Source organism: Agrobacterium tumefaciens, from assembly GCF_013318015.2.
GTDB lineage: Bacteria > Pseudomonadota > Alphaproteobacteria > Rhizobiales > Rhizobiaceae > Agrobacterium > Agrobacterium tumefaciens.
This window is the reverse complement of sequence record NZ_CP115841.1, coordinates 2,723,323-2,804,325: the sequence shown is the minus strand read 5'-3', so window position 1 is coordinate 2,804,325 and position 81,003 is coordinate 2,723,323. Positions and strand designations below refer to the sequence as shown.

General features: G+C 58.6%; 87 protein-coding genes (1 of these 87 only partly in view). 50 read left to right on the top strand and 37 right to left on the bottom strand.

Features of this window, described 5'->3' with window-relative positions; genetic code table 11:
* Positions 1-772 precede the first annotated feature (772 nt).
* The 3 genes from rpsT to mutM all read right to left on the bottom strand — a co-directional run bounded on the left by rpsT (position 773) and on the right by mutM (position 2,941).
* Entirely contained in the window at positions 773-1,039 is a 267-nt protein-coding gene (gene rpsT, locus G6L97_RS13650) for a 30S ribosomal protein S20 (protein WP_003493474.1), read from the bottom strand.
* 194 nt (positions 1,040-1,233) lie between these two features.
* Positions 1,234-2,007, bottom strand: coding sequence for an enoyl-CoA hydratase (locus G6L97_RS13645; protein ID WP_162686710.1), 774 nt, complete (start codon positions 2,005-2,007; stop codon positions 1,234-1,236).
* Positions 2,008-2,038: 31 nt separating this feature from the next.
* Positions 2,039-2,941: a bifunctional DNA-formamidopyrimidine glycosylase/DNA-(apurinic or apyrimidinic site) lyase gene (gene mutM / locus G6L97_RS13640; RefSeq protein WP_111782858.1), complete on the bottom strand. Its 903-nt coding sequence runs from the start codon at positions 2,939-2,941 to the stop codon at positions 2,039-2,041.
* A 143-nt stretch (positions 2,942-3,084) separates the two neighbouring features.
* Here mutM and ubiE point away from each other — a divergent pair, with 143 nt between their 5' ends.
* The 3 genes from ubiE to G6L97_RS13625 all read left to right on the top strand — a co-directional run bounded on the left by ubiE (position 3,085) and on the right by G6L97_RS13625 (position 6,551).
* On the top strand, positions 3,085-3,861 hold the full coding sequence (gene ubiE / locus G6L97_RS13635) for a bifunctional demethylmenaquinone methyltransferase/2-methoxy-6-polyprenyl-1,4-benzoquinol methylase UbiE (protein ID WP_174002577.1): 777 nt from the start codon (positions 3,085-3,087) through the stop codon (positions 3,859-3,861).
* Between the two features lie 36 nt (positions 3,862-3,897).
* Positions 3,898-5,472: a 2-polyprenylphenol 6-hydroxylase gene (gene ubiB, locus G6L97_RS13630; RefSeq protein WP_111782859.1), complete on the top strand. Its 1,575-nt coding sequence runs from the start codon at positions 3,898-3,900 to the stop codon at positions 5,470-5,472.
* Positions 5,473-5,636: 164 nt separating this feature from the next.
* Positions 5,637-6,551, top strand: a complete 915-nt coding sequence (locus G6L97_RS13625; RefSeq protein ID WP_111782947.1) for a sterol desaturase family protein — start codon at positions 5,637-5,639, stop codon at positions 6,549-6,551.
* 23 nt (positions 6,552-6,574) lie between these two features.
* Here the strand turns inward: G6L97_RS13625 and G6L97_RS13620 are convergent, their stop codons facing one another.
* The 3 genes from G6L97_RS13620 to G6L97_RS13610 all read right to left on the bottom strand — a co-directional run bounded on the left by G6L97_RS13620 (position 6,575) and on the right by G6L97_RS13610 (position 9,790).
* Positions 6,575-6,934, bottom strand: a complete 360-nt coding sequence (locus G6L97_RS13620; protein WP_111782860.1) for an MmcQ/YjbR family DNA-binding protein — start codon at positions 6,932-6,934, stop codon at positions 6,575-6,577.
* Complete coding sequence (gene coaBC, locus G6L97_RS13615; RefSeq protein WP_111782861.1) at positions 6,931-8,136, bottom strand: bifunctional phosphopantothenoylcysteine decarboxylase/phosphopantothenate--cysteine ligase CoaBC; 1,206 nt, start codon at positions 8,134-8,136, stop codon at positions 6,931-6,933. Before coaBC ends, G6L97_RS13620 begins: the two co-directional genes overlap by 4 nt.
* A 70-nt stretch (positions 8,137-8,206) precedes the next feature.
* Positions 8,207-9,790 (bottom strand): peptide chain release factor 3, encoded by a 1,584-nt coding sequence (locus tag G6L97_RS13610; RefSeq protein ID WP_003514729.1) that lies wholly within the window; start codon positions 9,788-9,790, stop codon positions 8,207-8,209.
* A 90-nt stretch (positions 9,791-9,880) separates the two neighbouring features.
* Here G6L97_RS13610 and dut point away from each other — a divergent pair, with 90 nt between their 5' ends.
* The 3 genes from dut (at position 9,881) to cysK (ending at position 12,170) form a co-directional block, all read left to right on the top strand.
* Entirely contained in the window at positions 9,881-10,351 is a 471-nt protein-coding gene (gene dut, locus G6L97_RS13605; protein ID WP_065688385.1) for a dUTP diphosphatase, read from the top strand.
* Between the two features lie 76 nt (positions 10,352-10,427).
* Complete coding sequence (locus G6L97_RS13600; protein WP_111782862.1) at positions 10,428-11,045, top strand: LysE family translocator; 618 nt, start codon at positions 10,428-10,430, stop codon at positions 11,043-11,045.
* 156 nt (positions 11,046-11,201) lie between these two features.
* Positions 11,202-12,170: a cysteine synthase A gene (gene cysK, locus G6L97_RS13595; RefSeq protein ID WP_003514725.1), complete on the top strand. Its 969-nt coding sequence runs from the start codon at positions 11,202-11,204 to the stop codon at positions 12,168-12,170.
* Between the two features lie 116 nt (positions 12,171-12,286).
* On the opposite strand, the gene G6L97_RS13590 is transcribed toward cysK, so the two are convergent.
* The 10 genes from G6L97_RS13590 to rsmI all read right to left on the bottom strand — a co-directional run bounded on the left by G6L97_RS13590 (position 12,287) and on the right by rsmI (position 22,160).
* Complete coding sequence (locus G6L97_RS13590) at positions 12,287-13,819, bottom strand: YifB family Mg chelatase-like AAA ATPase (RefSeq protein ID WP_003514723.1); 1,533 nt, start codon at positions 13,817-13,819, stop codon at positions 12,287-12,289.
* A gap of 185 nt (positions 13,820-14,004) precedes the next feature.
* Entirely contained in the window at positions 14,005-14,964 is a 960-nt protein-coding gene (gene gshB / locus G6L97_RS13585) for a glutathione synthase (RefSeq protein ID WP_003514721.1), read from the bottom strand.
* Between the two features lie 244 nt (positions 14,965-15,208).
* Complete coding sequence (locus G6L97_RS13580; RefSeq protein WP_013635353.1) at positions 15,209-15,721, bottom strand: cupin domain-containing protein; 513 nt, start codon at positions 15,719-15,721, stop codon at positions 15,209-15,211.
* Positions 15,722-15,831: 110 nt separating this feature from the next.
* Entirely contained in the window at positions 15,832-16,932 is a 1,101-nt protein-coding gene (locus G6L97_RS13575) for a sn-glycerol-3-phosphate import ATP-binding protein UgpC (protein WP_111782863.1), read from the bottom strand.
* 11 nt (positions 16,933-16,943) lie between these two features.
* Positions 16,944-17,786 carry a sn-glycerol-3-phosphate ABC transporter permease UgpE gene (gene ugpE, locus G6L97_RS13570; RefSeq protein ID WP_003514715.1) on the bottom strand — a complete coding sequence of 281 codons (843 nt, stop codon included), beginning with the start codon at positions 17,784-17,786 and terminating at the stop codon, positions 16,944-16,946.
* Between the two features lie 11 nt (positions 17,787-17,797).
* Positions 17,798-18,772 carry an ABC transporter permease gene (locus G6L97_RS13565; RefSeq protein ID WP_174002575.1) on the bottom strand — a complete coding sequence of 325 codons (975 nt, stop codon included), beginning with the start codon at positions 18,770-18,772 and terminating at the stop codon, positions 17,798-17,800.
* 84 nt (positions 18,773-18,856) lie between these two features.
* Entirely contained in the window at positions 18,857-20,155 is a 1,299-nt protein-coding gene (locus tag G6L97_RS13560; RefSeq protein WP_065661451.1) for an extracellular solute-binding protein, read from the bottom strand.
* Between the two features lie 133 nt (positions 20,156-20,288).
* Positions 20,289-20,849: a sugar O-acetyltransferase gene (locus G6L97_RS13555; RefSeq protein WP_111782865.1), complete on the bottom strand. Its 561-nt coding sequence runs from the start codon at positions 20,847-20,849 to the stop codon at positions 20,289-20,291.
* Between the two features lie 11 nt (positions 20,850-20,860).
* On the bottom strand, positions 20,861-21,229 hold the full coding sequence (locus G6L97_RS13550) for a YraN family protein (protein WP_003514708.1): 369 nt from the start codon (positions 21,227-21,229) through the stop codon (positions 20,861-20,863).
* A complete protein-coding gene (gene rsmI, locus G6L97_RS13545; protein WP_003514706.1) occupies positions 21,219-22,160 on the bottom strand; it encodes a 16S rRNA (cytidine(1402)-2'-O)-methyltransferase in 942 nt (313 codons plus the stop codon). The genes G6L97_RS13550 and rsmI overlap by 11 nt, the downstream gene beginning before the upstream one ends.
* 267 nt (positions 22,161-22,427) lie before the next feature.
* On the opposite strand from rsmI, the gene dnaN reads away from it, so the two are divergent.
* From dnaN to G6L97_RS13515, 6 genes are all read left to right on the top strand, one after another.
* Positions 22,428-23,546 carry a DNA polymerase III subunit beta gene (dnaN, locus tag G6L97_RS13540; RefSeq protein ID WP_003514704.1) on the top strand — a complete coding sequence of 373 codons (1,119 nt, stop codon included), beginning with the start codon at positions 22,428-22,430 and terminating at the stop codon, positions 23,544-23,546.
* 197 nt (positions 23,547-23,743) lie between these two features.
* Positions 23,744-24,337 (top strand): phospholipid N-methyltransferase PmtA, encoded by a 594-nt coding sequence (pmtA, locus tag G6L97_RS13535; protein ID WP_003514702.1) that lies wholly within the window; start codon positions 23,744-23,746, stop codon positions 24,335-24,337.
* A 94-nt stretch (positions 24,338-24,431) separates the two neighbouring features.
* Positions 24,432-25,028, top strand: a complete 597-nt coding sequence (locus tag G6L97_RS13530; protein ID WP_111782866.1) for a histidine phosphatase family protein — start codon at positions 24,432-24,434, stop codon at positions 25,026-25,028.
* 4 nt (positions 25,029-25,032) lie between these two features.
* A complete protein-coding gene (gene pyrF, locus G6L97_RS13525) occupies positions 25,033-25,740 on the top strand; it encodes an orotidine-5'-phosphate decarboxylase (RefSeq protein WP_111782867.1) in 708 nt (235 codons plus the stop codon).
* Between the two features lie 20 nt (positions 25,741-25,760).
* Positions 25,761-26,048, top strand: coding sequence for a DUF1330 domain-containing protein (locus G6L97_RS13520; protein WP_111782868.1), 288 nt, complete (start codon positions 25,761-25,763; stop codon positions 26,046-26,048).
* A 121-nt stretch (positions 26,049-26,169) separates the two neighbouring features.
* Complete coding sequence (locus tag G6L97_RS13515; protein WP_013635346.1) at positions 26,170-27,150, top strand: complex I NDUFA9 subunit family protein; 981 nt, start codon at positions 26,170-26,172, stop codon at positions 27,148-27,150.
* Between the two features lie 605 nt (positions 27,151-27,755).
* On the opposite strand, the gene G6L97_RS13510 is transcribed toward G6L97_RS13515, so the two are convergent.
* Positions 27,756-28,562 carry an undecaprenyl-diphosphate phosphatase gene (locus G6L97_RS13510; RefSeq protein ID WP_111782869.1) on the bottom strand — a complete coding sequence of 269 codons (807 nt, stop codon included), beginning with the start codon at positions 28,560-28,562 and terminating at the stop codon, positions 27,756-27,758.
* Between the two features lie 157 nt (positions 28,563-28,719).
* Between G6L97_RS13510 and G6L97_RS13505 the strand changes: the two genes are divergently transcribed.
* The 14 genes from G6L97_RS13505 to G6L97_RS13440 all read left to right on the top strand — a co-directional run bounded on the left by G6L97_RS13505 (position 28,720) and on the right by G6L97_RS13440 (position 43,043).
* Entirely contained in the window at positions 28,720-29,412 is a 693-nt protein-coding gene (locus tag G6L97_RS13505) for a glutathione S-transferase family protein (RefSeq protein ID WP_003514689.1), read from the top strand.
* Positions 29,413-29,491: 79 nt separating this feature from the next.
* Complete coding sequence (gene queG, locus G6L97_RS13500) at positions 29,492-30,643, top strand: tRNA epoxyqueuosine(34) reductase QueG (protein ID WP_075807508.1); 1,152 nt, start codon at positions 29,492-29,494, stop codon at positions 30,641-30,643.
* A gap of 3 nt (positions 30,644-30,646) precedes the next feature.
* A complete protein-coding gene (locus G6L97_RS13495) occupies positions 30,647-31,519 on the top strand; it encodes an SDR family oxidoreductase (protein WP_038489593.1) in 873 nt (290 codons plus the stop codon).
* Positions 31,520-31,946: 427 nt separating this feature from the next.
* Complete coding sequence (locus G6L97_RS13490) at positions 31,947-32,315, top strand: septal ring lytic transglycosylase RlpA family protein (protein ID WP_013635343.1); 369 nt, start codon at positions 31,947-31,949, stop codon at positions 32,313-32,315.
* 61 nt (positions 32,316-32,376) lie between these two features.
* Entirely contained in the window at positions 32,377-33,666 is a 1,290-nt protein-coding gene (locus tag G6L97_RS13485) for an RsmB/NOP family class I SAM-dependent RNA methyltransferase (protein WP_111782870.1), read from the top strand.
* A gap of 155 nt (positions 33,667-33,821) precedes the next feature.
* Positions 33,822-35,099, top strand: coding sequence for an imelysin family protein (locus G6L97_RS13480; RefSeq protein WP_003514680.1), 1,278 nt, complete (start codon positions 33,822-33,824; stop codon positions 35,097-35,099).
* Between the two features lie 41 nt (positions 35,100-35,140).
* Positions 35,141-36,673: a di-heme oxidoreductase family protein gene (locus G6L97_RS13475; protein ID WP_111782871.1), complete on the top strand. Its 1,533-nt coding sequence runs from the start codon at positions 35,141-35,143 to the stop codon at positions 36,671-36,673.
* Positions 36,673-37,794 (top strand): imelysin family protein, encoded by a 1,122-nt coding sequence (locus tag G6L97_RS13470; protein WP_111782872.1) that lies wholly within the window; start codon positions 36,673-36,675, stop codon positions 37,792-37,794. The genes G6L97_RS13475 and G6L97_RS13470 overlap by 1 nt, the downstream gene beginning before the upstream one ends.
* Before the next feature lie 4 nt (positions 37,795-37,798).
* Positions 37,799-38,893, top strand: coding sequence for a DUF1513 domain-containing protein (locus G6L97_RS13465; RefSeq protein ID WP_174002573.1), 1,095 nt, complete (start codon positions 37,799-37,801; stop codon positions 38,891-38,893).
* A gap of 51 nt (positions 38,894-38,944) precedes the next feature.
* Positions 38,945-39,397, top strand: coding sequence for a TspO/MBR family protein (locus G6L97_RS13460; RefSeq protein ID WP_013635337.1), 453 nt, complete (start codon positions 38,945-38,947; stop codon positions 39,395-39,397).
* A gap of 80 nt (positions 39,398-39,477) precedes the next feature.
* Complete coding sequence (locus G6L97_RS13455) at positions 39,478-39,927, top strand: PaaI family thioesterase (protein WP_003514669.1); 450 nt, start codon at positions 39,478-39,480, stop codon at positions 39,925-39,927.
* Entirely contained in the window at positions 39,924-40,562 is a 639-nt protein-coding gene (locus tag G6L97_RS13450; protein ID WP_065703706.1) for a 5'-methylthioadenosine/S-adenosylhomocysteine nucleosidase, read from the top strand. Before G6L97_RS13455 ends, G6L97_RS13450 begins: the two co-directional genes overlap by 4 nt.
* Positions 40,563-40,644: 82 nt before the next feature.
* A complete protein-coding gene (guaA, locus tag G6L97_RS13445; protein WP_003514664.1) occupies positions 40,645-42,222 on the top strand; it encodes a glutamine-hydrolyzing GMP synthase in 1,578 nt (525 codons plus the stop codon).
* 104 nt (positions 42,223-42,326) lie between these two features.
* On the top strand, positions 42,327-43,043 hold the full coding sequence (locus G6L97_RS13440; RefSeq protein WP_065703704.1) for a 2'-5' RNA ligase family protein: 717 nt from the start codon (positions 42,327-42,329) through the stop codon (positions 43,041-43,043).
* 60 nt (positions 43,044-43,103) lie between these two features.
* Here the strand turns inward: G6L97_RS13440 and G6L97_RS13435 are convergent, their stop codons facing one another.
* Positions 43,104-43,271 carry a hypothetical protein gene (locus G6L97_RS13435; RefSeq protein WP_003503889.1) on the bottom strand — a complete coding sequence of 56 codons (168 nt, stop codon included), beginning with the start codon at positions 43,269-43,271 and terminating at the stop codon, positions 43,104-43,106.
* A gap of 211 nt (positions 43,272-43,482) precedes the next feature.
* Between G6L97_RS13435 and G6L97_RS13430 the strand changes: the two genes are divergently transcribed.
* The 3 genes from G6L97_RS13430 (at position 43,483) to G6L97_RS13420 (ending at position 45,645) form a co-directional block, all read left to right on the top strand.
* Positions 43,483-43,830 carry an ArsC family reductase gene (locus G6L97_RS13430; protein ID WP_038492648.1) on the top strand — a complete coding sequence of 116 codons (348 nt, stop codon included), beginning with the start codon at positions 43,483-43,485 and terminating at the stop codon, positions 43,828-43,830.
* Positions 43,831-43,842: 12 nt separating this feature from the next.
* Complete coding sequence (ybaK, locus tag G6L97_RS13425; RefSeq protein ID WP_065688399.1) at positions 43,843-44,319, top strand: Cys-tRNA(Pro) deacylase; 477 nt, start codon at positions 43,843-43,845, stop codon at positions 44,317-44,319.
* A gap of 87 nt (positions 44,320-44,406) precedes the next feature.
* The gene (locus G6L97_RS13420) at positions 44,407-45,645 is read left to right on the top strand and encodes an aminopeptidase (RefSeq protein ID WP_174002571.1); all 1,239 of its coding nucleotides are present in this window, start codon (positions 44,407-44,409) and stop codon (positions 45,643-45,645) included.
* Between the two features lies 1 nt (position 45,646).
* On the opposite strand, the gene pecM is transcribed toward G6L97_RS13420, so the two are convergent.
* Positions 45,647-46,513, bottom strand: coding sequence for a 4-hydroxybenzaldehyde efflux transporter PecM (pecM, locus tag G6L97_RS13415; protein ID WP_111782874.1), 867 nt, complete (start codon positions 46,511-46,513; stop codon positions 45,647-45,649).
* Between the two features lie 81 nt (positions 46,514-46,594).
* Between pecM and G6L97_RS13410 the strand changes: the two genes are divergently transcribed.
* The 3 genes from G6L97_RS13410 (at position 46,595) to G6L97_RS13400 (ending at position 49,173) form a co-directional block, all read left to right on the top strand.
* Positions 46,595-47,095, top strand: a complete 501-nt coding sequence (locus tag G6L97_RS13410; protein WP_025592200.1) for a MarR family winged helix-turn-helix transcriptional regulator — start codon at positions 46,595-46,597, stop codon at positions 47,093-47,095.
* 113 nt (positions 47,096-47,208) lie between these two features.
* Positions 47,209-47,916, top strand: a complete 708-nt coding sequence (locus tag G6L97_RS13405; protein WP_019564469.1) for a FadR/GntR family transcriptional regulator — start codon at positions 47,209-47,211, stop codon at positions 47,914-47,916.
* A gap of 54 nt (positions 47,917-47,970) precedes the next feature.
* Complete coding sequence (locus G6L97_RS13400) at positions 47,971-49,173, top strand: mandelate racemase/muconate lactonizing enzyme family protein (protein ID WP_111782875.1); 1,203 nt, start codon at positions 47,971-47,973, stop codon at positions 49,171-49,173.
* Here G6L97_RS13400 and xseA read toward each other — a convergent pair whose 3' ends face one another.
* A complete protein-coding gene (gene xseA, locus G6L97_RS13395; protein WP_111782876.1) occupies positions 49,174-50,778 on the bottom strand; it encodes an exodeoxyribonuclease VII large subunit in 1,605 nt (534 codons plus the stop codon).
* A 190-nt stretch (positions 50,779-50,968) separates the two neighbouring features.
* Between xseA and G6L97_RS13390 the strand changes: the two genes are divergently transcribed.
* A complete protein-coding gene (locus G6L97_RS13390; RefSeq protein WP_038489554.1) occupies positions 50,969-51,211 on the top strand; it encodes a hypothetical protein in 243 nt (80 codons plus the stop codon).
* Positions 51,212-51,222: 11 nt separating this feature from the next.
* Entirely contained in the window at positions 51,223-51,594 is a 372-nt protein-coding gene (locus G6L97_RS13385) for a hypothetical protein (protein ID WP_111782877.1), read from the top strand.
* Here the strand turns inward: G6L97_RS13385 and G6L97_RS13380 are convergent.
* Complete coding sequence (locus G6L97_RS13380) at positions 51,591-52,574, bottom strand: Gfo/Idh/MocA family protein (RefSeq protein WP_003514640.1); 984 nt, start codon at positions 52,572-52,574, stop codon at positions 51,591-51,593. The genes G6L97_RS13385 and G6L97_RS13380 overlap by 4 nt on opposite strands.
* Before the next feature lie 179 nt (positions 52,575-52,753).
* Here G6L97_RS13380 and G6L97_RS13375 point away from each other — a divergent pair, with 179 nt between their 5' ends.
* The 4 genes from G6L97_RS13375 to G6L97_RS13360 all read left to right on the top strand — a co-directional run bounded on the left by G6L97_RS13375 (position 52,754) and on the right by G6L97_RS13360 (position 55,804).
* Positions 52,754-53,314: an isochorismatase family protein gene (locus G6L97_RS13375; protein ID WP_111782878.1), complete on the top strand. Its 561-nt coding sequence runs from the start codon at positions 52,754-52,756 to the stop codon at positions 53,312-53,314.
* Positions 53,314-54,297 (top strand): GlxA family transcriptional regulator, encoded by a 984-nt coding sequence (locus G6L97_RS13370; protein WP_111782879.1) that lies wholly within the window; start codon positions 53,314-53,316, stop codon positions 54,295-54,297. Before G6L97_RS13375 ends, G6L97_RS13370 begins: the two co-directional genes overlap by 1 nt.
* Positions 54,298-54,408: 111 nt before the next feature.
* Entirely contained in the window at positions 54,409-55,359 is a 951-nt protein-coding gene (locus G6L97_RS13365; RefSeq protein ID WP_080800638.1) for an aldo/keto reductase, read from the top strand.
* 1 nt (position 55,360) lies between these two features.
* Positions 55,361-55,804, top strand: a complete 444-nt coding sequence (locus G6L97_RS13360; RefSeq protein WP_003514632.1) for a GNAT family N-acetyltransferase — start codon at positions 55,361-55,363, stop codon at positions 55,802-55,804.
* Here G6L97_RS13360 and G6L97_RS13355 read toward each other — a convergent pair whose 3' ends face one another.
* Positions 55,805-56,695: a LysR family transcriptional regulator gene (locus tag G6L97_RS13355; protein WP_111782880.1), complete on the bottom strand. Its 891-nt coding sequence runs from the start codon at positions 56,693-56,695 to the stop codon at positions 55,805-55,807.
* A 117-nt stretch (positions 56,696-56,812) separates the two neighbouring features.
* On the opposite strand from G6L97_RS13355, the gene G6L97_RS13350 reads away from it, so the two are divergent.
* The gene (locus G6L97_RS13350; RefSeq protein ID WP_174002569.1) at positions 56,813-57,814 is read left to right on the top strand and encodes an aldo/keto reductase; all 1,002 of its coding nucleotides are present in this window, start codon (positions 56,813-56,815) and stop codon (positions 57,812-57,814) included.
* Between the two features lie 55 nt (positions 57,815-57,869).
* Here G6L97_RS13350 and pheT read toward each other — a convergent pair whose 3' ends face one another.
* From pheT to infC, 6 genes are all read right to left on the bottom strand, one after another.
* The gene (gene pheT, locus G6L97_RS13345) at positions 57,870-60,293 is read right to left on the bottom strand and encodes a phenylalanine--tRNA ligase subunit beta (protein ID WP_111782882.1); all 2,424 of its coding nucleotides are present in this window, start codon (positions 60,291-60,293) and stop codon (positions 57,870-57,872) included.
* 24 nt (positions 60,294-60,317) lie between these two features.
* Positions 60,318-61,400, bottom strand: a complete 1,083-nt coding sequence (gene pheS, locus G6L97_RS13340) for a phenylalanine--tRNA ligase subunit alpha (protein ID WP_025592180.1) — start codon at positions 61,398-61,400, stop codon at positions 60,318-60,320.
* Entirely contained in the window at positions 61,393-62,271 is an 879-nt protein-coding gene (locus tag G6L97_RS13335) for a lipopolysaccharide kinase InaA family protein (protein WP_111782883.1), read from the bottom strand. The genes pheS and G6L97_RS13335 overlap by 8 nt, the downstream gene beginning before the upstream one ends.
* A gap of 165 nt (positions 62,272-62,436) precedes the next feature.
* Positions 62,437-62,841: a 50S ribosomal protein L20 gene (gene rplT / locus G6L97_RS13330; RefSeq protein ID WP_003514622.1), complete on the bottom strand. Its 405-nt coding sequence runs from the start codon at positions 62,839-62,841 to the stop codon at positions 62,437-62,439.
* Positions 62,842-62,881: 40 nt separating this feature from the next.
* Positions 62,882-63,085, bottom strand: a complete 204-nt coding sequence (gene rpmI, locus G6L97_RS13325) for a 50S ribosomal protein L35 (RefSeq protein WP_003493355.1) — start codon at positions 63,083-63,085, stop codon at positions 62,882-62,884.
* 194 nt (positions 63,086-63,279) lie between these two features.
* A complete protein-coding gene (gene infC / locus G6L97_RS13320; protein WP_060641871.1) occupies positions 63,280-63,816 on the bottom strand; it encodes a translation initiation factor IF-3 in 537 nt (178 codons plus the stop codon).
* Between the two features lie 187 nt (positions 63,817-64,003).
* On the opposite strand from infC, the gene G6L97_RS13315 reads away from it, so the two are divergent.
* Together G6L97_RS13315 and G6L97_RS13310 are read left to right on the top strand one after the other, a co-directional pair.
* On the top strand, positions 64,004-64,792 hold the full coding sequence (locus G6L97_RS13315; protein ID WP_111782884.1) for an alpha/beta hydrolase: 789 nt from the start codon (positions 64,004-64,006) through the stop codon (positions 64,790-64,792).
* 118 nt (positions 64,793-64,910) lie between these two features.
* Positions 64,911-65,525 carry a transglutaminase-like cysteine peptidase gene (locus G6L97_RS13310; RefSeq protein WP_003514617.1) on the top strand — a complete coding sequence of 205 codons (615 nt, stop codon included), beginning with the start codon at positions 64,911-64,913 and terminating at the stop codon, positions 65,523-65,525.
* Positions 65,526-65,588: 63 nt separating this feature from the next.
* On the opposite strand, the gene mbfA is transcribed toward G6L97_RS13310, so the two are convergent.
* Complete coding sequence (mbfA, locus tag G6L97_RS13305; protein ID WP_003514615.1) at positions 65,589-66,572, bottom strand: iron exporter MbfA; 984 nt, start codon at positions 66,570-66,572, stop codon at positions 65,589-65,591.
* Positions 66,573-66,712: 140 nt separating this feature from the next.
* On the opposite strand from mbfA, the gene G6L97_RS13300 reads away from it, so the two are divergent.
* Both G6L97_RS13300 and G6L97_RS13295 read left to right on the top strand, forming a co-directional pair.
* Positions 66,713-67,186 carry a group III truncated hemoglobin gene (locus G6L97_RS13300; RefSeq protein ID WP_111782885.1) on the top strand — a complete coding sequence of 158 codons (474 nt, stop codon included), beginning with the start codon at positions 66,713-66,715 and terminating at the stop codon, positions 67,184-67,186.
* A gap of 138 nt (positions 67,187-67,324) precedes the next feature.
* Positions 67,325-68,428: a TRAP transporter substrate-binding protein gene (locus G6L97_RS13295; protein WP_003514611.1), complete on the top strand. Its 1,104-nt coding sequence runs from the start codon at positions 67,325-67,327 to the stop codon at positions 68,426-68,428.
* A 3-nt stretch (positions 68,429-68,431) separates the two neighbouring features.
* Here G6L97_RS13295 and G6L97_RS13290 read toward each other — a convergent pair whose 3' ends face one another.
* The gene (locus G6L97_RS13290; RefSeq protein ID WP_065703678.1) at positions 68,432-69,520 is read right to left on the bottom strand and encodes a helix-turn-helix transcriptional regulator; all 1,089 of its coding nucleotides are present in this window, start codon (positions 69,518-69,520) and stop codon (positions 68,432-68,434) included.
* A 143-nt stretch (positions 69,521-69,663) separates the two neighbouring features.
* On the opposite strand from G6L97_RS13290, the gene G6L97_RS13285 reads away from it, so the two are divergent.
* The gene (locus G6L97_RS13285) at positions 69,664-70,740 is read left to right on the top strand and encodes an alpha/beta hydrolase family protein (protein ID WP_111782886.1); all 1,077 of its coding nucleotides are present in this window, start codon (positions 69,664-69,666) and stop codon (positions 70,738-70,740) included.
* Positions 70,741-70,750: 10 nt separating this feature from the next.
* Here G6L97_RS13285 and G6L97_RS13280 read toward each other — a convergent pair whose 3' ends face one another.
* The 3 genes from G6L97_RS13280 to G6L97_RS13270 all read right to left on the bottom strand — a co-directional run bounded on the left by G6L97_RS13280 (position 70,751) and on the right by G6L97_RS13270 (position 72,370).
* Positions 70,751-71,269, bottom strand: a complete 519-nt coding sequence (locus tag G6L97_RS13280) for a GNAT family N-acetyltransferase (RefSeq protein WP_080799743.1) — start codon at positions 71,267-71,269, stop codon at positions 70,751-70,753.
* Between the two features lie 22 nt (positions 71,270-71,291).
* Complete coding sequence (locus G6L97_RS13275; RefSeq protein ID WP_065703672.1) at positions 71,292-71,873, bottom strand: helix-turn-helix domain-containing protein; 582 nt, start codon at positions 71,871-71,873, stop codon at positions 71,292-71,294.
* Between the two features lie 95 nt (positions 71,874-71,968).
* Complete coding sequence (locus G6L97_RS13270; protein WP_035197705.1) at positions 71,969-72,370, bottom strand: ketosteroid isomerase-related protein; 402 nt, start codon at positions 72,368-72,370, stop codon at positions 71,969-71,971.
* A gap of 73 nt (positions 72,371-72,443) precedes the next feature.
* On the opposite strand from G6L97_RS13270, the gene G6L97_RS13265 reads away from it, so the two are divergent.
* The 3 genes from G6L97_RS13265 (at position 72,444) to lepA (ending at position 75,818) form a co-directional block, all read left to right on the top strand.
* A complete protein-coding gene (locus G6L97_RS13265) occupies positions 72,444-73,052 on the top strand; it encodes a GNAT family N-acetyltransferase (protein WP_162686709.1) in 609 nt (202 codons plus the stop codon).
* Positions 73,049-73,918 (top strand): carbon-nitrogen hydrolase family protein, encoded by an 870-nt coding sequence (locus tag G6L97_RS13260; protein ID WP_003514598.1) that lies wholly within the window; start codon positions 73,049-73,051, stop codon positions 73,916-73,918. The genes G6L97_RS13265 and G6L97_RS13260 overlap by 4 nt, the downstream gene beginning before the upstream one ends.
* A 61-nt stretch (positions 73,919-73,979) precedes the next feature.
* A complete protein-coding gene (gene lepA, locus G6L97_RS13255) occupies positions 73,980-75,818 on the top strand; it encodes a translation elongation factor 4 (protein WP_025592156.1) in 1,839 nt (612 codons plus the stop codon).
* 71 nt (positions 75,819-75,889) lie between these two features.
* Here the strand turns inward: lepA and G6L97_RS13250 are convergent, their stop codons facing one another.
* Positions 75,890-76,297 carry a DUF2000 family protein gene (locus G6L97_RS13250; RefSeq protein WP_003514594.1) on the bottom strand — a complete coding sequence of 136 codons (408 nt, stop codon included), beginning with the start codon at positions 76,295-76,297 and terminating at the stop codon, positions 75,890-75,892.
* Between the two features lie 94 nt (positions 76,298-76,391).
* Here G6L97_RS13250 and G6L97_RS13245 point away from each other — a divergent pair, with 94 nt between their 5' ends.
* Positions 76,392-77,174, top strand: a complete 783-nt coding sequence (locus G6L97_RS13245) for an AraC family transcriptional regulator (RefSeq protein ID WP_162686726.1) — start codon at positions 76,392-76,394, stop codon at positions 77,172-77,174.
* On the opposite strand, the gene G6L97_RS13240 is transcribed toward G6L97_RS13245, so the two are convergent.
* Entirely contained in the window at positions 77,175-78,062 is an 888-nt protein-coding gene (locus tag G6L97_RS13240) for an NAD(P)/FAD-dependent oxidoreductase (RefSeq protein WP_111782888.1), read from the bottom strand.
* Between the two features lie 150 nt (positions 78,063-78,212).
* Between G6L97_RS13240 and G6L97_RS13235 the strand changes: the two genes are divergently transcribed.
* Positions 78,213-78,671, top strand: a complete 459-nt coding sequence (locus tag G6L97_RS13235) for an Rrf2 family transcriptional regulator (protein WP_019564490.1) — start codon at positions 78,213-78,215, stop codon at positions 78,669-78,671.
* Between the two features lie 70 nt (positions 78,672-78,741).
* Here G6L97_RS13235 and G6L97_RS13230 read toward each other — a convergent pair whose 3' ends face one another.
* Positions 78,742-79,059, bottom strand: a complete 318-nt coding sequence (locus G6L97_RS13230) for a hypothetical protein (protein ID WP_003514590.1) — start codon at positions 79,057-79,059, stop codon at positions 78,742-78,744.
* An 88-nt stretch (positions 79,060-79,147) separates the two neighbouring features.
* Positions 79,148-80,545 (bottom strand): aminotransferase-like domain-containing protein, encoded by a 1,398-nt coding sequence (locus tag G6L97_RS13225; RefSeq protein WP_162686708.1) that lies wholly within the window; start codon positions 80,543-80,545, stop codon positions 79,148-79,150.
* A gap of 116 nt (positions 80,546-80,661) precedes the next feature.
* On the opposite strand from G6L97_RS13225, the gene G6L97_RS13220 reads away from it, so the two are divergent.
* Positions 80,662-81,003, top strand: partial view of a DMT family transporter gene (locus tag G6L97_RS13220; RefSeq protein WP_003514586.1) — the beginning only. Its footprint extends 534 nt past the window's final position; 342 of the gene's 876 nt are visible here — the first part of the coding sequence; its start codon is at positions 80,662-80,664; the stop codon falls past the right edge of the window.

Here is an 81,003-nt window from a genome sequence, read left to right as displayed (position 1 = left end):
ATTGCCGCCTTTCAAATTGCCAATCATAGCCTGACGATCAAAAAACGATCGCCAGAGATCCCCCTCGTATTATTTCCCGCCTCCAGCACTCCCCTCGAAAGAGCGTCAAAGACTACTACTTGTTTGCGAGCCGGTTATCCCATTTCCCTCCCCTTCATGGAGAGGCCTGCGACACGCTAAAAACGCTCCTTTCGCTACAACTGTAAGGCGCATTCTTAAGGACAAAAAGCTCCAGCCCGTTCCGAGACCGAAACGGCACAAAAAGCTCAATGACCTGAGAAAACGGACCTCGAAAGGCCCGCCAGCAAGAAGGTGAATATCGTCGATACGATCATCGAGATAATCTGTGGACTGAGATCCGCACCCCTTGTTGAAATGCATTTAGGCAGGATCGTGGGGAGAGATCAATGGCGTTTTTTCTGCAAAAACTCAGATCGACCATTGACTCGCAATGGTCGTTTTGCATCACCGGCAAGGTCCGAAGCAGAATCGCTTATGAATCAATGAGATTCAATTTTGGCATTTTTCGATAGCCCGTTTTGGCAAAAAAATAAAAATCTTCTTGACTCAAAACTGGCTGCGACTTCCGTAGAGAAAGCTTCCCATTTTTCGGGAGACCTCCGGCAATCCATTGTTTTTATTCAGTTTTTCTTGTCGCTCATCTGACACGCGTTTGTCACGTTACGGCAGGAATGATTAACGTAGGGTTAGAATCACAAAAAGCCCGGTCAAAAGACCAGGCTTTTTGAATAGTTAATTGTGATTAGCCGGATTAGGCGGAAAGAGCCTTAACGCGCTGGGCAAGACGCGACACCTTACGGGATGCCGTGTTGCCATGCAGAACGCCACGCGTCGCTGCGCGCTGGATCTCAGGCTGAGCTGCCTTCAGAGCTTCGGTGGCTACTGCCAGATCGCCCGAAGCGATAGCTTCCTCGACCTTGCGGATGAAGCCGCGAACGCGCGAACGGCGAGCCTTGTTGACTGCGGTACGGCGAGCGATCTTGCGGGTCGCCTTTTTCGCCGAAGTTGTATTGGCCATGTATGCCTCTCTTCGAATTCAAACCAAATTCCGCAACCATAGGATCGGGTCGTTCGAAGACCTCACTTAACCCAAGAATGCGGGAGTAATTTCGGACAAGCCGGATGGCTTTCCTTAACCGTGGGCGGGCATATACCGCTAAAGCGTACGCCCGTCAACGCGCAAATGGCGGAAAACGCCGATATTCCGAATCCTTAGCGATTCCGGAAAGCGGGTTTGCGCTTTTCAACGAAGGCCGCCATGCCCTCCTTCTGATCCGCTGTTGCAAAGAGCGACTGAAAGGATCGCCTTTCATATCTCAGCCCTTCCGAAAGAGGAACCTCGAAGGAGCGATTGACGCTTTCCTTGGCCATGAGAACGGAAGCGCGAGACAGCGAGGCGATGCGCGTGGCGGCATCCACCGCCTCATCCATGAGATTCGCCGCTGGGACGATCCGCGAAACGAGGCCGGCGCGCTCTGCCTCGGCTGCATCCATCATGCGGCCGGTCAGAATCAGATCCATGGCCTTCGCCTTGCCCACCGCCCGCGTCAGCCGCTGCGAGCCGCCCATGCCAGGAATGACGCCAAGCGTGATTTCCGGCTGACCGAATTTCGCCGTGTCCGAAGCGATGATGAAATCGCACATCATTGCCAGCTCACACCCGCCGCCCAGCGCAAAGCCGGAGACTGCGGCAATGACCGGCTTGCGGGTCGATGCGACCTCGTCCCAGCCGCCGAGAAAGTCGCCGACATAGGCATCGACAAAATCCAGCCCCTGCATTTCTTTGATGTCCGCGCCGGCGGCAAATGCCTTTTCCGACCCCGTTATAATGATCGCGCCGATGGAATCGTCAGCAGAGAACGAGGAGAGAATGTGCCGAAGTTCCTTCAGAAGCACCGAATTGAGGGCGTTGAGCGCCTTGGGCCGGTTTAGCGTGATCACGCCCACCTCGTCGCGCTTCTCGACCAGTATCGTTTCATAATCCACGGCAGTCTCCCTCGCCATTATTCCGCCTCAGCTACTTCTGGCAGGCCGCGCAATAAAAGGTCGAACGACCGGCCTGCACTATCCTTTCAACCGTACCCCCGCAGCCGGGTGTACGGCAAGGCTGGCCTTCCTGATCGTAGACTGAAAAGGAATGCTGGAAATAGCCGAGCGTTCCGTCCGTCTGTATATGGTCGCGCAGGGAAGAGCCGCCGGCGGCGATTGCGTCCGCGATCACGTCCCGGATCTTCTCCGTGAGATTGATGAGCTGCGGCTTCGGCTCTCCGGTTTTGGTCACCAGCGTTCCCGCCGCCCGCAAAGGCGAGAGATGGGCACGCCACAGCGCCTCACAGACATAGATATTGCCAAGGCCCGCAATGACCTTCTGGTCCAGCAGCGTGCTTTTTAACGGCTGGCTTTTACCCTGGAACCGGCTCGCGAGATAATCCGCGCTCAGCGCGTTGCCGGTCGGTTCCGGTCCCAACTCCGCAAAAGCGGGGTAGAGGTCGAGCTTGTTGCGCTCCACCAGATGCATGAAGCCGAAGCGGCGCGGGTCATTATAGATGACGCAGATGCGCTCTTCGCCCTTATCCAGATGAAAGACGACATGATCGTGCTTGCCGTCCTTCGAGCGGGCATAATGAAACGCGCCGGGCGCGTTCCTATTTCCCGCCTCATCCGCCGCCGCCTCGATACGGAACGAGCCGGACATTCCAAGATGGGCAACGATCGTCAGCCCGTCTTCCAGCTCTATCAAGAGATACTTCGCCCTGCGCCCGAGCGATATGATCGTCCTGCCCTCGATCAGGCCCGCGAAGTCCTCCGGGAACGGAAAGCGCAGATCGGGACGGCCAAGATGGAGCTTGCGGATTCTTGCCCCTTCCATGGTGGGCGCGAGGCCGCGTCTAACGGTTTCGACTTCTGGCAATTCTGGCATCTGGCTTATCCGGCAGTTTATCGTTAGGACCATGTGGTCTATACAATGCACGCGAAATGTCGCGCCCAGGCGATGCGGCAACAGATAGCGTCGCCATGGCGTTTCCGCTATGGTCCGCCACGCAATTAATATGGAGACAGACGATGACCGACGCCCGTACCACTGCCCAAGGCGGCATGGAAACGTCCTATGGCTTTCACAAAGTGGACGAAGGCAAAAAGCAGGGGCTGGTCAACGATGTCTTCCACAAGGTGGCCAAGCGCTACGACATTATGAACGACGTGATGTCGGCCGGCCTGCACCGGCTGTGGAAGGACGCCATGGTGTCCTCGCTTTCACCGCGCAAGGACGCCTCTTTTAAGGTGCTTGACGTAGCTGGTGGCACCGGCGATATCGCCTTCCGCATCGTGGAAGCCTCCAACCGTCTGGCGCATGCCACGGTTCTCGATATCAACGCCTCGATGCTTGCCGTTGGCGAGGAGCGCGCGGCAAAACGAAAGCTCTCCGACAATCTGACCTTCGTTGAAGCAAATGCCGAGGAGCTGCCCTTCGAGGCGAATACCTTCGACGCCTATACGGTCGCCTTCGGCATTCGCAACGTACCGCGCATCGACGTTGCGCTGAAAGAAGCCTACCGCGTGCTGAAACGTGGCGGGCGACTGCTGGTGCTGGAATTTTCCGAAGTGGAAATGCCGCTACTCGACCGCGTCTATGATGCATGGTCGTTCAACGCCATTCCGCAATTCGGCAAGATGATCACCGGGGATGCCGAGCCCTATCAATATCTGGTCGAGTCTATCCGCAAATTCCCCAATCAGGAGGATTTCGCGACGATGATCCGTACCGCCGGCTTTTCGCGCGTGACCTATACAAATTACACCGGCGGTATCGCCGCCCTGCATTCCGGCTGGAAGCTTTAAGACCATGCCCGGCAAAAGCAGGAGACAAGCATAAGCATGAGCACTTTGGGCGCATATTTCCGCCTCGCAAGGGTTGGCTGGGTTCTCGTGCGCGAAGGCGTCGTGCTGGCCTTGCCATCCGATGACCTTCCTGCCTCCGCGCAAGTGATGAAGGCATTGCTGAAGCCATTCGCCCGCAGCAAGGCCAAGCGGGCGCAGCGTAGCGACCGGCTAGCGGTAGCTGTCGAGCGGCTTGGCCCGTCCTATGTGAAGATGGGACAGTTTCTGGCCACAAGGCCGGATGTGGTCGGCGCCGACTTCGCCGACGATCTTGCGAGCCTGCAGGACCGCATGGCATTTTTCCCCGCAGCCGCGGCCAAGGCTAATATTGAAGGTTCGCTCGGGCGTTCTGTTTCGGAACTCTACAGGGAATTTGGCGATCCGATCGCCGCCGCTTCCATCGCCCAGGTTCACCCGGCGATAGTGGATACGCCGAAAGGGCCGCGCAAGGTCGCCGTCAAGGTCATTCGCCCCGGCGTTCGCCAGCGCTTCCAGAACGATCTGGAGGCGATGTATCTGATCGCCGACCTGCAACAGCGTTTCGTCCGCTCTGCCCGCCGCCTGCGGCCGGTGGAAGTCACTCGCACGCTGGAACAGACAACCAAGATCGAGATGGATCTGCGGCTTGAGGCCGCCGCCCTTTCCGAACTTGCCGAAAATACCAAAGAAGACCCCGGATTCCGCGTTCCGGAGGTAGATTGGGAACGCACCGGCCGCGATGTCGTCACCATGGAATGGATCGACGGCGTCAAGATGTCGGATATTGAGGGGCTGAAGGCTGCCGGCCACGATCTGAACAAGCTGGCTGATACCCTCATCCAGTCCTTCCTGCGGCACACGTTGCGCGACGGCTTTTTCCATGCCGACATGCACCCCGGCAATCTCTTTGTCGATCCGCAGGGCATGATCGTAGCCGTGGATATGGGCATTGCCGGGCGGCTGGGCAAAAAAGAACGCAGGTTCCTTGCCGAAATCCTCTACGGCTTCATCACCCGCGATTACATGCGCGTCGCGGAGGTGCATTTCGAGGCCGGTTATGTGCCGGGCCATCACGATAAAGCCAGCTTTGCGCAGGCGATCCGCGCCATCGGCGAACCGATCCACGGCCAGCCGGCCGAGACGATCTCCATGGGCAAGTTGCTGACGCTGCTGTTCGAAGTTACCGAGCTCTTCGACATGGAAACACGCCCGGAACTGGTGATGCTGCAAAAGACCATGGTGGTGGTGGAAGGTGTATCCCGCATGCTCAATCCGCGTTTCAACATGTGGAAAGCGGCCGATCCGGTCGTCAGCGGCTGGATAAGAGACAATCTTGGCCCGAAACGCATTGTCACCGATCTGAAGGACGGCGTGAAGGCGGCTCTCAAGCTTGCGGAAGCGGCACCCGAGATCGCTACCAAGACGGAGAAGCTGCATTCCGACCTGGTGTATATGAGCGAGAACGGCCTGCGTTTCGACGCCCAGACCGCGGAAGCGATCGGCAAGGCGGAAGCGCGCCACACCAAATGGGGCCGGGCGGCGCTCTGGGTGATTGCGCTGACGCTTCTCTATATCGCGATCAGGATCAGCTAAACGATATTCAAACTCGGCGCTCACGCCGGTGCGGCACACTTTCGAACCGAAAAATCGCCGGTCTTCCAGTTCGATAGATGCGTACCATGCTGCTGCAACAAATCGAGGATAATGACCTGATCTTGGTTGAAAGTTAAATGATTGCCGGACGGGAATTGAGATTGATGGCAAAAAATGAAGCCGTAAAACGGGTCCTTACCTATTGCTCGTGGCCCATGGTGTTTTTTCTCGGTCTTACCGGGGCTTATTTCGCTTTTTCGAGTGAGCATCCAATCACCACATTCCTCGCCGTCTACGCGGGCGCGGTGGCCAGCCTGTTTCTTCTTGAGCGTTACATTCCCCATGAGACGGAATGGCTTCAGTCTGATGGTGAAACCGTCAACAATATCGCCCACACGCTCTTGACCAAGGGGCTTGTTCAGCTTGCTGCCATGGCAGCGGTGCTCTTTCCAATGCTGACCGCCATTTTTCTGCAACCTTTGGCGGCCATGAAATTCGACCTGTGGCCTTCTCAGTTGCCGATGGTTGTTCAGGTCACGCTCGCCCTGATGATCGCTGAATTCGGTCTCTACTGGGCGCACCGTATCGCCCATGAAACGGTGTTCTTCTGGCGTTTCCACGCGCTTCATCACAGCGTTGTCCGCCTTTGGGTCGTCAATACGGGCCGTTTTCATGTGGCCGACTCGCTGTTCAAGATCGCGCTCAGCCAGATTCCGCTTTATCTCATGGGCGCGCCGTTGCAGGTGTTTTGGTGGCTCGCGGCTGTGACCGCCTTCATCGGCATTCTGACCCATTGCAATGTGGATATGAAAACCGGGCCTCTGGACTACGTGTTCAGCACGCCCCGGCTGCACCGTTGGCACCACTCCAAAGAGCTGCCGGAGGGAAATACCAATTATGGCGAGAACCTTGTCATTTTCGACCAGTTGTTCGGCAGCTATTTCAATCCCGATCGCCCTTCCTCGACCAACATCGGCATCAAGGGAGAAATCGCAAAGGGCTTTCTGCCACAGCTTTTTCAGCCTTTCACTAAAGAAGGGGTTCGCCAGATCATCGGGCGAAACACGAAAGAGAATTGAGGGGATTGGCGGTAATGCCGCCTTCAGGCCGGGAGAATTCCCAGTTCGACCCGCAGCTTCTTCGTCAGCCCTGCAGCAACGAGTTCATAGGAGCGGCGGACATAGTGTTCCAGCTCCTCTTGCTCCAGCGGTGAATGATCGGAGATCGATATCCATTTGCGCTTGGCGAAATAAGGTGCCTGGTGGACGCCTTCCAGCGAGGTGAGGATTTCGAAGCTTTCCTCCGAACATTTCACCACAAGCCGCCAGTCGTCACGCTCACCCAAAACTGAAAAGACCTTGTCTCCGACCTTGGCAACGTGGGAATCCCACTGATCGACGAAACGGACGCCCGGCCATTCTCCGAGCAACCTGTCGAATGTCTTGCGATCGAAAAGGCTCATGCGAGTTTCTCCGCGATAAGGGCCGCCAGACATTTGGCGACTTCGGCCTTGTCCATATCAGGCCAGGCCTCGATACCCTCATTCGAAATGATCTTCACGCTGTTGCGGTCTCCGCCCATGATGCCGGTTTCCGCCGAAACATCATTGGCAACGATATAATCCGCGCCCTTGCGCTCCAGTTTGGCTCGGCCGTTTTTCTCCACATCCTGCGTCTCGGCGGCGAAACCCACCACCAGCTTCGGGCGCTTTTCGTGGTGGCCGACGGTTTTGAGAATATCGGGGTTTTCCATAAGTTGCAGCGCAGGCGGGGCATCGCCCGGCTGCTTTTTGATCTTCTGCTCCGAAGAACCCGCCACCCGCCAGTCGGCGACAGCGGCAACCATGACGGCGATATCCACTGGCAGCCTTGAAATCACCGCATCGCGCATCTCCTCGGCACGCTCGACATGGACCGTTGCAACGCCCGCCGGATCGGCAATCGTGACGGGACCCGAGACCAGCGTTACCTCCGCACCCAATTCCGCAAGCGCAGCTGCGATGGCATGGCCCTGTTTGCCGGAGGAGCGGTTGGCGATGTAACGCACCGGATCGATCGGCTCATGGGTGGGGCCGGAGGTAACGATTGCCGTTCTGCCTTTTAAAGGCTTCAGCCCGCCATCCAGCAAAGCCTCAACGCCTTGAACGATCTGCAAAGGCTCCGCCATACGACCAAGACCGGCCTCGCCCTTTTCCGCCATTTCGCCTGCCATAGGGCCGATGAAAAACACGCCGTCTTTTTTCAGCGTTTCGACATTGCGCACCGTTGGCTTTGCCGACCACATTTTCGGGTTCATGGCAGGCGCGACCAGCACCTTCCGATCGGTCGCCAGAAGGATCGTGGAGGCAAGATCATCAGCCAGACCATTCGCCATCTTCGCCATCAGATCAGCGGTGGCGGGCGCGACCAGCACGAGGTCGCATTCGCGTGCGAGCCGGATATGCCCGACATCCTGCTCGTCCTGCCTCGAAAAAAGCTCGGTGAAGACGTGGGTGGCGGACAGTGCGCCAACAGCAAGCGGAGTGACGAATTCCTGTGCGCCCTTCGTCATGACTGGCGTCACCTTGGCGCCGCGCTCTTTCAGACGGCGGATGAGGTCGAGGCTCTTATAGGCCGCGATGCCGCCGGAGATGATGAGGAGAATATGTTTGCCTGAAAGCGTCATGATGCCGGACCAGTTTCCCGTTTAACCGGGAAACTAAGCCCTTGGCATTCAAAGTGCAATCCGGCTGATATCACGCCGCCTTGGCAACGTGATATTCCTTGATCGCTACCATCTTGATCGCCGGAAACCGCTCGGATTCATACCGCAGCGAGAAGGCATCCTGCGCCAGAAACACCGGATCGCCATCCAGATCGCGGGCGATATCGCCGCGCTTGACGTTGAGGAACTTGTCCATTTCCGCCGGCTGATCGGACGAGATCCAGCGGCAGACGGAAAAGCGAGACATTTCAAACGAGACCGGCAGGCCATATTCGCCCATCAGCCGTTCCTTCAACACATCGAGCTGCAGCGCGCCGACAACGCCGACGATGGCGGGCGAGCCGTCTTCTGGTGAAAAGAGCTGCACGACACCTTCTTCCGCCATCTGCTGCAAAGCTTCCTTCAGCTTCTTCGCCTTCATCGCGTCTTCCAAGCGCACGCGGCGCAGGATTTCCGGCGAGAAGTTCGGCACGCCCTGGAATACGAGGTTTTCACCTTCGGTCAGCGTATCACCGATGCGCAGCGTGCCGTGGTTGGGAATGCCGACCACATCGCCCGCAAAGGCCGTATCGGCCAGCTGGCGCTGTGACGCGAAGAAGAATTGCGGTGCGGTCAGCCCCATGAGCTTGCCGGTGCGCGACAGCCGCGCCTTCATGCCGCGCTCCAGCTTGCCGGAGCAGATGCGGGCAAACGCGATGCGGTCGCGATGGTTGGGATCCATATTGGCCTGAATCTTGAACACGAAGGCCGTCATCTTGTCTTCCGCCGCATGCACGGTGCGGGTATCCGCCACCTGATCGCGCGGCGGCGGGGCGAAATCACCCAGCGCATTGATGAGGTCGCGCACACCGAAATTGCGCAGCGCCGAACCGAAGAATACCGGCGTCATGTGACCTTCCAGGAACGCCTGACGGTCGAAGGGGCGGCAGGCTTCCAGAGCCAGTTCCGTTTCCTCGATAAAGACCTTGCGCTCATTTTCCGGCAGACGATCGGCGACAGCCTGAGGGCCGTTGACCGAAAGGCCATCCACCTGCGTGTCGTTGCCACGAAAGGTGTTTTCAGCAAGATTGTAAGCGCCACAGAAGCTCTTCGCCCGGCCGACCGGCCAGGTGATCGGCGCGGTATCGAGCGCCAGCTTTTCCTCGACCTCGTCCAGAATCTCGAAGGGATCGCGGCTTTCGCGGTCCATCTTGTTGATGAAGGTGATGATCGGAATATCGCGCATGCGGCAAACTTCGAAAAGCTTCAGCGTGCGCGGCTCGATACCCTTGGCGGCATCGATGACCATGATCGCCGCATCCACCGCCGTCAGCGTGCGGTAGGTGTCATCGGCAAAGTCTTCGTGGCCGGGCGTATCGAGGATGTTGAAGACGCGGTCGTTATATTCGAAGGTCATGACCGAAGTGACGACCGAAATGCCGCGCTCGCGCTCGATCTTCATCCAGTCCGAACGGGTCTGGATGCGATCCTTCTTCGCCTTCACCTCGCCGGCAAGCTGGATCGCTCCGCCGAACAGCAGCAGTTTTTCCGTAAGCGTGGTCTTACCCGCGTCCGGGTGCGCAATAATAGCAAAGGTGCGGCGGCGGGAGACCGCCTCGGCAAGTGTTTCGGCCATCTGACAAATCCTGTGGAATTGCGGGGTATCTAGCGTTTCAGGCCCGCATTTGCAATTGACCTTGCCGCGATCTCGGCAAACTAATGCCGCATGACCGTTCAAAATGATAATCGCCCCCTCCTCCGGCTTGTGCGTCTCGCCAATGGCGCAGACCTCGAATTGCCTTCCTATGAAACCCGTGGCGCCGCCGGAATGGACCTGCGCGCCGCAGTGCCGGCCGATGAACCGCTCACTTTGCAGCCGGGCGAACGGGCGCTGGTGCCGACCGGTTTCGTCTTCGAGGTTCCGCAAGGCTATGAGGCGCAAATCCGTCCGCGCTCCGGCCTCGCCATCAAGAACGGCATCACCTGCCTCAATTCCCCCGGCACGGTGGACAGCGACTATCGCGGCGAAGTGAAGGTCATTCTCGCCAATCTGGGGCAGGCCGATTTTGTCATCGAGCGCGGCATGCGCATCGCACAGATGGTGATTGCACCAGTTACGCAGGTGGCAGTCAGCGAAGTGACCGAAACATCCGAGACGGCACGCGGTGCCGGTGGTTTCGGCTCCACGGGGCTTTGACCAGCCCCCTTTATGGGCGATTGTTTTCACCCCTGATTTTCGCTATTGATCTGGCGGATTTTCGGGGAAAATGACCATGACGCTGACGACCCTTCTTGCCTATTCCACCGCACTCTTCATCGCCGCTGCCATCCCTGGCCCCGGCATGACGGCGATCGTGGCGCGGGCGCTTGGATCGGGGTTTCGGGAAACCTTCTTCATGGGCCTCGGGCTGGTGCTGGGCGACATGATCTACCTGACCGGCGTGATCCTCGGCCTCGCCTTCGTGGCGCAGACTTTTCAGGAGGCCTTCATGGTCCTGAAGTTTGCCGGCGCAGCCTATCTTCTCTATATCGCATGGAAGCTCTGGACCGCCGGCCTCTTGCCACAGGACCTGAAGGCGAAAAAAAGCACCAGCATTCCCATGTCGTTTCTGTCCGGCCTGCTGATCACGCTGGGTAATCCAAAAACCATGCTGTTTTATGTGGCGCTGGTGCCGACGCTGATCGACATCCGCATGATCGGCCCATCGGAATATGCGACACTTCTGGCGCTGACCTTCGTCGTATTGATGGCCGTTCTCCTGCCTTACATCCTGCTTGCTGCCAAGGCGCGCAACCTCCTGAAACGGCCAAGTGCGTTGACGATCCTCAACCGCACCGCGGCGGGAATTCTGGCGGGAACGGCGACCATGATCGCGATCCGCAGCACCTGAAACGATTTCGTGCATTTGCCTGATTTATCGTGAATTTTTTCCGGTAATCAGACGATATTAGGACGAACGTTCGCTGGCCTGACAAGACTATTGCTCCTATTCTGCCGCTGAAATCTTGCGGCCACACATCGTGTAGCCTTCATACAGGAGAGCATCATGCCCGAAGCCAGAAAGCCCGGACGCGGACGCGTCTATTCCTCCATCACCGAAACAATCGGCGATACGCCGATCGTGCGGCTGGACAAGCTGGCGAGGGAAAAGGGCGTGAAGGCCAATCTTCTCGCCAAGCTGGAGTTCTTCAACCCCATCGCCTCCGTGAAAGACCGCATTGGCGTTGCCATGATTGAAGCGCTGGAAGCCCAGGGCAAGATCACCCCCGGCAAAACGACGCTGGTTGAGCCGACCTCCGGCAACACGGGCATTGCGCTAGCCTTTGCCGCCGCCGCCAAGGGTTACAAGCTGATCTTGACCATGCCGGAAACGATGTCGGTCGAACGCCGGAAAATGCTGGCCTTGCTGGGTGCGGAACTGGTGTTGACTGAAGGCCCGAAGGGCATGAAGGGCGCCATCGCCAAGGCACAGGAACTGGCCGAAACCCTGCCAGACGCGATTATTCCCCAGCAGTTCGAAAACCCCGCAAACCCGGATATTCATCGCAAGACGACAGCGGAAGAAATCTGGAACGACACCGAGGGTGCTGTCGATATTTTTGTTTCGGGCATCGGTACGGGTGGCACTATCACCGGTACGGGCCAGGTGCTGAAATCCCGCAAGCCGGAGGTGAAGGTCATTGCCGTCGAGCCAGCCGACAGCCCGGTTCTTTCCGGTGGCAACCCCGGTCCGCACAAGATCCAGGGCATCGGCGCCGGTTTTGCACCCGCGATCCTCGACACTGGAATCTATGACGAAATCGTCACCGTGACCAATGACGACGCTTTTGAAATCGCCCGTCTGGTGGCGAAGCTGGAAGGCGTACCCGTCGGCATCTCCTCGGGCGCGGCACTCGCAGCGGCGATCAAGGTCGGCGCACGTGAGGAAAATGCCGGCAAGAATATCGTCGTCATCATTCCCTCCTTCGCGGAACGTTACCTTTCGACCGCCCTTTTCGAAGGGCTTGGGCTTTAAGCCGTTCCTCTTCGGTCAGGCCGCAAACGCGCGCCTGACCGCAATGACCGATTGTGCCGCCGGCCATCCGCCAGCGGCACAATTGTTTTAGCCGATAAAGGGCGAAGGAAGGCCGCTTATGCCGCCGCCGTCAGTCTTTCACCGGCAATGCGGTATGAAATGGCTTCGGCCACATGTATACGTCCGACAGTTTGTTTGCCGTCCAAATCAGCCAATGTGCGGGCTACCTTGAGAATGCGATGATAACCGCGTGCGGAGAACTTCAACTGTTCGGCAGCATCGCGCAGCAACTGCAGCCCGGAAGCATCGGGCTCCGCATATTTTTCGATCAGCGTTGTCGTGCAGCGAGCGTTGGTGCGAATGCCTGAAGAGCCCGCCGCCGCATAACGCTCCTGCTGCGCAAGGCGGGCGCGAGCGACACGGGCGGCCACCACCGAACTCGGTTCGGCAGTCATGGGACGGATGAGGTCAGTGGCGGAGACGGCGGGAACGTCGATGCGAATATCGATGCGATCCATCAGCGGGCCGGAAATGCGGGCCTGATAATCTGTCATGCAACGTGGCCCTCTGGCGCAAGTGAAACCCGGCTCCCCCGCTCTGCCGCACCGGCAGGGGTTCATCGCAGCGACAAGCTGGATTTCCGCCGGATAAGTGACGCGGTGATTGGCACGGGCAACGATGCATTCGCCCGTTTCCAGCGGCTGGCGCAGCGCATCCAGCACCTGAGGCGCAAATTCCGGGAACTCATCGAGGAAAAGAACGCCGTGGTGGGCAAGTGAAGCCTCACCCGGCTTGGCACGCAGCCCTCCGCCGATAAGCGCGGCCATGGTGGCGGAATGGTGTGGCGTGCGAAACGGTCTGCGGTCCGACAGCTTGCCGCCGGACAATTGGCCGGCGATGGAGTGGACCATGGACACTTCCAGCAATTCCGCAGCCTCGAGCGGTGGCAGAATTGAGGGCAAGCGCGCGGCGAGCATGGATTTACCGGAGCCGGGCGGGCCAACCATCAGCAGATTATGGCCACCGGCAGCTGCCACTTCCAACGCGCGCCGGGCCGTCTCCTGCCCCTTGATATCGGCCAGATCCGGCAAATTGACCGGATTGGCGCGGATGGCGGGCATCGGGCGGGAGAGAAGCTGGGTGCCGCGAAAATGGTTGGCAAGCGCAATAAGGCTGCGTGGGGCGAGAATATCGATGCCAGCCCCGGCCCAGGCTGCTTCCGGCCCGCTATCAGCCGGGCAAATCAAACCCTTCCCGAGCGCATTGGCACCGATGGCCGCGGGCAGAGCGCCCGAAACCGTGCCGATGGTGCCATCGAGATTGAGTTCGCCGAGAACCACATATTGCCCGAGCGCTTCCGCCGGGATCGCTCCCAACGCGGCCATGAGACCCAAAGCGATCGGAAGATCGAAATGCGATCCTTCCTTGGGCAAATCCGCAGGCGCAAGATTGACCGTGACTTTTTTTGCCGGCAGCGCCAGACCGGAGGCGTGGAGCGCGGCCTGCACCCGCTCCCGGCTTTCCGCCACCGCCTTGTCCGGCAGGCCGACGATCTGGATGCCGACCTTTCCGGGTGCGACCATCACCTGCACCTCGACCGGCACACCCTCTATTCCCTGAAATGCAACCGTATTGACCCGCGCCACCATGGCCTGCCCCCGCAAACCGGCCACAACATCAAAGCATTATGCCCCGATGGCGGCCACTCTCAAGTAACCTGCCACAGAGCAAAGAATAAAACAAGAACATTAAGCGAACAATTTCGCGCGCACGGTGTATTTCAGTTGTATAGAGTTGTGCACGCGGAACAAACGCAGGTGGCGAGGAAATTGCCTCAGAAATCCTGTGCTTCGCGCTTTTTCTCGATCGCATCCCACAACAGGCTTGCCACATCGGCACCGCCGAATTTCTGCACTTCACGAATGCCTGTCGGTGAGGTGACGTTGATTTCCGTGAGGTAATCGCCGATCACATCGATGCCAACGAACAGGAAACCGCGCTCGCGCAGGGCGGGGCCGATGCGGCGGCAGATTTCCTTCTCACGCGCGGTGAGTTCCGTTGGCTCCGGGCGGCCGCCGGCATGCATGTTGGAGCGGGCATCATTTTCCGCCGGCACGCGATTGATCGCGCCCACGGGCTCGCCATCCACCAGAAGGATACGCTTGTCGCCCTTGCGAACATCCGGCAAGTATTCCTGGGCGATATAGGGTTCGCGGAACATCTGGCCGAACATTTCCAGCAGCGATGAGAAATTGCGGTCGTCCCGCGCGGAATGGAAGACGCCTGCACCACCATTGCCATAAAGCGGCTTGAGGATGATATCGCCCATTTCATTGCGGAAGCGGGCGATTTCAGAGACATCCTTGGTGATCAGCGTCTTCGGCATCAGATCGGCGAATTCGGTGACGAAAATCTTTTCCGGCGAGTTGCGGACCCAGGCGGGATCGTTGACAACAAGCGTTTTGGGATGAATGCGCTCGAGCAAATGGGTCGAGGTGATGTAGGCCATGTCGAATGGCGGATCCTGTCGCAGATGAATGACATCCATGGTCGAGAGATCGACCCGCTCCGGCTCCGAGAGCGAAAAATGGTCGCCCTTGATATCGCGCAGTTCCATCTGTTCGACGGTCGCGTAGATCTTGCCATCGCGCATGGAGAGGCGTTCGGGGGTATAGTGAAACAGCCGGTATCCACGTGCCTGCGCCTCAAGGCTCATGGCGAAGGTGGAGTCGCCGGCGATATTGATGCCGGAGACATGATCCATCTGGATCGCGACGTTCTTGATCTTCGCCATGCGCATCTTCCTCTTGCAGCATGCGGACGCTTCGCGGTTCCGCCGTGCCCATTGCCTCGTCTGTTCGCGATTCCCCGCAGGACCGGAAGAGACCCGGAAATGCTTCAGAAAACCCTGAAGATGTAGGGCAGCGACCATTCAAACGCAACTGCTGCGAGGGGTGCTTTTTGTGAGTTTTATTGAACCTTCACAATTCCGCAGGTGGCGCTGCGCAGAGCTCCACCTGCCGGAGTGTTTTACCAGTTCAGGCCGCCAGCTTGTAGGAACGACCGGCAAACAGCTTGTTCTTGACCCGGTAGGCCAGAGCCAGCGCCGTGGGGAAAGGGCGGCGCATGAAGGCAACCTTGCGGACATACTCATCCACCCGCCAGGTGGCCCATGTTCCCGCGCGGAAATAAGCGACGTCACCCACCCGCAGGATACTGACTGTGCCGTCTTCCGCCGTCACATGCACCTCACCCTCAAGGATATAGACGGTCTCGTCCCAACCGAAGAACCAGCGGAACTCGCCCGCCGTACAATCCCACATGGCTGTGCTGGAGGCGCGGTCTCCGCTTCTGGAATGATCCGCCGCACGCGCCTGAGGATCACCGGAAATTATCCAGTCGGGGTTGATGGGGGCCGGCTGCAGCCGCAAATCGGTGCAGGACGCGCTAACCACGCTCTCGTCTTTTGCCCGGCGCAAAGAGGCCGGCAATATCGGCACCGTGCGGATGGCCATGGTGGCAGCCGCCGCGAACATCATCTTTAAAGGCATATTAGAAAACCCCCGTGAAATATTGGAGATCTTCTATCATCGGGATCGTAACGAAGCGGTTTTGACAATCGGCGCAATTTTAGTCATCGCGCCGATTTCTTATCGTCCACTCAGGCCGTTGCCAACTGCACGGGCTGCGCCACACCCTGTTCCGCCTTGCTCGCTATGCGCTTGCCGGTCTCGCTGGAGAAGAAGTGCAGCTTGTCCGGAGATATGGCGACCGACAAGGTAGCCGGAATCTCGACCTCCGGCGAAAACGCCACAGTCAGGTTCTGGTCGCCGATCATGCCGTGGATAAGACGCTGCGAGCCGAGTTCCTCGATATACTCGACGCGTAGCGAAAAACCGGGCTCACCTGCCGCCGCCAGGCGGAAATCTTCCGCCCGCATGCCCACAGTAACCGGGCCGGAGGTGGGGGCGAAACCGTTGAGTGCGATCAGCGACGGCCCGACGGCAAGGCTATCCCCATGCAACTCGCCGTTCAGCAGGTTCATGGCGGGAGAGCCGATGAAGCTTGCGACAAAGGTGGAAGCGGGGGTGTGATAGACCTCAAGCGGTGCGCCGATCTGTTCGATGCGGCCGCCGTTCAGCACCACCAGACGATCTGCCAGCGTCATGGCTTCCAGCTGATCGTGCGTGACGTAGATCGAAGTGGTGCCGAGGCGCTTTTGCAGGCGCTTGATCTCGCCGCGCATGGAAACGCGCAGTTTGGCATCAAGGTTGGACAGGGGCTCATCAAACAGGAAGGCCGCCGGTTTGCGCACGATGGCGCGGCCCATGGCGACTCGCTGACGCTGGCCGCCGGAAAGGGCGCGCGGCTTGCGCTCCAGATAGGGTTCGAGCTGCAGCATGCGGGCGGCCTCGGCCACGCGCGCATCGATCTCCGCCTTCGGCGTCTTGCGGTTCTTCAACCCGTATTCCAGGTTCTGGCGCACCGACATATGCGGATAGAGCGCATAGTTCTGGAACACCATGGCGATATCCCGGTCAGCCGGATCTACCTGGTTGACCACCCGGTCACCGATCTTCACCGTGCCTTCGGAAATATCCTCAAGTCCGGCCACCATACGCAGGAGCGTGGACTTGCCGCAGCCGGAAGGACCGACGAGAACAATGAACTCGCCGTCCCTGATGTCGATATCGACGTGATGCACGGCACGCACGCCGCCGTGATAATCCTTGCAGACCTGACTGATTTCTATCGCGGCCATTTTCGGTTTCCTTATTTGTCGCTTTCCGTCAGGCCCTTGATGAACCAGCGCTGGAAGATCACGACGATCATCACAGGCGGCAGCATGGCCAGAACGGCAAGCGCGAAAGCTTCGTTGTAATCGGGGATTTGCGAACCGACCCAGACTTGCAGGATCGACTTGATGCCGCGCATCAGGGTGAAGAAACTCTCGTCCGTGGTCATCAGCATGGGCCAGAGGTACTGGTTCCAGCCGTAAACGAACATGATGATGAAGATCGCCGCCATCATGGTACGGGAAAGCGGGATGATCACATCAATGAAGAACTTGACCGGGCCCGCACCGTCGATGCGAGCGGCTTCCAGCAATTCTTCAGGAATGGATTTGAAGAACTGCCGGAAATAGAAAGTGCCCGTCGCAGACGCCAGAAGCGGCACGATCAGACCGGTGTAGGAGTTCAAGAGGCCGAGTTTGCTCATCACCTCATAGGACGGCATGATGCGTACTTCGAGCGGCAGAAGCAGGGTGGTGAAGATGATCCAGAAGGCAAGCGTTGCAAACCGGAACCGGAAATAGACGATCGCATAGGCTGCCATCATCGACAGGACGATCTTGCCGACGGCAAAACCGATGCCGAGGATCAGCGAGTTGAGCACCATGTTGAGACCGGTGATCTGCCCGGTGAAGCCGCCCTTCTGCGTCAGGACCTTTTCATAGGTCCCGACGAAATTGTCGCCCGGAACGAGTGTCAGGCCGCTGCGGTGGATTTCCGCCGCCGTATGAGTGGACGTCATGAATGCCACGACGACAGGCAATATCAGGAAGAGTGCGCCGATGATCAGCACCAGATGGTCGAGGGGTTTTGTCTTGTACATTGTCTTTTCCCTCAATTGTAATGGATGCGTTTTTCGATGAAGCGGAACTGGATGATGGTCAGAACGAAGACGACCAGCATCAGGATGACGGACTGGGCAGAAGAACCGCCGATGTCATTGCCGCGGAAACCGTCGAGAAAGACCTTGTAGACCAGCGTAATCGGATTGTTGGCGGCCTTGTCCTTCACCATCACGTCGATAATGCCGAACGTATCGAACAGCGAATAGGTGATGTTGATGATCAGCAGGAAGAAGGCAGTCGGTGCCAGAAGCGGCATGATGACCGTCCAGAACCGGCGCACGCCCGATCGGCAATCGATGGCGGCAGCCTCGCGCACGGCGACGGATACGCCCTGCAATCCGGACAGGAAGAAAATGAAATTATAAGGGATCTGCTTCCAGACCGCGACGGCAATCATGGCGAAGGCGGTATCGAAGTAGTTGAGGCCAACCTTCATATCCCAGCCCAAAAACGCGGCCATCTTGACGAAAGGCCCGATATGCTGGTCGAAAAACATCATGCCGATGAGACCCGCAACCGGCGGCGCGATGGCGTAAACGGAGATCAGCAACGTCTTGTAGGCGGAACTGCCGCGAACGACCGCATCGGCCTTGACCGCAAGCAAAAGACCGAGCGCCAGCGAAAAGAAAGTAACGAGCACGGTGAAGACAACCGTGAATTTGGCGATGTTTAGATATTCCGGATTGAAGATGGCATCGGAATAATTGGCGAAGCCCACGAACGTTGCACCGAACCCGAAAGGGTCTTCGATAAAGAACGACGATTGCACGGCCTGGACGGAGGGCCAGTAGAAGAAGATGAAAATCACCGCCAGTTGCGGCGCCAGAAACAGATAGGGCACGTAGGACGAGGAGAACTGCACGCGCTTCATGCTGGCTTCTGCGGCCTTCGCCGTTTTTCCGGTTTTTGCAGACCGGCCGGATAGAAACCGGGCCAGACGCGGTTGAGACGATGTATAGGCCACGCTTGCGCCTCCTTAATCCAAGAGCGAGCCTCCTTTCCGGCGGAAAGGAGGCTCGACAACTATCGTTGGTTTCAAAAAGGGAGATCAGCCAGCCGTTTTAGCGAAACGGGCGAGAAGATCGTTGCCTTCCTTTTCGATGATGTCGAAGGCGTCCTTCGGCGTTACTTCGCCGGAGAAGATGCGGTTGTATTCGCGTTCCATGATGGAGCGGATCTGCGGGTAGAAACCGAGGCGGTAGCCCTTGGACCATTCGCCTGCAGGCAGCGACAGCTGCTGGATACCGACTTCGGCGGCAGGCTTTTCCTTGTAGAAGCCTTCAGCCTTGGCCTTTTCGTAAGCAGCCGTGGTGATAGCGACGTAACCGGTAGCCTTGTGGTAGAAGACCTGGATTTCCGGCGAAGTCAGGAACTGGAAGAAGTCAGCGACGCACTTGTTTTCGGCTTCAGACTTGCCCGACATTGCAAAGAGGGCAGCGCCGCCGATGAAGGAGTTGGTGCCAGCGCCCTTGATGGAGCCCCAGTAGGGAAGGAAGGTTGCCGAGAACGGCATGGACGCCGTCTTCTGCAGTCCACCGAACGAACCCGAGGAACCGATCCAGAGGGCAACCTTGCCTTCTTCGAAGGGCTTCTGGTTGTCGTTCCAGCCGGCGCCGTAGTAGGCGAACAGACCCTTGTCTTTCCAGTCCTTCAGCTTGTCGAACATCATGACGAGGTTCGGATCGGTGACCTTCAGCTTGGTGTCGGTGACGCTGTCGTAACCATTGTTGTTGGTTGCGAACTGGATGTTGTTGCGGGAGAAGAAGTTTTCCGTGAACTGCCAGGTGAGCTGCGACTGGACGAGCGGGATGTAACCGGCTTCCTTCAGCTTCGGTGCGACCTTTTCAAAATCTTCCCAGGTCTTCGGAGCTTCGACGCCGGCCTTCTTCAGGGCTTCGTCGTTGACATACATGATCGGCGCGGAAGTGTTGAAAGGCATGCCGACGAACTTGCCGTCAGCGGCAGCGTAGAAATAGCGGACGCCGTTGATGAAGGCTTCGCGGTCGAACTTGTAACCGGCCTTGTTGATGAGGTCTTCCGCAGGAATGACAGCGCCCTTGGCGTTGATGATGGTGGCAGCGCCAGCATCGAAAACCTGGAGAATGTTCGGCTGTTCGCCCGAACGGAAAGCAGCGATGCCGCTTGCAAGCGCTTCTTCGTATGAGCCCTTGGAAACCGGCGTCAGAGCGCATTCTTTCTGGGCTTCGTTGAACTTCTGCGAAACTTCGTTGATGACTTCGCCGTTACGGCCGCCCATGCCGTGCCACCAGGTGATGTTGGTCGCAGCCATGGAAGACGTTGCCGAAATGCTGACCGCCACTGCGGCCATGGAAATCTTCTTCAACATTACTAAATCCTCTCCACCATTTATTGGGATGAGGATGCGAATAGAGACGTTCCGTGACGCCTCTTTAACGGTTTTATGTCAGATTTATTACAGTCCCTGCGATAGGGACTCCATTCTTCCAGAAACGGATGTCTCAAGCGTCCTTGCGCTTTATCGGGCGAGCCGGATTTCCGACCACCGTCGTCCCGGCCAAGACATCCCGCGTCACCACCGAACCGGCCCCAACAATCGCGCCATCGCCAATGGTGATGCCGGCCAGAAGGATCGCGCCGCCGCCGATCCAGACATCGCGACCGATCGTGACCGGCTTTGCGATTTCAATGCCTTGCGAACGCGCAACCGGGTCCAGGTGATGTTCGGCGCAATAGATCTGCACGGCCGGCCCCAACATCGCGCCATCGCCAATCCGCACGGGCGCAGAATCTAGAATGACGCAGCCGGTATTGAGATAGACGTTCGCACCCAACGTAATGTTGAAGCCGTAAGCGCAATGAAACGGTGCTTCGATAAAGGCTCCTTCCGCAACGGAGGCAAAGAGCGCCCGCAGCAAAGGCGACATGGCCTCACGCTCATCCGGCGGCGCGGTGTTGTGCTGGTGAACGGCACGGCGGGCGCGGGCACGCAGCACGTCCAGTTCGGCATCCATGCAACAATACCATTCGCCCGCAGCCATTTTTTCCCGCTCAGTGGACATTGCCTCCCCCCTCAAAAAGCGTCGATGAAATGCTGCGGCAGGCGTCGTGGCAGGACTGCGACGATATCGAAACGCAACGAAAACCGCGCGGCATCCTTGCGGCGGGAGAGCCAAATATCGGCAGCCGCCCGAATGCGTTGTTGCGAACGGAAGCCGACCGCATCGACAGCCCCGGCACCGGAAGGCCGCGCCTTGACCTCGACGATGGCGACGACATCCTTCTTGCGGGCAATGAGATCGATTTCCCCTAGTCGGGTTCGATAACGAATGGCGAGGATGCGGTATCCCCGAAACAGCAGATAGAGTGCTGCCCAGTATTCCGCAGCGTGGCCGCGTCGCTCGGCCTTTCGTCTCTTGTTCGTTTGCCCGTCAGCGGCCATCCGCATCCTTCATATCCAGCAGCCGTTGATAAAGCTCCTTGCGCGGCAGGCCCGTCAGCTTTGCCGCCTCGGCTGCGGCCCTCGCGGCAGGCATGGTTGTGACGAGATCCTTCAGGAGTCTCTCGACATCCTCGATATCGGGAATTTCGTCATAAGAGGGCGGCTCTATCAGGAGCACGATCTCGCCCTTCACCACACGGTCCTCGTCGTAATATTCCGCAAGCTCGCCCAGCGTGCCACGCCGGAACTCCTCGAAAGTCTTGGTCAGCTCACGGCACACCACAGCGCGGCGATCGCGGCCAAGGACTTCCGATGCCACCTTTACGGAGGTTCCAATGCGGCGTGGCGATTCAAAAAACATGAGGGTGGCCGGAATTTTCGCAAGCTCGGCAAAACGGTCGCGCTTGCCGCGATCCTTTACGGGCAGAAAGCCCGCGAACAGAAAGGCGTCACTCGGCATGCCAGAACCGACAAGGGCAGCAAGCGGCGCCGACGCTCCCGGCACCGGCACGACGCGATGACCGGCCTCCAGCGCGAGCTGACCAAGGCGATAACCGGGATCGGAGACGAGTGGCGTTCCGGCATCCGACACCAGCGCCACGGATTTTCCGGCCTCCAAAGCGGCGATGAGTTTTGGTCCCGCTTCCTGCGCATTATGCTCGTGATAGGAGAGCGGACGTGTGCGGATACCGTAACGCTCAAGCAAAATGCGGGTGACGCGGGTATCCTCGCAGGCTAGGACGTCGGCCGAAGCCAGCGTTTCCAGCGCCCGGATGGTGATGTCGCCGAGATTGCCGATGGGGGTGGCCACGAGATAGAGCGCCGGCTCCAACGGCCGCGCCGGAATAGTGGCCGTGCCGATCCTGAAGCTCTTGGTCGCCTGTCCGGCGTCGCTGTTCGATATTTCTTCCGTCACACGGCTTCCAATCATTCTGGCCGATCATTCCCGGCCGGTCGCTCCAGTTTTACCCCTTTATGGGCAATAGAAAACCGGCGAACAAGGTCCACGGGCGGTCACAGGCTGTGGATCATGCTGTATAGCAGCAAAATGACCGGCGGCAGATGCACTCGGCTCTTGCATTTTCTGCAATAACTCTGCCATTTTGCCCGTCCACATTATCCGGCGTTCCGGCCGGTCAAGACTCTTCTTACCGATCCGGCGGTGGCCGGGTCGCAACGGTTGAAAGCGGTAGCGTCCATGCGTATTACTCTTGAGCGGTCGAACCTTCTTAAATCGCTGAACCACGTCCACAGGGTCGTCGAGCGTCGTAACACGATCCCGATCCTGTCCAACGTTCTGCTGCGCGCATCCGGCGCCAATCTGGATATGAAGGCGACCGACCTCGACCTCGAAATCACCGAAGCGACGCCGGCCATGGTGGAGCAGGCGGGCGCGACCACCGTGCCGGCGCATCTGCTTTATGAAATCGTGCGCAAGCTGCCGGATGGTTCCGAAGTGCTTCTGGCCACCAATCCGGATGGCTCCACAATGACGGTTGCTTCCGGCCGTTCGAAATTCTCGCTGCAATGCCTTCCAGAAACCGATTTCCCGGATCTGACCGCCGGTACCTTCAGCCACACCTTCAAACTGAAGGCGACCGACCTGAAGATGCTGATCGACCGGACGCAATTTGCGATTTCGACCGAAGAGACACGCTATTATCTGAACGGCATCTTCTTCCACACCATCGAAAGCAACGGCGACCTCAAGCTGCGCGCAGTTGCGACGGACGGTCACCGTCTTGCGCGCGCCGATGTGGATGCGCCTTCCGGCTCCGAAGGCATGCCGGGCATCATCATTCCGCGCAAGACCGTCGGCGAATTGCAGAAGCTGATGGACAATCCCGAACTTGATGTCACCGTCGAGGTATCGGACGCGAAAATCCGCCTGACCATCGGCTCGGTCGTTTTGACCTCGAAGCTGATCGACGGCACCTTCCCGGATTACCAGCGCGTCATCCCCACCGGCAACGACAAGGAAATGCGCGTCGATTGCCAGACCTTCGCCCGTGCGGTCGATCGCGTGTCGACCATCTCTTCCGAGCGTGGCCGCGCCGTGAAGCTGGCGTTGACCAACGGCCAGCTGACGCTGACCGTCAACAATCCGGATTCCGGCAGTGCAACGGAAGAAGTGGCTGTCGGTTACGACAATGATTCGATGGAAATCGGCTTCAATGCCAAATATCTCCTCGACATCACCTCGCAGCTTTCCGGTGAAGACGCGATTTTCCTTCTGGCGGATGCGGGCTCGCCAACGCTCGTTCGCGACACCGCCGGCGACGATGCGCTTTATGTTCTGATGCCGATGCGCGTTTAAATTGGACTTTTTGTCTTCGAATCAATCAAAAAACGCCGGTGGATCGCTCCACCGGCGTTTTTTGATTCGGCGCAGATAGATTTCTAACGCTAAACGAATTTTTCCAATTACGACATTTTGCCTTGTTTTAGCGCCAAATGAGATAAACAGTGCGTAACATTTTTTTGACAATGACCAAAATACATCCGAGGGGAATTATGGCACTCAACCTGAAGCAACGCTTTGAAAGAAAATTTGAGGAAGAAATCCGCTTTTTCAAAGGCATGGTCAGCCAGCCGAAAAAGGTCGGAGCCATCGTCCCGACATCCTCCATCACGGCAAGAAAAATGGCGAGTGTCATCGACCCGCATTCAGACTTGCCAGTTCTCGAACTCGGCCCCGGCACCGGTGTCATCACCAAGGCCATTCTGGCACGCGGCATCAAGCCGGAGCGCCTGACGGCCATCGAATATTCGACCGATTTCTACAACCAGCTTCTCAGAAGCTATCCCGGCGTCAATTTCATCAATGGCGATGCCTTCGATCTGAATGCGACACTTGGCGAGCACCAGGGCCAGATGTTCGACAGCGTCATTTCCGCCGTACCGATGCTGAATTTTCCGATGGCCGCCCGCATCAAGCTTCTCGACGAATTGCTGAAACGCGTGCCGCACGGCCGCCCCGTCATACAGATATCCTACGGTCCGATTTCCCCGATCGTTGCGCAGCCGCATCTCTACCACATCCGCCATTTCGATTTCATCGTGCGCAACATTCCTCCGGCGCAATTGTGGACCTATACGCGGGCCTGATCACACGGCAGAGTGGGCAAAGGCGTCATTTCCCGGTCGTGACAGATGGTTAGGGTCCTGATTTGCCCTTCCATCGCCATTGAGGACCGTTCCCATGCACGCCCTTTACATTACCCATCCCCAGGTCCGGATCGATCCGGCGGTTCCGGTTCCGGAATGGGGACTTTCGGACTTGGGTGCACGGCGGGCGTTTGAGGCAAGCCGCCTGCCATGGGCACGCGCATTGCGCCGGATCGTGTCGAGCGCGGAAACCAAAGCCATCGAAACCGCCCGAATCCTTGCTGAAACATCCGGCGCGGATATTGAGATCATCGAGGCGATGCATGAGAACGACCGGTCGGCAACAGGCTTCCTGACGCCGCCGGAATTCGAAAAGGCTGCCGACTGGTTTTTTGCCCATCCGCGAGAGAGCTTTCACGGCTGGGAACGGGCAATCGATGCGCAGGCGCGAATTGTTAACGCCGTCACGGCCGTTCTAGGCCGGCACGACCCGCAACAGCCGATTGCCTTTGTCGGCCATGGCGGCGTCGGCACGCTTTTGAAATGCCATATCGAAGGCGTCGGCATCAGTCGCGGCAAGGACCAGCCACCCGGCGGCGGCAATCTTTTCCGGTTCCCAATCGCCGAATTTTCACTTGCAGCTCAGCGCCCCACATGCGACTGGACGGCAATGGAAACATGGCAGGGATAAGACAATGACCGCGCGCGAAAAACTGATCGTCGGGCTCGATGTTCCGACTGTGCAACAAGCTGAAGACATCGTGTCGAAGATCGGCGATGAGGTTCTGTTCTACAAGATCGGCTATCAGCTGGTATTTGCCGGTGGTCTCGAATTCGCCCGCGACCTTTCCCAGAGCGGCAAGAAAGTCTTTCTCGACATGAAACTGCTCGACATCGACAACACCGTCGCCTCCGGCGTCGAAAACATCGCCCGCATGGGCATGTCGATGCTGACCCTGCATGCCTACCCGAAAGCCATGCGCGCCGCAGTCAAGGCAGCCGAAGGCTCTGGCCTCTGCCTGCTTGGTGTCACCGTGCTAACCTCGATGGATGATGCCGATCTTGCGGAAGCCGGCTATGCATCGGATGCCCGTTCGCTGGTGCTGCGCCGTGCGGAACAGGCGCGCGAGGCGGGCATGGGCGGCATCGTCTGTTCGGCAGAGGAATCGACGGCGGTGCGTGAAATCTTGGGCCCCGACCTTGCCGTCGTCACCCCTGGTATTCGCCCGGCCGGTGCCGAGGCGGGAGACCAGAAGCGCGTGATGACGCCTTTTGACGCCATCAAAGCCGGTTCGAGCCATCTGGTTGTCGGCCGCCCCATCGTCAGAGCAGAAAATCCGAAAGCAGCAGCCCGCGCCATTCTTGACGACATGCTGCGCGCCAGCTTTCCGGCAAATCAATAAGGACCATCGGAGGAGACGAAATGGCAAAGGGCTACTGGATCGCGCGCGTCGATGTACGCGACAACGAACGCTACAAGGACTACGTGTCGACAGCGAAGCCCGCTTTCGAGCGGTTCGGCGCCAACTTTCTCGCCCGCGGCGGTGCGTTGACCGAACTTGAGGGCAAGGCACGCGCACGCAACGTCATCATCGAATTCCCCTCGGTGCAGCACGCGATCAATTGCTACAACTCGCCCGAATACCAGGCGGCGGCCAAAATCCGTCAGGAAGTCGCCGACGCGGAGATGATGATCGTCGAAGGAATTTGACGGTCGTCAACCGCATTTCCAAAACTAGTCCCGGGCCTTGTGACAACGTCTCTTCACGCGCGCACGGCTTTGGGCTAAGAGACTGAAAAACGCTTTATCGACAGCTTCTGAGGAGCCTCCCATGACCTTGGCCAACCTTCCACCCCTCGTCACCGTTTTCGGCGGTTCGGGTTTCGTCGGGCGGCATGTCGTGCGGATGCTCGCCAAGCGCGGTTACCGCATCCGCGTTGCCGTGCGCCGTCCCGATCTTGCTGGTTTCCTGCAGCCGCTCGGCAATGTCGGCCAGATCTCGTTTGCCCAGGCGAACCTGCGGTATCGCGACTCCATCGTCAAAGCCATCGAAGACGCCGACCACGTGGTCAATTGCGTTGGCATTCTGGCCGAGAGCGGCCGCAACACCTTTGACGCCGTGCAGGAATTCGGCGCGAAAGCCATTGCCGAGGCAGCCCGCAACGCCGGTGCAACGCTGACGCACATCTCCGCCATCGGTGCCGATGCCAATTCGCCGACCGGCTACGGCCGCACAAAGGGCCGCGCCGAGGCAGCAATCCATTCCGTTCTGCCCGGCGCCGTGATCCTGCGTCCTTCGATCATCTTTGGACCGGAAGACGACTTCTTCAATAAATTCGCCAAGATGGCCCGCAGCCTGCCGTTCCTGCCGCTGATCGGCGGCGGAAAAACCAAGTTTCAGCCGGTCTATGTCGAAGATGTAGCAGAAGCCGTTGCCCGCAGCGTGGATGGCAAGCTGAAGCCCGGCGCCATCTATGAACTGGGTGGCCAGGACGTCATGACGTTCCGCGACTGTCTTGAGGCGGTTCTTGCCGCAACCTACCGTCAGCGTCCTTTCGTCAACCTGCCTTTCGGCGTCGCCTCAATGATCGGCAAAATCGCTTCGCTGGTGCCGCTGATTACGCCGCCGCTGACTGTCGATCAGGTGACCATGCTGAAAAAGGATAATGTCGTTTCCGCTGACGCGGAAAAGAACGGCCTGACCCTGGAAGGCATCGGCATTACGCCCGTTCGCGTTGCTTCCGTCCTGCCGTCCTACATGGTGCACTATCGCCCGCACGGACAGTTCTCGAACGCCGGAAAAGCAGCATAAACCTACCGTCGCGCATTAACGATCTGAACGAAAGCGGGAGCCATTCCCGCTTTTTGTTTTTGCGCAATTCAATCGCAACCAAACCGCTATTGGCGCATTTCCCCCTCAACTGCAGGGGAGGTGCACCATCGACTGAAGCTGTTTTGAACAGCCGGGTAAAAGTTAACGGCAAAGTGGCCTCCACAGCCAAGCGTGGCACAAGCGCAACTGTGGAAAAGACTTCGCATTAACCCGGTATTCAGCAAGCCGCTTTATTGATAATGGCCACATTCCTAACATATCCAGAACCCTCACTTCACACACGGCGGCGTAATCCGCGCGAACGAACGTCTGAAAGGCAATAATAAAATGGGCAGATCTATCGCACTCTTTTTTGCGTGTGCGGCTTTGGTGGTTCTGGCGGGTTCTTTCATGGCGCCGGGCACGGTTGCAGCGGGCAAGAGCGGTTGCGCTCCCGCCTACGGTGTTGACCCTTGCGCAACGGCTTCGATCAGCACGAACTGATCAGCTTTCACAAGTCTCAAATAAAAAGCGCCTCCGGATTCTCCGGGGCGCTTTTTATTTTGTCCGTGCATTGGAAACGAACGGCTATTTTAAAGCTCGGCTCAACGGTAGAGCAGAAGTGCCACCAGACCCAGCGAGCCGATGACGATGCGCCACCAGGCAAAGGGTGCAAAACCGCGTCGCGAGACGAAGTCCAGCAGCGAGCGCACGACGAAGAGGCCGGAGACGAAAGCGGCGATGAAGCCTACGGCAATCAGCGCACTGTCATCGAAGCTCAGCGCATCGCGGTTCTTGTAGAGATCGAGCACAAACGCGCCGAGCATGGTCGGCATCGCCAGGAAAAACGAGAATTCGGCGGCGGAGCGCTTGTCCGTGCCCATCAACAGCGCGCCGACAATGGTGGCGCCGGACCGGGAGGTGCCCGGAACCATCGCAAGGCACTGGAACAGACCGATCTTGAAGGCAAGCGACGGCGGATAATCCATGATGTCGGTATATCTGGGCTTCAGCGGCATTCGGTCGACGGCCAGCAATATGACGCCGCCGATAACCAGTACGATACAGATCAGGATGGGTGTTTCGAACAGCACCGTCTTGATGAAGTCATGCGCCAGAGCGCCGATCACCGCCGCCGGCAGGAAGGCGACAGCGACGGCCAGCACGAAGCGGCGCGCCTTGGCACTTGTTGGCATCGCCACGGCGATCGACACAAGCTTCTGAAAATAAACAAGAAGGATAGCAATGATCGCGCCGAGCTGAATGAGAACGGCAAAGGTGTTGCCCGGCGATTTGAAGCCGAGAAAATGCCCGGACAGCAGCACATGCGCCGTTGAGGAAACGGGAATGAACTCCGTAAGACCCTCGATAATGCCCAGCAAAAGCGCGCTGATGATCGATTGGTCACCCATGAGGTATCCTTTTTTCAGGGGGAAGCGGGAATGGAAAGCAATTGCGTTAAACTTGTTTTAAAGTAGCCAAGCTCTTATAGCGTCTTGATGAAGCGAAACTGAAAAAGTTTTCCGGCAATTGTCGATCATGACAACCAATCGTAAAAATTGAGTACCGATGCCAACTCTCTATCACTCTCCCATGTCGACCGCATCCCGGTTCGTTCGTCTGATCCTTTCGGAATACGGGTTCCAGACCGATCTCGTAGAGGAGCAGCCGTGGGAAAGAAGGCGGGAGTTTCTGGCGCTGAATCCGGCGGGCACCCTGCCGGTCTATCTCGATGATAATATGCGCTCTCTCAGCGGTCCCTACGTGCTCGCCGAGTTTCTCGACGAAACGCACGGGGTTTTGAAGCGTGACCGGCGATTGCTGGCGGAAGACCCGTTTCAGCGGGCGGAAATCCGCCGCTTGACCGAGTGGTTCCTGCAGAAGATGGAAAACGATGTGACCCGACCGCTGGTGCGGGAGCGGGTTTATAAATTGCAGATGACGGCGGCGCAGGGTGGTGGCCCCCCGGATTCCAAGCTTCTGCGCACCGCGCGTAACAATGTTCGTCAGCACATCAAATATCTGGAATGGCTGGCGGGTTCGCGGACGTGGCTGGCGGGCGACCGGTTGAGTTATGCCGACCTTGCCGCCGCCGCCTCTGTCTCGGTGCTGGATTATCTCGGCGAAATCAACTGGCTTGAAGCGCCAATTGCCAAGGAGTGGTATCAGCGGCTGAAATCGCGCCCGTCCTTCCGGCCGTTCCTCAGCGAGCGCATTCCGCGCCTTGCCCCCTCCTCCCACTACGCCGATCTGGATTTCTAAGTTCCGGCCTCCCGGTTATTTGCTGCGGCGTGTAGCTACGCATATATATGTCGCAGAGTAACCCGCAGGAGAAACGACCATCGACGTTGCCAGCGACAAGCAGCGGATACGCGCTCGCAAACTGACGGACTTCGTTCGTCAGGAGGCGCTTTCGCTCGGCTTCGATCTCTGTCGTATCACCGCGCCGGACAGCATTCCGCTGGCACCAGGACGGCTGAGGCAGTTTCTGGATAAGGGCTATCATGGCACCATGGCGTGGATGGAGCAGACCGAGGCCCGTCGCGCCGAGCCGAAAACGCTGTGGGGCGACGTGCGCTCCATTGTCATGTTCGGGCTGAATTACGGGCCTGAGGAAGATCCTCGCGGCCTTCTTTCGAAATCCGACAAGGCAGCCATTTCGGTCTATGCCCGCAACCGCGACTATCACGACGTCATAAAAGGGCGACTGAAAGAAATCGCCACCCGTTTTGCCGCGCGCGCCGGCGAGGACGTGAAGGTCTTCGTTGACACTGCGCCGGTGATGGAAAAACCGCTTGCCGCAGCCGCGGGGCTCGGCTGGCAGGGCAAACACACCAATCTGGTCAGCCGCACCCATGGTTCCTGGCTGTTTCTCGGCAGCATGTTCACCACCGCCGAGCTTTTTCTTGATGAGGCCGAGAAGGACCATTGCGGCTCCTGTCGCGCCTGTCTCGATGCCTGTCCGACGGCCGCCTTCCCCGCCCCCTACCAGCTGGACGCCCGCCGCTGCATCTCCTACCTCACCATTGAGCACAAAGGCGTCATCCCGCACGAGTTCCGGCCGATGATAGGCAACCGCATCTATGGCTGCGACGATTGCCTTGCCGCCTGTCCCTGGAACAAATTCGCGGCCAGCGCCTCCGAGATGAAGCTGCAGGCGCGCGAGGATTTGAAGGAACCTTCCATCGCCTTCCTGCTGACGCTGGATGACGCTGCCTTCCGCAGCTTCTTCAGCGGCTCACCGGTCAAGCGCATCGGGCGTAACCGCTTCATCCGCAACGTTCTGATAGCTGCTGGAAACTCGCGCGACCGGCAATTCGTGCAGCAATGCAAGTCTCTCGCCGAAAAAGACCCGGCACCGGAGGTGCGCGGCATGGCCGCATGGGCTTTGTCGCAGCTTATGGACAGCGAGGAGTTCCGTGCATACTCTGCCGGCCGCGCCCCGGAGCCTGATCCGGAGGCTGAAATGGAATGGCAACTGGCAGAGGCGTGACCCATGCATGTGATGATTTTCGGCGCAGGATATTCGGGCAAGGCCATCGCAAACGCGCTGAAAACCGAAGCTGCAACGATATCGGGCACCACGCGCAGCACGGACAAGTTCGCAAGCCTTGCTGCAACTGGCATGACACCCTTCCTGTTCGACGGTGCCCATCTTAATGACGATCTCATCGCCACAATGACCAATGTCACCCATCTCGTGCAGTCCATCGCGCCGGGCAAGGATGGAGATCCACTGCTTGCGCTTTTGGGCGACGACCTGAAACGGCTTCTGCCCAAGCTTGAATGGATCGCTTATCTTTCCACCGTTGGCGTCTATGGCGACCATGACGGCGCATGGGTGGATGAGGAAACCCCGTGCCGCCCGGTTTCCGCCCGGTCCGTGGAACGCGTTGCTGCCGAAACCGCGTGGGCTGCGGCTGCTGAAAAAGCGGGCGTGCCGCTTGCCATCTTGCGCCTTTCGGGAATTTACGGCCCCGGACGCAATAGTTTCATGAATTTCGAAAAGGGAACGGCGCGCAGGCTGGTGAAGAAAGACCAGGTGTTCAACCGCATCCGGGTTGAGGATATTGGTGCGGCCCACGCCTTTCTGGCGCGGAGAAATGAACGCGGCCTCTTCAATGTGACGGATGATGAACCCGCCCCGCCGCAGGATGTGGTGAGCTTCGCCGCCACGTTGATGGGCGTTGAGCCGCCTCCCGAACAGGCATTCGAGACCGCCGATCTGACGCCGATGGCACGCTCCTTCTACGGCGAGAACAAGCGCGTTTCCAACGCCAGGATACGTGGCCTCGGTTTCGATTTCAGCTTCCCGGAGTACAAAATCTCCCTGACACAATTGTGGGAAAGCGGCCTCTGGCGGGGCTAAAAATCCCCCATTTAAAAGCGATGAAAAATCCTTCCAAACCCGTTTTTGAGGATGGTTTTGGTGGTTTTTCAGTCAATTAGGCTTTTATTAACCATGCAAAAATCGCTAAAATCATAGCCATTAGAAAAATATTTCACTCACATTTCGTGAACTGGATTCACGAAGGCGTGACTTGTAACAGCATTTCCATTGAGCATTGATTCTGCGTCATTTTTTCCACTTTTCAACAATAAGGCACTGACGACACCTTTCCGGCTAACGATCACGAATGTTACAGCCTGTAACACTTCGTGATTTGAGATCAGCTTTTTTTCGCCATTTTTCCCTCGCCCTACAATCTCGCATTCAAACGCGTTCAGGCCAGACAATGGCCGTTTAGCAAGGGCACAATCAATCGGCGCGGGGCCGATTTTCAGGGAAGCACAGTTTGTTGAATATCCGTCGTATAACTTTCACCGTCGCAACTATAGCCGCCTGTTCCATCATTGCGCCTCTTCAGGCTAATGCGGCAAATGGTTGTGGAGGGGCATCGTGGTATGCGTTGAGCTCCAAGACTGCTTCGGGCGAGCGTATGAACGCCGCCAACATGACCGCCGCTCACCGCTCGCTGCGGTTCGGCACCAAGGTCAAGGTTACCAATGCCCGTAACGGCAAGGCCGTTGTGGTGCGCATCAATGACCGCGGTCCGTTCATCAAGGGTCGCGTTCTCGATCTTTCCAAGGCCGCTGCCAAAAACATCGGCATGATCAGTTCCGGCACCGCCAAGGTCTGCTACGAGGTCGTCAGCGCCGATTGAGCCTTGCCCTTGCCGCCATTCGCGTCTACCAACCGGGCTAATCAGCAAAATGAGGTAGACAATGCGTTTGGGCGGGCGTTTGGCCGGAGCAATCGAAGTATTGGCGGATATTGAGGGACGCAGGCGTCCCGTTGCCGATGCTCTGAAGGACTGGGGACTTGCCCATCGTTTCGCGGGTTCGGGTGACAGGGCCGCGATCGGCAACATCGTCTATGACGCGCTGCGCATGAAACTGTCACACGCCTGGCTGATGGATGACGACAGCGCCGCCTCGCTTGGTTATGCAGTTCTGCTGCGCCAATGGGGCAAGAGCTTTTCGGAACTTGCGGCGGAATTCGACGGCGACAAATTTGCCCCTGCCGCGCCTGATGAAGAAAAGCAGAAAGCCTTTCTCTCCCGTTCTCTCGCCGATGCACCAGCCCATATTCAGGGCGACATTCCCGAATGGGTTCAAGCATCCTTCGAGACGGCGTTCGGAGAGGGCTGGCTTGCCGAGGCGCAGGCGCTGAACCAGCGCCCGACACTTGATCTGCGGGCCAACACGCTGAAGGCCACTCGCGACAAGGTGCTGAAGGCGCTGGAAGAGAGCGGTGCGGAAGCAACGCATATCGCCCGTCAGGGTGTCCGCATCCCCGCCGGCGAAGGCCCTTCCCGCCTGCCGAATGTGACCGCAGAACTGTCCTTCCAGAAAGGCTGGTTCGAAGTGCAGGACGAGGGATCGCAGATCGTTGCCGATCTTGCCGGCGCGCATGAAGGCGAACAGATACTCGATTATTGCGCCGGTGGCGGCGGCAAGACGCTGGCCATGGCCGCCAGCATGAACAACAAGGGTCAGGTTCACGCCTTCGACGCCGATCGCAAGCGGCTCGCGCCGATCATCGAGCGGCTGAAACGAGCCGGCACGCGCAATGTGCAGGTTCATGACCGCGCAGCCGGACTTGTCCCGTTTCATGAAAAATTCGATCGCGTTCTGGTGGACGCCCCCTGCACTGGCACCGGAACATGGCGCCGGCGGCCTGACACCAAATGGCGGCTGACGACACGCAATCTGGAAGAACGGGTACAGCAGCAGGGCGAGGCCCTTTCGCAGGCCAAGGGTTTTGTGCGCCCCGGCGGCGAGCTGCTTTATGTCACCTGCTCGGTTCTGCCCGAGGAAAACGAGCAGCAGGTCAAGCGCTTCTGCGAAGAAAATCCGCAATTCTATATCGGTTCGGCACTGGATCGCTGGCAGACGACTTTTGGCGGCAATGCAAACAAACCGCATTCCTCTGACGGCAAGACAGTGACGCTGACGCCTGCAACTACAGATACGGATGGTTTCTTCTTCTGCGTAATGAAACGCAAAGCGTGAAACAGGTTTTGCACGCGCTGATTTTACTTCGAAAAATACCGAGTAGCTTGTTTCAAAGCATTCTAAACTAGAATATTTGACACAAGTTTGCGATTGGGTCAGAACTCGCTTGCCGCAGCGTGAAGTTATTTCACGCCTGCCCAAGGAGAGGGATCATGATCCGCAAAACCATTCTCAGCGCGTCTTTCGCGCTTCTGGCCGCATCCGCGACCTTCACCGCGCTTCCCGCCCGCGCTGCGACCGACGCCGCCGCTGTCGTCAAGCATTACGCCGACGTCGCGCATGCGAAATACGAGGATTCGCTGACCACGGCGAAGGCGCTGGACAAGGCAATCGACGCGCTGATCGCAACACCGAGCGAAGGAACGCTGAAAGCTGCACGTGAAGCGTGGATCAAGGCGCGCGTTCCCTACCAGCAATCGGAGGTCTATCGTTTCGGCAACCCTGTGGTCGACGCCTGGGAAGGCAAGGTAAACGCCTGGCCGCTGGATGAAGGCCTGATCGACTATGTCGACGGTTCCTACGGCACCGAGAGCGACGAGAACGAGCTTTACGTCGCAAACATCATCGCCAATCCGAAGATCAAGATCAGTGGCGAAGATGTCGATACCTCGAAGATCACCCCCGAACTGATCGAAAGCCTGCACGAGGCGGGCGATGTCGAAGCCAATGTGACGACCGGTTACCACGCCATCGAATTCCTGCTCTGGGGCCAGGACCTGAACGGCACCGGACCGGGTGCGGGCAACCGCCCCTATACCGACTACGACAAGAAGAATTGCACGAACGGCAATTGCGACCGCCGCGCCGATTACCTGAAGTCCGCCTCTACCCTGCTGATCAAGGATCTTCAGGAAATGGTGGACGCCTGGGCGCCGGAAGGCGAAGCCACCAAGACAGTGGAAGCCGACCCGAAAGCCGGCCTGACCGCCATTCTCACCGGCATGGGCTCTCTTTCCTATGGCGAGCTGGCAGGGGAGCGCATGAAGCTCGGCCTTCTGCTGCACGATCCGGAAGAGGAGCATGATTGCTTCTCAGACAATACCTATAATTCGCATCTTAACGACGCCATCGGCATCGCATCTGCCTATACCGGCGAATATACCCGTGTGGATGGAACGAAGATGACCGGCGCCTCGCTGTCGGAGCTGGTCGGCGCCAAGGACAAGGCGCTGAACGACGAGATGACGGCGAAGCTGAACAAGACGCTCGACGCCATGCATGCCATGGAAAAGCGTGCCCAGACGGTCGAGGCCTACGACCAGATGATCGGCGAAGGCAACAAGGAAGGCAACGCCGTGGTTCAGGCGGCCATCGACGGCCTTCTCGACCAGACGAAAACCGTCGAACGCGTGATTGCGGCACTCGATCTCGGCAAGATCGAACTTGAGGGTTCCGCCAGCCTCGATAATCCGAACGCCGTCTTCAAATAAGAGCCAATGCGGGCCGCAGATCGCTGCGGCCCGCCATTCCCATGCTTTCCATGAACTCATCGCTGCCGCGGATCCACAAGCCGTTATTCTTCGCCGGGGCAGCCTGCCTTGTGGCATCGATGGTGCTTGCCGCGCCGCTTCGTGACGATCTGACGGAAAAAGACCAAAGCCGCGTTCAGGCTGTCACCGCGCCGACAATGGATTTTACCATGCCGGAGCCCTTCGAGGCCATGTCCGGCGGGGCAACGACCAGCACCCATAAAGCCGATAGCGGCGCGTTTTCGCATCCATCCGCAACAATGCCGTTTGAGCGAAAACAGGATTTCAAGCTCGGCAATGCGCTGTTCCAGAAGCTCTGGGTGTCTTCCCCCTCCTCCACGCAAGCCTCAGACGGGTTGGGGCCGCTCTATAACGCCCGATCCTGCCAGGCCTGCCATGTGAAGGACGGCAGAGGCCGACCGCCACTTGCCGGCGAAGATGCCGTCTCCCTGTTTCTGCGGCTGGCCCGGCCTGCCCGCAACGAGGCGGAACGGGCAGCGATTGCGCGCCACGAGGTGTTGAATTTTCCCGACGAGACCTATGGCCGGCAGCTTCAGAACGTTGCCATTCCCGGCCTCGCTGCAGAGGGCAAACCTGTCGTCACCTATATCGAGAAACCCGTGCGGCTGGCCGACGGCGAGGTGGTGATGCTGCGCAAGCCAGACTATGCCGTGGCAGGCCTGCACTATGGCCCCCTGGGCGTCGATACGACTTTGTCGGCGCGGATTGCCATGCCAACCCTTGGGCTTGGGCTGATCGAGGCCATTGCCGATGCCGATATTCTGGCCGGCGCCGATCCGGATAACAAAAATGGCGACGGCATTTCCGGGCGCCCTGCTTTTGTACGGGATCACCGGACCGGCGAAGTGAAGCTCGGCCGATTTGGCTGGAAAGCCCAGAACGCCAGCGTCCGCGACCAGAGCGCCAGCGCCTTCTCCCACGATATCGGCATTTCCACGCCGGATGCACAAAACGCCTATGGTGATTGCACCGACGTTCAAAAAGACTGTCTTGCCATGCCGACCGGCGTGCAGCCACGGCTTGGGCCAGTGGAGGCGCCGGACCCCATTCTCGATCTCGTGACCTTTTACACCGAAAACCTTGCAGTGCCGCAGCGCCGCGATGTGGGTGATCCCACCGTGTTGCGGGGAAAGCAGCTTTTTTACGCATCTGGCTGCACATCCTGCCATACACCGAAATTCGTCACCCGCCGTGACGCTGCCGACCCCATGCAGTCTTTCCAGCTGATCTGGCCCTATTCGGATTTTCTGCTGCACGACATGGGAGAGGAGCTTGCCGATGGCCAGCAGGTGGGCGAAGCAAGCGGGCAGGAATGGCGAACCCAGCCGCTCTGGGGTATCGGTCTGACGCGAAGCGTGAATGGCAACGGTTTTTACCTGCATGACGGGCGGGCGCGCAGCCTGACAGAAGCGATATTATGGCACGGCGGCGAAGCGCAAAAAGCGCGCGATGCCTTTGCCGCCTTGCAAAAATCCGACCGGCAGGCTTTGCTGGCTTTTCTGGAGTCCCTTTGATGAAAAATGCCATGCGAAAAATACCCGGTCTCATCTCCGTGCTGCTGCTTTTGGGTATGCGGCCCGCAATGGCGCAGGATGTGGAGCTGATGCCGCCGCCACCACTCGACCCCGTACAGGTGCCGGGCGTGATGGAAAAAGCGGTGAACGGTTTCATCCGTCCCGGCTATGACCACTTCCGGCAATCGGCAGAGAAGCTGGAAGGCAGCATGAAGGCGTTCTGCGCCGCCCCTTCCAAAACGACGGATGAGGCGGCCAAAGCGGCCTTTGCCGATACGGTCTCCAACTGGTCAACCATCGAGATCGTTCGGGTCGGTCCGGTGATCGAGCACAACCGCTTCGAACGTGTGCTCTATTACCCAGACAAGAAGGGTCTTGGCCTGAAACAGGTACAGCGTTACCTTGCGGAAAAGGACGAAAGCGTCACCAGCGCCGAGAGCCTGAAGGGCAAGAGTGTCGCAGCGCAGGGCCTAGGCGCGCTGGAATTCGTGCTCTACGGCACCGATGCGGGTGATCTGTTCGACAAGAAGGGCGATTTCCGTTGCCGCTATGGCGCGGCGATTGCCGGCAACGTTGCCAATGTGGCGGCGGAGCTTTCCGACAGCTGGAACGCACCTGATGGAGCGAAGAAAAACTGGACGCAGCCCGGCGCGGATAATCCCGTTTTTCGCGATGAGCGTGAGGCGCTGGTTGCGCTGCTTGGCATTCTCGTGCACGGCGCCGAAGCAATCCGCGACCAGCGCATAGAGACGTTCTACAAAGGGCCGGACAAGGCGAAGTTTCCCCGCACGGCGATCTACTGGCGGTCCGGCCTGACGTGGAAAAGCATTGCCGCAAACATCAAGGCCGTTCAAACCCTCCTGCACACGGCCGATATGGTCGAACTCGTGCCATCCGACCAGCGCTCCATCGTCAACTCCATCGATTTCATCGCCAAATCGATGATCCGCATTGCCGGAACGATTGATACCAACGTGGAAAAGGCCCTTGATGACGACCAGCAACGCGCCAAGGTGGATTACCTGCTGCTGAACGGCAAAGACCTCATCTACCGCCTCAACGACCAGTATGGCGGCGCAATCGGTCTCAGCTCCGGCTTTTCCTTCGCCGACGGAGATTGAGGCGGTGATATCATGCAAAAAGCCGACGCTGATAGACAGGCGTAGCTTCATCAAGGCGGCGGGCATTCCGTTCCTAGCGACGCTCGCTCCCGGCTCGCTGCATGAGCTTGAACGCGCCGACGCTGTCTTCGCTTCCGCTTTTCGCGCTCATGACGGTTCCTACGGCATTGCGACTGTGAGCGAACGCGGCGAGATCATCGACCGTGTTGCGCTCCCGGCCCGCGCCCATGGAATGGCAACGAGCCATGCGACCGGCATGACAGTGGCCTTTGCGCGCCGGCCCGGCACCTTCTTCATGGCCTTTGACCCCGCGCGACGCCGCGAGCCTGTCGTGATGCACACGCCGGAAAACCGCCACTTCTACGGCCACGGACAATTTTCTCCCGACGGTGCGATCCTCTACGCCAGCGAAAACGACTTCGATGGCAATCGCGGTGTTATCGGGCTTTACGATGCGCGCAACGGATTTGCCCGCATCGGTGAATACGACGCCCACGGCATTGGCACCCATGACATGACCGTGAGCGACGATGGCAGGCTGATCGTGATCGCCAATGGCGGCATCGAGACCCACCCGGATTTCGGCCGAACCAAACTCAATGTCGACAGCATGCAGCCGTCGCTCGTGCTTCTGGACGCCGCCAGCGGCCAGTTGATCCAGAAACATACGATGCCAGACCAGTTGCGACAGCTTTCCACCCGCCATGTCGATCTCGGCGATGACGGGCGTGTCTGGTTCGCCTGCCAATATGAAGGACCGCGCAACGATCTTCCGCCGCTTGTTGGCCATTTCTCGAAGGGCGAGGACCTTGCCTTCGTCGATCTACCAGAGCAAACGACGGTGCGCCTTGCCAATTATGTCGGTGCCATCGCCGTCAACCGGCGCGATGGCCTGGTGGGCCTGACCTCACCCAATGGCAACGCGGCCGTGACGCTGGATGCGAAAACCGGGCGTGTTGTATCCGAGACGACCGTTCGTGAGGCTGCGGGCGTTGCCCCCGCCACAAAGGGCATTGCGGTTTCTTCCTACGACGGATTTTTCGAGGCTATTCGCAGCGACGTGGCGTGGGACCAGCATATCGTGCGTATTTCGGGCTAAAATACTGAAAATGCACCGGAACAAAAAAGACCAAAAAGCATTTGAGGCGTCATGAAAAACCTGTCCGTGTATATCATTTTCGTGGTTGTGGTTGTTGCGCTGGGTGCGCTCATCGGCATCAACAACGTGCCGGGCGAATGGTACCAGTCGCTTCAGAAGCCGCCATTCAACCCGCCCAACTGGATATTCGGCCCTGTTTGGACAACGCTCTACGTGATGATCGGCATTACAGGCGCGCGAACATGGATCGTGAGACCGGCGGGCACGCGCATGCGTCTCTGGTTCACGCAGCTGGTGCTGAATTTCCTGTGGTCGCCCATCTTTTTCGGCATGCAAAGCCCGACAGGCGCGCTCGTCATCATCGTGCCTATGCTGATCTGCATTCTGGCTTTCATTGCGCTCACCTACAGTCGCGACCGCATCTCCATGTGGCTTTTCGTGCCCTACGCCCTTTGGGTCGCCTTTGCCACGCTGCTGAATGCCAGCATCGCCGTGCTGAACTAATTGCTCCTGCGGCACTTGCCTTGCCCGCCGCCACACGCCATGTCAGTTTGCGGTGAGGAAAAAAGCAGGCAGGTAAGCCAATGGAGATCACGGATCCCGGCGATTTTCGTCAGCGGATAGAAAGAAGCTTTGCGCGGCAGGGTGTGGTGCAGGCAATCGGTGCGCAGATAAGCCGCATCGAACACCGTCTGGTGGAAATCGAGCTGCCGTTTCATGAAAAGCTGACACAGCAACACGGCATATTGCATGCCGGTGTCATTGCCGCGGGCCTGGATACCGCCTGCACCTATGCCGCCTATACGATCATAGAGCCGGAAGCCTCGCTGCTGACAATCGAGTTCAAGGTCAACCTCATGTCGCCCGGGCGCGGCGAGCGGTTCCTGTTTCGTGGCGAAATCATCAAGCCGGGCAACAACCTGATCGTTGCCGATGGCCGCGCTTACGCCCTTTCCGACGGGCCGGCGAAGCTCATCGCCTCCATGACAGGCACGATGATGGTGGTGAAGGGCCGCGAGGATATTACCGGATGAGCTACCGGCTTTTGCATGTTGCAGACAAATCCATACTTTTCGTGATGGCGGCTTCCGCCGAATACGGCCCCCACCTGCAGGCGCGCATCGCGCCCTTGATGACCGGCGTCGGCCCGGTCGAGGCAGCGATTTCGGTCACGGCAATTCTTGCCGGTCTCAATGCGGCGGACCATCTGCCTGATCTTGTCGTTTCGCTCGGCTCCGCCGGCTCGCGGACGCTCGACCAGACTGGCATCTATCAGGCGATTTCTGTTGCCTATCGCGACATGGATGCCTCAGCCTTCGGTTTTGAAAAGGGTCGCACGCCGTTTCTCGATCTGCCGGCCGAGGTGGCCTTGCCCCTGCGCATACCCGATATTGCCGAGGCGCGACTTTCCACGGGCGCCAACGTCGTCTCTGGTGCCACCTATGGGTCGATCGATGCCGATATGGTGGAAATGGAAACCTATGCCGTGCTCCGGGCCTGCCAGCGCTTCGGCGTGCCGCTCATCGGCCTGCGCGGTATTTCCGATGGCAGGGAAGATGTGAACCATGTGGACGACTGGACGGAATACTTGCATATCATCGATGAAAAGCTCGCAGACGCCGTCGACAGGCTTTGCCGCGCTATCGAAGATGGTGCGATCACCCTTTGAACCTCGCGATTTTAGTAAATTTCCGCTGTTAGATGCCCGCTTCCGGGTTGCCTAAAGCCGCCATTTTCTTTAAAGGCTCGCCATGACCCAGATAGCCCATCCCGACAGCATTCTCATCATCGATTTCGGCAGCCAGGTGACGCAGCTGATTGCGCGCCGCATTCGCGAAGCCGGGGTCTATTGCGAAATCCACCCGTTTCAGAATGCCGCAGAGGCGTTTGAGAAGCTCCAGCCCAAGGGCGTGATCTTCTCCGGCGGCCCCGCATCTGTCACGGCGGAAGGCAGCCCGCGTGCGCCGCAGGCGGTGTTCGACAGCAAGGTTCCGATCCTCGGCATCTGCTACGGCCAGCAGACGCTCTGCACCCAGCTCGGCGGCGTTGTCGAGGGCGGTCACGCGGCGGAATTCGGGCGCGCCGATATCGACATCAAAAAGGCAAGCCCTCTGTTCGACGGTTTCTGGGAACAGGGCAAGAGCTATCCCGTCTGGATGAGCCACGGCGACCGCGTGACGAAACTGCCGGAGGGTTTCGAGGTTATCGCAACCTCCGAGAACGCACCCTTCGCCATAGCTGCCGACGAGACACGCCACTATTACACCACCATGTTCCACCCGGAAGTGGTGCATACGCCAGATGGCGGCAAGCTGCTCTCCAACTTCGTGCACAAGATCGTCGGTCTCAAATCCGATTGGACGATGGCAGCCTATCGCGCCGAGATGATCCGCAAGATCCGCGATCAGGTCGGCACCGGGCGCGTGCTCTGCGCACTCTCCGGCGGCGTCGATTCCTCGGTTGCGGCGATCCTCATCCATGAGGCGATCGGTGACCAGCTGACCTGCGTTTACGTTGATCATGGCCTGATGCGGCTTGGCGAAAGCGAGCAGGTCGTCGGCATGTTCCGCGATCATTACAATATTCCGCTGGTACATGTGGATGCCGCAGACATGTTCCTGGGCCAGCTTTCTGGCGTCTCCGACCCGGAAGTGAAGCGCAAGACTATCGGCCGTTTGTTCATCGAGGTCTTCGAGGCGGAAGCTGCCAAGATCGCAGCAGACGGCAAGGGTGCTCCGAATTTCCTCGCGCAGGGCACGCTTTACCCTGACGTCATCGAGAGCGTTTCCTTCTCCGGCGGTCCTTCCGTCACCATCAAGAGCCACCACAATGTCGGTGGCCTTCCCGAGCGCATGAACATGCAGCTGGTGGAGCCGCTGCGCGAGCTCTTCAAGGACGAGGTGCGTGCGCTTGGCCGTGAACTTGGCCTGCCGGAAAGCTTCATCGGGCGCCATCCCTTCCCCGGCCCGGGTCTGGCGATCCGTTGCCCCGGTGCGGTCACCCGCGAGAAGCTCGATATTCTGCGCAAGGCAGATGCGATCTATCTCGACGAAATCCGCAAGGCGGGTCTTTACGACACCATCTGGCAGGCCTTCGCAGTGCTCCTGCCGGTGCAGACCGTGGGCGTCATGGGTGACTACCGCACCTATGACTTCGTCTGTGCGCTCCGCGCCGTGACCTCCGTGGATGGCATGACGGCGGATTTCTACCCCTACGACATGAATTTCCTCGGCCGCGCCGCGACCCGCATCATCAACGAAGTCCGCGGCATCAACCGTGTCGTCTATGACGTGACGAGCAAGCCGCCCGGCACGATCGAATGGGAGTAAAACGAAGGCGGAGCAATTCCGCCTTTTGTTCCTCTTTTGTTCTTTATTTTATCACCGCGCAATGATAGGTTTCCGGCCTTGGCATAAGGCTGTGGAGCATCGTCATGGAGTGCGAGTTGGCGGACGAAAGAGCCTTAAGGCAGCTTTGTTTTGATGGGCTGGAGCCGCAGAAAATACGGCGCATTAATCCGCGCTTTCGAAACAAGCTCCTGCTACTGCTGAAGCCACCACGGCAATTGGCGGAAAGAATTTTTGTCGATGCGTCGCATCATGCCAAGGGGCGGACAACCCGCGAGGCATATCCCGCCGAGCTTCTGCACATAACCCTGCTGTGTTTGGGATGTTTCGAGACAATCCCTCACGGACTGACAAGCAGGCTGAAGGCAGCAATGGGTGCTGTAAACGCGCGGCCTGTTCCGGTCACCCTGGACGCAAGCGCGCTTTTCGGCAGTCGCAATAGTCTGGTGCTGCGAAACGGTGGTGATCTGCCGGAGATCAACGCTCTGGTGAAGCTGCTGCAACGCGCGCTTCGACAGGCAAACCTTCCCTATATCGCGGCACCATCTTACACGCCGCATATCACGATGATTTATGGCTGCGGGAAGATAGAGCCGATGCCGGCAGGAAAACCCTATAGCTGGCTTGCGGGTAATTTCGAGCTTGTTTTCAGCCATAATGGCGAAACGCGACATGAATCCCTTGGACGCTTCGCACTCTCCGCAAAAGCAGATCGTTATGAGCCGCTCGAAAGCCAGCTGCATTTACCGGATAAACTGATCGGTCCGAGAAAACGGCCGAACCGAAAGCAGGCGGAACGCTAAGGCCCGCCAACATATACGCACGAGCGAGGCGATGTCGCCTCGCTGCAAACGATAATCAGCTTAGAGCTGAACCTTGTCGAAAGCCTTGCCGTCGATGCCAAGCGCTTCGAGGTCGGCGCGGGCCGGCTTGCGATGCGCGCGGACAGCGGCCGAAACCGAAAGTGCGGCACCGAGAACGGCGAAAGTTTCGCCAAAGAAGTTACGCGATGTCTTTGCAACCTGACGCATTTTTCTCTCCATCTTTGATGCCCAGATAATGGGCATTTTTGTCCTCTGCTACAACTCATGATGTAGCAGGGAAGCCATGCAGCTTTGCTCGCGCTCGTTTGGATGTCAGATACTGCATTTTTGCATGGCTCGAATTCCGTGCTTCAGGCTGCGGGTTGAATACGGCGCATTATTTGTTATGCCGGAAGTTCAAGACAAAGAGGCAGGCAACATGACGGTCACCATTTACGGCATCAAGAACTGCGACACGATGAAAAAGGCCAGAAGCTGGCTGGAAGCCAACGGTGTCGACTATTCTTTCCATGACTACAAGACGGCAGGTATCGACCAGGCCCATCTCGAAACATGGTGCGATGCCGCGGGCTGGGAAACGGTTCTGAACCGGGCCGGCACTACCTTCAAAAAACTGGACGATAGCCAGAAAGCCGATCTTACCCGCGAAAAGGCCATTGGCCTGATGCTGGAGCAGCCCTCCATGATCAAGCGACCGGTGCTGGAGGCCAAGGAGGCGATAACCGTCGGTTTCAAGCCGGAAACCTATCAGTCCCTCTTTGCGTGAGCGCAGGCCACCATGTCCAAGACAACCCGCGCTACGCAGATGCTGACCAAGGCCGGTGTGAACTTCACCACAGTTACCTATGACTACGACCCGAATGCCGACCGGATCGGCCTGCAGGCGGCCGAAGCTATCGGCGAACCGCCACATCTGGTTCTGAAAACATTGATGGCTGAGCTGGATGGCAAGCCGGTCTGCGTCGTCGTCCCGTCCGACCGGGAAGTGAGCATGAAGAAGCTCGCCGCCGCCTTCGGGGGGAAATCTGCCAGCATGATGAAGCCCGCCGATGCGGAGCGGGCAACCGGTTATCATGTGGGCGGCATCAGCCCTTTTGGACAGAAAAAACAGGTTCCGACCGCCATAGAGACTGGAGCCATGACCCATTCCTATGTCTACATGAATGGTGGCCAGCGCGGTTTGCAGGTAAGGCTTTCCCCCGGCGACGCGCAGGCCGCGCTGAAAGCCGTTGTCGCACCTTTGGTGGCCGATTGACGTCTCGACACAGCTTTGAAAGCATTTGGCTTTCGAAGCGAATGGGCTATGGTCGGCGCCTCCGATTGAAATATACGAAGGCAGATCATGACTGTTTCCCCCATCGATCCCGTCAAACTCGAGAAACTGGCTGAAGTCGCCGTCAAGGTCGGCCTGCAATTGCAGAAGGATCAGGATCTGGTGATCACCGCTCCGCTGGCGGCGTTGCCGCTGGTGCGGTTTTTGACCAAACACGCCTATCTTGCCGGCGGCGGGCTGGTCACCACCTTCTATTCCGACGAAGAAACCACGCTTTCCCGCTACCGCCACGCCAGCGACGCCAATTTCGACCGGGCTTCCGGCTGGCTCTATGACGGCATGGCCAAGGCCTATGCCAATGGCGCGGCGCGGCTTGCGATTGCCGGCGACAACCCCATGCTGCTGGCCGAACAGGATCCCGCCAAGGTGGCGCGCGCCAACAAGGCCAATTCCACGGCCTATAAGCCGGCGCTTGAGAAGATTTCCAACTTCGATATCAACTGGAACATCATCTCCTATCCAAACCCGTCCTGGGCGAAACAGGTCTTTCCCGGTGTGACGGAAGACGAAGCGGTTCGCAAGCTCGCGGACGCCATCTTCACCGCTTCGCGGGTAGATCTCGCCGATCCGGTCGCGGCATGGGCGGAGCATAACGCCAATCTCGCCAAGCGTTCGGCATGGCTGAACGGTGAACGTTTCTCGTCGCTGCATTTCACCGGTCCCGGCACGGACGTGAAAATCGGCCTGGCGGACGGCCACGAATGGCATGGGGGCGCTTCCACCGCCAAGAACGGTGTCACCTGCAACCCGAACATTCCGACGGAAGAAGTGTTCACCACACCGCATGCGCTGCGCGTGGATGGTTACGTGTCCAGCACCAAGCCGCTTTCACATCAGGGAACGCTGATCGACGATATCCAGGTGAAGTTCGAAGGCGGCCGCATCGTGGAAGCCAAGGCTTCGAAGGGCGAAGCCGTGCTGAACAAGGTGCTCGATACCGACGAGGGTGCGCGGCGTCTGGGTGAAGTGGCACTGGTGCCGCATTCCTCGCCGATTTCGGCAAGTGGCATCCTGTTCTACAACACGCTGTTCGACGAAAACGCCTCCTGCCACATTGCGCTCGGCCAATGCTATTCGAAATGCTTCGTTGATGGTGCTTCGTTGTCGCAGGATCAGATCAAGGCGCAAGGCGGCAATTCCAGCCTGATCCACATCGACTGGATGATCGGTTCCGATAAGGTGGATATCGATGGCGTGAAGCCGGATGGCTCCACAGTTCCGGTGATGCGCAAGGGCGAATGGGCCTGAGCTATTTCGGCAGCTGGCTCCGCTGACTGAGCCAGATGCTGAAAAGCACTGCAACGAAGCCGACGATTTGCGCTGGCGTGAGGCTTTGGCCGAGCGCCAGCCAGCCGAGCAGGGTCGCAACGACAGGGCTTAGGAAACCGAGCGAGGCTGCAGCCGAGGGTTCGATGCGGGCGAGACCCCGGAACCACAGAAAATAGGTCAAGGCGGCGCCAATAATGCCGAGATAGGCCATGCCGAGAATATTGGCCGCGGTAGGTGCAGGCAGGGCCGGTTCCAGGAAATATGCGACCGGCAGAAGCAGAATGCCTCCAGCCGTCAATTGCCAGGCCGTAAAGGTGAGGTTCGACACCGGCGGTCGCCATTTGCGGGTGAGCACGGTTCCAAAGGCCATGGATACGGCGCCTGCAAGACCCGCAGCCACGCCGACGGCATCCAACGCGGCAGCGCCCGGCGCCAAAACCAGAAGTGCGACGCCTAAAATACCCAGAAGACCAGCGACAATGGCCAGCGGCCGGACCGGCGCGGCGAGAAACAGCCGCGAAAGGCCGATAACGATCAGGGGTTGGATCGCACCCACAGTCGCGGCTACACCACCCGGCAGCCGGTAAGCCGAAACGAAAAGCATCGCCCAGAAAAACGAGAAATTCAGCGCACCTAGAATAAGGCTGCGAGACCACCAGATGCCCTCCGGTAGTTTTCTGACCAGAAGCAACAGCAATATGCCGGCCGGCAAGGCGCGCAGCATCGCAACATGGAATGGATATCCATGCGGCAGGAATTCGGTGGTGACGAAGTATGTCGTCCCCCAGATGGCGGGGGCAAGTGCCGTCACCAGCACATCGGCGGCATATGTGGTAGTTTTCTTCATTTCAAGAATCTCTACATCAAGATAAATACAACTTAGCCAATTTTATCTTGACGTCAAGATATCAGTTGTTATGCCTTGGTGATGAACAAAGAACCGATTGATCACGTCGATCACATTCTGGCGCAATGGCGCAAGGAGAGGCCCGATCTCGATGTCGAGCCAATGGGGCTGCTTGGGCGCTTGAAACGGCTAACCACGCATCTCGGTCGCGAGGTGGAGGCGGTGCTGCTGAAACACGGCCTCTCCTCTTCCGCTTTTGATGTGCTGGCGACATTACGGCGCGCGGGCGCGCCCTACCGGCTTTCGCCCGGTGATCTGCTGGCCATGACAATGGTAAGCTCCGGCACGATGACCAACCGGATCGACCAGCTGGAAAAAGCGGGTCTGGTGGAGCGCATCCACAACCCGCAGGATCGTCGCAGCGTATTGATATCATTGACGGAGCGGGGATTTGCCATTGTCGAGGACGCGGTCAGCGCCCATGTCGAGAACCAGCAACGGCTGGTCGCACAGCTCAGCGAAGAAGAACGCACGGCGCTGAACAAGCTTGTGAAGCGGTTTCTACAGGGGTTTGAAGCTTAGTTCCCTAAAAAGCGGACAGGAGCCAGCAATCGCGCAGGTTATGGCGCTTGTTTCGGCAATAAAAATCCTATAAGCAATTTTCCGTTAACCTGTCCTACAGGTTGGAGGAGCGATTGTATAAGCCCATTTCGCAGGAAACCGATCTCGTCAGCAGCGCGATTGGCGCAATCACGCGCCACATTCGCGAAAACGAACTTGCCCCCGGAGCGAAGCTGCCCAGCGAGCTTTCGCTCTCGCAGCAGCTCGGTGTCTCGCGCACCGTGGTTCGCGAGGCTTTCCGGTCCTTGTCGGCCATGCGGCTGATCGATGTCAGCGTCGGCAAGCGCGCCACGGTGGCGACGCTGGATCATGGCGCGATGTCGCTGATGTTCGAACATGGCATTCACACCGAGCAGATCAACATCCAGCAGATTTACGACGTGCGCCGCACCATCGAAGTCAGAACCGTGACATTGGCGGCGTTGCGGCGAACGGATGCGGAGGCGCTCACCATTCTCGACCACGCCAACAATATGGAGCGGGACTTCGGTAATAGTGACAGGGTCATGGAACACGACCTTGCCTTTCACCTTGCCGTTGCCAGAGCCTCCAAGAACCCGGTTTTCGAACTCATTCTCGGCGCCTTTCAGAATGTGACGCGCCAGACATGGCCGATCGGCTGGAAGAGCCGCAAATCCGACGCGCAGCGTCATGCCGCGACTGAACTTCATATCGCCATCGGACAGGCCATTGCCGCGGGCGACCCGCAAACGGCCTCAACACTTATGGCGCGGCATTTCGATGAAAGCGTGCATGCGCTTCTGGCCGCCGGCATTGCCTGATTTTTCAAACGCAGTTCCAGACCGAAAACTGCCTGCCTCTGGAGGAGACACTTCATGAAAATTACGAAACTCGAAACCGTCCGCGTGGCGGAACGGGCAAACCTGCTCTGGGTTCTGGTCCACACGGATGAGGGCATTACCGGACTTGGTGAAACCTTCTACGGCGCCGAGACGGTTGAAACCTATGTGCACGAATATATCGCACCCCGCGTGATCGGCCGCGATCCGCTGCAGATCGACCTTCTAGCACAGGACCTCGTCGGTTATCTCGGCTTCCGTTCATCGGGGGCGGAAGTACGCGGCAATTCGGCCTTCGATATCGCGCTTTGGGATATTTTCGGCAAGGCCACCAACCAGCCTATTGCGCAATTGCTTGGCGGCTTCAGCCGCAGGGAAATCCGCACCTACAATACCTGCGCGGGCACGGAATATATCAAGAAGGCGACCGGCCAGCAGACGGCCAATTACGGCCTGTCCGGCGGCAAGGATTATGACGACCTCAACGGCTTCCTGCACCGGGCCGACGGGCTTGCCCATTCGCTGCTGGAAGACGGCATCACGGCCATGAAGATCTGGCCTTTCGATGCGGCGGCGGAAAAGACGCGCGGCCAATATATCTCGATGCCTGACCTGAAAAGCGCGCTCGAGCCGTTCGAGAAAATTCGCAAGGCGGTGGGCGACAAGATGGATATCATGGTGGAGTTTCACTCCATGTGGCAGCTGCTGCCCGCCATGCAGATCGCCAAGGCGCTCACCCCTTACCAGACCTTCTGGCACGAAGATCCGATCAAGATGGACAGCCTTTCCAGCCTGACGCGTTATGCCGCCGTTTCACCCGCGCCGATTTCCGCATCGGAGACGCTCGGCTCACGATGGGCTTTCCGAGATCTCCTGGAAACTGGCGCCGCCGGCGTGGTGATGCTTGACATCAGCTGGTGTGGTGGACTTTCCGAAGCGCGCAAGATCGCTTCCATGGCCGAAGCCTGGCATCTGCCGGTTGCGCCGCATGATTGCACCGGCCCGGTGGTACTCTGCGCCTCCACGCATCTGTCGCTCAACGCACCGAATGCGCTGGTTCAGGAAAGCGTGCGCGCCTTCTACAAGACCTGGTACCGCGATCTCGTTACCGCATTGCCGGAAGTTAAAAACGGCATGATCACCGTGCCGCCGGGTGCCGGCCTTGGCATGGAGCTGCATCCCGATATTGAAAAGACCTTCACCGTCAGCCGTCGTTTTTCAGATGCGGCATCGATCTGATCAGAACAGACTGCCCTGATTTCCCGGGTCGGAAGAGGCCGGTTTCACCGGCTTCTTTTTGGGAGCGGCAGGCGTGGGAACGTCAGATGATGGAGTAGCCTCGCCTGTCGTCAGGGCGGCCACGCGACCGTCGGCGAACTCCATCGACACCACAGCGCCGGACGCGATGGCAGCAGCCCGGGTCAGGGGCCGGTTCTCCTCGTCGCGGATGACAGCATAACCGCGGTTCAACACATTCTTGTAGGACAGCGACTGCAGGATGCGGTCATGGGCAGCAAGGCCCGAGCGGTTCTGCGCCATGCGGTGAAGCACGGCGGTATCGGCACGTCGCGTTGCGGTGACGACCCGTTCCTTCTGCCGCTCCAACTGGCCGAGCAAGCGGGCGGGCAGCGAACGCAGCGCGGAATTGGTCGAGGAAATTCTCGACTGCGCCTGCAACAGGCGGCGCTCCACAAGCGCCTCGGCCCTCTGCATGCGTTCCGTAACACGCTGGCGATGCTGCCGCAGGCCATTCAGCAGGATTTCCGGCCTCAGACCCGAAGTAGAGCGTTCGAACGCGCGGCGCTTGTTGAGCGTCGTCATTTCAAGCCCGCGACCCAAACCGCTTGCGGCCTCGTCGAAACGACGGCGCGGCAGAGCCAGAAGCTGGTCAAGCGATGGCAGCGCACGCACCAGAGCACGCACGCCCTGTCGGCGATTGTCCATTTGGCGTGATACCGAGCCGGAAAGGCGCGCCGCAAGGCCGGAGAGCTGCGCCTCCAGTTCCGCACGCACCGGCACGGCCATTTCGGCGGCACCCGTCGGTGTCGGTGCGCGCACGTCGGCGGCGTAGTCGATCAGGGTCGTATCCGTCTCATGCCCCACAGCGGAAATCAGCGGGATTTCGCTCTCGGCAGCGGCGCGCACGACGATTTCGTCGTTGAAGCTCCAGAGATCTTCCAGACTGCCGCCACCACGGGCGACGATCAGCACGTCGGGGCGCGCAATCTCACCGCCGGGCTGAAGCGCATTGAAACCGCGAATGGCGTTCGCCACTTCCTCACCCGAGCCTTCCCCCTGCACCTTGACCGGCCAGACGACGACATGGACCGGAAAGCGATCCGAAATGCGGTGGAGAATATCGCGAATGACTGCGCCCGTGGGCGATGTGACAACACCGATGACACGCGGCATGAACGGCAGGCGGCGTTTGCGTTCCGCATCGAACAGCCCTTCCGCCGCCAGACGCCGGCGGCGGTCCTCCAGCAAAGCCATCAGCGCGCCCGCTCCGGCCGGTTCCAGGCTTTCTATGACGATCTGATATTTCGAGGAGCCGGGAAAGGTGGTGACCTTGCCGGTGGCGATGACCTCCATGCCCTCTTCCGGGCGGAACTTCAGCCGCGAGAAAGTACCCTTCCAGATAACCGCATCGATGCGGGCGCGATCGTCCTTCAGGGAGAAATAGGCGTGACCCGAAGAATGCGGACCCCGGTAGCCGGAAATCTCGCCGCGCACCCTCACCTGATCGAAAGCCGTCTCCACCGTTCGCTTGATGGAACCCGACAGTTCGGAAACCGAGAACTCGGCAAGATTGCTCAATGCGGCATTGGAGAAAATATCGCTCATGCCCGTTTGTAACCAAAACCCGTCGATTCGGAAATGCCGGTACTGGCCGGGTCTATTTTAACGGCGGTGAAACCATATCCTCAACTAACGAGTTAGGAAAATGGGTGAGGGAGGAGAAAACAAGGGTTCGTTAGGGAAGAGGACGCTACGTCTTATCCCAGACCCGGCAACCAAAGAGGAGGCGGCATTCATGATTTTTCTTACCGCCACATTGCTCGGCGTAACCGCAGTTGCGTTGCGTTCGGTATTCAGCATCATTTTCATCTGCCTGATGGTTATCGGCGCCTATGGTGTCGCACTGGCGATTTCTGCAACCGCCGTGCCGCTGATGTCGCTGCTCCTGGCGCTTGCGGGTTATAATTTCGGCGTTGTGAGTGTGGTCATCGGCCTTCTCGTGCTGCAACGTCCGCGCTCCACCCAGCCGACGCTTTAAAGCACACGGCCTTGCGGCTTCGCCACTTCGCCCTGACCGAGGTTTACGGACTGGCTGTAGACCTTTCCATCTCTTTTCTGCTGATTTTTTATATCGGCATCGACCCGCTTGCCGCCCGTCTTCCGGGCGCTTTGGCAGGGCTTGCGACGAGTTGGAGGCTAAACCATTCGAATGGCGATGGCCGCAATGAGCTGAACGGCTTTCTAATGAACGCCGTCACGCTTATCTCCCGCATGGTTGGCGTCGGGCTGTTCGCCCTGCTGCAATGGCGCAATCCACTGGTGCAGCCGCTGGTCCCGCTTGCCTTTTCGGCACTCGCGGCACTGGTGCTGGCGCTTTACGGCTATAGGCGGCTTCAAAAGCAGCGTGCGGATCAGGATTAAACCGTCTCCCAACCGTCCTTTTCCGCCGCACGGTAGATGGCATCGATGAAAAGCTGGTTCTTCCTCGAGCTTTCCAGGGTGACGACCTCGCCCTCACCTTTCACCGCGCGGGCAAAGGCCTCCGCCTCCAGCTTGTACTGGCGACTATCCTGAAACCGGAAGACTTGCGACTGGTTATGGCCCTGGTTGGTCAACTCGATTTCCTCCGCACCCCAGCGATTTGCATTGAAGGGAGACTTGATCTCGATGTACCCGTCCGTGCCGTGGAAAACCATCAGCTGGCGGGCGGCAAGCTGCGTCGCCAGATAAAAGCTCAGTTCGAAGCCGCCGAAATCGGCCCTGACGCTGGAATAGATATCGGTGCCGAATTCCTTATCACGCTCGACGCTCGCCTGTACGCGCTTCGGCTCGGCACCCGTGGCAAAACGGGTGACGATGGTCGGGTAGACACCGATATCCGGCAAGGCCCCGCCGCCCAGTTCGGGAATATTGCGCATATTGCCGGGATCGCGGTTGAAGTAGCTGAAAGCGCCCTGCACATGCTTCAGCGTTCCGATTGCACCTGATGCCAGCAATTCCTTCACCTTGGCCCAAACAGGAGAATAGGTGACCATGAAAGCCTCCGACACGACAACGCCATTGTCGTCCCGCGCCGCGATGATGGCGTCGATCTCTTCAGCCTTGAGTGCGATCGGCTTTTCACACAGCACGTGTTTGCCGGCATTGGCGGCTTTTATGGTCCATTCCACATGTTGCGAGGTGGGAAGCGGAATATAGACGGCATCGATGACATCGGACGCAAGCATTTCCTCATAGGAGCCGAAGGCATGCGGGACGGAAAAACGATCTGCAACCGCGCGCGCCTTGGCATGATCGCGGCTGGCGATGGCGCTGACCACACAGTTCCGCGCATCCTGAATCGCCGGAATGACGTGATCCTGAGCGATTTTCGCCGTTGAAATTATTCCGAAGCGCAGCATCTCATTCTCCCACTCTGTAATTCCGGGAACTTACCACTGTCGCGACGCCTGGCAAGTCGCACGAAACGTAACTGCAAACGCTATGGCCGGATTCGTCCTTCCTTTGTCGGTTTCCATGCTTTTATCCAGCCTTTCAAAGGTGAATTATGCTATGCATGAACCCAATGGAGAATCATGAAATGTCCTCTTCTCACACAGCACTCCTTGTCATCGACGTTCAGGAATCCTTTCGGCACACCCCCTATTTCGAGGAAAGCGAACTTCCCGCCTATCTGGAAAAACAGCAGGCACTGATCGACGGCGCCAAGGCATCGGGCATTCCAATCGTGCAAATCTTTCATGTCGATGGCGACCGGGCCTTTGCAGAGGAGAGCGCCTATATTCGCGCGCTGGAAGGTGTGCGCATTACCCCTGACGTCACCTTTCGCAAGAACCGCCACTCTGCTTTCGCCGGCACCGGCCTCGATATCTGGCTGACGCAAAAGGGTATCAACCGGCTGATCGTATCCGGCATCCGCACCGAACAGTGCTGCGAAACGACCACACGGCATGCATCGGACCTCGGTTACACAGTCGATTACGTCACCGAGGCGACGCTTACCTTTCCAATGACGCACGCCTCAGGCACCGTGTTCAGCCCTGATGATATTCGCACCCGAACCGAGCTGGTGCTGGCCGGTCGCTTTGCGCGCATCGCAACCGTCGGCGACGTTCTCGAAACGGTACGAAAGGCCGCCTGATGGACAATGGCGGCACGCGGACCATTCCCTTTTATACGCTTGTGCCGCCACACGCGCTGTTGCTCGATATTGCCGGCCCGCTGGAGGTGATCCGTTATGCCAACGCGGAACAGCGGGACGTCCATTTCGACTGCCGTTACATCGCGGAACATGACCAGCAGCAATCCTCCATCGGCCTTGGGCTTTGCGGGCTGGAGGCCCTGCCCGAGAACCTGCCGGACAATGCTTTCCTGCTGATTTCCGGCAGCATCTCCCGATTCGACAACGCGCCGGAGATGAGACGGGAGCGGCAGGCGCTGGTGGCATGGTTGCGCCGCGCAGTGCGCTCGGACACCACAGTCATTTCCATTTGCTCCGGCGCACTGCTGGCGGGCGAAGCAGGACTTTTCGACGGGCGGAGCTGTACGACACATGCGGATTGCATCGAAGCGCTGCGCCGCACCGCACCGCTGTCGCAGGTGGCCGAAAACCGTCTTTTCGTAGAGGATGGCAACCGCTTCTCCAGCGCCGGTATTTCCACCGGCACCGACCTCATGCTGCATGTCGTTTCCCGACTGACATCGCCTGCGGTCGCGGCGCGCATTGCCAAAAACATGGTCGTTTATCTCAGGCGCAGCGGCAATGATCCGCAAATCTCCCCTTGGCTTACCGGCCGCAACCACATTCACCCCGCCATTCACCGGGTGCAGGACCGGGTGATGACTGAACCGGCTCAGGACTGGTCGCTGGAACGGCTGGCCGATATTGCCGCACTCAGCGAGAGGCACCTGTCCCGCCTGTTTCGCGAGCATACCGGCATCAGCGTCATCGACTACGTCAACCTGATGCGGGTCAATCTTGCCCGCGACATCCTTGCAAACAGCCGTCTGGATATGGAAGCCATTGCCGAGCAGGCGGGCTTTGCCTCCGCCCGGCATTTGCGGCGCGTGTGGCAACAGCACAATCACCTCCCGCCCAGCCACTATCGCGGCTTTCAGGCCTGATCTCACCCGCTTTTGCCCGTTGCCTGATGAATGCCATCAAAGGAATTGAATGGTTATGCCGGCAAGTAGTTGATAACCTTGCCGCCAAAGACAGCAACAGGAGCATTCCCCGTGGAAAAACGAAGCCTTGGCCGCACCGGCCTCTCCATCGCCCCGATCGTCTTCGGCGGCAACGTGTTCGGCTGGACAGCGGACGAGAAGACTTCCTTTGCCCTGCTCGATTCATTTTTCGACGCCGGGTTCAACGCCATCGACACGGCAGACGTCTATTCCGCCTGGGTGGACGGGCATGAGGGCGGCGAGTCGGAAGCCATCATCGGAAAATGGCTGAAACAGTCGAGCGTCAAGCGTGAGGACGCGGTGATCGTTACCAAGGTCGGTTTCGACAATCGCGGTCAGAAGACAGGCCTCAGCGCCAAATGGATCGCAGAGGCTGTCGACGCCTCGCTGAAGCGGCTGCAAACCGACTATATCGATCTCTACCTCGCCCATAAGCCGGACGCGGATGTGCCGCTGGAGGAAACGCTTGCAGCCTTTGCAAAGCTGAAGGAACAGGGAAAGATACGCGCCATCGGCTGCTCCAACTATTCGGTGAGCCAGCTTCAGGAAGCGCTGGACACGGCCGCGAAGAACGATCTGCCCCGTTACGATGTGCTGCAGCCGGAATATAATCTCTACAACCGTGCGGATTTCGAAGGCCCGCTTGCCGATCTTTGCGTCGCCCAGGAAATTGGTGTCATCAATTATTATAGCCTCGCGGCCGGATTCCTCACCGGGAAATATCGCGCCAAGGCGGATACCGAGGGCGTCGCCCGCAGCTACCGGGTGGGTGAATATGTCAACGCCCGCGGCCTTGCCGTTCTGGGCGCCATGGATGCGGTTGCCGTGGAAACCGGAGCCAAGCTTGCCGATATCGCGCTGGCGTGGCTATTGCGGAAGAAGGCCGTGACGGCACCGATTGCCAGCGCCACCAGCCTGTCGCAACTCGAAAGCTTCAAACGCGCCGTCAATCTCAAGCTGACGGATGAGATGATGACGCTGCTCGACAAGGCGGGCGCGTGACATGGATCTTGTAATTCGCGACGCGGAGCCGGAAGACCGGGCAGAATGGCTGCGCCTGTGGAACGACTATCTCGCCTTCTATAACGTACACCTTGCCGAGGAAGTTACGGACCATACATGGGCGCGTATCCTCGATCCGGCATCACGCGTTTCCATGCGCGTGGCTCTTCTGGGCGACAGGATGGCCGGTTTCGCCATCCATCACTTCCATGATTCCACCTGGGTGAAAACGCCCGACTGCTATCTGGAAGACCTGTTCGTTGACGGCGCGATCCGTGGCAAGGGAACAGGCCGGGCGCTGATGGATGACCTCATTGCCATATGCAAGGAAAAGGGCTGGTCCCGGCTTTACTGGAACACTGACGAGCACAATCACCGTGCCCAGAAGCTTTACGACAGCTACGTCAAAAGCGACGGCCATATCCGCTATCGCATCAAGTTCTGATCACCCTCTGAAGCGGAAGAAATCCACGAAAGCCCTTAGCGCCGGGCGCATCTGCCGGCGCGAGGGGTAATAGATATAAAAACCATCAAAGGGCGCGCACCAGTCCTCCAGCACCCGGACCAGCCTGCCTTCCTTGATGTCGTCTTCTACGCGCTGTTCGAAAACGAAAGCCAGACCCGCGCCGTCAATCGCCGCCCGGCGAATAAGGCTCTGGTCCGACAGGATGAGCGGCCCCTGCACATCGACCACCAAAGGTCTGCCGTCCTTTTCCAGCTCCCAGCGGTAGAGCAGACCGCTGGAGAAGCGACGGAGAATACAGCGATGCCGCATCAAATCCCTCGGCTCACGGGGCGGGGGATTTTCTGCGAAATAGGTGGGCGCGCCGACAATCGCGCCACGCCATGGGCCGCTCGCCTTCACGGCAATCATATCCGCTTCAAGATTCTCGCCGAGCCGCAGGCCGGCATCGAAACCTTTTGCGACAATATCCTCGAAGCGGTCATCGGTCGAAATCTCCAGCGAGATATCTGGATATAGCCGCAGGAACTCGCCAAGCCGGGGCATGATCAGGTCCTCCGCCGCAAGTCTTGGCAGGGTTATCCGCAACGGTCCGGCCGGCCTTCCGCCATGCTCGGCAAGCGTATCGATGACGGCATCGATTTCAGCAAGGGCCGGCCCAAGCGTCTCGAGAAGCCGCCTGCCCTCCTCTGTCGGCGAAACGCTGCGGGTGGTACGATGCAGCAGGCGCAGGCCAAGGCTCGCTTCGAGCGACGATACTGCATGGCTGACGGCGGAAGGCGCAATGGCAAGTTCGGCGGCAGCTTTACGAAAGCTGCGGCCTTCGGCAACGGCAGCGAGGACAGCGAGTTGAGAGAGTTGCACACGGTTCATTGTTCTAAATAATAGAACAACCCGCAACGATTTGCAGCGATTATTTTTGCCGTCTTAGGGCGCTATCTTCTCACCACGCCCCTGACAACGGGCGGCTCCTCATGGAAGGACGAACAGATGAAAAAAAGAACTCTCGGAAACAACCTTTCCGTTTCGGCGCTTGGCCTCGGCTGCATGGGCATGACCCATGCCTATAGCCCGACCGGCGACGAAAATAGTGCAATAGCGACGCTGCACCGCGCCGTCGAACTCGGTGTCACTTTTTTTGACACGGCAGAGGTCTATGGGCCCTACAACAACGAAATCCTCGTCGGCAAGGGTTTGAAGCCCTATCGCGACAATGTGGTCATAGCTACCAAGTTCGGTTTCAAAATCGACGCTAGCAAACCCGCAGGCCAGATGATGGTGGGTACCGACAGCCGCCCGGAAAATGTGCGCGCCGTCGCCGAAGCCTCTCTCAAACGCCTAGGCGTCGACACCATAGACTTGTTCTACCAGCATCGCGTCGATCCGGATGTCCCAATCGAAGATACGGTCGGCGCCATGGCGGAACTGGTCCGGCAGGGCAAGGTGAAACATCTAGGCCTTTCGGAAGCGAGTGCCGAAACACTTCGTAAGGCGCATTCCACTCACCCGATCGCTGCCATACAGAGCGAATATTCGTTGTGGACCCGCGATGTGGAGGAAAACGGCGTGCTGGAAACATGCCGCGAACTCGGTATCGGTTTCGTCCCCTTCAGCCCGCTCGGGCGTGGTGCCCTGACGGGCGCGCTGAAGTCGCTCGACGGACTTGCATCCGACGATTTCCGCCGCGGCCTGCCGCGCTTCCAAAGTGAAAACTTCGATGCCAATCTGGCGCTCATCAAGCTTCTGGAAGATATGGCTGCCGAAAAGGGTGTTACCGCCGGGCAACTGGCGCTGGCCTGGGTGCTGGCGCAGGGTGACTTTATCGTTCCGATCCCCGGTACGACGAAAATCGCCAATCTTGAGACAAACGTGGCGGCAGCGGATGTATCGCTGACGGCAGAAGAAGTCGCCAGCCTTGGCGCGTTGCTTTCTCCAGCAAAGGTTGCCGGCCAACGATATCCCGAGCGTATGTCCCAGATGGCGAACCGCTAAAAACAAAAAAGCCGAGGCGACTGCCTCGGCTTTTTCAATTCATGGAAACAGAGCTTTACGCTCTCAGCACGCCGCCCGTCGATTTCTCGACATTACCGACGATCTTTGCGGTCAGCGCCTCGAAATCCTCGTCCGTCAGCGTCTTGTCGACCGGCTGGATCTGAACTTCAATGGCGATGGACTTTCGGCTTTCGCCAAGCGATGCACCTTCGAAGACGTCAAAGACATTGACGCCGGTGATCAGCTTCCGATCAGCGCTTGTTGCAGCCTTGATGATGGCGCCTGCCTCGACCGACTTGTCGACCACGAAGGCGAAGTCGCGCTTGACCGCCTGGAAGGGCGAAAGCTCAAGGGCCGGCTTTGTGCGGGTCGCCTTCTTCTTCGGCTCCGGCATGGCGTCGAGATAGATCTCGAAACCGCTATAGACACCGGAAACATCCAGCTCTGACAGAGTCTTCGGGTGGAATTCACCGAAATAGCCGAGCACGACCTTCGGACCCATCTTGATGGTGCCGGAGCGGCCAGGGTGATACCAGCCGGGAGCGCCGGCCTCGATCTGCACATTGGCCATCGGCAGGCCGCAGGCTTCGAGCACCGAAAGCGCATCGGCCTTGGCGTCATAGACATCCACCGGCTTGCCGCCGCCCTTTGTGGCATTGGACCACATGCGGCCGCTTCCTGCGAGCGAGGCCGTGCCACGGCGTACACCGCCGGCAACACGGCGCTGGGTGTCTGGCGTGTCACCCTCATAGGTGCCGGAGACCTCGAAGATTGCCACATCGCCATGGCCCTTGTCGGCATTGCGCTGTGCTGCGGTCAGAAGGCCCGGCAGAAGCGAAGGACGCATATCCGACATATCAGCCGCGATGGGGTTGGCCAGTTTCAGAGCGGGCGAACCGCCACCGAAAAGCTTCGCGTGAGCTTCCGGGATGAAGGACCACGTGACGGCCTCCAGCATGCCACGGCTGGCAAGCGCACGGCGCGCGGTGCGGGTGCGCACCTGCAGCGTCGTCAAGATGCGGCGGTTGACGGCACCGAAGCTCTCCAGCGGTTGCGGCTTGATGTTGTCGACGCCATGAATGCGCATGACCTCTTCCACCAGATCGGCCTTGCCGTCGACATCCGGGCGCCAGGACGGCACGGTGACGGAAACACGCTCGCCCGTTCCCTCGATGCCGAAACCGAGACCCTTGAGAATGGCCAGGCTTTCTTCCGCCGAAACTTCTAGGCCGGTCAGACGCTTCACTTCCGAGAGCGGAAAATCAACGACCTTGGGCTGATGCCCCTTGTAACCGACGACCTTGGCTTCGCCGGCAACGCCGCCGCAGAGTTCCAGAACCAGTTCGGTGGTGCGTTCCAGACCCGGAACCATATATTCCGGATCGACGCCGCGCTCGAAGCGATAACGGGCATCGGTGATGATGCCCAGCGAACGGCCGGTCTTGGCGATGTTGATCGGATCCCAGAGAGCGGACTCGATCAACACGTCAACGGTGTTTTCATCACAGCCGGAGTGTTCACCGCCCATGACGCCGCCGATGGACTCGAGGCCCTTTTCGTCAGCGATGACGACATTGTTCGGGCCGAGCTTGTATTCGCGCTGATCAAGCGCGAGGATCGTCTCACCCTCCTTCGCACGGCGGACCGTCAGATCACCTTTGACCTTGGCGGCATCGAAGACATGCATCGGCCGGCCCTGATCGAAAGTCATGTAGTTGGTGATGTCCACGAGCGCATTGATGGGACGCAGGCCGATCGCCATCAGACGTTGCTGCATCCACTTCGGGCTCGGGCCGTTCTTCACACCGCGCACGATGCGCAGCGAAAAGCCGGGGCAGAGCGCCGCGTCATCCAGCTCCAGCTTCACGTCGACCGGGGTTGAGCCTTCGACCTTGAAGGACGGCGCTGGCTTGGTCTTGAGCTTGCCGAGACCGGAAGCGGCGAGATCGCGCGCGATTCCATAGATCGAGGTGCAATCCGGGCGGTTTGGCGTCAGATTGATCTCGATGACCGGATCGTCAAGTCCGGCATAGGTCGCGAAAGAAGTGCCGACCGGCGCGTCTTCCGGCAGATCGATGATGCCGTCGTGATCGTCGGAAATGTTCAGCTCTTTTTCGGAGCACATCATGCCATGGCTTTCGACACCGCGTATCTTGCCGACGGCAAGCGTGACATCGATGCCCGGCACGTAAACGCCAGGACGCGCCAGCGCACCGACAAGGCCGGCGCGCGCATTCGGTGCGCCGCAGACGATCTGCACCGGCTTGCCGTCACCGGCATCCACCATCAACACCTTGAGGCGGTCGGCCTCGGGATGTTTTTCGGCGGAGACGACCTTGGCAATGACGAAAGGCTTATAGGCCGCCTTGTCGTCGACGTCCTCGACCTCAAGCCCGATTGCCGTCAACCGTTCGCAAATCTCGTCCAGCGTCGCATCCGTTTCGAGATGCTCTTTCAGCCAGGAAAGAGTGAATTTCATGTCTTTGCTCCTTGGCTAACCGGATTAAACGCTCAAACCGCCGAACAGCGTCGGTATGTCGAGCGGGCGGAAGCCGTAGTGGTTCATCCAGCGGACATCGGCGTTGAAGAAATCACGCAGGTCCGGCATGCCGTATTTCAGCATGGCGATGCGGTCGAGGCCCATGCCCCAGGCAAAGCCCTGATATTCATCCGGGTCCAGACCGCCGGCGCGCAGCACATTCGGGTGCACCATGCCGCAGCCAAGGATTTCCATCCAGTCGTTGCCTTCGCCGAACTTGACGATCGGGCCGGAGCGGTCGCACTGAATATCCACCTCGAAGCTCGGCTCCGTGAAGGGGAAGAACGACGGGCGGAAGCGCATGACAACGCTATCCACCTCAAAGAAGGTCTTGCAGAACTCTTCAAGTACCCAGCGCAGATTGCCAACATGCGCCTTCTTGTCGATCACCAGACCTTCGACCTGATGGAACATCGGCGAATGGGTGGCATCGGAATCCTGACGATAGGTCTTGCCCGGAATGACGATGCGGATCGGCGGCTTCTGGCTTTCCATGGTGCGGATCTGCACCGGCGAGGTGTGCGTGCGCAGCACCTTGCGCTCGCCGTTTTCATCCGGCTGGAAGAAGAAGGTGTCATGCATTTCGCGGGCCGGATGGCCTTCGGGGAAATTCAGCGCCGTGAAGTTGTAATAGTCCGTTTCGATATCCGGACCTTCGGCGATCGAGAAGCCCATATCCGCAAAGATCGCGGTGATTTCATCGACGATCTGGCTGATCGGATGAATGCGGCCGCGCTCGGTCGGAGATTGGCGGACCGGCAGGCTGACATCAAGCGTTTCCGCCTTCAGGCGGGCGGCAATCGCAGCATCTTTCAGGCCACTCTTGCGTTCACCGATCAGGTCGGTGATTTCAGTCTTGAGCTGGTTGATGGCAGCGCCCCGGGTCTGGCGCTCTTCCGGCGTCATCGACCCCAGCGTCTTCAGAAGCTCCGAAACCGAGCCCTTCTTGCCAAGCGCGGAGACGCGCACGGCTTCGATGGCCGGCTCATCGGCGGCGGCGGCGATCTCCGACATCAGTTGCGATTTCAAGGTATCAAGTTCAGTCATCTTTTCCTGCCTTGCCGGTATTTTTAACAGCGGCTTCGGGGTTCACAGCATTCATCAGATAGTCGGTCGCCATGATAAAGCGTCGCAGATCACTACCCATCCGCACGCGCCCGATCAACCGGGCAAGCGGTAAAAATCGCCCCAGAATGCCGATCAGACGGCACAATTCTTCAAGCGCCCGCGGCGGGGCGTTTTCACGCCAGCGGGCAAAGGCGGCGTCGCAGGTTTTAGGCGCATCGCAGGCGCGGGTCGCGACCTGCAAAAACAGCAGCCAGATATCGCGCGCCTGCGCCGTCTCCAGCGGCATGACCTCCTGAGGGCGCTCCTCGAAATCCATGAAACCGATACGGTCGTCTTTTAAAAAGAAGTCACGCACATGCGGGCGGCCGTGGCAGAGGCCCGCCGCATGCAGCTCGCCAAGCGCTTCTGCGGATTTCACAAGCAAGGCGTCATGTCGCACCGGATCGGACGCCTTTAGCGCATCCATCCGCTCCATGAGCGTCGGACCGACATCTCCCAGCACCATTGCTGTGCGCGACGAGTAGATCAGCGGCGGAACCGGGAAACCGCCTTGCTGGAACTGCTGCAACGTTTCCAGCTCTCGCTGCATGAGGCCGGCGCCGTCCAGCGGTTCAGAAGGGCGAAGAAAAGCATAAGGCAGAAGTTTTGACAGCAGCTTCTGCATTTTCATCCACCAGGTCACACGTTCCGTGCCCTGCCGTTTGATCCAAACCGTCAATTGCGAGAGCTCGACCTTTTGAATGCGCCGGTCACTTTTCAGGAGGACGCGCATCAGGGTTGCGATGTCGTCATCGTCGAGATGAACGCGAAAGCCTTCTGCTTCCACAACCTGAATTTTATTGACCAGCATTTCCGTCCACCAAGGATTTCGCTTCAAACGGCGTGAATACTCCAACTCTTCTAAATTTCTAAATTAAAAAACGCCGATATAGCTGTATCAGAAACTGAAAACGAAAAACCCGCGCCGGAGGACCGGCGCGGGTTTCAAATGAACAACAGATTGTCCGCGCCGTAATTACTTTACAGCGGTTTCAAACTCGTTGGTCGTACCAGCTTCCTTGAGGTACTCAAGAGCCTTCTTCGCGGTCTCGACGAGCACGCCGAATGCTGCCGGCTCATGGATAGCCATGTCGGACAGAACCTTGCGGTCAACTTCGATGCCAGCCTTGTTCAGGCCGTCGATGAAGCGGCCGTAGGTCAGGCCGAATTCGCGAACAGCAGCGTTGATACGCTGGATCCACAGAGCGCGGAAGTTGCGCTTGTTGACCTTGCGGTCGCGGTAAGCGTACTGCTTGGAACGATCCACGGCAGCCTTAGCTGCGCGGATGGTGTTCTTGCGGCGGCCGTAGAAGCCCTTGGCTGCCTTGAGTGTCTTGGTGTGCTTGGCGCGGGAAGTTACGCCACGTTTTACGCGTGCCATGTCATGATCTCCTTAAAGTGTCCAAAAGTGCGGAAAAGTCTCAGAGACCGTTCGGCAGGTAGTTCTTGACGACTTTTTTGCCGTCAGCTTCGGCGAGAACCATGGTTCCACGCGCGTCGCGAATGAACTTGTTGGTACGCTTGATCATGCCGTGGCGCTTACCGGCGGCGGCTGCAACAACCTTGCCGGTGGCGGTGATCTTGAACCGCTTTTTTGCAGCGGACTTCGTCTTCATCTTGGGCATTTTGCTACTCCGTGTTTTTGTATCGAAACAGGCAGACGAGGCCTATTTCAAGCTATTCAGGAACGGCCTCGGCATGCCCTGCCGGACCGTTCGGACGCGCGCTTATAACCGCAGTCGGTTAAAAGCGCAACGGGGAATACGAACTTCCCCTTGCGGTGGTGCTTCATGCCGCCCGGGCGGCGTGCGCGAAAGAGTTATTTCGGCGCGAGAACCATCATCATCTGACGGCCTTCCAGCTTCGGCTCGGCTTCAACCTTGGCAATCGCCTGGGTATCTTCCTTCACCTGGAGGAGAAGCTTCATGCCGAGTTCCTGGTGGGCCATTTCGCGGCCGCGGAACTTCAGCGTCACCTTCACCTTGTCACCTTCGTCAAAGAAACGGTTCATCGCCTTCATCTTCACGTCATAGTCATGCGTGTCGATGTTGGGGCGCATCTTGATTTCCTTGACCTCGACGATCTTCTGTTTCTTGCGCGCTTCAGCGGCTTTTTTCTGGGTCGAGTATTTAAGCTTGCCGAGATCGAGGATCTTGCATACCGGCGGTTCAGCGTTCGGCGAAATCTCAACGAGATCGAGACCGGCATCCTCCGCCATTTTCAAAGCCTGGTCCGTCGGCATGCTACCGAGGTTCTGGCCCTCTTCATCAATAAGCTGAACTCTGGGAACCCGGATTTCCCGGTTGGAGCGCGGGCCCTCCTTGACGGGGGCATCGGCTTTGAAAGGTCTGCGAATGGTCGTATTCTCCTGATCTGTTTCTGGATCACATCGGCAAAAAACAGCTTGTTTGGTACAAGCGGCGGAAATGTCGTTATTGCCGTGGCGAAGTCAATAGCATATCTGCCCGAAAAGATCACCTGTTGTCACGGTTTTTGCAAATACGTCGCCTTTGTTGCGCGAAATTCAGGAGAATTGCATATACATGACTGAACAAGCCGCTGAATTCCTGCGTGTAGGCATGGGCGACGACGCCCGCGACATCGCCGTCCTTCACCGCCCGTCAACTTCACGAGAAGATGCACCCACGCTTGTCTGGCTCGGCGGTTACCGTTCCGACATGACGGGAACCAAGGCGGTGGAACTCGACCGCTTTGCGGCGGAAAACGGCATTGCGTGCCTGCGGCTCGATTATTCCGGGCACGGCGCTTCCGGCGGTGACTTCAAAAAGGGCACGATTTCAAGATGGCGGGAAGAGGCACTTGCCGTCGTGCGCGAAAAGGCGCCATCGCGCGTCGTCCTTATTGGTTCGTCGATGGGTGGATGGATTGCGCTGCGCATGGTTGAGGAACTGCGCAAGGCCGGCGGCACGCCGTCCGTCGCTGGTCTGGTCCTCATTGCGCCAGCCCCCGATTTCACGGCGGACCTGATAGAGCCGAGCCTCACGGATGCGGAAAAACGGTCGCTTGAAGAAAAAGGTTATTTCGAGGAACATTCGGAATACAGCCCCGAGCCAAACATCTTTACGCGCGCGCTGATGGAAGACGGGCAGCAGAACCGCGTCCTCACCGGCATCATTACCACGGGCTGCCCGGTTCACATCCTGCAGGGAATGCGCGATCCCGATGTTCCCTATCAGCATGCGCTGAAGCTCCTCGAACATCTTCCTGCCGACGACGTCGTCTTGACGCTGATCCGCGATGGCGACCACCGGCTGTCCCGGCCGCAGGATATCGACAGGATGCTGGCTGCCGTCAAAGCCCTTGCAACATAGGCATTTGCGCAACGATCTTAACCATATTTAACGAGTCTTGCGCGCCGCCGATGGCTAGTGATTGACTCCTGACCCCCAACCCTCTTAACTTTTCGTTAAGAATTAAGGGACGGGTTTCATGATGAACGCACCGCTGGCGCGTGCGCTGCTGTTTGCAGTTGCCGCCGGGCTATTGACTGCTGCCTCCGCCGTGGCGGAAACCAAGGGAAGCCCTTCCATGGTGACGGGTGGGATCACATCCCAGCCGATCGGCCATTATGAGTTCTGTCAGAAATACGCGAGCGAGTGCAACATTCGAAGCAAGCTGACGCCGCCGCCACGCGTCACCGAGTATGGCTGGGGTGTGGTTCGCGAGATCAACACATCCGTCAACACCTCGATCGTCGCCATGACCGACATGGAAATCTACGGCAAGGAAGAAGTCTGGGAATATCCCACGACCGCTGGCGATTGTGAGGACTTCGTGCTGCTGAAGCGCAAGAAGCTGATCGAGCGTGGGTTTTCCGTTGCTGACCTGCTAATTACTGTCGTGCGCAAGCCTGATGGCGAGGGCCACGCCGTGCTGACGCTCCGCACCACCGATGGCGATTATATTCTCGACAATCTCACCGACGACGTGAAGCTCTGGACCGACACCAACTACACTTATCTGAAGCGGCAGGCGTCCTTCAATTCGGGCCGCTGGGTTTCCATCGAGGATGGCCGCGACGTTCTGGTCGGCGCATTGCGCTGATCGGCAGATATTATAGGCTCAATGCAGAAAGCCCGCAGCAAACGCTGCGGGCTTTATTATTCACTAGGCGTTGCCGATGATGATACCGGCGGCCAGCACCAGCGAACCGCCGAGCACTACCTGAAACACTGCCCGCAGGAACGGCGTTTCCATGAAGCGGTTCTGAATAAAGGCGATGGCCCAGAGTTCCACGAAGACGACGACCGCGGCGATGGCCGTTGCTGTCCAGAAATGCGGAATGAGATAGGGCAGCGCATGGCCAAGGCCACCAACGGCCGTCATGATGCCTGAGGCGAGACCGCGCTTTACCGGAGAGCCACGACCGGAAAGCTTGCCATCATCATGGGCCGCCTCGGTGAAGCCCATGGAAATACCCGCGCCAACGGAGGCCGAAAGACCGATCAGGAAGGTTTGCCACGTATCCTGCGTGGCGAAGGCGGCTGCGAAGATCGGCGCCAGCGTCGATACGGAACCATCCATCAGTCCCGCAAGACCCGGCTGCACGAAGGTCAGAAGAAATTGCCGCTTTGCGGTTTCCGCCTCTTCTGTCTTGCCGTTTTCGTCGAGATGTTTCTCTTCCAGCATCTGCGCGATGTCTTCGTGACCACGCTCCGCCTCGGCCAGATCGCCGAGCAGCTTGCGGGTCGAGGCATCGCTGGTGCGCTTGACAGCCTCATCGTAAAAACGGATCGCCTGGGCCTCCATCAATTCCGCCTGCGCACGAATTTTGTCAAGCGACAGGTTCTTCACCAGCCAGTCCGGCGTGCGCTCGTAAAAGCCACGCACATGCTCACGGCGGATCAGGGGGATCGTTTCCCCAAATCGCCTGCGGTGCATGTCGATCAGCACGTTTCGATGCTGCTGCTCCACCTCGGCCATATCATCGAAGATTTTTGCGGATTGCGGATATTGCGCGCGCAGATGATCGGCATAGGAGCGGTAGATGCGGGAATCGTCTTCTTCGGACGAGATGGCAAGTGCGAGGATTTCCTGTTCGCCAAGCGAGGAGAACGGGCGTTTGGACAGGGAAAAAAGACTGCGGAACATGACTGGAACCTCTTTAGAATAATTCTAAATACATCCTGATCACGTCACAATCAAGCCTTTTAGAATTATTCTAATATGCCAAAGGGTCGCATTGCGGAGTGTCGAAGAGCCACGTAGGTTCTGCCGCAAAAGGAAGCACAATGCAGGACCAGATCGCGGCAAAGGCCGCCCACAACGCGGAAATTCAGAACAGGGCGGAAAAGGCCATGGCGGCTATCGGCATCGACGCCGGTTTCGTCGACCTGCTGGTCGAGACATTTTACGCCCGCGTTCTGGAACATCCCACGCTGGGCCCTGTCTTCGATGCGCGGCTTTCCGGGCGCTGGCCGGAGCATATGGCCAGGATGAAACAGTTCTGGGCCGCCGTCGCCTTCAAGAATGGCGGCTACGGCGGCAAGCCGGTGCAGGCGCATCTTGGCGTAAAAGGCATGTCGGCGGAACTGTTCCCGCAATGGCTGGCGCTTTTTTCGGCCACCCTTGACGATATCGCGCCGAGCCCACAAGCCCATAGCTGCTTCATGGAAACTGCGGAACGTATCGCAAAAAGCCTGACGCTTTCGCTGTTTTATAATCCTGCAATGGATGATCCGGCGTTAAAACGCATGCATCCGTAGCCCCATCCGGGCGATGATAGCAGGCCCGGCAAGTTCAAATATTCCCCTTGATGGCCGCGAGGATAAATGTTTAGTAGCCAGTGGGAGGCGTACCGTACGGTTCGCCTGTAATATGCAGACATATCAGGGCTTATCGACATGGATCGCAGATCATTTATTCGCAAGGCGGGCGCTGTTGGTGCCGGTGTTACCGCAACCGTGCTGGCCGCTCCGGCCATTGCGCAGGAAAACCCCAAAATCACCTGGCGCATGACGTCGTCATTCACCAAGGGCCTCGACATTCTATTCGGTGCCGGCCAGATCGTCGCCGATCATGTCAAGGAAGCATCCGGCGGCAACTTCGTCATCCAGCATTTCGCCGGTGGCGAAATCGTGCCGGCGCTGCAGGCAGCGGATGCGGTGACGGCCGGAACCGTCGAAATGGCGCATACCTGCTCATACTACTATGTTGGCAAGGACCCGACCTTCGCGCTCGGGACCTCGGTTCCCTTCGGTCTCAATGCACGCCAGACGAATGCATGGTTCAACCAGGCGGGCGGCAACGAGTTGCTCAATGAGTTTCTTGCCCAGCACAATATCTACTCGATCCTGCTCGGCAATACCGGCGCCCAGATGGGCGGCTGGTTCCGCAAGGAAATCAACACCATCGATGACCTGAAGGGCTTGAAAATGCGCATTGCGGGCCTGACCGGCCAGGTGATGCAGAAGGTTGGCGTGACACCGCAGCAGATCGCCGGCGGCGATGTTTACGCTGCACTGGAAAAGGGCACCATCGATGCAACCGAATTCGTCGGTCCCTATGACGACCAGAAGCTCGGCTTCTACAAGGTTGCGAAATATTACTACTACCCCGCATGGTGGGAAGGTGGCCCAGCCGTTCATGCTTTCGTGAACCTGCAGAAGTTCAACGAGTTGCCGGAGAACTACAAGCGTATTCTGAAAGACGCCTGCGCCGCCGGCAGCGCCAGCATGCTGGAGCGTTATGACGCGCGCAATCCGAAGGCTCTGAAGGAACTCGTGGCGCAGGGCGCCATCCTGCGGCCGTTCAGCCAGGAAATCCTCGATGTCTGCCACAAGGCGGCGCAGGACACCTATGCCGAGATTTCGGCCAAGAACGAGAGCTTCAAGAAGATCTACGAAAGCCAGCAGGCGTTCAAGAAGGACGCCTATCTCTGGGCACAGATCGCCGAATATACCTATGACACCTATATGATGATCCAGCAGCGCAACGGCACGCTCTGATCCTCATTTCAGGATCTTCAAACGGCCATCCGGCATCTGCCGGGTGGCCGTTTTTGTATTCGACACCAGCTTCCACACCTCGCGTTCACGCCAGTCCATCGGGCTCATGCCGGTGACGCGGCGAAATTCCCGGTTGAAGTTGGATTTGGTCTGAAAGCCGGAAGACAGCATGATCGCAGTGACCGACTGATCCGTCTCCTCCAGCAGCCGGCAGGCTTCGCGGATGCGCAGCTGGTTGACATATTGCGAGACGTTAACGCCGAGCGAGCGATTGATCGCGCCCGAGATTTGCCGGCTCGGCAGACCGAGACGTTTTGCGAGCCGTGACAGGTTTAGGTTCTCATCGCGGTAGAGCGTGTGGGTCTCCATCAAGCGATCAAGCCTTTCGACAACGTCCCGGTCCTGTTGTGAAGGCGCCGGTGAAGACAACTCCGCAGCAGGCTGGGCAGCCGTTTGCGGCGCTTTGCTTTTGCCGGCAAGTGCAGCCATGAGACCGATCAGCAGAAGCCCGAGAAGATTGGCATTGCTAACAAGTGCGGCGACATTTTCTCCATGCGCCCACTCGAAATCGAAAAACACCAGAAGATCGAAGAACGCGGAAACGCAGAGAGCGACCGCGGCGACAATGAGCGCCTTATGCGCAGATGCGACGCTGGCAAATTGCGCTTCGTCCAGCCCATCCGGCCCTTTTCTTGCCAAGAGAAGCAAGGCAATGGCGTGCCCGACAAAAATCACGATCAGCGCAAAATCGATCGCAACAGGAAGGACGAACTCCAGAAAGACGACGAAGAAAGGTGAAAGCACAAGACTGGCAAACATCGCCCTCCTGCTTTCAACTCCAACGCCCATCAGTCCGCGAAAGGCGATGTAGACGAGAGGCGGCAGGCAGGCAGCCAGAACAGGCAAAACATAACGCGCTTCGCTCACACCATATCCCCAGCGCAAGCCGACAAGAACGGACTGCACGGCGCAAAGCGCGATGAGCGCCAGAAACGCCCGGTTGGTTCGCATATCCTCTGCGCCTCGAAAGAAGACGATGAACATGACGACCAGCAGAAGTGCGACGACAAAAGGCAATGGAATGAAAAGCACGGATAACGATCCCGAAGCGATGAATTACCACCCATTCATGGACCAGATCGCGTTTCGGCACGACCTTTAACGCGATCAAGGACGCATTTATTCACCCTAGAAGGAAAACGGGAGCATCCACCTTGTCAAACGGAGAGGCTCTCATGACACTGAAAAACACCCTTGTCGCACTTCTGATGTGCGCGGCTTTTTCCCCGCAGGCATTTGCCGCAGAGGATGTCGGGCTTACCAGCATCCCAGTTTCTTCCAAGGCTCGCGACACAAACCTTGACGTTACGATCTGGTATCCGGCCAAAGGCGGAGACGGCATACCGGCGCTTTCCTCCGAGAACCGTATCTTTCAGGGAACGGCGGTTCGGAAGGACGCGACCATCAAGGACGGCCATTTCCCCCTCGTGTTGATTTCGCACGGGTCCGGCTCGCGCGCTGAAGGCATGGCCTGGATCGCCGCGAAACTCGCCAGCGAAGGTTTCATCGTCGCCGGAACCAATCATCCCGGCACGACCAGTGGTGACTCGACGCCTGCCGACACGCCGAAAATCTGGGAGCGGACCAACGATCTATCCACAATCGTCACGGCCTTGACGACGGACGCCACGTGGTCGGGTGCGATCGATGCGCAACGCATCGGTGTTCTCGGCTTTTCGCTGGGCGGTAGCGCGGCGATGGAGATTGCAGGTGCACGCGCCGATCTTGACGCCTATGTGCGCTATTGTGAAGAGAATGCAGCAATGATGGATTGCCAGTGGTTTGCCGGCGGCCGGGCCTATGTCAATAACGAGCCGGTCAGCGTACCGAAGGTCGATCTCAGAACCATCGACAAGACCCGTTTCGAGCAGCAGAACCGCGATCCACGCATCCGTTCCGCCGTGTTGGTCGATCCGGGTCTGGCGCTGGCGTTCCAGCCGGACAGCCTTAGACAAATCGATATTCCGCTGACCTTCATCAATCTTGGCAGCGAAGGTAAAATACCGCCCGCTGTCCTTGCCGACGAGCTTGCAGCACAAGTGCCTGCCTCTACTTACCAACAGGTTGACGAGGCCAACCATTTTAGCTTCCTGCCCCTTTGCAAGCCGGATGCCGACGCGTTTCTCAAATCCGTTGGCGAGCGCGATCCGATCTGCGAACCGGCCGGGCCCCGCGACCGTAAGGATATTCATGCACAGCTGGAAACGATGATCGTCAACGCCTTCAACCGCACGCTGAAGCCGGGTCAATAACAATAAAAACCTAGCCGATCCTTTTGTAAAACAGCGTCGTGCCGCAATAACGCCCGTCGGGAAAAAGCGCATAGTCGGGGATGACGCCGACGCGTTCCCAGCCAAGACGGGGATAAATTGCCTCCGCATCGCTACCCGTGGCCGTATCCAGCACCAAAAGGGTACGGCCACGTTTTGCCGCTTCCTGCTCCACCTTTTCCATGAGCTTTCGTGCAAGTCCCAGCCCGCGTGCCGACCGATGCACAAGAAGCTTCATCAGATCACCGCGATGTGGCTGGTTGGGCTTGGAGGCCAGACCGACCTGCACCGTGCCCACCACTTTATCGTTTACTTCCGCCACCACATGAATGGTGCTGCCTGCTTCCACGGCATCGGCTACATCCTGCCAGAACGGCTCGGCATCTTTTGGGGAGAAAGGCAGCATGAAACCGACAGACGCGCCGCCATTCACGCAGTCGGCGATAACGTCACAAAGTTCGGGCAAGGCATTGATCGTCTCTGCCCGGTTCAATACGCGGATGGTGGCCATTAATAACTCCTGTCGGGGAAAATCAGCGCTGTCTTTGATCCAGCACGACGGCATAACGGGCAGGTTTTTCTGAGGGATTGTGGAAGACATGTCCCTCACCCACCGGCATGAAAAGGCAATCGCCGGGTTCCAGCCGGTGCACGTCTCCACCGCTCGTCATCTCCAGCACACCTTCAAAAAGCCAGACATATTGCGTCATTCCGCGGCTTGCCGCATGCGGCGGGAAACCGACACGTGCGCCCGCCGGGAACTCGACCTCGACAATATCGACATCGGAACCGACGCGTGGCGGGGAGATGGCACGGCGCACATAACCGGTCTCCGGGTCTTTCCAGAGCTGCTGGTCACGCTTTTTCACCAGCGGTGAAACAGCCTCTTCGTCTTCGGCGAAAAAGCCGGAGAGCGACAGGCCTAGCGCTGCGCAGATGCGGGCAAGAAGCGAGGCCGTGGGGCTCGCCTCGCCACGTTCGATGCGCGAAATCATGGCGCGGCTGACGCCGGATTCGGCGGCGAGCCGGTCCAGGGTCAAACCATTTTCGGCGCGCAACGTCTTGATGCGGTCGCCGATAGAGCGTTCGAGAATATGATCTTCGTTTTCCATCATGCGAGAATACATTCTCACATGATGGAGTCAATATCTACCATAATGGAAATTGCGATCGCTTTTTTACCGCGGGTTCGGCGTGCGGCAAAGATGCATCAGGCAGCGACCTGGGCGATCCAATCGTTCAGATTATAGTAGTTCGTTACTCGACTAACTTTTCCATCTTTCAGGTCAAAGAATGCACCAGCCGGCAGGACGTATGTCTGGCCATCGGCTTCCGGCAGGCCTTCATCGGTTGCGAGATATTCGCCGTTCACGATGAATTCCGCAGAGGCGCGCTTGCCGTCCTCGCTCGCCATGATGACCATGTCGGTGAGGTTTTCCTTATAGCAGCGGTTCATGTGCTGCATGAAGGATGCAAAAGCAGGCTTTCCGGTCTGACGCTCGCCCTGATTGATGTCATGTACCACCTCGTCGTGAAGAAGCGCCAGAAAGGCATCCATGTCCTGACGGTTGAAGGCATCGTAGTAGGCGCGGATGGTCTCAGTGGCGGTCATTGTCTTCTCCGTTCAATGCTTGCGCGGGTTTTCCATGACGGTATAACCAGTGCAACCGAAAGTGAAAATGCCCATGACCGTCGAAATCAAGTCTCTTTCCGGCATCGAGGCCGCGCCCTATTTCGATGACCTTGCGCGCTTGCGGATCAAAGTGTTTCGCGCCTTTCCCTATCTCTATGACGGATCGCTGGATTACGAGCGCAAATATCTCGCCACCTATGCCGACACGAAAGGCGCGGTTTTCGTGCTGGCGCTGGATGGCGCACACGTGGTGGGCATGTCCACCGGCATGCCGATGGCGGCCGAGACCGACGAGGTGAAGGCGCCCTTCCTGAAGGCGGGTTACGATCCGGACCGGATATTTTACTTCGGCGAAAGCGTGCTTCTGCCCAGCTATCGCGGGCATGGCATCGGGGTGCGGTTCTTTGCGGAGCGGGAGGCGCATGCGAGCAAGCTCGGCTTCAACTGCTGCACCTTCTGCGCGGTCGAGCGCCCCGCCGACCACCCGCGCCGGCCATTGGATTACGTGCCGCTGAATGCCTTCTGGGAAAAACGCGGCTATCGCCATCACCCGGAATTGCACACCAGCTTCACCTGGCGGGATCTAGACGAGAGCACCGAAAGCCCAAAGCCCCTGTCCTTCTGGATGAAGACCATTGCTGTCGGAGAGGAAAACAGATGACGAAACTCGCCGCCAGCCAATATGCCATCGAACTCATCGAGACATGGGAAGGCTATGCCGCCCATCTTTCCGCCATCGTGCGCGAGGCGAAAGAAAAAGGCGCCGAGCTGCTGCTGTTGCCGGAATATTCGGCCATGACGCTGACCGGGCAGTTGCCGCCCGATGCGCGCTCGGACCTGCACCGCTCCATCGAAGAGATACAGCCGCTCATCCCCTCATGGGTCGAGCTTTGTGAAGAGCTGGCGCGGCAACATCAAATCCTGTTTCAGCCGGGCAGCGCGCCAGTGAAAGACAAGGACGGCAAGTTCCGCAACCGCGCATGGCTGTTCGGCCCCAACGGACTGATCGGGTATCAGGACAAGCAGATCATGACGCGCTTCGAGCGGGAGCAATGGAACATCCATGCCGGCATCGAGGGCCTGAAAGCCTTCGAGACGCCGATCGGCAGGCTCGGCATCCTCATCTGTTACGACAACGAGTTCCCGATGCTTGGCCGGAAGCTGGCCGAGCTTGGCGTCGAACTGGTTCTCGCTCCCAGCTGCACCGATACGCTGGCCGGCGCCTACCGGGTGCGCATCGGCGCGCAGGCGCGGGCGTTGGAAAACCAATATGCCGTTCTCTCCTCCCCCACGGCGGGTGAGGCTCCATGGTCTCCCGCCGTCGATGAAAATCGTGGCCGCGCAGCACTTTACGTGCCATCCGACTATGGCATGCCGGCATCGGGTATCGTCGCGGAAAGCGAAAGCGATGCGGTGACACACAGCACGTTGCTGATCGCCGATATCGACCTTGCTGCCGTGGCCAAGCTTAGAACCGAAGGACAAGTGGCCACCCGCCGCGACTGGCCGGAGCAGTTTGCGATCTGAAAAGCCCATTTTAAAGGGCTTTTAACCAAATTCCCGCTTTGCGGCATGAGAAGCCCCTGCTATAGCGCGGGGCATGAGCACAAATTCGACCCGCACGCCCCTGGACCATATCCGCAACTTCTCGATCGTTGCCCACATCGATCACGGCAAATCGACGCTGGCCGACCGGTTGATCCAGTCGACAGGCGGCCTTGCCGAGCGCGATATGTCGGAACAGGTTCTCGATTCGATGGATATCGAACGCGAGCGCGGCATCACCATCAAGGCCCAGACCGTGCGCCTGCACTACAAGGCGAATAACGGCGAAACCTATGTGCTGAACCTCATCGACACGCCCGGCCACGTCGACTTTGCCTACGAAGTGTCCCGCTCGCTTTCGGCCTGCGAAGGTTCGCTGCTGGTGGTGGACGCATCTCAGGGGGTGGAAGCCCAGACGCTGGCCAACGTTTATCAGGCGATCGACAATAATCACGAGCTGGTGACGGTCTTAAACAAGATCGACCTGCCTGCCGCCGAACCCGACCGCATCAAGGAACAGATCGAGGAAGTAATCGGCATCGATGCTTCCGAAGCTGTGTTGATTTCGGCCAAGACCGGGCTTGGCATCCCCGATGTTCTCGAAGCCATCGTCAACCGCCTGCCACCGCCGAAGAGCGAAGTCGGCGAGAACGGGCCGCTCAAGGCGCTGCTCGTCGACAGCTGGTACGACACCTATTTGGGCGTCATGGTTCTGGTGCGCGTCATCGACGGCGTGCTGACCAAGGGCCAGCAGATCCGCATGATGGGTTCCGGCGCGAAATACGGCGTCGAGCGCGTTGGCGTACTTACCCCGAAGATGGTCAATGTCGACAGCCTCGGCCCCGGCGAGATCGGTTTCATCACCGCCTCGATCAAGGAAGTCGCCGATACGCGTGTTGGCGATACCATTACCGACGACAAGCGCCCGACGGCGCAGGCCCTGCCCGGCTTCAAGCCAGCGCAGCCCGTGGTTTTCTGCGGCCTCTTCCCTGTTGATGCAGCCGACTTCGAAGATCTGCGCGCGGCGGTGGGCAAGCTTCGCCTCAACGACGCCTCCTTCTCCTTCGAAATGGAATCGTCTGCCGCTCTCGGCTTTGGTTTCCGTTGCGGCTTCCTCGGTCTGCTGCATCTTGAAATCATTCAGGAACGCCTCGAGCGCGAGTTCAATCTCGATCTCGTCGCCACAGCACCTTCGGTCGTCTATGAAATGACGCTGACGGATGGCACCGAGAAGGAACTGCACAACCCGGCGGATATGCCTGATGTCGTGAAGATCAAGGAAATCCGCGAACCGTGGATCAAGGCGACGATCCTGACACCCGACGAATATCTCGGTGGTATCCTGAAACTCTGTCAGGACCGGCGCGGCCTGCAGACGGAGCTGACCTATGTCGGCAACCGCGCGATGATCACCTATGAATTGCCGCTCAACGAAGTGGTGTTCGATTTCTACGACCGCCTGAAATCCATCTCGAAGGGTTACGCCTCGTTCGACTACAACATTATCGACTATCGTGAAGGCGATCTCGTCAAGATGTCGATCCTCGTGAACGGCGACCCGGTAGACGCACTCTCCATGCTGGTCCACCGCTCGGCGGCTGACCGGCGCGGACGCGGCATGTGCGAAAAGCTGAAGGAACTCATTCCGCCACACATGTTCCAGATCCCGATCCAGGCGGCCATTGGCGGCAAGGTCATCGCCCGCGAAACCGTGCGCGCGTTGCGCAAGGACGTGACGGCGAAGTGCTACGGTGGCGATGCGACGCGTAAACGCAAACTTCTGGACAAGCAGAAGGAAGGCAAAAAGCGCATGCGCCAGTTCGGCAAGGTGGAGATTCCGCAGGAAGCTTTCATCGCTGCGCTGAAGATGAACGACGAATAAGCGGCCGCTAAATCGTCGCTGATTTGACAAGGGAGGCTCACGGCCTCCCTTTTTACATTCACGGCAGCTGCTCAGGCATGCAGCTTCGCGCCCTTGGTAATCTTGTCTACGATTTTCTTGTCCGCCCTAAGCGCCATGCCGACGACCTTTGCATTGTCGGGAGAAAATTCCGAAAACACCTGGCGGTTGGCAACATCATGACCGGTTGCGAACATTTCCTCGATATAGAGCGATGTCGTGACCTCGCGTTCCAGGGATCGCTGATGGATTTTGCGCAGTGCCTCCTGATCCGTGGCCATGACGACTATCGGCTGGACGGACAGGGGATTGTAGACGTTACCCGCCCCGTCGCGGTATGGTTCCCCGATGATCTCTCTGGTCTGGGCGACGATGCCGGACATGAGAAATGCGGTGACGTTCAGTTTTTGCCACACGGCAAGGTCATCACGAAGGATGACGGCGATCTTGGTATCAAACATGCGAACTCAATCTGGCTGTGGTTACGAAAGAGAAGCGACCCTAGCCCCTCAGGGTACGAGCGATCTTGAACGTTCGTGCAAATTCGAGGGGATCGTGCAGGCCCCTTCCAGCGAAGGGATCGAGCGCATTGAAGCGCGCTTTCACGGCAACGCCTATGCACCCCATCGCCATGACACCTATGCGCTCGGTGTGACGCTTTCCGGCGTCCAGACCTTTTCCTATCGTGGCACATCGCATTTCAGCACGCCCGGAAAGGTTATCGTGCTGCATCCGGACGAAGTTCACGATGGTGGTGCCGGCACCGACGAAGGTCTGCGCTACCGTATGCTCTACCTTCCGCCGGAAAAAACCATGGAGGTGGCGACCGGATTTCACGCGCTGCCATTTGCAAAAAACCCCGTCATCGAAGACGATGAGTTCCGGCAATGCCTGATAGAGGCTCTCGGCAATCTCGAAGGCGAGCCGGACAATCTGCTCCTGACCGACTGGCAATCGAGACTGTCGGATCTGCTCTGGAAGCATTCGAACGGAAGCAAGAGAACAATCAAGCGGCTTGACCGGATCGCCGTTTTCCGTTGCCGGGATTACCTGCTGGAGAACAGCGCGCTTGCCGTCAGCTCAGAGAAGCTGGAGCAAATAAGCGGGTTAGATCGCTTCACGCTCTTTCGGCACTTCCGCTCCCTGTTTGGCACGAGCCCGCACCGTTATCTCATCATGCGACGTCTGCAAAAATGCAAGGACATGATGCGGGCGGGTGCGGGTCTTGCGGAAACGGCGTTTGCCTGCGGCTTTGCAGATCAGGCGCATTTTACCCGCCACTTCAAGAATGCCTTCGGAATGCCTCCGGGGCGCTGGCTAAGCCTTGTTTCGCACTGATCATTCCGGAAACATGATCGACCTGTGAGCCGCAGTCCCTGCCATGGCGCCATCGCCCACGGAAAGAGCGACCGAGCCAGCGGGCCTTGCCACATCACCGCATGCGAAGATTCCGCGCACTGTCGTCTGTTTCATGGCATCCGTCACGATGCTTGACCCCATCGGCCCTTCTTCCACGGTGCAGCCGAGCTTTTCGATCCAATCCGAGGCAATCCGCAATTTCGGTTGCGTGAAAAGACCGGCCAAAGCAATGCTGCGCCCATCCGCAAGAACGACATCCGCATGCCCTGCGATCTCTCTGATACGCTCTTTTTCCACCCGAACGCCCCGGGCTGACAAAAGCGCATTCTGTTCAGCATCCGGCACGAATATACCGTTGGTAAAAAAGGTCGTTTCACCCCAGTCCGGAAGCATCAGTGCATGGTGGATGGCCAGCGGTGAGGCCGCGATGACGCCGATCCTGCGCTGATCCAGTTCGTATCCGTGGCAATAGGGGCAATGGAAGACGGCGCTGCCCCAGCGTTCCTTCAGCCCGGCTATATCAGGCAGTTCATCCGTAACGCCTGTGGCAAGGATTAGTCTGGCCGCCCTTTCGCGGCGATTGCCATCGATCTCGATGACGAAGTCATCGAATGATCCTTCGGCATTCGTTACCCTGCCCTTTGCCCAGTGTATCGTCGGGTAGCGCTCGATCTGGCGGCGTGCCTCGGCGATGATGTCGCCCGGCGCCTTGCCGTCCTGTCCGAGAAAACCGTGGGAATGGCTGGCGAAGCGATTTCTCCGCTCACCCGCATCCACCACCAAGATGTTTTTTCTCGCGCGCCCGAGCTGCAGGGCGGCGGACAGGCCCGCATAGCTGCCGCCGATGATGATGACGTCGTATTTCATGATGCACCTATCGTTCACCGAGCCGGAAGCGCCCGTTCGTTTCACGATACTTATATTGTTACATGAATTTTAGAGTCAATAGTCACGCAACTTATATTGTTACGTCATATGCTAACTGGTAATGTCGCGAAAAACAGGCGGATTTCACCGATGAGACACGACACGCGCCTTTCACGGGTGCTGCATATTCTGATCCATATGGAGAAACACGAGGGTGCGGCGACCTCGGAAAGCATCGCGGCGATGTTGCAGACGAACCCGGTGGTGGTGCGCAGAACCATGGCGGGCTTGCGGGAGCACGGTTACGTGTCGTCGGAAAAAGGCCATGGCGGTGGCTGGGTTCTGGCGCGACCGCTCAGCGAAATCACGCTGCTCGATATTTACCGGGCGCTTGGCGCGCCGGAATTGTTCTCGATTGGGCTGGCAGGAGATAATCCTAACTGCGTCATAGAGCAGGCCGTCAATGCTGCCCTTTTCGACGCCATGAACGAGGCGGAGACCATTCTCCTGTCCCGCTTCGGAAACATTACGCTTTCGGCGCTGGCGGAGGAATCGATGGGCCGCTGGTCCAGATTGTCCAACCACCCCTCCGCGATGGATCAGCTCTAACGCCGCAGAGTTGGCGCAATAAAAAACCGCCTGCCGGAAGGCAGGCGGTTTTGTCAGATGATCTAACCCATTACGGCTGCGTCTGCGTGCCGCCGGTATTCGGGCTTGCCGGTGCTGCATTGTTGGCAGGCGGTGTTGCCGGGACAGTCGGAGTCACGGGCGCCGGTGCCTGTTGCGTTGCCGCAGGCGGCATGGTCGAGGATGTCGTGGCCGGATCGGTGTTCGGGCCGCTCATCTGCGACCAGGCAAAAACGCCTACCAATGCGACAACGAGAATCGCCAGCCATGGCATCCAGGACGGAGACTTGCGGGCAAGCGGTTCATTGCTGATATTCAGTTCCGGACGAAGATCACGGTCCGGGCGCGGATTGTTTGGATCGAATGTCATGGTATTTCCTCCTCTTCATTCTGAGAAGAAAACGGCGTTCACGGGATTTTGTTCCGATTCTCCTCGGCCAGCACGATATGGGCGACAATTACGCGCTCTGCCTGAGGGCATCTGCCAGCACCGCCATGACCTGAGGAGCGGCCATTTGCGACACATTGAAACGCATGAAAGCGGATGCGTTCTGCGCGGAGCTAAAAACATTGCCGGGTGCCAGCACCACCTGTTGCGCCAGTGCCCGACGTGCAACATCGGCGGCGTCGACCCCCTCCGGCAGGCGGCACCATAAGAACATGCCCGCCTGCGGTTCGATCCACGGCACACATCCAAGCGCTTTCAAACGCGCCGCCGCCTCAGGCACCGCCGCCGCGAGACGCTGTCGAAGAGCCTCGACATGCTTGCGATAACTACCGTCAGTCAAAAGCGACAGGATCAATGCAGCCGAAAAATTTGCTCCACCAAAAGCAGTGGCAATCTTGAGATCGGTCAGGGCTTCCACCCATGCCGGAGGCGCTGCGATGAAACCGCACCGCACGGAAGCAGACAGGGTTTTAGAAAAACTGCCGATCTGGACGACCCGGTTCAGACCATCGAAAGCAGCCAGCCGTGGTGCCGCCTGCGTTTCAAAATCGGCAAAAATATCATCCTCGATGATGGTGAGGCCCGCCTGTTCGGCCAGCATCAGCAGGCGATGGGCGGAAACGGCGGAAAGCCTTGCGCCTGTCGGATTATGGATCGCGGAATTGGTGATATAAAGGCGCGGCTGATGCTCTTTCACTGCCTGCTCGAAAAGCGGCAGGTCCGGTCCAGCCGGCGTATAGGGCACACCAACGATTTTCACCCGATGCGCCCGCAAGAGAGCGCGGAAGTTAAAATAGCAGGGATCATCGACAATCACCGTATCCCCTGGCTGCAACAGGAAACGACACAGGAGATCGATCGCCTGCGTGCCGGAATCGGTGAGCATGATCTGGCTGGCGCCCGCCTGGACGCCATGTTCGGCAAGTCTGCGGGACAAAAGCTGGCGTAGCGGCAAGAGCCCCATCGGGCTCGCATAATCCGTCAGCAAGGAAGCATCCGCGCGGGCAAGCCCCCTCATCGCCCGCCGTAGCGCTTGCTCCGGCATCCATGACGCTGGAAGCCAGCCGCAGCCGGGCTTGGCAAGCGCCGCCCCCTCGTCCAGCGCCTGGCGCGACACCCAGAGCGGATCCACCGCCCTGTCCAGCCGAGGCTCGATATCGGCCAGAGACAGGGGCGCTAGCGGACCCGCCACATAAAATCCCGAACCCGGTCGCGAGCTTATGGTGCCATCGGCAACCAGCCGGTCATAGGCCTCGACGACGGTTGAAGTGGAGACCTGCATGGCTTTTGCAAGCGCTCGAACGGATGGCAATCTGGCGCCGGGAACGAGGCTTCGCGAGGCGATGCGTTGCCGCATGCTGGTCATCACCTGTTCTATGCGCGTTCCAGTCGCGAGTTGTCCGTCCACATTTCTCTCCAACCGTACCGTCCAAATAACCATAACAGTTTCTTGAAATTGTATATGATTGTCGCTGTTTTCACCAGCCGTTCCGGATCAAGAAAGGGAAATTGCAGGAGACGGTCATGGACAAGACGACAAGCGGTTGGCTGAGCGGCCTTATCGGCGTGGTGATATTCAGCGGCTCGCTGCCCGCCACGCGGGTTGCGGTAACGGGTTTCGATCCGGTGTTCCTGACCCTCGCCCGCGCCAGCATAGCCGGCCTTCTGGCGCTCGCTTTGCTTTTTGTGTTCCGGCAAAAACGCCCGGCGCGCGATGATATGGCATCCCTTTTCATCGTGTCCTTCGGCGTGGTGGTTGGCTTCCCGCTGTTGACTGCCCTCGCCTTGCGGCACATCACCTCGGCCCACTCCATCGTCTTTGTTGGGCTTTTGCCGCTCGCAACCGCGGTTTTTGCCGTACTGCGT

Coding starts and splice junctions, on each gene's coding strand:
- pyrF (WP_111782867.1), top strand. CDS start 25,033: ATGACCGCGCGCGAAAAACTGATCGTCGGGCTCGATGTTCCGACTGTG.
- ubiB (WP_111782859.1), top strand. CDS start 3,898: ATGAGCACTTTGGGCGCATATTTCCGCCTCGCAAGGGTTGGCTGGGTT.
- G6L97_RS13575 (WP_111782863.1), bottom strand. CDS start 16,932: ATGGCCGCGATAGAAATCAGTCAGGTCTGCAAGGATTATCACGGCGGC.
- G6L97_RS13555 (WP_111782865.1), bottom strand. CDS start 20,849: ATGTCCACTGAGCGGGAAAAAATGGCTGCGGGCGAATGGTATTGTTGC.
- G6L97_RS13440 (WP_065703704.1), top strand. CDS start 42,327: ATGGAGTGCGAGTTGGCGGACGAAAGAGCCTTAAGGCAGCTTTGTTTT.
- G6L97_RS13350 (WP_174002569.1), top strand. CDS start 56,813: ATGAAAAAAAGAACTCTCGGAAACAACCTTTCCGTTTCGGCGCTTGGC.
- G6L97_RS13410 (WP_025592200.1), top strand. CDS start 46,595: ATGAACAAAGAACCGATTGATCACGTCGATCACATTCTGGCGCAATGG.
- G6L97_RS13550 (WP_003514708.1), bottom strand. CDS start 21,229: ATGGCCGCTGACGGGCAAACGAACAAGAGACGAAAGGCCGAGCGACGC.
- G6L97_RS13430 (WP_038492648.1), top strand. CDS start 43,483: ATGACGGTCACCATTTACGGCATCAAGAACTGCGACACGATGAAAAAG.
- G6L97_RS13260 (WP_003514598.1), top strand. CDS start 73,049: ATGACGAAACTCGCCGCCAGCCAATATGCCATCGAACTCATCGAGACA.
- dnaN (WP_003514704.1), top strand. CDS start 22,428: ATGCGTATTACTCTTGAGCGGTCGAACCTTCTTAAATCGCTGAACCAC.
- rplT (WP_003514622.1), bottom strand. CDS start 62,841: ATGGCACGCGTAAAACGTGGCGTAACTTCCCGCGCCAAGCACACCAAG.
- G6L97_RS13315 (WP_111782884.1), top strand. CDS start 64,004: ATGACTGAACAAGCCGCTGAATTCCTGCGTGTAGGCATGGGCGACGAC.
- G6L97_RS13380 (WP_003514640.1), bottom strand. CDS start 52,574: ATGCTGCGCTTCGGAATAATTTCAACGGCGAAAATCGCTCAGGATCAC.
- pmtA (WP_003514702.1), top strand. CDS start 23,744: ATGGCACTCAACCTGAAGCAACGCTTTGAAAGAAAATTTGAGGAAGAA.
- cysK (WP_003514725.1), top strand. CDS start 11,202: ATGCCCGAAGCCAGAAAGCCCGGACGCGGACGCGTCTATTCCTCCATC.
- G6L97_RS13470 (WP_111782872.1), top strand. CDS start 36,673: ATGAAAAATGCCATGCGAAAAATACCCGGTCTCATCTCCGTGCTGCTG.
- ybaK (WP_065688399.1), top strand. CDS start 43,843: ATGTCCAAGACAACCCGCGCTACGCAGATGCTGACCAAGGCCGGTGTG.
- G6L97_RS13510 (WP_111782869.1), bottom strand. CDS start 28,562: ATGGGTGACCAATCGATCATCAGCGCGCTTTTGCTGGGCATTATCGAG.
- G6L97_RS13590 (WP_003514723.1), bottom strand. CDS start 13,819: ATGGTGGCGCGGGTCAATACGGTTGCATTTCAGGGAATAGAGGGTGTG.
- G6L97_RS13480 (WP_003514680.1), top strand. CDS start 33,822: ATGATCCGCAAAACCATTCTCAGCGCGTCTTTCGCGCTTCTGGCCGCA.
- G6L97_RS13420 (WP_174002571.1), top strand. CDS start 44,407: ATGACTGTTTCCCCCATCGATCCCGTCAAACTCGAGAAACTGGCTGAA.
- G6L97_RS13265 (WP_162686709.1), top strand. CDS start 72,444: ATGACCGTCGAAATCAAGTCTCTTTCCGGCATCGAGGCCGCGCCCTAT.
- G6L97_RS13485 (WP_111782870.1), top strand. CDS start 32,377: ATGCGTTTGGGCGGGCGTTTGGCCGGAGCAATCGAAGTATTGGCGGAT.
- G6L97_RS13230 (WP_003514590.1), bottom strand. CDS start 79,059: ATGACATTCGATCCAAACAATCCGCGCCCGGACCGTGATCTTCGTCCG.
- G6L97_RS13610 (WP_003514729.1), bottom strand. CDS start 9,790: ATGGCCGAAACACTTGCCGAGGCGGTCTCCCGCCGCCGCACCTTTGCT.
- coaBC (WP_111782861.1), bottom strand. CDS start 8,136: ATGACGCTTTCAGGCAAACATATTCTCCTCATCATCTCCGGCGGCATC.
- G6L97_RS13295 (WP_003514611.1), top strand. CDS start 67,325: ATGGATCGCAGATCATTTATTCGCAAGGCGGGCGCTGTTGGTGCCGGT.
- G6L97_RS13250 (WP_003514594.1), bottom strand. CDS start 76,297: ATGTTTGATACCAAGATCGCCGTCATCCTTCGTGATGACCTTGCCGTG.
- G6L97_RS13560 (WP_065661451.1), bottom strand. CDS start 20,155: ATGTTGAAGAAGATTTCCATGGCCGCAGTGGCGGTCAGCATTTCGGCA.
- G6L97_RS13270 (WP_035197705.1), bottom strand. CDS start 72,370: ATGACCGCCACTGAGACCATCCGCGCCTACTACGATGCCTTCAACCGT.
- G6L97_RS13300 (WP_111782885.1), top strand. CDS start 66,713: ATGCAGGACCAGATCGCGGCAAAGGCCGCCCACAACGCGGAAATTCAG.
- G6L97_RS13310 (WP_003514617.1), top strand. CDS start 64,911: ATGATGAACGCACCGCTGGCGCGTGCGCTGCTGTTTGCAGTTGCCGCC.
- guaA (WP_003514664.1), top strand. CDS start 40,645: ATGACCCAGATAGCCCATCCCGACAGCATTCTCATCATCGATTTCGGC.
- G6L97_RS13520 (WP_111782868.1), top strand. CDS start 25,761: ATGGCAAAGGGCTACTGGATCGCGCGCGTCGATGTACGCGACAACGAA.
- ubiE (WP_174002577.1), top strand. CDS start 3,085: ATGACCGACGCCCGTACCACTGCCCAAGGCGGCATGGAAACGTCCTAT.
- pheT (WP_111782882.1), bottom strand. CDS start 60,293: ATGAAATTCACTCTTTCCTGGCTGAAAGAGCATCTCGAAACGGATGCG.
- rpmI (WP_003493355.1), bottom strand. CDS start 63,085: ATGCCCAAGATGAAGACGAAGTCCGCTGCAAAAAAGCGGTTCAAGATC.
- gshB (WP_003514721.1), bottom strand. CDS start 14,964: ATGGCGAAGATCAAGAACGTCGCGATCCAGATGGATCATGTCTCCGGC.
- ugpE (WP_003514715.1), bottom strand. CDS start 17,786: ATGTACAAGACAAAACCCCTCGACCATCTGGTGCTGATCATCGGCGCA.
- G6L97_RS13475 (WP_111782871.1), top strand. CDS start 35,141: ATGCTTTCCATGAACTCATCGCTGCCGCGGATCCACAAGCCGTTATTC.
- pecM (WP_111782874.1), bottom strand. CDS start 46,513: ATGAAGAAAACTACCACATATGCCGCCGATGTGCTGGTGACGGCACTT.
- G6L97_RS13400 (WP_111782875.1), top strand. CDS start 47,971: ATGAAAATTACGAAACTCGAAACCGTCCGCGTGGCGGAACGGGCAAAC.
- G6L97_RS13285 (WP_111782886.1), top strand. CDS start 69,664: ATGACACTGAAAAACACCCTTGTCGCACTTCTGATGTGCGCGGCTTTT.
- rpsT (WP_003493474.1), bottom strand. CDS start 1,039: ATGGCCAATACAACTTCGGCGAAAAAGGCGACCCGCAAGATCGCTCGC.
- G6L97_RS13625 (WP_111782947.1), top strand. CDS start 5,637: ATGGCAAAAAATGAAGCCGTAAAACGGGTCCTTACCTATTGCTCGTGG.
- pheS (WP_025592180.1), bottom strand. CDS start 61,400: ATGACTGAACTTGATACCTTGAAATCGCAACTGATGTCGGAGATCGCC.
- G6L97_RS13375 (WP_111782878.1), top strand. CDS start 52,754: ATGTCCTCTTCTCACACAGCACTCCTTGTCATCGACGTTCAGGAATCC.
- G6L97_RS13240 (WP_111782888.1), bottom strand. CDS start 78,062: ATGAAATACGACGTCATCATCATCGGCGGCAGCTATGCGGGCCTGTCC.
- G6L97_RS13505 (WP_003514689.1), top strand. CDS start 28,720: ATGCCAACTCTCTATCACTCTCCCATGTCGACCGCATCCCGGTTCGTT.
- G6L97_RS13530 (WP_111782866.1), top strand. CDS start 24,432: ATGCACGCCCTTTACATTACCCATCCCCAGGTCCGGATCGATCCGGCG.
- G6L97_RS13360 (WP_003514632.1), top strand. CDS start 55,361: ATGGATCTTGTAATTCGCGACGCGGAGCCGGAAGACCGGGCAGAATGG.
- dut (WP_065688385.1), top strand. CDS start 9,881: ATGACCGTTCAAAATGATAATCGCCCCCTCCTCCGGCTTGTGCGTCTC.
- mbfA (WP_003514615.1), bottom strand. CDS start 66,572: ATGTTCCGCAGTCTTTTTTCCCTGTCCAAACGCCCGTTCTCCTCGCTT.
- G6L97_RS13495 (WP_038489593.1), top strand. CDS start 30,647: ATGCATGTGATGATTTTCGGCGCAGGATATTCGGGCAAGGCCATCGCA.
- mutM (WP_111782858.1), bottom strand. CDS start 2,941: ATGCCAGAATTGCCAGAAGTCGAAACCGTTAGACGCGGCCTCGCGCCC.
- rsmI (WP_003514706.1), bottom strand. CDS start 22,160: ATGATTGGAAGCCGTGTGACGGAAGAAATATCGAACAGCGACGCCGGA.
- G6L97_RS13335 (WP_111782883.1), bottom strand. CDS start 62,271: ATGCTGGTCAATAAAATTCAGGTTGTGGAAGCAGAAGGCTTTCGCGTT.
- G6L97_RS13450 (WP_065703706.1), top strand. CDS start 39,924: ATGAGCTACCGGCTTTTGCATGTTGCAGACAAATCCATACTTTTCGTG.
- G6L97_RS13600 (WP_111782862.1), top strand. CDS start 10,428: ATGACGCTGACGACCCTTCTTGCCTATTCCACCGCACTCTTCATCGCC.
- G6L97_RS13275 (WP_065703672.1), bottom strand. CDS start 71,873: ATGATGGAAAACGAAGATCATATTCTCGAACGCTCTATCGGCGACCGC.
- G6L97_RS13280 (WP_080799743.1), bottom strand. CDS start 71,269: ATGGCCACCATCCGCGTATTGAACCGGGCAGAGACGATCAATGCCTTG.
- G6L97_RS13620 (WP_111782860.1), bottom strand. CDS start 6,934: ATGAGCCTTTTCGATCGCAAGACATTCGACAGGTTGCTCGGAGAATGG.
- G6L97_RS13580 (WP_013635353.1), bottom strand. CDS start 15,721: ATGCCTTTAAAGATGATGTTCGCGGCGGCTGCCACCATGGCCATCCGC.
- G6L97_RS13355 (WP_111782880.1), bottom strand. CDS start 56,695: ATGAACCGTGTGCAACTCTCTCAACTCGCTGTCCTCGCTGCCGTTGCC.
- G6L97_RS13460 (WP_013635337.1), top strand. CDS start 38,945: ATGAAAAACCTGTCCGTGTATATCATTTTCGTGGTTGTGGTTGTTGCG.
- xseA (WP_111782876.1), bottom strand. CDS start 50,778: ATGAGCGATATTTTCTCCAATGCCGCATTGAGCAATCTTGCCGAGTTC.
- G6L97_RS13370 (WP_111782879.1), top strand. CDS start 53,314: ATGGACAATGGCGGCACGCGGACCATTCCCTTTTATACGCTTGTGCCG.
- G6L97_RS13515 (WP_013635346.1), top strand. CDS start 26,170: ATGACCTTGGCCAACCTTCCACCCCTCGTCACCGTTTTCGGCGGTTCG.
- G6L97_RS13235 (WP_019564490.1), top strand. CDS start 78,213: ATGAGACACGACACGCGCCTTTCACGGGTGCTGCATATTCTGATCCAT.
- G6L97_RS13435 (WP_003503889.1), bottom strand. CDS start 43,271: ATGCGTCAGGTTGCAAAGACATCGCGTAACTTCTTTGGCGAAACTTTC.
- G6L97_RS13455 (WP_003514669.1), top strand. CDS start 39,478: ATGGAGATCACGGATCCCGGCGATTTTCGTCAGCGGATAGAAAGAAGC.
- G6L97_RS13390 (WP_038489554.1), top strand. CDS start 50,969: ATGATTTTTCTTACCGCCACATTGCTCGGCGTAACCGCAGTTGCGTTG.